Genomic DNA, 115343 nt, shown 5'->3' with positions numbered 1-115343 from the left:
TCCTGGCCTTTTCCACATATGCCGTCGGCTATATCTCGCGTCCCATCGGCGGCGTGATCTTCGGTCACCTGGGCGACAAGCTGGGACGTCGCTGGGTGCTGGTGGTGACCTTGATGCTGATGGGCGTGACAACGGGCCTGATGGGCCTCTTGCCGACTTATGCGACGGCCGGCATCTGGAGCCCGATCCTGCTGGTGGCGCTGCGCTTCGTGCAGGGCATCGCGCTCGGCGGCGAATGGGCGGGCGCCGTGCTGATCTCCGTCGAACACGGCGCGCCGGACAAGCGGGGCCGCAACGCTTCGTGGACGCAGGTGGGTCCCTCGTTCGGCACCTTGCTGGCGACCGGCTGCATTGGCCTGATCACCTACCTGCTGCCGCATGAAGCATTCATGGACTGGGGCTGGCGCATGCCATTCATCGCCAGCCTGCTGCTGGTGGCGTTCGGCATGTGGATACGCAGCGGCATCGAGGAAACTCCGCTGTTCAAGGAACTCGATCAGCAGGATGCGAAGGCGGAAGCGCCGATCGGCGACGTGCTGCGCCTCTATTGGCGCCGTTTGCTGATCGCCGGCGGCGTGCGCATCGGCTCGGACGTGCTGTATGCACTGGTGGTGGTGTTCACCCTGACGTACGTGACGACGGTGCTGCACCTGTCGTCGACGCTGGCACTGACCGCCATCATGATCGGCACGGCTTGCAATGCATTGGCGGTGCCCGTGTTTGGCGCGCTGTCGGACAAGATCGGCCGCCGTCCCGTGTATGCGCTGGGCGCCATCCTGGGTCTCGTGTGGGCGTTTGCCTTCTTCACCCTGCTCGATACGGCCAGCCCGGCCGCCATCGTCATCGCTGTCGTTGTGGGCCTGGTCATCCACGCCATCATGTACGGTCCGCAGGCCGCCTTCGTCATCGAACAATTTCCCACCAAGGTACGCTATGCGGGGTCTTCGCTGGCCTACACCCTGGCCGGCGTCATCGGCGGCGGTTTCGCGCCGCTCGTCATCGCCAGCCTGTATCGCTCGTACAACAGCACCATGGCCGTCTCGCTGTATGTGGCGGCCGCCTTGCTGATCACCGGCGCCGCCGTCTTTGCGGCCAGAGAAACGGGCCGCGGCCCCCTTGAGGAATAAGAAAATCATGACCACCCATACCTTCAACCTGGCCGGCCACGGCCCCGTCACCTTCGACATCGATCACCTCATCATCGCCGGCTGGACGGGCCGCGACATGGCGATGGTGGAGCACCATATCGCCGAACTGGAAGCCATCGGCGTGGCGCGTCCGAAAAGCGTGCCGACGTTTTACCGGGTCTCTGCGGCCCTGCTCTCCAGCGACGCCGCCATCGAAGTGCCGGGCAGCGATTCGTCCGGTGAGGCGGAATTCGTGCTGTTTTCCACGGCATACGGCCTGCTGGTGGGCATCGGCTCCGATCATACGGACCGCAAGGTGGAAAGCTATGGCGTGACGGTGTCCAAGCAGATGTGCGGCAAGCCCGTAGGCGACACCCTGTGGCGCTATGCCGACGTGGCCGGCCACTGGGACCAGTTGCAGATGCGCTCCTGGCGCGAGCGCGCCGGCGTGCCGGCCCTGTACCAGGATGGTCCCGTGACGCGCATGCTGTCGCCGGAAGACCTGATCTTGCGCTACACGGGGCAGGCGACCCTGCCGGTGGGCAGCGCCATGTTCTGCGGCACGCAGCCCATCATCGGCGAGATGGGCCATGGCGACGCCTTCGAACTGGAGCTGTATGATCCAGCTTTGCAGCGCCGCCTGCAGCACCGCTATGCCGTGCAAACCCTGCCCGTGGAAGGATAAATGCAATGACCAAGACCATCCGTGAACTGGCCGCCGACCTGGCCGCCGGCCGCATCACCAGCGTGGAACTGACGCAACGCATGCTGGCACGCGCCGAGGCGCATCAGGCGCAGGGCGGCCATGCCTATGTCAGCCTTGATGGAGAGCAGGCGCTGGCCGAGGCCCGTGCCAGTGATGCGGCACGCGCCGCAGGCCTGGTGCCTTCGCCGCTGGCCGGCGTGCCCATCTCGATCAAGGACCTGTTCGACGTCAAGGGGCAAACCAGCAGCGCCGCCTCGCTGGCGCTGGCTGATGCACCGCCTGCCGAGGCAGACGCGGGCGCCGTGGCGCGCCTGCGCGCGGCTGGCGCCGTCCTGCTGGGCCGCACCAACATGAGCGAATTCGCGTTTTCCGGCCTGGGCTTGAATCCCCATTACGGCACGCCGCGCAATCCGCTGGACGGCGCGCGCGTGGCGGGCGGTTCCACCTCGGGCGGCGCCGTGACGGTGGCTTTGGCGATGGCGGCCGGCGCGCTGGGCACGGACACGGGCGGCTCGATCCGCATTCCGTCCGCCTTTTGCGGCTTGACGGGCTTCAAGCCGACGGCCGCTTCCGTGCCGCTGGCTGGCACAGTGCCCCTGTCGCGCTCCCTCGATTCGGCCGGCCCCATCGCCCACAGCGTCGACTGCTGCGCCATTTTGTATGCAGCGCTGTCGGGCCATGACATCGGCGCGCAGGCGCCGGCATTGAAAGGCTTGCGCTTCGGTTTTACCCTTGACTACGTCGGTACGCACGTGGAGCCGCAGGTGCAGCAGGCTTTCGATGCGGCGCTGGACCAACTGCGGCAAGCGGGTGCCCTGGTCGAGCAGTTCGATTTCCCGGAATTGCTGGAGCTACCGACGATCAATGGCGGTGGCGGCCTGGTGGCGGCGGAAGCCTGGCACTGGCACAGGGCGCTGCTGGAAGAGAAAGGCGCGCAATACGACCAGCGCGTGGCGGCGCGCATCCGCCGCGGCCATCAGCAAGGCGCAGCCGACTACATCGACTTGCTCGATGCGCGTGCGCGCCTGATCGCCATCGCGAAGCAGCGCCTGGCGCCATTCGACGCCTGGCTGATGCCCAGCGTAGCCGTACTCGCGCCGGAAGTCGCGCCGCTGGAAGCGGATGATGCCACCTTCTTTGCCACGAACGGTCTGGTGCTGCGCAACGCCAGCGTGATCAACTTCCTCGACGGCTGCGCGCTGTCCTTGCCTTGCCATGCGGAGGGTGAGCTGCCCGTGGGGCTGGGCATTTGCGGTCTGGCCGGCGCCGACGATCAGGTGCTGCAAATCGGCCGCGCCGTGGAGGCGCTGTTGCGGGGGAGTGGAAAAGAGTAATACCGTAGTGCAGGAAAATGCCAACTCTGTCATGATGGCTGGCATTAACATGGGAAAGTCGCGCTTCAGGCGCCGGCAAACTTCACACTGTGCACCGATACGACCTGATTAGCTGTCATGACTGCGGCGTGTTGTACCGCAAACGTCCGCTGCGTCCACGCGAAAAGGCGCGCTGCATCCGTTGCCGCTCGGTGTTGTATCGCGGCGCCCACGCGCGCGGCGCATCGGCCGAATTGAGCAAGGTGGTGGCGCTCACCCTGGGCGCCGCCTTCGTTTTCCTGATCGCCCAGTTTTTCCCCATCGTCGAACTCGACGTCAACGGCCTGACTTCCAGCGCCACCCTGCTCGGTTCGATCCGCGTGCTGTGGTCCGAGCAGATGCACATCGTGGCGACGATGGTCTTCCTGTTTACCATACTCTTTCCCGCCATCGAACTCGGTTCGCTGCTGTATGTGGCGCTGGGCTTGCGCGGCGGCGTCAAGGTGCCGGGCTTTAACCGCGTGCTGCGCGCCGTGCAGACGGCGCGCGAATGGGGCATGACGGAGGTGCTGATGATCGGCATCCTGATCACCGTCGTCAAGATGACCAGCCTGGCCACGGTGCTGCCGCAACCGGGGCTGTTCGCGTTTGGCGCGCTGACCCTGATGCTGGCCATCGTCGTCTCGTTCGACCCCAAGGCCCTGTGGAACCTGGGCGACGACCTGACCCGCCAGGCGCTGCCCGGCATCCGCTACAAGGCCTTCGCACCGGGCGAGAAGGTGCTGCCTTGCCATGCTTGCGGCCTGGTGGCGCCGCCGCTGGGCAAGGGCAAACACCTGGCGTGCGTGCGCTGCGGCACGGCCCTGCACGTGCGCAAACCGGACAGCATCAACCGCACCTGGGCCTTGCTGATCGCCGCCATGCTCCTCTACATTCCCGCCAACCTGCTGCCCGTGATGGTGACGCAATCGCTGTTCGGCGCGCAGGACGACACCATCATGAGCGGCGTGGTGCTGTTCTGGACCAGCGGCTCGAAAGGCCTGGCCATCATCATTTTCATCGCCAGCGTGGTCGTGCCGATGCTGAAGCTGGGCGTGCTGGCGCTGCTGGCGTTCACGGCGCAGCGGCGTTCGCGCTGGCGGCCGCGCCAGCGCACCATTTTGTACCGCATGGTTGAATTCATCGGCCGCTGGTCCATGCTCGACATCTTTGTTGTCACCCTGACGGTGGCCCTGGTGCGCTTCAAGTCGCTGGCCGTGATCACGGCCGGCCCAGGCGCGCTGGCCTTTGGCGCCGTGGTGGTGCTGACCATGCTGGCGGCGATGCAGTTCGACCCGCGCCTGATCTGGGACCCTGTCGACGACAAGGCGGCCGAGGATGAAAAACGCAGCAGTGCGGAAAATACCGGAAACAATACAGTGATTGGAGAACAGCATGTCTGACAAAGAAGCGGGCGGCCTTGCCGAAACGGGTGGCCGTCCATTGCCGGAACCCGATGTGGAACAGGGCAGCCGCTGGCTGCCGTCGCTGGTATGGCTCATTCCGCTGCTGGCCGCGCTGATAGGCGCCGGCCTGGCCGCCAAGTCCATCCTTGACCAGGGGCCCACGGTGACGGTCAGCTTCAAGAGCGCCGAAGGCCTGGAGCCGGGCAAGACCAAGGTCAAATACAAGGATGTCGATATCGGCCAGGTGCGCGCCATCACCCTGGGCGACGATTTGAGCAATGTCCTCGTGACGATCGACATGAGCAAGGAGGCGCGCCGTTTCGCCACCGCCGATTCGCGCTTCTGGGTGGTGCGTCCGCAGATCGGCGCCAGCGGCGTGACGGGCCTGGGCACCTTGCTGTCGGGCGCCTACATCGGCGTCGACACGGGCAAGTCGGAAGCCAAAAAGGAGAATTTCATCGGCATGGAGAGTCCGCCCGCCGTGGCCGGTGACCAGAAGGGCAAGCTGTACACCCTGCATGCGGAAAGTCTCGGTTCCGTCGACGTGGGTTCGCCCCTGTTCTTCCACCGCCTGCGCGTGGGCAAGGTGGTCAGCTTTGCGCTGGACAAGGATGGCAACGGCATTACCATGTCGGTCTTCGTGAACGCGCCATACGACCAGTTCGTCGGCAAGAATGCGCGCTGGTGGCATGCCAGCGGCGTCGATGTGCGCTTGGATTCCAACGGCTTCAAGTTGAACACGCAGTCGCTGGCCGCCATGCTGGTGGGCGGCATCGCCTTCGAGGCGGAAAATGGCCGCAAGCCCGAAGAGCCGGCGCCGGCCAATACCAATTTCCGCCTGGCGGCCGACGAGGCCAGCGCCATGCGCGAACCCGATGGCGAGGCGATCACCACCGTGTTCTATTTCGACCAGTCGCTGCGCGGCTTGCAGCCTGGCGCCACGGTGGACTTCCGCGGCATCGTGCTGGGCGAGGTGCGTTCGGTGGGCATCGAGTTCGATCCCGTGAAGAAGAACTTCCGCATGCCCGTCACCGTCAACCTGTACCCGGCCCGCCTGGGCATGCGCTTCAAGGCCGCCGTCGACGATGAGGAAGGCTCGGCCGGGCACCAGCTGCTCGAACGCATGGTCAGTAGGGGCTTGCGCGCGCAGCTACGCACGGGCAACCTGCTCACCAGCCAGCTGTACATCGCGCTGGACTTCTTCCCGAAAGCGCCGAAAGTGGCGCTCGATCCGAACAGGTATCCGCTGGAAGTGCCGACCGTGCCCAATACCCTCGATGAACTGCAGACGCAGATCGCCAGCATCGCCCGCAAGCTCGATCAGGTGCCGTATGCGGAGATCGGCAATAACCTGAACGCCACCATCAAGCAGGCCAATACCCTGTTCAAGCAGCTCGATGGCCAGGTGGTGCCGGAAATGCGCGATACCCTGACGGCGGCGAAACAGACCTTCGGTTCGGCCGAACAGGTGCTGCAAAAGGATTCGCCGCTGCAGTCGGACGTGCGCCAGGCCTTGCAGCAGCTGACGCAAACCCTGCAATCGCTCAATGCCTTGTCGGATTACCTGGAACGTCATCCCGAGTCCCTGATCCGCGGTAAAAAAGGAGATGAAAAAAAATGATGAAACCGATTTTTTCCGCGCTGCTGGCGGCCAGCCTGCTGGGCGCCTGCTCCACGCCCCAGCCCGAACATTTCTATACGCTGAGCGGCGGCGCCGACGCGCAGCCGGCCAAGCCCGTCAAATACTATGTCGAGGTGCTGGCCGTCAGCGTGCCGCAGCAGGTGAGCCGCAACCAGTTTGTTGTGACGGCGCCTTCGGGCCGCATCGAATTGCTGGAGCAGCAGCGCTGGGCGGGGCCGCTGGCAGGCGAGATCGGCCAGGCCCTGTCGACGGCCGTGACGAACGACCTGGGCGCCATCGACGTGTTCCGCACGCCATACCCGGACAAGCTGCCCGTGTACCGCATCAGCACCAATGTGCAGCGTTTCGAGTCGGTGATGGGACAGTATGCGCTGATCGACGCTGTGTGGAGCGTGCGCCAGCTGGCCAGCAACAAGGTGGTGACGTGCCGTACGATCGCCAATGAAAAGGTGGGCGCCGGCTACGATGAACTGGTGCTCGGCCACCGCCGCGCCGTGAACCGCATCGCTGCCGATACGGCAAGCGTGGTGCGCGCTTTTGACAACGGCAACGCCGCCTGCCCGGCCGCCTGAGCCGCTTTCCGCTACCCAGTCCCGGCGGCCGCTGGTAAAATGCGGCCATGGGAATGACCTTGTTCACGCGCCGCTTCGCCGCCTGGATCGCCTGTTTCGCGATCCTGCTGGCGGCGCTCGCGCCATCGATTTCCCAGGCCGTCGCCAGCGCCAAGCAGGAATCCGGCTCCGGTTGGGCGGAAATCTGCTCGGTGGCCGGCATCCGTTTTGTCCAGCTTGTGCAGGCCGGTGACGGCGCCGCCGATGAAAAGTCAGGCGACAAGGTCATGCAGATGCAGCATTGCGCCTTCTGTTCCACGCATGCGGGCTCCGTCGGCCTGCCGCCGACCAGCCCCGTGCTGCCGCTGCTTGTGGCCAGCGGCACGGCCATTTTCCCGTCCCTGTACTACCAGTCACCCGCACCGCTGTTCATCTGGTCCACCGCGCAATCGCGCGCGCCGCCCGCTCTCGCCTGAGTTTTTGTATTTTCAATGCTGGCGCTGTCCACCTTGCGGTGTGACGCGCAGCATCCGCACACTTAGACGAGAATCACATGAACAAGAAATTATTGGTGCTGGCCGCGGCCATCACCGTGGCTTACCCGTGCGCGCAGGCGCAGCAACCTGACCAAACTGATCACGCCATCGACACCGTCGTCGTTTCCGGCTCGCGCGCGCAATCGTGGCTGTCCGAAACGCCGCAAGCGATCGGCGTCGTCAATGCCAAAACGCTGGAACGCGACAAGCCCAAGACCATGGGCGATATCCTCAACCGCATCGCCGGCGTGTACTGGAATGACCTGGGCAACGAACAGCACAGCATGAGCATCCGCCAGCCCATCGGCACGAATGCCGTCTACCAGTACCTGGAGGACGGCATTCCCATCCGCCCGCTGGGCGTCTTCAACCATAACTCGCTCAACGAAATGAACATGGCGGGCGCCAGCGGCGTGGAAGTGGTGAAGGGCGCCGCCTCGTCGCTGTACGGCAGCAATGCCGTCGGCGGCGCCGTCAATTTCCTCACGGCCGGCGCCAGCGCCACGCCGACGGCCAAGGTCGGCGTGCGGCGCGACAGCGTGGCTGGCTACACCCGCTACGACACTTCCGCCAGCGATACCTGGGGTCCGCTGGGACTGCGTTTTTCCCATTACAGCTCGCGCCGTTCGCGCGATAACTGGCAGGAGTACAGCTATGGCGACAAGGATTCGTTCTCGCTGCGCGCCGACTATGCGCTCAGCCCCACTTCGCAGTTGCGCGCCACCATCGTCCACACGGATCTCGATGCGGCGATGACGGGCAGCCTGTTCGAAAACGATTACCGCAGCAATCCCGGCAAGAGTTTGAATACGTTTACCTACCGCAAGGACAAGACCACACGCATGAACCTGGCGTGGGAAGGCGCGACGACGGTCAATGGCACGAGCACCGTCACCGTGTTTACGCGCAAGAACGACCATGGGCAGATTCCCGCGTATTCCATAGGCAGCTGCGCGGGCATGCTGTGCAAGGGCGTCATCAACAACAACCACGTCGATTCGTTGGGCCTGGACGTGAAACACCAGCAGGAATTCGCGTGGCTGCGTTCGCGCCTGGTCGCTGGTGTGTACGTGGACAAGAGCGACAATCCCTTTGTCAGTGACAATCTGTCCATCGTGCGCGATGCCGCCACGGGCCGCTACCTGCGCTACTCCGTGGCCAATGCCAGCAATCCGCAGGGCGTGCGCGACTACCAGACGGATATCCTCAACACGGCCGTCTTCGCGCAATGGGAATTTTCTCCGCTGGCGGGCACGCGCGTGGTGCTGGGTGGCCGTTCTGACGCCATCCGCTACGACTACCATAACAAGCTGGCGCCCGGCGGCAGCGTCAATTACGGCGCGCCCGACGAGTCGCGCAGTTTTTCGCATGTGAGTCCGAAGCTGGGCGCCACCTACGCCATCGGCCATGCGGGCAGCGCGTATGCGAACGTCAGCCAGGGCTTCACGCCGCCGGAAGTGAGCCAGTTATATGGCAAGACGGGCATCGCCAACTTGCAGCCGTCCGTCTACAACAACTATGAACTGGGCCTGCGCTGGGCCTTTTTGCAGGGCCGTTTGAAACTCGATACGGCCCTGTACCGGCTCGATGGGCGCGACACCATCGTCAGCTACACGCTCTCGCCGGGCAACAGCGAAAACCGCAATGCGGGGCGCACGCGCAGCGAAGGGCTGGAGCTGGGCCTGAATTACGACAGCGGCCCGTTCGACGCGCGCTTCGCCACGGCCATCGCGCGCCACCGCTACCTGCGCTACCAGCTCTCCGCTACCCTCGATTACAGCGGCCGCGCCATGCCGCAGGCGCCGCGCGACATCACCTCGTTCGAGATCGGCTACAAGCCCGTGGCCGGCGCGCGTATCGCACTTGAAGCCGTGCACCAGGGGCGCTACTGGATGAACAATGCCAACACGGTGGAGTACAAGGGCCACGCCTTGCTGAACCTGCGCGCCAGCTATCAGGTCGCGCGCGGGCTGGAAGCGTGGGCGCAGGTGCGCAACCTGGCCGATAAGCGCTATGCCGATTCGGCCAGCAGCAGCTACGCGGGCACGGGCAGCTATGCGCCGAACAGCCAGAACCAGTACACGCCCGGTGCGCCGCGCAGCGTGATGCTGGGCCTGTCCTATACCTATAACGCACTGTGAGGATGGCCATGGACGATTTCACCTTTCTCATCGCGCGGCGCAAAAGCCTGTACTGGCGCATCCACTTCTGGGCCGCACTGATCGCCTCGCCGTTTGCCCTGATGGCCACCCTGACGGGCATTTTGTACGTGTTCACGCCGCAGATCGAGGCAAGGCTGTACCAGCACCTGGACCATGTGGCGCCGCAAGCGTCCATGCTGCCGCTGGACGCCGCCGTGGCGGCTGCGGAGCGGGCTGCGCCTCGAGGCTGGGCGGTGCAGCACGTGGTGCCGCCGTTTCAACAGGACGATGCGGTGCAGGTGGCGTTCGCGCCGCCCGGCGGCGCGCAGGATGAACATGCGGGCCATGGCGGACATGCCGCGCCGCTCACGCCCGCCAGGCCGAAGTTCGGCCTGCCCGCGCAAGCCATCGTCGTGTATGTGAATCCCTATGACGCGCGCGTGCTGGGCAGCCTGGCCAGCAGCGAGCGCTTCGGCAACTGGGCGAAAAAGCTGCATTCGCGCCTGCTGCAAAACGATGGCTGGCGCTGGATGATCGAGCTGGCGGCCAGCTGGCTGATGGTGATGCTGGTGACGGGCGTGGTGCTGTGGTGGCCGCGCGGCGCGCAATCGGGCTTGCCGAAGCGGGGCGCGCGGGGCCGCAATGGCTGGCGCCAGTGGCATGCTTTCCTGGGCGTGGCGCTCGGCATCGTCAGTGTCGTGATCCTGACGACGGGCCTGACGTGGAGCCAGCAGGCGGGCGGGCGCATCCGCGCGTTGCGCGACGTCAGCGGCCAGGCGCCGCCGCCCGTGCCACGTGATTTGCACTCGCGCGAGGAGGGTGCTCCGCTCGACTGGCAGGATGCGTGGCAGGTAGCGCGCAGCCACGCGCCCGCCATCGCCGTGCAGCTGACGGCGCCGGCCAGCCAGGACGATGTGTGGCGCGCCACCATGGCTGACCGCAGCCAGCCCCCCTTGCGCTTCGACCTGCAATTCGATGCCTATAGCGGCAAGCCCCTGTATTACGCGGGGTGGGAAGCGCAGACGGCGTTCGGCAAGGCCACCGCCATCGGCATTCCGTTCCACCGCGGCGAATTCGGCTGGTGGAACCAGGCCTTGCTGCTGCTGTTCGGCGCCAGCGTGCTGTTCTCGCTGGTGTCGGGCTGGGTGATGTTTTTCAAACGGCGATTGCCTGACTCGCTGGGTTTACCCAGGCTGCTGCCAGGCGCCTGGACGTCGCCTTCCGCGCTGGCCTGGCTGGCGGCAGCCGCCATGTGCGCGCTGATGCCGCTGCTGCTCGCTTCCGGTGGCATGCTGTTGCTGCTGGAGCTGTTCCTGGCGAAATGCGGTGCGCGTATCGGCAGGATGCGACTGCGCTAGAATAAGGGGTGCGGCCAGGCTCGTTGCCATGGGCCGCCCCCTTGTAACGGCTGAACATGGTATTCATCGACTTTCCCGCCTTGTCCGCACTGGCCGCCGCGTCGGCGCTGGTGACCAAAAAATGCAGCTGCTGCGCCGTCCCGCTGGACGCCTGGCAGCGCCTTCCCACTTCGCTGGAGCTGGACCGCTTTGAAGAAGTCGGCACCCTGCGCGAAGACCCGTACGAAGAGCCGACGTTTGCCGAATACCACCCGCGCGGCACGCGCTACGACAGCGCGGACGCGCCCATCGCTCCGCGCTACTATCCCGCCAACCTGAGCCAGGTGGCCCGCTGCCTGAACTGCGGCCGCCACTACCTGCGCTACAACGAAGCGGGCGGCTATTTCACGGAACTGCGCATCCGCGCGCTGCGCCCGGCATTGCTGGCCGACGCCGCGTAGTGACGGCTACAGGCTTTCCTTGACGTGCGCGATGCTGTGTTCATCGTAGATCGAGTACACGGCAGCGAGGAGGTTTTCCAGTTCCGGCGAGCGGTCCATATGCCGCATGCTGAATAAAATGGGCGAGAACGCGTGCTTGTCGTCCAGCTTGCGGTACACGACGTTCCGGTGATGCATGGCCTGCACGCTTTCCGGCACGATGGAAATGCCCTGGCCAGCCGCCACCAGGCCCATGGAAATCTGCAGCTCGCGCACTTCCGTGACGGGGCCGGGCGTGACATTGCCTTCGCTGAACATGGCCAGCACCTGGTCGGCAAAGCTGGGGCGGGGCGCTTTCGGATACACGAGCAGGGTTTCGTGGACCAGGTCAGTCAGGCGCAATCCGCCTTCCCCCTTGGCCAGCCGGTGGCCCGGTGGCAGCGCCACCACCAGGCGCTCTTCGCGCAGCAGGATGCGGCGGATGCTGGGATCTTCGCTTTTCAGGCGTCCGAATCCCACGTCGATGCGGCCTTCCTTCAGGGCCTTCAACTGCTGCACCGTCGTCATTTCATGCAGGCTTACGTCCACCTCGGGATGACGCTCGCAAAAGCGGTGCACGATGTCGGGCAATTCTCCATACAGGGTCGAGGCGACAAAGCCGATCGACAGCGTGCGTTCCAGCTTGCCCACGCGCTGCGTCATCGCCTGCAGGTCGCGCACCTGGTCGAGCAGGGGCCGCGCATGGGCGAGGAAAAACTCGCCCGCTTCCGTCAGCCGCAAGGGCCGTGACCCTTTTTCGATCAGCGCCACGCCCAGGATTTCTTCCAGCTGCTGCATCTGCCGGCTCAGCGGCGGCTGCGCGATGTGCAGGCGCGCGGCGGCCCGGGTGACGTTCCTTTCCTCTGCGACCGCAACGAAGTAGCGCAAGTGGCGTAATTCCATCTTCATACCTTTCAGGTATAGGTTTGATACCAACTCGGTGTTGGACGTGGGGAGATTCGGGGCATATCGTGTCACCACTCCACAGAATTATACGGAATAAATATGATTCAAAATATCGAGACCTACCTGGTCGATGTGCCTACCATTCGACCGCACCGCATGTCGGTCGCCACCATGAATACGCAGACCCTGGTGCTGGTGCGGCTGCGCTGCGCCGACGGCATCACGGGCTGGGGCGAGGCCACCACCATCGGCGGCTTGGGCTACGGCGGCGAAAGCCCGGAAAGCATCAAGACGAATATCGACACCTATATCGCGCCGCTGCTGGTCGGCATGGAAGCGAGCGAAGTGGCCAAGGCCATGGCCAGGGTGCGCAAGGTCATCCAGGGCAACCGCTTCGCCAAGTGCGCGATCGAGACGGCCCTGCTGGACGCGCAGGCGCGCCGCCTGAACGTGCCGCTGTCGGAACTGCTGGGCGGGCGCGTGCGCGATGCGCTGCCCGTGGCCTGGGTGCTGGCCAGCGGCGACACGGCGCGCGATATCGCCGAAGGCGAAAAGATGCTGGAACTGCGCCGCCACCGCATCTTCAAGCTGAAGATCGGCCTGCGCGACGTGATGGATGACGTGGCCCACGTGCTGGAGATCAAGCGTGCGCTGGGCGAACGGGCCAGCGTGCGCGTCGACGTCAACCAGGCCTGGAGCGAAACGGACGCCGTGCGTGGCATCGCCGCGCTGGAAGCGGGCGGCATCGACCTGATCGAACAACCGGTCAAGGCGGGCAACCGCGCCGCGCTGGCGCGCCTGAAGCAGCGCTTCGACGTGGCCATCATGGCCGATGAAGCCTTGCATGGCCCCGCCGATGCGCTGGCGCTGGCGCAGGCCGATGCGGCCGACGTGTTTGCCGTGAAAATCACCCAGTCGGGCGGCTTGCTGCCGGCGCTGGAAGTGGCCACCGTGGCGCGCCTGGCCGGCGTGGGCCTGTACGGCGGCACCATGCTCGAAGGCGGCGTCGGCACGGCCGCCACGGCCCACGTGTGCTCCACGTTCGCGGAACTGGCCTGGGGCACGGAGCTGTTCGGGCCTTTGCTGCTGACGCAGGAAGTCTTGCGCGAGCCGCTCGTGTACCGCGACTTCATGCTGCAGGTGCCGACAGGGCCGGGCCTGGGCGTCGAGATCGATATGGACAAGCTGCGCGTCATGCAGCGTCAATAAGTCAGTCAAAGGAGAAACCATGTTATTCCATGTACGCATGAACGTGAATCTGCCATTGAGCATGCCCGCCGAGCAGGCGGCGCAGCTCAAGCAAACGGAAAAGGCACTGGCGCAGCGTCTGCAGCACGAGGGCAAGTGGCGCCACCTGTGGCGCATCGCCGGTCAGTACGCCAATGTCAGCGTCTTCGACGTGGACAGCGTGGACGAGCTGCACAACTTGCTCACTTCCTTGCCCTTGTTCCCCTACATGCAGATCGACGTGATGCCGCTGTGCCGCCATCCTTCGTCCGTGCGCGACGACGATTCCTGAGGAGACATCTAATGATAGGCAACGACATTGTCGGGAAAACGTGCGCGGTGGATGGTATCGGCCTGCATTACCGCACGGATGGCGAGCGCGGAAAACCCTGCCTGGTTCTGTCGAATTCCCTCGGCACGGATCTGTCCATGTGGGAGGCGCAGGCGGCCGCGCTGGCCGGCGACTTTTTTGTCGTGCGCTACGATACGCGCGGCCATGGCCAGTCGGCCAGCGGCGGCGCGCCGTTCGGCATCGAGCGGCTGGGGCTGGACGTGGTGGCGCTGCTCGACCATCTCGATATCGAACGCGCCGCCTTCTGCGGCATTTCCATGGGCGGCTTGACGGGCCAGTGGCTGGGCATACACCAGCCGCGGCGCTTGACGCACCTCGTGCTGGCGAATACGGCGGCGCGCATCGGCGGCGCCGCGCCGTGGCAGTTGCGGGCGGAGCAGGTGCGCCGCGACGGCATGGCCGCGGTGGCCGAGAGCGCGGCCGCGCGCTGGTTCACGCCGCAGTTCATCGAACGCGAAGCGGACACGGTGGCGCGCCTGGCCGGCATTTTGCGGGGCCAGGAGGCGAGCGGCTATGCGGCCTGTTGCGACGTGCTGGCCCAGACGGACTTGCACGACGCCGTGGGCACGATCGCCGTGCCAACATTGATCATCGCGGGCGAGTACGATCCCGTGACCACCATCGACGACGGGCGCTGGCTGCAGCAGCAGATCGCGGGTTCTCGTCTGGCCAGCCTGCCCGCTTCGCATATCTCGAACATTGAGGCGGCGGACTTGTTTACAGAACAGTTGCGGACTTTTTTAGTGTGAGGCTTGCTGTACCGTATCGGTACGGCGGGAATGTGGTTTTCCCCTGAGCAGCGTCGCCGGCAAGACTGGCATGCGGCATGCGGCAGGGGAGGCTTTCTTGAAAAATAATAATAAGAAAAGCAGACTTGGAGTAGACGGATGGAAAACAGATTGATCATCATCGCCGCGGTCACGGTGGGCTATTTCGCCCTCATGTCGTACATTACCTATAGCGTGCGCAAGCATGCCAACAGCGCCGAGGGCATGACGGCGGGCGGGCGCAATTATCCCGCCTTCCTGATCGGGGCGCTCTTATTGTCGGAATTCATCGGCAGTTCCGTCAGCATCGGCACGGCCCAGAAGGGCTATGAACTGGGCATTTCCGCCGCGTGGAATCTGGTGGCGCTGTCGCTGGGCTTTTTCCTGCTGGCCATCGTGCTGGTGAAAAAATACAAGGAAAGCGGGCAGTCGACGATTTCCGGCATCCTCGCGCAAACGTATGGCGAGCCCGTGCGCTATGCGGCGTCCATCCTTACCATCGTCGCGCTGAGCATCGTTGCCGTGGCCCTGTACGCGAGCGGCGGCGCCGTGCTGGCGGCCGTGCTGCACATCAACAAGACGGTCGCCATTTTGCTGGTCGGCGCCATCACCGTGATCTATGTCAGCCTGGGCGGCATGCGCTCGGTCGTGTACACTAATTTCGCCCACTCCATCGTCAAATACCTGGGCGTGATCCTGGCGCTGGCGTATGCGCTGGAAGCAACGGGCGGCATCGGCGCGTTGCAGGCGCAGCTGCCGGCCAAGATGTTCAACTGGGTCGAGATCGGCTGGGGCCAGATCATCGCCTGGATGATCGGCGGCATCGGTTCCATCTTCGCCACGCAATACGTGATCCAGGCGCTGGTCAGCACGGACAACCCGGCCGTGGCCAAGCGCGCCTGCTATTACGTGTCGTCGCTGATGATCCCGTTCGGCCTGATGGCGGCCCTGATCGGCATGTGCAGCGCCGTGCTGTATCCGGGCATGAAGTCGATCGACGCCTTCCCGACCCTGATCGCCCACATGCCGGCGTTTTCCGCCAGTATCATGATCGTCGGCCTGGCCGGCGCCCTGTTTGGCGGCATTTCCGCCACCACCCTGGCATCGGCCACCCTGGCCATGAAGGATTTTTATGATCCCTGGTACAACAAGGCGAAGAACGACGCGAAATCGCTGATGTTCCTGCGCATCGCCATCGTCGTGGCCGGCCTGCTGCCGCTGGTGTTGGCGCTGTATGCGGAAAAGCTGCTGATGATCGCCTTCCTGGGCAAGGCCCTGCGCGCGACCCTGGCCGTGCTGGTGCTGATGGCCTTCTATGCGCCGAAATTCGGTACGCCGCGCGGCGCCTTTGTCGGCGTGATCGTCTCGGTGATCGCCACGATTGGCTGGTTCCTGGCGGGCAATCCGTATGGCGTGGACAGTTCCTACCTGGCGCTGGCCGGTCCGCTGCTGACCATGGGCATCAGCCATGTGTTCAAGCCGGCGCATGCGTTGGCAAAGCCGGCATCGTCGTCGCAGCGCTAGGTCAGACCAGTCCCGTCATGTAATAGATGGCAATGACGAGGAACACGGCCACCGTCTTGATGACGGTGATGCCGAAAATGTCGCGGTAGGACTGGCGGTGCGTGAGGCCCGTGACGGCCAGCAGGGTGATCACGGCGCCATTGTGCGGCAAGGTATCCATGCCGCCGCTGGCCATGGCAACCACGCGGTGCATGACTTCGAGCGGAATGTGCGCCTGCTGCGCAGCCTGGATAAAACTGTCCGACATGGCTGCCAGCGCGATGCTCATGCCGCCCGAGGCCGAGCCGGTAATGCCGGCCAGGGTCGTCACGGACACGGCCGCGTTGACGAGCGGATCGGGCACGCTGCGCAAGGTGTTGCTGACGGCAAGAAAACCGGGCAGCGCGGCGATGACGCCGCCAAAGCCATATTCGGACGCCGTATTCATGGCCGCCAGCAGGGCGCCGCCCACGGCAGCCTTGGTGCCTTCGGCAAAGGCGGCGCGGATGCGCCCGAAGGCCGTCACGCAGACGAGCAAAATTCCCAGCAACAAGGCGCCTTCCACGGCCCAGATGCCGGTCACGGAGGCTATCGACGTCGACACGGGCGCATGCAAGCCGGGCAGGGCGTCGGCGGTGAGCACGTAACTGGCGCCGTACCATTGGGGAATCAGTTTGGTCAGCGCAAAGTTGGCCACGCCCACCAGCACCAGAGGCGCTACCGACAGCAGCGGATGGGGCAAGTCGCCCACATCGGCCGTGGCCTTGTCGGCCTCGGCCCCATAACCTTCGCCCGTCGCCATGACGGAGCGCCTGCGCCATTCCAGGAAGGCCAGTCCCATGATCACCGTCAGTACGGCGCCTATCGTGCCCAGCCACGGCGCGGCCCAGCCGGTCGTGTTGAAAAAGGTGGTGGGAATGATGTTCTGGATCTGTGGCGTGCCGGGCAAGGTATCCATGGTGAACGAGAACGCGCCCAGGGCAATGGCGCCTGGCATCAGCCGCTTGGGGATATTGCTCTGGCGGTACAGTTCAGCAGCAAACGGGTACACGGCAAACACCACGACGAACAGCGACACGCCGCCGTAAGTCAGCGCCGCGCACACGGCCACGATCACGGCATTCGCGCGCGAGCTGCCGATATAGCGAATGGCGGCCACGACGATGGACTGGGAAAAGCCGGACAGCTCGATCAGCTTGCCGAACACGGCACCGAGCAAAAAGACGGGGAAATACAGCTTGATAAAGCCCACCATCTTTTCCATGAAGATGCCGCTGAAGACAGCCGGCACGGCGGACGGATCGGTCAGCAGCACGGCACCGAGCGCGGCGACGGGCGCAAACAGGATCACGCTATAGCCGCGGTAGGCGGCCAGCATGAGGAAGGCCAGTGCGGCCAGAACTATCAGGAAAGACATCGGTCAGGCCCTTGCGTGAGAAGTGATCAAGATATTAATAATGCAGTTAATATCATACTTCCCGGCAAGCCGCCAACGCGCAGGTCAAGGTGCAAGCAATTCAAGCCGGCGCAGTGAGGGAAAGGCTGGTCGGGGTGAGAGGATTCGAACCTCCGGCCTCTGCGTCCCGAAGAATGAGGATTTAACACGGGCATCGCATAAACACTGTCTCTTACGGTCGAGTACTAGACTTCTGTACTACACTGACCAGTTGCTGCAAATGTAAGACTACATTAGCAGCCCAGGTCAGCTAAGCACGAACAATCACTTCTTAGCGAAGACTTTGCGCAGCGAGCCGCTCATCACTTCGATCTGGGCATCCAGTTCACCGGCCGATACAGCGGCTTTCAGCGTTTCCAGCGTCGGGATCACGTCAGCTCGCGAGGCGAGCTCGATAGCCACTTTACCCTTCGACAGTTCCAGCGGCTTAGTGCCATATTTGACGACCATGCACAGCTTGCCGCTGTCATCAGTAAACCACCAAGGCTTAACGCGCTTTGGCATTTCAACACGTTTTTTCTCGCCGGACTCTTGATCCTTCAATGTGCGGATGCGCGTTGGCGCGTACACGCCGGTAAGCTACCTGTTCGTTCAGTTTAGTGATCAGCATGTCACGACGACGTGCGATTTGCGATACAGGGGCCGGGCGTTTTGCGGTAACGTTTTTCAAGCTGTTCAGCAGAGACATTTTTGCTATCCGTAGTAGTTGTTCACGGAAGGGATGGTGCGCTATAGTTGATATAAAATCAACATAAAGATGATAAAATAACATTAAAAATGTAGTCACTCCATCTTGTCGTTTTAACCGACTTTGCCATGCAGCTGAATGCTAGAGATGCGAAGGGCACTGGATAGACCGAACACTCTGCTATTTTCCGCTTTTCAATCCTCAACATGAGGTATAATTTCCGGAAACCATTCTGAGGATTGATATGCTCAAGTCTGAATTTGAACTCACCCGTTTTGAGCTTCCGGCACCATGTTCTAAGATCGTCATCGATCCGGTGGACGTTGAAACTCGGCTGCAAGAGCTGTCGGCCGACTTAGCTCTTCCCTTGCTCCGGGAAGTGATTCAAGTCGGGCTTGGCGCGCGGAACGATACTACTCATGCTTCCGCTGTGATCGCAGCAGGTGTGCAGCAATGGTTGAAAACGGTCGAAGAACTACGCACTCGTTTAGCGGATAAACAATGGCTAATTCATAACGAGAAGAATTGCCCATTCATCAGCTCGCCGAGCCGATCTATTTCTTTTGTTGTAATGACCGGTAATAGTGAGACTGGTAAGCAGGGCTTTGGTGATCCTACCAATCAAGCAGAGAAGGGTGTTGTGGTTGAGGGGTTTGTGCAAGCCAATAATCAGCTCGAATTATTTAACCAAGACTCGTTTAAGCTGGCGAAAGAAAAACATTTTGAAACTCAGGTGTGGGCATTTCTTTATCATTATGACAAAAAACTCAGCGAAGTGAGATTTGAACTGTCATATCCAACGGGGTTCGATAAGAAGAAAATTACTATGTGGGGCGAGCGTATAATTTTAGGTAATGTTTCGAACAACACAACAGACTTCCCAATTCGCAAGGATGCTCCGAATGCTCCAGCGACCGTGGATGTTGAACCAAAATCCGGTACTTTTAATTAAAATTATGTTAGAAATAAATCCCTCGCAAATTACGTTTGCCCGGGTTAGACGGCGGCTTACAAAGGCGCAATTAGCCAAGGAGTTAGAGGTTACCAGTCGGAGTATCCAAAACTACGAGACTGGAGCCTCCACCCCTGACCCGGAGACGATTGCCAAAATCGCGAAACTGCTGAATTTCCCTCAGCAGTTTTTTTTCATTGAAGAGGCTATGCCGACGATCGCAGAGCACGCTGCCAGTTTTCGTTCGTTGTCCAAAATGACGGAAGCTATGAAAAACTGTGCCCTCAGTGCTGGTGCTATTGCATTTAGAGTGAACTCATGGCTTGAGGGTAAATTTAACTTGCCACAAGCAGATTTGCCAAATCTTAGCGATCTTCCTCCCGAAGAAGCGGCGGCTACTCTACGGCGAATGTGGGGGCTAGGAAATGCTCCTATCCCTAATATGATCCATCTATTAGAGTCCAAGGGGATACGAGTTTTTTCTTTGGCAGAAGAGTCCCGGGATGTTGATGCCTTTTGCACCTGGTATGAATCGAAGCCTTTTATCTTTTTGAATACATTGAAGTCTGCCGAGCGCAGTCGATTTGACGCAGCTCACGAGTTGGGGCACTTGGTGCGAGACGTCTATAGCATGCAACACGGGGAGTCGCATGGGCCAGAAATGGAGCGCCAAGCAGATGCCTTTGCTGCGGCATTCCTAATGCCGAAAGAAAGCGTTATCGCAAACAAGCCGCCCGCATTTACACTAAAGTATCTAATGAAGCTTAAGCATTATTGGGGCGTATCGCTGGCAGCATTAGCTTATCGTTACAACAGTTTATCTCAAGTTACTGAATGGACTTATCGAAATCTATGTATTGAAATTGCTAAAAATGGATTTCGTACAAATGAGCCTGAGCCAATGGAGCGGGAAAGTTCTCAGTTATTAAGTAAAGTATTGGATTTTTTGCAGAGCCAAAAGGTCGGGCGAGCTGATATAGCAAAAGCTTTGTACATCAGTGTTGATGAAATAAATTCTCTGACGTTCAAGCTAACACGGCTTTCTGTTGTGTCCGGTGTTCCACCATTGGAAACAATCGCAGGAAAGAAAGCAAATTTACGACTTGTTTGAATATTAATTATATAAAATCGATATAATTCCTTAAGCTAATTTGATTTTTTTAAAAAATCGTTGAATGAAATTAAAATATGAGCACACAGTTAGATATTGATGATTTGATTCCGGTAGGGCTCGATAGGCGTGATATCCTTGAATGGATCAGTGCTATCGAATCAAAAATTTCGACTTTGCATGAAGATTTTATTGAACAGGTTCCAAAAGCTACGAAGAAACTTCTTTTTAGCATCGCGCATTATAAAGATGAGGTAAGGAAACTGACGTCTAATCCAGTTCTTGATGCCGAGTCGTTAATTTTGGCTTTAGATAAGCTAAGGATGCGCAGCAAAGAAATGCGAGCCAGTATTGATTCTGATGCGCCTATATCCAAGAGCGCTTTGGCCGCTGTTGAAGATGTTAATTATACGATACTTAAGAAGTGCGAAGAAATAGTCGATCTACTTACCCCATTAAAAGAACGCGAGCGAAATTCTCCGGATAAAGAGATCGCGAAGTTATCTTCCGCCCTCCAGATCATACGGCAACAGCTTAACGACTTACAAAGTGATAATAATAGGTCGAGGCAAGAAATTGCAAAGAATCAAAGAAGTTTGGAAAAATCCGAAGAAGATCTTTCTGGTTTTGAAGGGAAAATGAACGACGCGCTGAACGAGTCGAAAGCTCAAGCAGATACGGTGCTGGCCGAGCTTTTGGAAAAACAAAAAGAAATAAATGACTTGGTTGGAACGCTGGCAGGAGAGACAACATCTGGCAGCTATGCTAAATCTGCAAGTGTGGAAAAGAAAACCGCTGACACGATGAGAAATAGCTCCGTCGCTTTAATGCTTACGATTGTTGGAATAATTGGCTATTCGCTGTTTGAAACGGCTCGACCACACTTCGAATGGGAAACGGCTTTAGCGCGCCTTGTATTTTCTATAGCACTTTCGGTTCCGGCTGCTTATTTAGCTCGAGAATCATCGAAGCATCGTGTGCAACAGTATACCTATTTGAGGATTTCTCTAGATTTGCAAGCAATACCCCCGTACCTTGCATCGTTGCCAACTGAGGAGCAAAACCGTTTGCGGGGCGGCATCGCTGATCGAATTTTTGGCGCCAAGGATTCGATTTCATCCGTAGATTCGTATCCTCTAAATCTTCAAGAGCTATTGATGGGAATTGTTAGTAAATTGGAATTCCCAAAAAATTCGAGCGAGTCGAAAGAAAAGTAGATATTAATTATTTTGGCATTCGCAGAAGATTTTCTATCGCGGCAGAGCTATATTTTGAGCACAGCTTCAAAAAATATGTGGGGTCAACGGCATTGACAAAGCTTATATATCCACATAACGATCTTGTTCCTTTGCCTAAGTCGTTGTCTACCATCCGCAAGAAAGTAAAACTATCGGTAATATAGTAGTGCAACAAAACTTCGATCTTTTTCTTGAGCGAAGAATCAATCGTTACTAAGCCATTGGGTAGAATTACCATTCCAAGAAGCTTGATTTTTCGGCCTATTTTGGTGAATTTGCTTTTTCTGACGTTAAAAGAGAATTCGCCTTTGTAGCATATCTCGACTAAATTTGATAATTCTTGAGCCGCAATACGCAAGTCATCTTGAGATTGACCAGAAACAATTACGTCGTCGCAGTACCGGGTAAAGATGAGATTTTTATGAATGCAGAATTTTTGAAAGACATCGTCTAACTCGGATAGACACGCGTTACTTATCGATGGCGACGTGATAAAGCCTGGAGGTAACCGATCATTTGCGGTTAGCAATATTACGATGCGATCAAAATATTCCGTTGAGTTCAAAAACTTCATTCTTTCTGAACTTTTAAATAAAGTAGAGTGAATTAGTTTTGAAGTTATGGAATTGAAGAAATTGCTAAGATCAGTTTGGAAGAAGTATTTGCTTTGGGCATGCTGACGAACGGCATCTGCTACGTTAAAGCTTTTTCGATATGAGTACACCACATCAGAGTTCAAGTACAAATAGCTGATAACGTGACGCTGTAAAAACCGATGATAAGATCTAAGCGTCTGATCGGCGCTATAAACCACTCGTGTACCATCTATTTTTTTGATAACACGATTAGATATGTCGCCGTGCAGAAAGTCATCAAAAGATAACTCCCCACCAAACATTTCGTCAAATAAATTGCGGAGTTGCTCCAAATTTACTCCATTTTTAATACAACAGGGGGTATTGCGAAAATCACTTCAGTTGGAGTAGGGCGGAATATCTGAAATTACAAATTGTGCGGTGCCACACAAAAAGGCACCGCACAACCGTAAATAGACAACACCCTAGAGGCCAGCAATGTGACTGGAGATGCTCCTAGTCGCTGGCATGTGCTAATTATATATCAATTCCAATAGTTTGGTATCTGCTGGATAGAAAAAATTCCGGCGGCCGTCATCCTTCACACCGAACAACCCGAAAGACCTCGAAGCTATACCGCGCCTCCAGTTGAGCTGTGAAGTGGCTAAATGACATTGTTGCGCTCCACCTACGAGGTTAGCTACAACTCAGTTTTATGCATTGGCCTGTGTTAGCGACAAATGACCTTTCGAAGCGAGAGGTCCTACTATGAAAAATTAATGGATAGCAGAATTAATGTAAGGAAAATGCTAAATCCTTACATTCGCTGCTAGTCGATTGAAAATAAAGGATTTTCCTTTTAGCTGATTTTCGGTTGATTTATTAAACCAAAGGTTGCATCCTTGGATGCGTTAAATCTTTTGGTTTTCTTATATGGCACAGGCAAAAACACTCACCGAAAAGGAACTTAAGCGCATCCTTGCGTTCATTGCAACTAAACGGCATACAGCCAGAAATCGAGCAATGCTGTTGATGACCCACTTAACAGGGATGCGTGCAGGCGAAGTTGCTGCGCTGCTCGTCAAAGACGTGTTGTCGGAAAAGGGGCGTATTAGGCCGGAAATTCGATTGCTGCCGGACCGGACGAAAGGGGCTTGTGCTGCATGTTCTTGATGTCGGTAGGGCGGATAAAGCTGTTTGCGACGAATTCGATCATGCGCGGTAGATCGGCCGTAAACGTCAAGTTGCGAATAGCAGTGCCTTGCGCTTGGCCGGGCTTTGGCGCAGCGTGGATAACGTCCTCATGCCAGATGAATTGTTTAGCTCGTGCCAGAAGCGCGGCGTACTCCTTTGCATTAAACCAGCCCGCGAGGTTCGTCGCGTTTCGGAATTTTGGGAAACTTCGGAATCGACATAGGCAGGTCACGGTTCTGTGCATGGTCGAGGATCTTTCGAATCAGGCCCAGATAGCGCTGAATTGACGATCCAGACAGGCTTGCACCGATCTTATCGACGAACGTTTGCAGACGGTCGTAGTTGATATCTGAAATGTTCAACTCACGAAACTCAGGCAGCACCTTGCCATCCAGGAAGTACTGATCGTTCCGATGGTATTCAGCGGACATTTCTTTGCGAGTGACGCGAGCGGCCTGGGCCTGCATAAAGCTCGTGGCGCACGCATCAAAGCGCGTGTTCTTGGTGATGGCGACGCCGTTGTTTTTGTTGATCAGCAGTTTCTCATAAAACGAAATCGCGGACTTGATTGCTTCCCGTTTATCCGTTTGCCCGGTGCTTCGTTTGATGGTGGATTTTCCATCGAAGAACCTGACTTGCCAACAGGAACTGGCCGCCATGAGATAGATCTTCAGTTAGTCGGGGCAGCCCTTGATGGATTCGAGCGTATCAGGAGGTACGGTACGCGATAGATCCGGGGTAGGGGATTGCTTTGCAGACGACATTCTTGTTCTTATTGGTCTAGTGCTAGGTCTTGGCGCGCCGGAATATAAGAATTCCCAAGCCATGAACCTAACTGTTGTACTACAGAGGATAGTGTAGTACTCGACCGCCTGCAATATCTTTTAAGAGCCCGTATCTACGGGCTTTGTTGGTCGGGGTGAGAGGATTCGAACCTCCGGCCTCTGCGTCCCGAACGCAGCGCTCTACCAGGCTGAGCTACACCCCGCTTTTCTTTATTACAGCAGATGGCGGGGCGGGTTTCAAGCGGCTGCATCAAGCTCTATTTCTTTTCCTGCTGCGCCTTCTTGATTTCCGCTTCACTGACTTTTTTTGCTGGTGCATTCGTTGCCGGGGAAGTCGGGGCCTTGCGGGTAGCGTTGGCTTGCGCCATGACGGCGGCGCAGTCCGTGTCGGGGGCTTTGTCGACGTTGACCAGCGGCAGCAGGGCGGCCAGCGGCGTGACGACGGTGGCCAGGGCCACGGCGGCGCCCGCTTTCAGGGCCAGCGGGCCTTTTTGCGGGCCCACGTCCGGGTTCTTGAACGTGCCTTTCGCGTACAGCGGCGTGCGCAGGGTGATGATGCGGGCGCCCTTGGTGCGGGGGCGCACGTCGAGGTCCAGGGTTTCGGTGGCCAGGTTGACGTTGCCCGTGACATTTACGACGGCCGTGTCCGTATCGAGCACGAAGCGGCGCACGTTGGCCTGGCCATTCGTGACGGCGAAATCGCTGGCCAGGCAATTCAGGTGGACTTGCTTGTCGCCAAAGATTTTCACGAAGACGGCGTTGGCCAGGTTCAGGCCGGCCAGTTCCAGCATGAATTGGCTGACGGAGCCTTCGCTGACGGTGGCCGCCAGCTCGCCATTCGCGCTGGCCAGCATGGCCGAGACGGAATTGCCGTGGCCCGTGAGTGCCGCGTCGCCATACACTTCGCCGAAGCTCGCTTGCATCGATTGCAGCTTGGGAAACAGTTCGCGTATCTTGAGGTGGCGCGCCGCCACCTTGGCTTGCGCGGCGATGGTCTTTTGACGGCCATCGAGCGTGATGTTCGAGGTGATGTCGCCGCCGGCCATGCCGAAGTTGAGCGGCGTCAAACTCAGCACCTTGTCTTTCATGTGGATGTTGGCGACGACATTGTTGAGCGGGATATCGTGCGTGCGCACCAGTTTCTTGCCCGTGAATTTCACGTCGGCATCGAGCGCATTCCATTTGGCCGTGTTGAACTGTTCCACGGGCAAGGCTTTGTTATCGGGTTGCACGGGCGCCTTGCCGCGCGCCTGTTTCCGCGCATTGCTGTCGGCGCCGATGGTGGGGCCCAGGTCTTCCAGGCGCAATTGCTGCGACGTCACTTCGCCGCGCAGCAGGGGGCGCGGCTGGCGCGGCAAATACTGCAGGGTGCCGCCCAGGTCGCTCTGGCCCACCGTGCCCTTGAAGTTTTGATAGGTCCAGTTCCAGCTGGCGCCGTCCTTCTTGCCCAGCAGGCGGCCCTTGGTCGCGTAGTCCGGCGTTTCCGGCAGCAGCACGCCCGTCAGCGGGTACAGGTCGGCCATGCTGGCGCCGGCCAGGCTCAGCTGCAAATCGATGCCCGACAGCGAGCGCGGGTCCGTCAAGGTGCCATCGATGCTGGCCTTGTTTTTGCCCAGCACGGCATGCGCCTGCACGGGATACACGGTGTTGTTGTCAGTCAATGACAGTACGGCGCCAGCCTTGCCGCCGCCCGTCACGGGCGCCTTGCGGTAGCTGCCGCCCAAGGTGAAGGCGATGCCGTATTTCTGCACTGGAGCATTGCCTGGCGCATCGCCCGGCGTGGCGTCGGGCGCCGTCGAGCTGACCTTGGCGTGCACGTCCAGCGCGATGCCTTCGTCGAGGTAGCGGATGACGCCGTCACCGAAGGCCATGCGCTGGATTTCCACGTCCCATGCCGAAGGACCGTTGTCTTTCAGGGTCCAGCTGTTGCTGCCATCGGCGCGCCGCTGCAGGGCAATGTTGGGAGCGGCTAGCGCCAGGTCCGTCAGCACCACGCGATGCTGCAACAGGGGCAAGGGATGGATGGCCACGTCGATGCGTTTCGCGCTGGCCAGTTGCGGGCCGGCCGTTGCCCAGTCCGGGTTGCTCATGCGCACATCCCGTGCGCTGATGACGGGGCGCGGCACGTAGCGGCGCCAGCCCGGTTCCGTTTTCAGGCCCTGCTGCCATTTCACTTGCAAATCGCCGCCGATGACGAAGGTACGGCCTGTGCTTTCCGACACCTTCTCGTTGATGTAGGGGCGGGCGCGGTTCCAGTCGAAGGTCAGCACGAAGATGGCCACGATGGCGATCAGGGCCAGCAGGGCGGCCAGGCTCCAGCCGAGGATTTTGAGCGGGGTTGAGCGTGTCATGGGGATGCCAATCGCAGTGATTTTTTCTTCAAGATAGACCGATAGACCATGACAGTCGGTGCGCTGGGTTACGTAAGAGGTGTCGCTTGAAACGATTCAATAATTCGACTATTATTGAAATATGGAAAATGAAAAGACAATCGCAACGCAAACTGCGTCATTGACGAGTGCGGCCGCCATCGCAGCCCTGGCTGCGCTGGCACAAGAATCGCGGCTGGCCGTGTTCCGCCTGCTGGTGCAAGCGGGGCCGGAAGGCATGGCGGCGACGAAAATCGCCGAAGCGCTGGCGATCGCGCCCTCGTCGCTGTCGTTTCATCTGAAAGAACTGGCGCACGCCAATCTGGTGACGGCAAGCAAGGCAGGGCGCTCCATCATCTATGCCGCCAATTATGCGGGCATGAACGGCTTGCTGGCCTTTTTGACCGAGAACTGCTGCGCTGGCGCGCCTTGTTGCGTCAGCGAACCCACTAACTGAAGGACATCACGACATGACGATCACGATCTATCACAACACGGCCTGCGGCACCTCGCGCAATACCCTTGCCCTGATCCGCAACACGGGCGTCGAGCCCGTCATCATCGATTACGTCAAGCACCCGCCTTCGCGTGAAGAGCTGGTCGACCTGATCGCGCGCGCGGGCCTGTCCGTGCGCGCCGTCATGCGCGACAAGGGTGCCCTGTACGACGAACTGGGCCTGGCCAATCCTGAGTTGAGCGATGCGGCCCTGCTGGACGCCATGCAAGCCCATCCCATTTTGATCAACCGCCCCATCGTCGTCACGACACTGGGCGTGCGTCTGTGCCGGCCGTCGGAAAAAGTGCTGGAGATATTGCCGCTGCCGCAGCAAGGGGCATTTGCCAAGGAAGACGGCCAGGCCGTGGTGGGCGCCGACGGCAAGCCGGTGAAATAAAAAAACGGCGCCAGTGGCGCCGTTTTGTATTGCATATAGTAAAACGCGATCAGTGATTGCGGTCCACGGCAAACGAGCACAGTTGCAGCATCGATTGCTTGTAGACGCTGTCCGGCCAGCCGGCGATGGCGTCGGCGGCGCGCTGGCCGGCGATTTCCGCCTGCTTGCGCGTGTAGTCGAGGGCGCCACTATTGGTGATGGCGGCCAGGACGGTATCGAAATGCTGTTCGTCGCCTTGCTCGATGCAGCTGCGCACCAGTTCGCGCTGTTCCGGCGTACCGTTTTCCATCAGCCAGATCAGCGGCATGGTCGGTTTGCCTTCGCGCAAATCGTCGCCCACGTTCTTGCCGATTTCGGCGGCGTCGCCTGCATAGTCGAGCACATCGTCGATCAGCTGGAAGGCCGTGCCCAGCGAGCGGCCGTATTCGGCAGCCGCTTCGATGTCGTCTTCGCTGGCACCGGCGATCAGGGCGCCCAGTTGCGCCGACGCTTCGAACAGCTTGGCCGTTTTCGAGCGGATGACGTTCAGGTAGCTTTCCTGCGTCACGTCCGGATCGTGCATGTTCAGCAACTGCAGCACTTCGCCTTCGGCGATCACGTTGGTCGCGTCGGACAGGATTTGCATGACGCGCATATTATTCAGCGACACCATCAGCTGGAACGAGCGCGAGTGCAGGAAGTCGCCCACCAGCACCGAAGCGGCATTGCCGAACAGGGCATTGGCCGTCTGGCGTCCGCGGCGCATCGACGATTCGTCGACGACGTCGTCGTGCAGCAGGGTGGCGGTATGGATGAATTCGACCACGGCGGCCAGTTCATGGTGCGCCGTGCCACGATAGGCGTGAGCATTGGCCACCAGCAAGATCAGCACGGGACGGATGCGTTTGCCGCCTGCGCTGATGATGTATTCAGCGATCTGGTTGATCAGAATCACATCGGAGTGCAACTTTTGGCGGATCACCGTATTGACTGCGTCCATATCGGCGGCAATCGTTTGCACGATGGTGTTTTGGTTAACGTGTTTGTTAGCGTCAGACAAGGCGAACCTGCATTAGATTGTGGGTGCCGCGATTATACGACAAGGCTTGCGCGTGCGTGACGTTTGCCTATGACTGTAGAGCAATTGATTGACCTTGTTGGCACTGGCGCGCGTTTTGTTGTCCGCCTGGCGCAAGCCTGACATGGTGGTCAGGTTGTCGACATACCACGATCGTCAAGCTTTGTGAATAGTTTTTGACGCAATTTCTCAGTCCGTGTATAATCGCTGGTTCCCCCTGTTGTGCACGGCTTGCTTTTCATGGCAGTGGGACAAATTCTTTCAACATTTGATGAGGTTTCAAATCATGTACGCGGTCATAAAAACCGGTGGCAAACAATACAAAGTTGTCGCTGGCGAAAAACTTAAAGTAGAACAGATACCGGCAGACATTGGTTCCGAAATCACCATCGATCAAGTTCTCGCAGTAGGCGCGGGCGACAGCATCAAGTTTGGTGCTCCATTGGTCGAAGGTGCAACGGTACTGGTTACGGTTGTGGCGCATGGTCGCCATGATAAGGTCAAAATTTTCAAGATGCGTCGTCGTAAGCACTACCAAAAGCATCAAGGCCATCGCCAGAATTTTACCGAAATCCAAATCGTTTCGATCAACGGCTAATCGCCGCTGTTTGACGCAGTTTGTCTACATAATCAGCTATCAAGGAGTCTTAAATGGCACATAAAAAAGGCGGCGGCACAACGCGAAACGGCCGTGATTCAGAATCAAAACGTCTGGGCGTTAAAGTCTACGGCGGCCAAGCTATCAATGCTGGCGGCATCATCATTCGTCAACGCGGCACCCCAGTGCGCGCCGGCGAAGGCGTAGGCATGGGCAAGGACCACACCTTGTTCGCGCTGATCGCGGGCAAAGTGAAGTTCGTTGTCAAAGGTGCTGGCTCGAAGCAATTCGTGACCGTTGTACCTAACGCAGCAGTACCAGCGTAATTCATCGCGGAGCGCCAGTTCGCTCCGCAATGATCGCATGATGTAAGGCGCAAGCCTTCAATCGAAAGGCTCTGCCCAAGGTAGAGCCTTTTTAGTTTTATGGCGGCAAAATTATGAAGTTTATCGACGAAGCAAAAATCGAAGTCATCGCGGGCGATGGCGGCAACGGCTGCGCCTCTTTCTGCCGTGAAAAATTCCGGCCTTTCGGCGGTCCCGATGGCGGCGATGGCGGCAAGGGCGGCACCATTTGGGCAGTCGCCGACCGCAATATCAACACGCTCGTCGATTTCCGCTTCTCCAAAATGCACAAGGCTCGCAATGGCGAGCCTGGCCGTGGCGCAGATTGCTATGGCAAGGGCGCCGATGACATCCACCTGCGCATGCCGGTCGGCACCTTGATCATCGACAACGCGAGCGGCGAAATCCTGGCTGACCTGACCGAACACGGCCAGACCGAAATGCTGGCCAAGGGCGGTGAAGGCGGCTGGGGCAATATCCACTTCAAGTCCTCGACCAACCGCGCACCACGCCAAAAAGGCGAGGGCAAGGAAGGCGAACGCCGCGAACTGCGCCTGGAACTGAAAGTGCTGGCCGACGTAGGCCTGCTGGGCATGCCGAACGCCGGCAAGTCGACCTTCATTTCGGCCGTCTCGAACGCGCGTCCGAAAATTGCCGATTACCCATTTACCACCCTGCACCCGAACCTGGGTGTGGTGCGCGTGTCGCACGAGAAGAGCTTTGTGATCGCCGATATTCCCGGCTTGATCGAAGGCGCTTCCGAAGGCGCGGGTCTGGGCCATCAATTCCTGCGCCACTTGCAGCGCACGGGTCTGCTGTTGCACATCGTCGACCTGGTACCGTTTGAAACCAACGTCGATCCTGTCAAGGAAGCCAAGGCGCTGGTCAAGGAATTGAAGAAGTACGACGAGTCGCTGGTCGACAAGCCGCGCTGGCTGGTGTTGAACAAGCTCGACATGGTGCCGGAAGGAGAGCGCAAGAAGATCGTCAAGGACTTCCTCAAGCGTTTCGCCTGGAAAGGTCCCGTCTTCGAGATCTCCGCGCTGAACCATCAGGGTTGCCCGGAACTGGTGAATGCGATTTACCAGCATCTGGAAGAGAAGAAACACAGCGAAAGCCGTGCCGAAGAAACGCAGATGACCGAAGAAGCACGCGGTATCTCGTCGATCGACCCGGATGATCCGCGTTTCAAGATCCTCGACTAAGGCTTTACCCTGATGTCGGTACAGACGGCCGCTGCCGCGCCAGCGCGCAAGCAAGCGTGGCAGCGCCGTGTATTGCATCTGATCGCGTATGCTTACGGGCTGAGCGCGGTCGCCTGCCTGCTGTTCGCCGATGAAATGGCGGCCGGCATGGGCATCTTCCTCAATGGCGTCAACGGCTACAGCCAGTTCTACGCTACTCATGTCGGTGTCTGGGGCGCTACCGCGCTCCTGGCGCTGTTCGCGGCACGGCAGGGCGAACCGCCTGTCCTCGGCGATATCACTGCAATGTTGGTCCTGGCGCAGCCCGCCGGCCGTCTGTTCGCGGCCATCAGCTTCGGCTTGCCCCAGGGTTTTGTGTTGTTCATGTGCGCAATGGAGCTGACGGCGGGGCTGGCCTTGCTGCTGCTGCGTCCTGCGCGCTGACGTCTATTAAGTGAAGAGCGCCGCCCCATGGATTCCGTGATTCAAAAAGCTACCCGCATCATCATCAAAGTCGGCTCTTCGCTGGTCACCAACGATGGCCGCGGACTCGACCATGCCGCCATCGCGCGCTGGGCCGCGCAGATTTCCGGCTTGCGCGCCCTGGGCAAGGAAGTCGTGCTGGTGAGCTCCGGCGCCATCGCCGAAGGCATGCTGCGCCTCGGTTTCGAGCAGCGCCCCACCGATATCCACGAATTGCAGGCTTGCGCCGCCGTCGGCCAGATGGGCCTGGCGCAAATCTATGAAAGCAGCTTCCGCGCCCACAGCCTCGGCACGGCGCAAGTGCTGCTCACGCACGCCGACCTGGCCGACCGCGAACGCTACCTCAATGCCCGTTCCACTCTGACGACCCTGCTGCGTCTGGGTGTGGTGCCGATCATCAACGAAAACGACACCGTCGTCACCGATGAAATCAAGTTCGGCGACAACGATACCCTGGGTGCCCTGGTCGCCAACCTGATCGAAGCCGATGCGCTCGTCATCTTGACGGACCAGCACGGCCTGTTCTCGGCCGACCCGCGCAAGGATCCGAACGCCTATCTGATCACGCAAGGCATCGCCGGCGACCCTGCCCTGGAAGCAATGGCCGGCGGCGCCGGCAGCAGTCTGGGGCGTGGCGGCATGCTGACGAAAATCCTCGCCGCCAAGCGCGCCGCCAAGTCCGGCGCCCACACCATCATCGCCTGGGGCCGCGACAGCGACGTGCTCAGCCGCCTCGCCCAGGGCGAAGCGATCGGCACGGAATTGCGGGCGCAAACGGGGCAGTTGACGGCGCGTAAGCAGTGGATGGCCGATCATCTGCATACGGCCGGTGCCGTCGTACTGGACGCGGGCGCCGCGCAAAAGCTGCGCCAGGAAGGCAAGTCGCTGTTGCCGATCGGCGTGACGGGCGTGAATGGCGAATTTGGCCGCGGCGCCGTGATCACCTGCGTCGACGCGGATGGCGTGCCCGTGGCGCGCGGCCTGTCCAACTACACGAGCGGCGAAGCGCGCCGCATCATGCGCAAGCCGTCCACCGAGATCGAGTCCATCCTCGGCTACATGGAAGGCCATGAGCTGATCCATCGCGACAATATGGTCTTGCTGTAGGTCGGATTAGCGGAGCGTAATCCGACAATATTGTTGCCGCGTCCTGTCGGGTTACGCCCTGTGGGCTAACCCGACCTACGACGCAACGACATCGGCCCACTCGGGCCGTTTTTTTTACCTATACCACGGCCGGCATCGGCGACTTGTCCTTGTAGTCGCACAGGTCGGCGATCATGCAGTTCCAGCATTGCGGCTTGCGCGCCGTACACGTGTAGCGGCCGTGCAGGATCAGCCAGTGGTGGGCGTCGTGCAGGAATTCTTTCGGTACGAATTTCAGCAGTTTTTGCTCGACGATATCGACATTCTTGCCCGGCGCGATGCCGGTGCGGTTCGAGACGCGGAAGATATGCGTGTCGACGGCCATCGTCGGTTCGCCAAACGCCGTGTTCATGACCACATTCGCCGTCTTGCGGCCCACGCCGGGCAAGGCTTCCAGCGAGGCGCGGTCGCGCGGCACTTCGCCGCCGTGCTGCTCCAGCAGGATCTGGCAGGTGGCAATGACGTTCTTCGCCTTGGTGCGGAACAGGCCGATGGTGCGGATGTAGCTGGCCAGCTCGTCGACGCCCAGCGCCAGTATCTTGGCCGGCGTATTGGCGACCGGATACAGCAAGCGGGTCGCCTTATTGACGGACACGTCCGTCGCCTGCGCCGACAGCAGCACGGCGATCAACAGCTCGAACGGTGTCGTGTATTCGAGTTCCGTCTTCGGGGATGGGTTGGCGGCGCGAAAGCGCGTAAAGATTTCCAGGCGTTTGGCGGCGTTCATGCGTCTTTTTTCGGGGTGGTAGGGGCTGGCTGGGGGGTATCCGAGCTGGCGGCGGCCTTGGCGCGCGCGCGCTCCATGGCGGCGGCGATGATGGCGCGCTTGCGCTCCTTCTCGGCCTGTTCGTCGGGCGTAACGGGTACTTCCTGCGTCACTTCGCGCATCTTGGCGACGGCCTTGGCGGCCAGGCGCGCTTCGTTTTCCTCTGTTTCGCGGCGCAGGCGCTGCGTGCGGAAATCGTGGCGCGCGCGCGCGTCGTCCGCCTCGGCCTGGCTCCAGGCATCCCAGCCCGTGGCGTCGCCGCTGACCGGGTACATGACGATGCAGTCGACGGGGCAGGGCGCCACGCACAGGTCGCAGCCCGTGCACAGATCGGTGACCACGGTATGCATCTGCTTGGCGGCGCCGACGATGGCGTCGACGGGACAGGCCTGGATGCACAGGGTACAGCCGATACACAGCGATTCATCGATATAGGCGACAGATCGCGGACGTTCGAGGCCGTTGACGGGATTGAGCGGAATGATTTTTTTGCCCAGCAAGCCGGCCAGACGCGCGATGCCTTGCACGCCGCCCGGTGGGCACTGGTTGATGTCGGCGCTGCCGGCGGCTATCGCTTCCGCATATGGGCGGCAGCCGTTGTAGCCGCATTTGGTGCATTGCGTTTGCGGCAGCAAGTCTTCGATCTGGTCGGCAAGTGAGGGAGGGGCAGGGTGCGGCACGGTCATCTTCCACGGTAAAACGCCATTATCGGCCATCCGGCGCGCGCACAAGTAAAAACCTGTTTTACAAGAGGGGATAGCACGCGCCATGGCGGGCCTGTTGCAGGCGCGCCGCAATCGGATTTTATTTCCTATGGGAATGTCAAAGTGCAAATAAACAACTTTGCAATTCCTTTTTTTTGTGGGAGCATGATTTTTATCAAGCTCTTTATTAAAAAAAACCGACCGCCAGTCCTGTTGCCACGCCTGTATTGCCAGGTGCGCCAGGCCATAGGAGCCAAACATGCGTTTCCTCCGGACAGTTGGTTTGCCCTTCTGTTTGTTCATGCACTCTGCACTTGCCCTTGCATACGGGCAGGCTGCTGCTCCCATGGCGGCGCCGGGCGCTGCCAGCTCGCGCATCGTTCGCTTCGCGGCGGAAGACTGGCCGCCCTTCATTTCCCGCAGCCTGCCGGCCGATGGCATGTCGGGCGCCATGGTCAGCGCCGTCTTCGAGCGTCTCGGCTATGCGGTCAGATATGAATATTTCCCCTGGAAGCGCGCCATGCAGTTTGGCCTGGCCAGTTCCCGCTATGCCGGGCTGCTGGCCGTCTGGCGCACGCCCGAACGGGAAAAACTCTGCCACTTTTCTGTGCCGGTTGGTAACACGCAGGGTGTGCTGGCCTACCTGAAGGAGGATGGCGTGCCCGGCGCCAGCCTGATGGAGCTGGGCAAGCTGCGCATCGGCACCGTGGCCGGCTACTCGAATGGGGAACAGTTCGATGGCATGGTGGCGCGCGGCGAGTTGAATACGGAAGAGGGCTTGAACGACGCGACGAATCTGAAGAAACTGCTGATCAAGCGTTACCGCGTGATCGTTATCGAGCGCCATGTCCTGCAGCACCTGCTGATGGGACGCAACTTCAGCAAGGCCGAGCGGGAGCGCATCGCCATCATCGATACCGTCTTCAAGGAGCGCCCCGTCCACGTGTGCTTCCAGCGCGATGCGGAAGGGGCGGCGCGGCAAAAACGCTTCAACGAGGCCGCGCGCGACATCGATACGGCCCGGCTGGAACGAGATTACTGGAAGCGGCTCGATCAGAGCCTGGCGACCGCCCCCGCCACTCCCTGACACGGCGCGCCGCTGTTGTTAGTTGCCAAAACGAAATATCTAAACACGAAAGCATTCGTTCTTGTTTGTTTGTCCATCCTTTAGTCTGCAGCCACTGTGTTGACGACTTTGAAAGGATGTTTTCGTATGCTGGAACTGATTCACAAGCAAGACCCCGCTCCCCGTTTGCGGCAACTGGCACACGCCGTCTCGGCGGCCGTGCTGGTCCTGGGAGCGCCTGGCGTGGCGTATTCACAAGCTTCTCTCGACACCGTCATCGTCACGGGCGCGCGCGGCACGGGCCGCACGGTGGCCAACAGCGCCGCCCCGATCGACGTGATCAGCGCGCAGCAATTGCAAGCGACGGGCAAGTTGAACTTGCTCGATGCGCTTGATACGGCCTTGCCATCGTTCAACTTGCCAGCCCGCGTGCAGCCCGACTTGGGCAGCATCGTGCGCGCGGGGCAACTGCGCAACCTCGACCCCTCGCATACCCTGGTGCTGGTCAACGGCAAGCGCCGGCATACGACGGCCATCGTCAATGAAGATGGCTTTCCCGGTTCCGTCGCCACGGACCTGGCCCTGATTCCCACGGGCGCCATTGCCCGCGTGGAAATCCTGCGCGACGGCGCTTCGGCCATCTACGGTTCCGACGCCATTGCCGGCGTCATCAACATCATCCTGAAAGCGGATGACAAAGGCAGCTTCAGCACGCAACTCGGTTCCACCTACGCGGGTGACGGCACGAACGGTTCCGCGCGCATCGATGGCGGCACGCGCCTGGGCGAACACGGCTTTGCCCACTTCGGCGCCGAAGTCCAGCGCCAGGGCATCGCCGTGCGCAATTTCGGGCTGAATCCCGGCTATCTGTCGTACCCGGCCGTGCGCAACAGCGATGGCCAGCTGGTCAAGTTGGGACCGAACAACAGTTTGCCGGCCGGCGCTACGCCGAACCCGGGCGAAGCAAACCGCAACAACAATCCATGGCGTAATACGGGCGTGCCGCAAAGCACGACCGCCTCGCTCAGCGCAAACCTCGGCTATGACCTGTCGAACGAGGTGCAACTGTACGGCTTCGGCACGTATGCGCACCGCAATGCCCGCTCGGCGCAGAATTTCCGCCTGCCCAATACCATTTTCAATAACAACAAAGGTTTGCTGTCCGTGTATCCGGACGGCTTCACGCCGTATGAAACGACGAGCGAAAACGACTTTTCGCTGACGGGCGGCATCAAGGGCGAGACGGCCGGCTGGTCCTGGGACCTGAGCACGACGTATGGCCGCGACGATATCGACGTGGGCGTGGAGCACTCGGCCAATTACTCCCTGACCTATCCGGGCGGCAAGACGGATTTTGACATTGGCAATCAGCGCTACAGCCGCTCGACCACCAATGCCGACGTGCGCCGTCCCGTGCCGCTGGGCTTGAGCGAGCCGGCCGACCTCAGCCTGGGCGTCGAGTATTCGCATGAAACGCAGCAGCGCAGCCCGGGCGAGCCCGCTTCCTGGCAAGGCAGCGGCTCGTCGGCACTGGCCGGCTACCTGCCCGTCGATGCATCCGACACGGCGCGCCACAGCTATGCGGCGTACATTGGCCTGGGCGCGAAACTGACGCCGCAGTTGCTGCTCGACACGGCACTGCGCGCCGAGAAATATTCCGATTTCGGCAGCAAGACGACGGGCCGTTTGTCCGCCCGCTATGACGTCACGCCCGCGGTCGCCGTGCGCGGCACCGTCAGCAATGGTTTTCATGCACCGAGCCTGGTGACGCAATCGTATTCGAACACGTCCGACCATGCGGGCGTGCCGTATACCCTGGCGCAGCCGAACTCGGCCGCTGCGCGGGCACTGGGCGCGCAAGCCTTAAAACCGGAAAAATCGACGAATCTGTCAGCCGGGCTGACCTTCAATCCTACACCCACCCTGCGTCTGGCCGTTGACGCGTATCAAATCAAGGTCAGCGACCGCCTGGGCGTGTCGTCGAACATCGGTATCGACCGCAGCTCGGGCGTGGCGCTCGACGGCAGCGGCCGGCCGCTGACGGGGGCGCAAGCCACCGTCATTGAAAACCTGCTGCGCTCGGCGGGGCTGACGGTAGGCAATGGTCTCGTCGCGCATTACTTTGCCAACGTGGGCGATACGCGCACGCGCGGCGTCGATTTCACCGCCGAAGATGTCTTGCGCGTGGCCGATGGCAAGCTGCGCTGGACGGCGGCCGCCAATTTCAACCACACAAGCCTGGTCGGCAAGGCGGCCTTGCCGGCCGTGCTGCAAGGCTTGCCGAACATCGGCACCCTGAGCAAGTCGGCCGAGTACGACCTGCTGTACCGGGCCCCGCGCGACAAGGAAATCCTTACCCTGGCGTATGAAAAAGCCGGCTGGACGTTCAACCTGCGCGAGACGCGCTACGGCAAGCTCAAGCGTCTGAACGCCATCACGGGCGGCGATTACCAGCTGAAAGCCGCCTTCGTGACGGATGTCAGCGTCGGCTACGACGTCAGCAAGCGCATCAATGTGACGGTGGGCGCCAACAATGTCTTCGACCAGAAACCAAGCCAGGTGCCGCGCGCAGCGCGCAGCGCCGCGAATCTGGCGCAGTACACGGGCGCCTACGATAACTCGGGACCGCTTGGCGTGCTCGGTGCTTATTACTACGCGCGCGCCACGGTGCATTTTTGATCCGCCTTCTCTTCATACTTATCATCAAGAACAGGAAATACCATGTCTGACAACAATCAACACGCGGCCATCGATCTGGAATGGGCCAATCTCCTCTCGCCGCAGCGCCGCACGGTCTTGCGCGGCGGCGGCCTGGTGGCGGCGCTGGCCGCTTCCGGCCTGGCGGGGACGGCGCTGGCGCAGGATGGCGCAGTCAAGCGCGCGAAACCAGCACTTGGCAAGAGCCCGTGGGGCGAGCATACGGACAAGGCGCCCACGCCGCGCCCCGCCAGCGTGCGGCCCGGCGAGGAAACTTTGCCGTCAACACCGCGCGCCTACACGGATATCGAGAGCTATCACGCGCATATCTATTTTGACGAAGACAGTTACCAGAAGGCGGCGCTGATACGTCGCTGGGCGGCCGAGCGCTTCCAGATCGAACTGGGCGACTGGAACCTGGAGCCGCGCGGCCCGCACGTGACGCCGTCGTTCTATTTCGGCTTTACCAATGATTTATTGCCCGTGATCGTGCCGTGGCTGCAGCTCAATAGCCTGGGCCTGACGATACTGATCCACCCGAACACGGAAGACCCGCGCGCTGACCATTTGTATTACGCGCTGTGGGTGAACCGGTCGCAGCCCGTGAATGGCTATGCGATGAAGAAGCCGGGACCGGGCGAGCCGCGGGTCGAGCAGATCTTTGTCAATACGCGTCCGACGGTGAAAATCGAAACGTCGCGCGCATGAGCTGGGCATAAAAAAACGCCACGCTAGTCTGAGCTGGCGTGGTGTTTTGACGGAAATGCCGTGTATTAGCCGTGTTTCTGGATGAATTCGCCGATTTTCGGGCAAATAATCTCGCGCCAGCGGCGGCCCGAGAAAATGCCATAGTGGCCGCATTTCGGCGCCACGAAGTCTTGTTGCATCTCGGCAGGAATGCCGGAACACAAGTCATGCGCCGCCTGCGTCTGGCCGGCACCGGAAATGTCGTCCAGTTCGCCTTCTACCGTGAACAGCGCCACGTTCGTGATGTCTTGCGGACGCACCAGCTGGCCGCCCACTTTCCACGTGCCCATCGGCAGGCTGAATTCCTGGAAAACCGTTTTGATGGTTTCCAGGTAGTACTCGGCCGGCATGTCCAGCACGGCGTTGTACTCGTTGTAGAACTGGCGGTGGCCTTCCGCCGGCTCGTCGTCGCCCGTCACCAGGTGCATATAGAACTCGCGGTGGCTTTGCGCGTGGCGGCCCGGGTTCATGGCGATGAAGCCGGCGTGCTGCAGGAAGCCCGGATACACCTTGCGGCCAAAGCCCGGATAGTTCGGCGGCACCGCGTAGATCACGGTGTTTTCAAACCACGAGAATTTCTTTTCCGTCGCCAGGTTGTTCACTTGCGTAGGCGAGCGGCGCGGATCGATCGGGCCACCCATCATCGTCATGGTCTTCGGCATGTGCGGATCTTTTGCCGTCGCCATCAGCGAGATGGCTGCCAGCACGGGCACGGTTGGTTGACAGACGGAAATCACGTGCAAGTCAGGCGCCAGCAGACGGATGAATTCCTGCACATAATAAATGTAGTCGTCCAGGTGGAACGGGCCTTCCGTCAGCGGTACCATGCGCGCGTCCGTCCAGTCGGTGATGTAGACATCGTGCTCGGCCAGCAAGCCGCGCACGGTATCGCGCAGCAGGGTCGAGTGGTGACCGGACAGGGGGGCAACCAGCAGAACTTTGGGCTGTTGCAAGCCAGTGGCTTCTTTTTTGAAGTGAATCAGGCGGCAAAACGGTTTGGTGACGACAACGTGTTCGCGGATGTCGACGCTCTCGCCTTGAACGAGAACGGATTTGATGTCGAATTGTGGTTTTTCGTAGTCTTTGCCAAGGCGGTACATCAGCTCGTAGCCGGCTGCGATGCGTTGCGAAAACGGGGTGTGGGCCAGTGGAGAAACCGGGTTGGTAAATAACTTGGAGGACATGTCTGCCCATTGCATCACCGGAGTGAGGAAAGAGCGTTGCAGTTCGTGCAGTTGGTAAAGCATATAGAGTCCTTGTTTAATTCCAAGCGCCAATATCGGCTCAAATATCATAATCCAATTTTACGATATTTGTTGAGGACAAAATGTGCATTACCACGCATAGATCCACAGTTTGCGCTTTGGTGTGACAGCGCGCCACACTTGCGTGGATAGACCTGCAACGATGCTTTAAAAGCAAAAAAAGCAGCGTTTCCGCTGCTTTTTGTCTGTTTTTTTACCGCTACGCCCCTGCGGAAAAGAATCTTCCCGCCGGAACGGCCGCGGCATCGCCGTGCGTTTAGCGCACCAGCATGTCGAGCTTGTCCTTGACGTCCTTGAATTGCTCGGCTTCCGGCAAGGCAGCCTTCGTCTTGGTGATCGACGGCCAGTTACGCGCCAGATCGACGTTGATCTTGATGAAGGCTTGCTGGTCGCCCGGCACGTCTTCTTCCGCGAAAATCGCGTTCACCGGGCATTCTGCCACGCAGACGGCGCAGTCAATACATTCGTCCGGATCGATCGCCAGGAAGTTCGGGCCTTCCCGGAAACAATCTACCGGGCAGACATCGACGCAGTCGGTATAGCGACAGGCGATGCAGGATTCGGTGACAACGTGGGTCATAACAGTCCTATCAATTTTTGGGGAGGTGCTGTAGCGCCTGCGGGAAACTCGGCGGCGCATACTAAAGCAAAGCATTGTATTTTAAGGCAATTCGCTATTTCTCACAAATCCCGCTTATATACAATACGTATAAGCAAATTCATTTTTTGGCAGTGCCGTTGCCGCGCAGAGCGGGCAATTCAGCGACTATCCGGGACGTTGCCATGAAGAACGCGGCAAGAAAGCGACAGTCGCCCGCCGGTGCGGGGTGCAGGGCGGGCGACGCAAGGGCTTGCCGTGTGGTGTTTTTGTTTTACTCAAATCAAGATCAGTAAAAATAAGTGCCATGCATGTGCCAAACATGTGCCAAACAAGTGCCGGAACAATCAGGCGCTGGCGCGTATTTGCGTCAGTAACTGTTGCCAACGTGCATTTTCAGCACTGCCATCCTCGGCAAAGGTGATGGTGCGGCGCGCGGCAGGGGCGTCGACGGTGATCTGCCATTTGGGGATATCGGCGCCCACCTGCTCGCCTGTGGCTTGCGGGTGCGTGAAAAAACCGCTGCTGGCCAGTGCCGCTTCCAGCCCGGGGCCGGCCGGGTGGGCCTGCGTATCGATCTCGTACTGTTCGCTCAGGCCGGCAAAGCCGCCGCTGCTGCGGGCTGAAATTTTCATGCTGCTCCTTCTTGAGGATGGTGGTGGGGACGTGATGCGGCATGTCATCGCCTGTGGCTGACTGCTGGCTGGTGGGCGCGTACGGCGTTATCGGGGGGCGTAACTGCGGCACCAGGCCGCCAGCGCTTCGCGTTCCGCTTCCAGCAATTGATCGGACTCGCTGTATTCCGCATGGTTCATGGTACCGCAGCAGGCCCGCCTGTCTTGCACGGCACCCTCGTCATCGACGATGCCTGCGGCAAAGTTCATCTGTCCATCCCCCGTCATGGCGTTCTTGAGCACTTCGCGCACGGTAAAGCTGTTGCGGATGAAATCCAGGTAGGTAGTGTAGCCATCGGCCTGCGCCAGGGTCAGCATGTGGCCAGCCACGTCGGCGTACGTGGCTGCGTGATCGGGGGACGCCACCAGGGCGCGCAAGACCAGGCTGCGCAGGTAGTCGCCGCAACGGTGCAGCACGGCCGCGTCGTCTTCCAGCTGGGGCTGGCGTTCGTGGGCAAAGATGTCGGCCAGGATGTCGTAGATGGCGCCCGTAAACACTTGCGAGATGGCGTGCACTTCCGTGCCTGCTTCCGACAATTTGATGTCATTGTCGGCATTGCGCAAGCCGTTCGGCCGGCCCAGCGCCAGGCCGAACTGCTCCGCCAGGTCGGCCAGGAAGGTTTTATCGTGGAGGTCGGACTTGGTTTGCGCGATCACGGCTTCGACCTGGTCCAGCTGCGACAGGGCCAGGAAGATGGCCGTCAGGTCGCCGAACGATTCGTGCAAGCCGCCCGTCTGCGGTGGATTATTGTTGAGCAGCCAATTCGGCTTGAGGCCGTCGAGGATGGCGTGTCCTGTTTCATGCGAAACGATGTCGAGCGAACGGCAGGTGTAGACGCGTTCGGTAGCGCCGCTGGGAATAAAGTCGCCGAACTTGAGGGCGTTGTCGCTGCGGCTGTAATAGGCATTCATGACGTTGGGCAAGCCGTGCGGGAACACGCGCAGCGGTTCCGTATTGTTGGCGTTGTTCCATTGCCAGGGCAGGGGCGGCGCCGTGTCGTTGCTGGCCATCGCGCGCTGGTACATGGTGAGCGTCATGCGCACGATGGCAAACGTGTGCACCGCGTCGAACTGGTCGGTGTTGGGCGAGACGATGAAGTCGCCAAAGGCGTTCGGGCTGACCCGGGCGATGCCCGGTTCGCCAAACGTGATGCGCGCATCGCGCGGGCCTTGCAGGGTCAGGCCGGGCAGGAAGGTCTTGCGCGTGCCCAGCTCGCTCACGGACGGGTCTTGCTTCCAGATCAGCACGCGCGAACCGACAGGCACGGCGGCCAGGTCGCGGGCCGTTGCCTCGGTCAGGCGCGGCCGACCCGGCTGCAGGGTCAGTTGCGCATTCTTGCGGTGCTGGCGGTAGGGCGCCGAGGGGGTGGGGACATAGCCGACGGGCAAGGACACGCATTTGGTCAGCACGGCTTCGACCGGCACGATGACTTTCTGGTCCATGGTAGCTCTCCAAAACACTCGCAACTGGAATGGAGATAGTCGGCCTGCTTCGCTGGTTTCGGTTTGATGTGGCGCAAGCGCCGCACAGGAAAGCGCGGTTTTTTCCATGTGCCGGCATTCCCCATGGCTGCGGCTGCCACGTGGCGGCTGGTATGATGCTGGCCGTATGGCACCCGTTTTTATAATAAAAGGATCGTTTGATGGCGGATATAAATATAGTTCAGCAACATAAGCTGACAGCAGAAAAGGCGCGCGCAGCGGCGCAGCAAGTGGCCGACAAGCTGGCCCAGGAATATGACCTGGCGTGCGCCTGGGATGGCGACGTGCTGCGTTTCGAGCGCAGCGGCGTCGATGGGTCGCTGACCCTGGAAAAAGAGCAGGCGCAACTGCAAATCAAGCTGGGCTTCATGCTCAGCGCCTTCGCCTCCACGATTGAAGGCAAGATTGCCGAGAAGATGCGCAAGGTGTTTACCGAGCCAGCTTGAGCCGCTTGTCTGGCGCCATGTTTGGTGCTAGGGAACGTGTCGCAGTGATGGGCGAAAAGACGATGAAAACCCGTCGCTTTTCGCCTTTTTCACGTCTGACTGTACGCTGGCGAACATTGCTAGCACATTTCTATTTGGAAAGCCATTGGACTTTGGTGGCTTTTTGCGTTATACTTGAGTCATATTTACAACAGCTACACCGCGTTTCACCTTCTGCTTCGCAGTACTCCCCACTCGCTGAGTGGTGAATAATTCTTCGGGTTTTACACCCGCATCCAGTTAAAAAGTAGCTTGGTCGATTTTTTCGGTCAAATACATTTGGTGCCATGTATTTGCATGGCGCTAGCGTTGTTAAAAGTCCTGAACCACAGCCTCTTTTAGCACGCACACGGCACCCCGGCACCGGCCTTGGCCATCCGCTGGTCACACGCGTGTCACCCCCTGTTTTCTGTCGCTCCCGTGCGCTTTTTGCGCCGTGGCGTAGCCGACGCAACAGGGTTTGTTGATTCCCGCCGCAAGCTGGCAGCTTGCTGGGTTTCATTCCATTCGTCAAATCGAGGGAGAACCACATCGTGGCAAAACAAATCATTATCGACCATGTGTTCAAAGTGTTCGGCGACAAGCCAGAAGAAGCACTTGAACTCGTTCATCAGGGCGCCAGCAAGCAGGACATCCTGGCCAAGACTGACTGCACCATCGGCGTTTTCGACGCCACCTTTACCATTGAAGCGGGCGAGATTTTCGTCATCATGGGCCTGTCCGGTTCGGGCAAGTCGACCCTGGTGCGCATGCTGAACCGTTTGATCGAGCCGACCGCCGGCCGCATCCTGATCGACGGCAATGACATCAATACCTTGCCGGACGCCCAGTTGCGCGCCCTGCGCCGCAAGGACATCAGCATGGTGTTCCAGTCGTTCGCGCTGCTGCCGCAAATTACCGTGCTCGACAACACTGCCTTCGGTATGGAACTGGCCGGCATGCCCAAGGCCGAGCGCCATGCGCTGGCCCAGCAAGCGCTGGAGCAGGTGGGCCTGGACGGCTACGGCGCCAGCTATCCCGACGAATTGTCGGGCGGCATGCAGCAGCGCGTGGGCCTGGCCCGTGCGCTGGCTTGCGATCCATCGATTTTGCTGATGGATGAAGCGTTTTCCGCGCTCGATCCGATTATTCGTACGGAAATGCAATCGGAACTGCTGCGCTTGCAGCAAATCAAGCGCCGCACCATCGTCTTCATTTCGCATGACCTCGACGAAGCCATGCGCATCGGCGACCGCGTCGCCATCATGAAAGACGGCCACGTGGTGCAAGTGGGCACGCCGGAAGAAATCCTGCGCAAACCAGCCAACGATTACGTGCGCAACTTCGTGCGCGGCGTCGATGCGGCGGCCGTGTTCAAGGCCAGCGATATTGCCCGCAAGAGCCAGATCGTCGTGTCGGAATCGCCGAGCCGCGGTTCGCGCGCCGCGCTGTCGATGCTGGAAGAGCAGGATCGCGCGTTTGCCTACGTCGTCAATCCGCAGCGCAAGTTCCTTGGCGTCGTGTCGGCCGATTCGCTGCGCAGCGCGCTCGACGGCCATGTCGGTCCGCTGGGCCTGGCGCATGCCTATCTGCCCGACGTGCAGACCATCAACGCAGATGAGCCAGTCGCCGGCCTGTTCGGCCAGGTGGCGCAACTGCCTTACGCCGTCCCAGTGGTGGCCGATGACGGCAGTTTCCGCGGCGCCATCAGCAAGACAACCTTGCTGAAGTTCCTTGACCGCGACACGCCAGCCATAGCCGAACAACAACAGAAAGGACAAGCATGAACCCAAGCACCGTTTCCACAGTAGAAGCTGTTGTTGAACAGCCAGCCGCGCAAATCAATCCCTGGGCGCTGACGCCGCCGACCGACGCCAGCACTGCCTGGCTGGACGCCGCCGCGCCTGCCGTGCAGCCGGAACATGCGACCGGCTTTCACCTGACGCAGATTTTCGACGGCTCGCTGCCGCTGGAAAGCTGGATCAACCAGGGCCTGGGCTGGGTTGTCGCCCATTTCCGCCCTTTCTTCCAGGCAGTGCGCGCGCCGATCGATAGCACCCTGAACGGCGTGGAAGGCGTGCTGCTGGCGGCCCCGTCGCTGACGGTGATCGCCATCATCGGCTTGCTGGCGTGGCAATTTACCAGCCGCACGCTGGCCGTCGGCACCGTGCTGGCGCTGCTGGTGGTGTCGATGCTGGGCATCTGGCCGGAAGCCATGACGACCTTGTCGCTGGTATTGACGTCGCTGGCGTTCTGTCTGGCCATCGGCTTGCCGCTGGGTATTTTCCTTGCCAGCAGCGACCGCGCGCAAAATATCCTGCGCCCCTTGCTCGACGCCATGCAGACGACGCCCGCCTTCGTCTATCTGGTGCCAGTGGTGATGCTGTTTGGTATCGGTAATGCGCCAGGCGTGATCGTGACGATCATCTTTGCCCTGCCGCCGCTCGTGCGCTTGACCAACCTCGGTATCCGCCAGGTGCGTCCCGACCTGATCGAAGCGGCCCGCGCCTATGGCGCCTCGCCGTGGCAGTTGCTGACCCGCGTGCAGTTTCCGCTGGCCATGCCATCGATCATGGCCGGTATCAACCAGTCGCTGATGCTGTCGCTGTCGATGGTCGTGATCGCCTCGATGATCGCCGTCGGTGGCCTGGGCCAAATGGTATTGCGCGGTATCGGCCGCCTGGACATGGGCCTGGCAACCGTCGGTGGCCTGGGCATCGTGCTGCTGGCCATCACCCTGGACCGCTTGACGCAAGCGATGGGCCAGCCACGCCGTGGCGTGCGCCACTGGTACCAGACGGGTCCTGCCGGTTTCGTGCTGCGCCTGGTGCGCGGCAATGCAGAGAAAAATAATGTTGAACAGCAAGCTACGCTGGCCAACGCACAATAAAGGAAACACATGCATCAAATTGACAATTTTAAAGTGACGCAAAAATCGCAACGCAAGTTCCAGCTGTTTTCCGCCCTGGCGATCGCCGCCATGGCCCTGACCACCAGCCTGGCCATGGCGCAGACGCCGGCCGTGGCCGCCGATGTGCTGCCCGGCAAGGGCGTCAAGGTGCAGCCACTGCAAAGTTCGATCGCGGAAGAAACCTTCCAGACCATGCTGGTTGACAAGGCGCTGGAAAAGCTCGGCTATGAAGTGCAGCCGATCAAGGAAGTGGAATATCCGACGGCGCATATCGCCATCGCCAACGGTGACGCCACCTTCATGGCCGTGCACTGGGACCCGATGCACAAGGATTTCTATAACAATGCGGGCGGCGACGCCAAGCTGTTGCGCACGGGCCAGTATGCCGGTCCTGCCGCGCAAGGTTATCTGATCGATAAGGCGACGGCGGAAAAGTACAACATCACGAATATCGACCAGTTGCGCGACCCGACCCTGGCCAAGCTGTTCGACCATGACGGCGATGGCAAGGCCGACTTGACGGGCTGCAACCCGGGCTGGGGCTGCGAAGCGCTGATCGAGAATCACATGGATGCGTATAAATTGCGCGAGACGGTGACGCACGTGCAGGGCAGCTATGCGGCCCTGATCGCCGACACCCTGGGCCGCTACAAGCGTGGCGAACCGATCCTGTACTACACGTGGACGCCGTACTGGGTCAGTGGCGTGCTGGTGCCGGGCAAGGACGTGATCTGGCTGAAAGTGCCGTTCTCGGCCAATCCGGACAAGGTGAATACCCGCCTCGACGATGGCAGTGATTACGGTTTTGCCGTCAACACGGCACGCATCGTGTCGAACAAGGCCTGGGCCGAGAAAAACCCGGCCGCGGCCAAGCTGTTCGAAGTGATGCAACTGCCCGTGGCGGACATCAATGCGCAGAACGAGCGCATGCGCCGCGGCGAAAACACGCAGGCCGATATCGCCCGCCATACGGCTGGCTGGATCAAGTTCCACCAGCAAAAGTTTGACGGCTGGATCGCGCAGGCGCTGGCGGTAGCCAAGAAGTAAGTGTTAACGCCGTTTCAACATGAAAGAGTGGCTACCGATTTGGTAGCCACTTTTGCGTTAACAGCCTGTTTTTGTGGTTTTTGGTGAGTTTTTAGCCGTTTTCGGCCAGTTTCAGGTGCAAAATGGGGAAAGGCTTGCCGAACGGGTCAAGCGGCGAGCGGTTTTCCACGATAAAGCCCAGGTGGCGGTAAAAGCCATGCGCCTGCGTGTTGTGTTCGTTGACATCGACGGCCGTGGCGCCCAAGGACGCGATGGCATGCTGGACCAGCGCGCGGCCGGTACCGCTGCCGCGCCGGTCCGGATGCACGAACAGCATTTCGATCCTGGCGTGCTCGACGCACAGGAAGGCGTAAGCGACGCCGTCATCGGCGCGCAGCACATGCAGCAGGCGTTCGGCCGTCACTCTGGCCAGCTCGTCGCGGACGAAGGGCACCAAGAAGGCGATATCGCTATCGGTGAGGAAATCGTGGGTGGCGCGTACGGACAGGTGCCAGACGTCGAACAAACGGGGCAGGTCGGCGGCATGGGCCAGCGAAACCTGGGAAATCAGTGATGGTGTCATGCAGAAATTATACTGCCCCGACAGGCGCCGGGGCAGGGGAGGGACGATCAGTCCTTCAAGTCTTCGATCAGGTCGATGTATTGCTGTTGCGCATCTTCCTTCGAGGTGCCGGCCAGGGCCGCCCAGGCGTCGAACTTGGCGCGGTTGACGAAGTCGGTCATGCCAGGACGCTCGCCCGTGGCGTCGCCGCTCGACGCTTGCTTGAACAAGGCGTAGATTTTCAACAAGGTCATATTGTCCGGACGCTCGGACAGGGTCTTGGAATCGAGCTGCGCTTGTTCGAATTGCTCTTGTAAACTCATGATGGCTCCTGTGTGCTGATGGAATCGCTGGAAAAGTGCGGCAGGCCCGGCGGAGTGGCCACCGTGCGTGCTGCAGTGCCTGACATCATAGTGAAAAAAGCGCGCCGTGCATTAGAGGACACACTCAAAACAAAAAACGCCGCCGCTGCGTGAACAGGGGCGGCGCCGGTACAGTCGCTTCAGCGCTGCGGAGTCTGATTTATACGCCCAGCAGTTCGACGTCGAAAATCAGGGTGGCGTTCGGTGGAATCACGCCGCCGGCGCCGCGTGCGCCATAGCCCAGTGCTGCCGGGATGATCAGCTGGCGCTTGCCGCCCACTTTCATGCCTTGCACGCCTTCGTCCCAGCCTTGAATGACGCGGCCTGCGCCCAGCGGGAATTCGAATGGATCGTTGCGGTCCTTGCTCGAGTCAAATTTCGAACCGGCGCTGCCGTCGTCATTCTGCAGCCAGCCCGTGTAATGCACGACAACATTATTGCCGGCTTGCGCTTCAGCGCCTTCGCCAACGACGGTATCGATGTATTGCAGGCCGGAAGCGGTAGTGGTGGTGGTCATGATAATCCTTGTGTAGGCGATGAAAGCTTCAGATTGTAGAGCAATGAGTTGCAAAGCGCCATTCCAGGCCCGACACAGGGAAAAAACGGAAATTATGGCGATGTGTGGCTGCCGGCAGCATTTAAGGGGGGATTTCGCACAATAAATACAGTGTTCCACGTAAAATGCATGTTTTGTATTTAACAGTGATTTCTTCCATGTTCCGCAGTCTACGCCGCCTTGTTTTTTCCTCGCTGTGCCTGGTTTCCGCAATATCGACGGCGCAAGCCGAAGTGGTGGTGGTGCTCAATTCCCGTGATGCCACGGTGCAACTGCTGGACCAGAAAACCTATGCTCCCCTGTCCACCTTTGCCGTCGGCAAGGAACCGCACCATCTGATGGAAACGCCGGACGGCAAGTCGCTGATCGTCGCCAGTTCCGTCGGCAACGAGCTCATTTTCCTCGATCCTGTCTCGGGCCAGATCCAGCGCCGCATCAGCAACATCCTCGACCCGTACCAGATCGGCTTTTCGCCGGACCAGAAGTGGTTCATTTCGAACTCGCTGCGCCTGGACCGCATCGACCTGTACCGCTACGACGGCAAGAACCTGACCCTGGCCAAGCGTATCCCGCTGCCGAAGTTGCCCAGCCACATGGCGTTCACGGCCGACAGCACCATGGCTTTCATCACGCAGCAGGGCAGCAACCAGGTCAGCGCCATCGACCTGGCCACGCAAACCGTCAAATGGACCATGCTTGTCGGCCCCGCGCCGGCCGGCATCACGATGACGCCCGATGGCAAGCATTTGCTGGTCGGCATCATGGGCAGCGATTACGTGGAAGTGATCGACTGGCGCACGCAAAAGACCGTCAAGCGCATCAAGGCGGGCGCCGGCACGCACAATTTCCGCGCGCTGGGTGACAACCGCATGACGTTCGTCTCGAACCGCGTGTCGAACACCATCAACATCATCGACCAGCAAACCCTGGAAAACGTGGGCACCATCAATGTGCCGGGCGGTCCCGATTGCATGGAAATCACACCCGATGGCAAGACCATGTGGGTAACCCTGCGCTGGATCAAGAAAGTGGCCGTGATCGATCTGACCACGCGCAAGGTCATCAAGACCATACCGGTGGGCCGCTCGCCCCATGGCGTGTATTTCGCCACCCACTCGCCGCGCATGTGATGGCGGGTGTGATGATGAAACGCCTCACTTTCGCGGGCTGCGTGCTCGCCATGCTGCTGTGCGCCAGCGCCATGCTGTCGCCCGCGCATGCCGCCGCACCGGCGCCGGCAGCCCAAGCCGCACAGGCTCCAGCCGCATCTTCAGCGCCGGCCGCCTGCAAGGGCACCATCTACATGACCTTCGACACGGGCAGCCAGTCGCAAGCGCAGCTGATCGCCGACGTGCTGAATCAGCGCCATGTGAAGGCAACTTTCTTCCTGGCCAATGAAAAGACCACGCGCGGCGACTATTCGCTCGATGCCTCGTGGGCGCCGTACTGGAAAGCCCGTGTCGCTGAAGGCCACGCATTTGGCACGCATACGTTTGACCACGTGTACTGGAAGAAGGATCTGGCCAACGGCTTGATCCAGGTCAAGCCCCAGTTCGGCAAGGACGGTGGCAAGCTCGCTTCCTTCACCGACAAGCAGTTCTGCGAGGAGTTGCGCCGCGTCGATACGCGCTTCCAGGAGCTGACCGGGCACAAGCTTGATCCGTTCTGGCGCGCGCCGGGCGGCTACACGTCGCCGCGCACCCTGGCGGCTGGCAGCGCCTGCGGCTACCAGCATGCGGGCTGGGCGCCAGCCGGGTATTCCGGCGATGAACTGCCCAGCGATAAATATCCGAACGCCATGCTGCTGAAAAAAGCCCTGGCGAACTTGCGCAGCGGCGACATTTTCATTGCGCACATGGGCATCTGGTCGCGCAAGGAGCCGTGGGCGCCGGCCAACCTCGACGCTCTGATTGGCGGATTGCAAGACAAGGGGTTCTGCTTTGCCACCCTGCGCGAGCATCCTGCCTACGCGCAAAAGAAGGGCCAGCCATGATCGCCGCCGATATCCTCGGCTACGTCACCCCCGTGATCGACACGGTGGTCGACGCTTTTGGCGTGGCGCAAGGCTGGCTGTTCCAGACGGTGGTCAATCCCCTCGTCTATCATCTGGGCTTTGGCGAATTCACGGAAGAAGCGTTCGAGGGGACGGAATGGCTGCTGATCGGCCTGTGTGAACTGGTGCTGCTGTTTCTCGTGCTGCGTCCGCTCGAAGCCCTGATTCCCGCGCAAAAGATCACCGACCCGCGCGCCCGCTGGAACGATTTTTTGTACACCGTGCTGCACCGCATCGGCCTGTTTTCTGTCGTGGTCTTCTTTACGCTCGATCCGCTGATGGATGCCTTGGCGGGCGCCTTGCGTTTCGACAATATTCATCCCTTGAACCTGGAATCGCTGTTGCCCGGCATCAGTCCCTTGCTCAGTTTTATCATTTATTTTGTGATACTGGACTTCGTCGACTATTGCTACCATCGGGCCTCGCACCATTTCGGCTGGTGGTGGGGCTTGCACAGCCTGCATCACAGCCAGCAAAACATGAACTTGTGGAGCGATGACCGCAACCACTTGCTCGACGATTTTTTACGCGACGTGGTGATGGCCCTGGTGGCGCTCGGTATCGGCGTGCCGCCGGGCCAGTACGTGCTGCTGGTGTCGATTTCGCGCATTTTGCAAAGCTTGCAGCACGCGAATGTGAGGATACACTTCGGCCGCATCGGTGAGCGGCTGTTGATCTCGCCCCGTTTCCACCGCACGCACCATGCGATTGGCGTGGGGCACGAGTCGAAGGGCAAGGGCAGCATGGGTGGTTGCAACTTCGGCGTCGTCTTGCCGATTTGGGATATGCTGCTGGGCACCGCGAATTTCTCGGCGGGCTATGCGCGCACGGGCGTGCGCGACCAGCTGGCTCGCATCGACAGCAATGGCGTGGGGCGGCCGGGACGCCACTATGGCCGCGGCTTCTGGCAGCAGCAATGGCTGGGCCTGCGCCGCATGGTGGAATTTGCAAGAGTTAAACGAAAAGGACGCCGTTGATGCGTAATGTGTTGAATTCGTATGGCCGTGCTTTCCTGTCGCAATTGCATGGCAGGATATTGCTGCTGAGCGTGGCGCCCTTCATCCTCTCGCTGGTGCTCTGGGGCGGATTGCTGTATGTAGGCTTGCAGCCGCTGATCGACAGCCTGCATGCGCTGTTCACGCAGTACGATTTCTTCCGCACCAGCGGCCAGGTGCTGTCCACTTTTGGCCTGGGCACGCTGAAAGCCGTCATCGTGCCCCTGATCGCCATGTTCATGCTGCTGCCGCTGATGATCCTGACGGCGCTGATTTTCATGGGCCTGTTCGCCATGCCGGCCATCGGCCGCCATGTGGGCGGGCGACACTTTCCGCAGCTGGACAAGAAGCATGGCGGCAGCCTGCTCGGCAGCGTCGCCACTTCGCTGGCGACATTCCTGCTGTTTATCCTGGTCTGGGTGCTGATGCTGCCCCTGTATGCGTTTCCGCCCGCCGCACTGGCAGGGCAGGCCGTGCTGTGGGGCTGGCTGACGTACCGCGTGATGGCCTACGACGCCATGGCCGACTACGCCAGCGCGGACGAGCGCCACGCCATCATGCGTGAGCAGCGCTGGCCCCTGCTGGCCATCGGCATGGTGTCCGGCGCGGCCGGCGCCGTGCCGGGCCTGCTGTGGATGGGCGGCGCGATGGCGGTGGTGTTCTTCCCCTTCCTGGCGGCGTTCGCCATCTGGCTGTATGTGCTGATCTTTATCTTTACGGGTCTGTGGTTCCAGTATTACTGCCTGGAAGCACTGTCGCGTTTGCGGGGCGTACGCGGCATGACCGACGTGGCGCCGGCCGACGCCTGACCATTCTTATCGAATTCTACGAGGGAGCTTCATGGCTATCGGATTGATCATCATCGGCGACGAAATCCTGTCGGGCAAGCGCACGGACCAGCATTTCCCGAAAGTAGTACAAATGCTCAAGCAACGCGGATTGCAGCTGAGCTGGGCGGAATACGTGGGCGACGAGCCGGCCCGCCTGGTTGCCTTGCTCAAGCGCAGCTTTGCCAGCGGCGACGTCGTCTTCAGCTTTGGCGGCATCGGCGCCACGCCGGACGACCATACGCGCCAGGCGGCGGCCGATGCGCTGGGCTTGCCACTGGTGCTGCATCCGCAGGGCAAGGTCAATATCCAGCAGCGCATCACGGAAATGGGAGCAGAGGCGGGCATGCCGGCCGATTTGAACTCGCCGGAAAACCTGCACCGCCTGAAAATGGCGGAATTTGTCGAAGGTGCCGAGCTGATTCCGAATCCGTACAACAAGATTGCCGGCTTTGCCGTGCGCGAGCATTACTTCGTGCCGGGCTTTCCCGTCATGTCCTGGCCCATGATCGAATGGGTGCTCGACACGCATTACAGCCATTTGTTCAACCAGGTGCCGCACGCGGAACATGCCTTGCTCGTGTATGAAACGGCCGAATCCCTGCTGACGCCGCTGATGGTGCGCCTGGAAGCGGAGTTTCCGCTGATCAAGGTATTCAGCCTGCCCAGCGTGGGCGATGCGCAGACGCGCCGGCATATCGAACTGGGCGTCAAGGGCGAGCCTGCGCAAGCTGAAGCCGCCTTCGCGCAGATGTGCGCCGCACTCGATACCTTGCAAGCTGAATACACCACCATCTGAGCTGCAGCCAGCCCGGCGCCGGCGGCTTTTTCGCTGGCGTCCAGCCCGCTTTGCATCTATGTACGCAAGCGTACGTTCCAAGACGTTGTTTTTTTGCGAAAATCTTCAATGAAGCAAGATTTTTGTGTGCGCTCGTCAGTCGTTCTCATGCCGATGTGGTGGAATGGTGAACAGGGGCCTTGCGTGTCGAACGCGGGGTCGCCTGCCTGTGCAGTAACGTGTTTTTTTGATTCACCGGTATGGACATCATGTTAAGCAAGCTTTGTTGTGACCGGCCCTGGCTGGCCCTCGTCTTATCCCGCGCGGAGCGGTATCGCTACCGCATTTCCCGCGCCGTCCAAACCCAACTTTATCCCAGCATCCCATGAAAGACACAGGCGTCAATCTGGCCGCGCAAGAGCGGCCCCCTTCCGACCCACTCTCCGACACGGGCGCCGAGGCGCCGCCGCCGGCGAGTCCGCCGAAGAAGCGCCGCTCGCGCATCTGGCCCATCTTTGCCCTCATCGCGCTGGCGCTGATCGCCGGCGTGGCGTGGTTCGTCATGCGCGAAGTGCGCACCTCGGCCCTGCAGGCGGAGTTTTTCACGCGCCTGGACCGCCAGCTGGCGTTCAAGGTCGAGCCTGGCCCCGCACCGGCGGGCGCCATCCGCTATCCGCAGCACGGCCCCTATGACGAGCGGCTCGGCTATGCCAGCTTGCCTGACTTCATCACCAAGCTCAACGCGCGCGACTATGCCGTGACGGCGCAGGCGCGCATGTCGCCGAAGATGGTGCAACTGGTCGACCGGGGCATTTTTGCCACGTATCACGAGAAAAACCGCGCCGGACTGACGATTCTCGATTGCCGCGCCGCACCGCTGTTCGCGGCCAGCTATCCCGAGCGCATGTTCGATGGCTTCGCCGAAGCGCCGCCCGCGCTCGTGCAAAGCCTGCTGTTCATCGAAAACCGCGAGTTGCTGGACCCGGGCACGCCCGAGCGCAATCCCGCCGTGGAGTGGGACCGCCTGAGCAAGGCCGTCCTCGACAAGGCGCTGAACCTGTTCGGCGGCCACCGCGGCGGCGGCGGCAGCACCCTGGCCACGCAGATCGAAAAGTACCGCCATTCGGAAGACGGGCGCACCAGTTCCATGCAGGACAAGCTGATGCAAATGATTTCGGCCAGTCTGCGCTCGTACCAGGATGGCGAAAACACCATGGAAGCGCGGCGCAAGATCGTCGTCAATTACCTCAATACCGTGCCGCTGTCGGCCAAGAGCGGCTTTGGCGAAGTCAACGGCATTGGCGACGGCATGTGGGTCTGGTATGGCCGTCCGTTTGCCGAAGTGAAAACTTTGCTCAAGGGTAATATGGACCAGCCGGGCAGTGCGCTGGCCTACAAGCAGGCGCTGAGCCTCTTGATCGCGCAGCGCCGTCCCTCGCATTACCTGGTGGCCGGCGGCGCCGACCTGGAAGAATTGACCAACAGCCATCTGCGCCTGCTGGCGCAAGCGGGCGTGATTTCGCCGCAGCTGCGCAACGCGGCCATTGCCGAGAAGCTGCGTCCGTCGACGGCCTCGGGCGTGCAATCGGAAGCATCGACCTCGTTCGTCACGCGCAAGGCCTCGAATGCCGTGCGCAACCACCTGGCCAGCATGCTCGGTGATCCGCGCTTGTACAACCTCGACCGCCTCGACCTGAAAGTGGTCAGCACGCTCGATGCGCAGGCGCAAAACGCCGTCACCAAGGTCTTGCGCGAATTGCGCGACCCGGAAGTGGCGAAAGCGGCCGGCCTGACGGGCAAGGGCATGCTGGGCAATGGCGACCCGGCCAACGTGGTCTACAGCTTTACCTTGCTGCAAAAGGGCGACCAGGCCAACTTGCTGCGCGTGCAAACCGATAACTACGACCAGCCGCTCGACATCAACGAAGGCGCCAAGCTGGACTTGGGTTCCACGGCCAAGCTGCGCACTCTGGTGACGTATATGGACATCATCGACCAGTTGCACCAGCGCTACAGCGGCATGGGTGCTAGCGAGCTGGGCAAGATCGCCGTCGATCCGAAGGACATGCTGTCGCAGTGGGCGATTGCCTATCTGAAACCGTTGGCGCTCGGCGAGGCGCGCAACCTGCCGGCCATGCTGGCGGCCGCCATGGAGCGCAAATACTCGGGCAACCCGGGCGAAGGCTTCTTCACGGGCGGCGGCTTGCATCACTTCGGCAACTTCTCCAAGCTCGACGACAGCCGCATCATGACGGTGCAGCAGGCGCTGCGCCAGTCGACCAACCTGGTGTTCGTGCGCCTGATGCGCGACGTGGCCCGCTACTACATGTTCTCGCGTCCCGATTCCTCGGCCTCGCTACTGGCGGACGCGGACGATCCGCGCCGCGCCCAGTACCTGAGCCGTTTTGCCGACAAGGAAGGGCGCGAGTTCCTGCACCGCTTCTATCAGAAATACCGTGGCAAGAGCGTTGACGAGCAGGAAAAGATCCTGCTGGCCAGCATCCGCCCGACCCCCGTGCGCCTGGCCAATATCTTCCGCACCGTCAATCCGAAGGGGACCGTGGCGGAATTCGGCGATTTCCTCAACGCCAACCTGACGTCGCAAAACGAAGTGCCGCCCGAGCGCGTGGCCAAGATGTACCAGCAGTACGCGATGGAAAACTGGTCCTTGGCCGACCGCGGCTATCTGGCCAATGTGCATCCGCTGGAACTGTGGATGGTGGCGTATCTGCGCCAGCACGAAGGTTCCACCCTGTCGCAGATGGTGGCGGCCAGCGAAAAGGAACGCCAGGAAGTCTATAAATGGCTGTTCAATACGCACCGCAAGCATGCGCAGGACCGCCGCATCGCCAACTTGCTGGAAGTGGAAGGTTTCCTGGAAATCCACCGCCAGTGGAAGAAGATGGGCTACCCATTTGACTCGCTGGTGCCGTCGTATGCAACCACCTTGGGCGCGTCGGCCGACCGTCCCGCCGCGCTGGCCGAGTTGATGGGCATCATCATCAACGATGGCGTGCGCAAACCGAGCGTGCGCATCGATTCCATGCATTTCGCCGCCAACACGCCGTATGACACCATGGTCAAGCGGGGCACGAAGGTGGAAGCGGAGCAAGTATTGTCGCCGGACGTGGCGAAAGCGGTGGCCAAGGCCATCCGCGAAGTGGTGTCGGACGGCACGGCGAAGCGGGCGAAGACGGCGTTTGTCGGCGCCGACGGCGTGCCGATCCCGATGGGCGGCAAGACGGGCACGGGCGACCAGCGTTTCGACGTGTATGGCGCCGGTGGCCGCCTGATCGAGTCGCGCTATGTGAACCGTTCGGCGACATTTGTGTTCAATATCGGCGAGCGCTTCTATGGCAGCATGACGGCGTATGTGCGGGGGCCGGAATCGAAAAACTACGATTTCACGAGCGCCTTGCCCGTGCAACTGCTGGTGTCGCTGGCGCCGAGTTTGATGCCGCTGATCGAGGCGCCCGCGCCGGCCGAAGGCGTGGCCAAGCAGTGTACTAATTAAAAGTATCTAGCCTGTGTGAACGCCGGCCCGCAAGGCCGGCGTTTTTTTTGAGGAGTGCAATTGGACAAGACGCAGCAGATTTTTCATCAATACCACCGTTTTGACGATGGCGCTCTCGTGTCCATCGAGCAGCAGTATCAGCCCGGCGGCGTGCAGGCCGTGCGCATCGTCTTGTACGCGAGAAATCATGGGCTGGAAGGCAACGTCTGGCGCCAGGTCGCCATCACCGTGGGCGACGTGCGCGAATTGATGATGAAGACGCCGGGCAACTTCATCAACCGCATCTGCTGCGGCGTGAAGCTGCTGCGTTACGGCGACGTGTGGTGCGTGGATATCGACGGCACCTACACGCACGATGACCCGGCGACGCTCGATGAGGTGCGCCGCGATGGCGATTGCTATGTCATCGGCGGCACAGTCGAGGCAATCGAACTCGACTAACCGGCAAACACGGCCGTTTTATCTTCCAGGCGCGCGTGATACGCGGCGATGGCCGGGTAGTCGGGGCGTTGCATCGGCGCCATCAGCCAGCGCTTGACGGACAGGCCCAGCACGATGTCGGCCAAGGTGAACGCTTCGCCGCACACGAAGGCGCCCGTGCGCTGCAGCTGCTGCTCGAGGATACCCATCATCTTGTTCCATCCGGCAATGCCCGCCGCCAGCTGCGCCGCATCCTGGTGTGCCGGGCTCTGGCGCACCAGCGACATGAAGGCGTAGCGCCAACTGTTGTTGAGGTCGCCCATTTGCCAGTCCATCCATTTTTCCACTTCCGCGCGGGCGCGGGGCATGCTTGGCAGCAAGTCGTCGCGTCCCGCCTGGGCGCACAGGTAGCGGCATATCGTGTTCGACTCCCACAGCACCAGGTCGCCGTCGAGCAGCACGGGCACCATGGCGTTCGGGTTCAAGGCCAGGAAGGCCGGGTCGTCAGTACTGCGAAAGCCGCTGCCCCAGTCTTCGCGTTCATAGGGCAGATCGAGTTCCTCACACGTCCACAGGACTTTGCGGACATTGATCGAGGCGGCTTTTCCAAGAATTTTCAGCATGCAGGGCTCCAGAAGGCAGGTGGTCGATCCAGCACTGTAGCGGATTTGGCCACGCCGTGCATGTGAAAGTGCCTTGCATAGTTGAGGTTTTCTTGGCATCGTAGCCACCCATGAAACCTATGCGCCACCACATGTCCAAAATCCTCGCGTTCAGCCGCTTTTCCGTGCGCGATTTTCTCGCCACCGCCGGTCCCACCTTGCTGCTGGTCGGCGCGTTTTGCGCGCTCGCTTACTGGCTGGTCGACCCGGCGCCGCCACGCCAGGTGAACCTGTCGACGGGGCAGGACAATAGCGCCTATGAAGAGTTTGGCAAGAAATATGCTGCCACCCTGGCCAAGCACGGCATCAAGGTGACCTTGCAACCGTCGCTGGGCTCGCAGGAAAACCTGCAGCGCCTGAACGCGGGCAAGACCGATATTGCTTTCGTGCAAAGCGGCTCGACGGAACACGACGATGCCGAGCGCCATGGCTTGATTTCCCTGGGCAGCCTGTTTACGGAACCCGTCTGGCTGTTCATGCGCGAAGACAAGGCCGTGACGGAACTGACGCAACTGAAGGGCCTGAAGATCAACCTGGGGCCGGAGGGCACGGGCGTGCCCGGCCTGTTCCGGCAGTTGCTGTCTGTGAATGGCGTCGAAGCGAAGGAATTGACGGTGAGCGACTTGCAGAATACGCCCGCCACAGTGGAGCTGCTGGAAGGGCGCATCGACGGTCTCGTGTTCAGCTCGGCACCGGAAGCGCCGCTGATCCAGATGCTGCTGCAAACGCCGGGCATCAAGCTGTTTGATTTTTCGCAAGCGGAAGCGTACACACGGCGTTTGCCCTTCCTCACGCATGTCGTCTTGCCGCGCGGCATCGTCGACCTGGGGCAGAACATTCCCGCGCAGGATTATCATTTGATCGCGCCGACGGCCACCCTGGTCGCGCGCGAAGACTTGCATCCGGCCCTGATCGACCTGTTCGTGCAGGCGGCGGCCGGCATCCATGGCGGCACGGGCTGGTTCCAGCAGCAGGGGCAGTTCCCGTCCGCGCGCTACACGGAAATTCCCGTCGCACCGGAAGCGCTGAAATTCTACAAGGATGGCGCGCCCGTGCTGCAGCGCTACATGAGTTTCTGGCTGGCCAATTTCTTTGACCGCATGTGGGTGCTGGTGGTGGCGCTCGGGGCCTTGATCCTGCCCCTGTCGCGCGTGGTGCCACCCTTGTACGTGTGGCGCATCCGTTCGCGCGTGTACCGCTGGTACGGCCAGTTGCGCACGGTCGAGCAGGCGCTGGAAGACGTGCCGCCAGAGCAGCGTGCGCAAGTATATGCGGCGCAATTGAAACGGCTCGACCAGATCGAGGAGATGGTCAACCAAATCTCGATTCCCCTGTCGTTTGCCGATGGCCTGTATGGTTTGCGCAGCCACATCAATTTCGTGCGCAAGCGCATCCTGACCCTGATGGGCGAGCATCCCGAGGCAGGAGAGCCTGCCTGAGCAATTCACTCGCTTAACAACGCCTAATAAAAACCGTAGCGAGCGGAAGGAAGTTGTGGTTGAGAAGCGCAACTGTACGAAGGTACAGTGAGCATCGCAGACCGCAAATTACGACGCGTAGTAGGTTTTGATAGGCGTACTAAACAAGGGTGATCGACAGCTTGCGTCCGACCAGCGCGGCGGCCCGTTCCAGGGTCGAGAGCGTCACGTCGCTGCTGGGGTCGAGCAGGCGGTCGAGCTGCGAACGGCTCGTCTGCAGCAGGGCCGCCATGCGCGTCTTCGACATCGATTGTTCCTGCATCGCCTGCGTCAATTGCCAGGCGATCACTTCCTTGATGGCGCGGTTTTGCGTTTGCTCGAAGATGCCTTCTTCCTTGAGGAAGTCGTCGAGACTGCTGCCGAGGTGGGGTGCGGTGGCGTTCATGTCAGTTCCTTGTAGCGTTTGCGGGCCAGCGCCAGGTCGTCATCGGGCGTGGCACGGGTTTTCTTGATAAAGCCGTGCAGCGCCACCAGACAATCGCCGTGGTGGCAGATCAGCACACGTGCGATGCGGTTGCCGGGCAAGCTGCTGCGTACCTCCGACAAGCCGTGTCCCAGGTGGCGGCACAAGGGCATGCCGACGGGCCAGCGCCATTGCGCATGCATCAAGTCCTGCCCGATCACATGGCGCTCTTCAACTGGCAAGGACTTGAGCCAGTCGCGCACGGGTTCGCCGCCATTGCCGTTCGCATAGAACAGCAGGGTAATCTGCCGCAAGGCGGAAGCATCCATGACGCACCTCTAAGTTGTACTATATAAGGTACATGTTCGCAAGGAGAATTTGCGCCGCAGTTGAAAAAATCGGGCGCGCATGGATGGTTGTAGCCGATGGCGGGCCGCAAGGTGGCCCGCCAGATCAAACACTGTTCAGATAGTCAGACGGCCAACGTCAGGCACCCAGCCACGGCAATCCCGCCTTGCACCAGCCGCCGATCTGCTTGCGGTGGCCGTCGGCATCCTTGTCGCCCTCGAAGCCTTCGAGGATGTCGAAGCAGTGCAGGTAGCCGTGCTCGGTCGCCAGCTTGGCGGCATGGCGCGAACGCACGCCGGAGCGGCACAGGAACAGCAGCACCTCGTCCTTGCCGGCCTGGGCGGCCAGTTGCTGCATAAAATCGGGATTCGGCACGCCACCGGGGTAGGTGGCCCACTGCACCGCACCATGCTGGGTATCGGCGATGTCGACCCGGCCCACCCAGTCGCGCTCGGCATTCGTGCGCACGTCGATGAGCTTGACGGCGGGATCGCCCTGCAGCAGGTCATACGCTTCCTGCGGCGTGACGGCGCCGGCATACGGCGTACCTTCATTGGCCCGGCTGCGGGCGGTGGTCAGGATGTCGGCGGCGGTGGTCATGGCGTCCTCGATGAAAGTGGGCAGGTGTGGACGATTATAGTGCGCCGTCCGCGCCTCGCAAACGGAAAACCATGGTGAATCGCGTATGCACCACAACGAGGCATTTTTCAAGAATCGGCACAAAATGCACGATAATGGTGCGTTATTCGTTTTTTGCACTTGCTTAGTGCATTCTTGATTTGACGCAAACACAGCAGGAAAATCGCGGGCAGGAAAACTTTCACTGGCAAGGCCGGGTTTTGACTTGGGCCGCCACATCCCATCAGAAGCTGGCATGGAATCTGCTATGATCCTTATGAGTTTTGGTGGCACGCAATGTTTGCTTCGCTTCATCAGCCCAGACGCACTAAGGTCGGCTCACCCCACATTCATTTAGGAGATACGCATGGCAATGACAGCCGCAGAAGTCTTGAAGATGGTAGAAGAAAACGAAGTCAAATTCGTTGATTTCCGCTTTGCTGATACCCGTGGTAAAGAGCAGCACGTGACGGTTCCCGTGTCGCACTTCGACATGGACAAATTCGAGTCGGGCCACGCCTTTGACGGTTCTTCGATCGCTGGCTGGAAAGGCATTGAAGCGTCCGACATGATCTTGCTGCCGGATCCAAACACGGCCAATATCGACCCGTTCATGGAAGAAACGACCCTGTTCATGCAGTGCGACGTGATCGAACCGTCGGACGGCAAGGGCTACGACCGCGACCCGCGCTCGATCGCGAAACGCGCCGAAGCCTACCTGAAATCGTCGGGCATGGGCGACACCGCCTACTTCGGCCCTGAGCCAGAATTCTTCATCTTCGACAGCGTGCGCTGGAAGATCGACATGTCGGGCTGCTTCGTCAAGATCGGTTCGGACGAAGGTTCGTGGTCGACCGGCAAGGACATCGAAGGCGGCAACAGCGGCCACCGTCCTACCGTCAAGGGCGGCTACTTCCCCGTGCCACCAGTGGACAGCTTCCAGGACATGCGTTCGGAAATGTGCCTGATTCTCGAGTCCTTGGGCATCCCGGTTGAGGTACATCATCACGAAGTCGCCGGCGCCGGCCAGAATGAAATCGGTACCAAGTTCTCGACCCTGGTCGAGCGCGCCGACTGGACGCAAAACCTGAAATACGTGGTGTGGAACGTGGCGCACAGCTATGGCAAGACCGCCACCTTCATGCCGAAACCTATCGTTGGCGACAACGGTTCGGGCATGCACGTGCATCAATCCGTATGGAAAGATGGCAAAAATCTGTTCGCTGGCGACGGCTATGCCGGCCTGTCCGATTTCGCCCTGTACTACATCGGCGGCATCATCAAGCACGCCAAGGCACTGAACGCGATCACCAACCCGGGCACCAACTCGTACAAGCGTCTGGTACCAGGCTACGAAGCCCCAGTGAAACTGGCGTACTCGGCGAAAAACCGTTCCGCCTCGATCCGTATCCCGCACGTGGCCAATCCAAAAGGCCGCCGCGTCGAAGCGCGCTTCCCGGATCCACTGGCGAACCCGTACCTGTGCTTCGCCGCACTGCTGATGGCTGGCCTGGACGGCGTTGCCAACAAGATCCATCCGGGCGAAGCCGCCTCGAAAGATCTGTACCATCTGCCGCCAGAAGAAGACGCACTGATCCCGACCGTGTGCGCTTCGCTGGAAGAAGCTCTGGATGCACTGGACAAGGACCGCGAGTTCCTGACCCGTGGCGGCGTGTTCAGCGATTCGATGATCGACGCTTACCTGGAACTGAAAATGCAGGACGTACAGCGTATGCGCATGACGACGCATCCTGCCGAGTTCGACATGTACTACTCGCTGTAATGGCGCCACGCCGGCAACATGCCGGTAGTGAATAAAAAACGCGGGTGAGGCGATGGTCTTGCCCGCGTTTTTTTTATGCTGTACGCCAAGGCGGTGAGAGTACGGTGTTGTATAGTCGGCCAAGGATTGATACGGCATGTGCTGACAGGAGTGAAGATTGACCAAGCATTACAGAATGGCGCTGATGGCAGGATTGCTGGGCGCGGCGGCACAGGCGCACGGGCAGCTGTATGTCTGCGCCGATGCACAAGGACACAAGACGTACACGGACAAGCGGGCCGGCGCGCATTGCCAGCTGCTCGATTTGCCGGGCGCCATGACGGAGCCGCCACGCAGGACGGCGCCGCTGGCCGGCGTGCCGGCCCGGCCCGCCACGCAGGCGGCGGCCACGGCGGCGCCTGTCGCTGGTGCGTTTCCCAAGGTCGATGGCGCCGAGCAGCGCGCGCGCGACCTGGACCGGCGCCAGATCCTGCAGGACGAATTGCGCAGCGAAGAGCAGAAGCTGGCGGCGCAGCGCCTGGAATTCAACGGCGGCCAGCCCGAGCGCCAGGGCAATGAGCGTAACTATGCGAAATACCAGGAAAGAGTGGCGCAGTTGAAGGACAACATTGGCCGGACACAGCAGAACGTCGAGGCCCTGAAACGCGAGATCGCGAATATTCGGTAAAGCACATGACACTAGACAACCATTCCAGCCGTCCCGCCCACCTGGCCGGTCTTGATTTGCTCGCTTCGGCCGTGATCCTGCTCGATGGCGACGGCCGCATCAGCTATGCCAACGCGGCGGCGGAAAACTTGCTGGAAAGCTCATTGAAGGCCCTGTCGCGGCAAAAGCTGACGGCGCTGTTCTTGAATCCCGAGGAGCTGGCCGGCATTTGCGCGCAGGCGCTCGAACACAAGTTTTCCGACCTGCGCCAGGACCTGAGCCTGGAGCGCCTGGGGCGCGAGCCGCTGCGCGTGCACAGCATCGTCAGCGCGCTCGACGCGCCGCGCGACGGCGTGCTGATCGAACTGCGCGAAAACGTGCAGCAATTAAAACTCGACCGCGAGGAGCGCATCCTCGACCAGAGCCAGGTCAACAAGGAGCTGATCCGCAACTTGGCGCATGAAATCAAGAACCCGCTGGGCGGCATCCGCGGCGCGGCCCAGCTGCTGGAGCTGGAATTGCCGGCCCTGCACCTGAGCGAGCTGCGCGAATACACGCAAGTCATCATCAAGGAAGCGGACCGCCTGCAAACCCTGGTCGACCGCCTGCTGGCGCCGCACCGCCGCCCGCATATCGTGGGCGACGTGAATATCCATGAAGTGTGCGAGCGCGTGCGCAGCCTGATCCTGGCCGAGTTTCCCAGCGGCCTGACCATTTCGCGCGACTACGACGCGTCGATTCCCGAGTTTCGCGGCGACAAGGAGCAATTGATACAGACCGTGCTCAATATCGCGCACAACGCGGCGCAAGCCCTGGCCGAGCGCATCGAGGCGGGCGACGCCGAGCTCATTTTCAAGACGCGCGTGGCGCGCCAGGTGACCCTGGCCAAGGTCCGTTACGGCCTGGCATTAGACTTGCATATCATTGACAATGGACCGGGCATCGCACCCCAGATCCGCGACCGGATTTTCTACCCGCTGGTGTCGGGCAGGGAAGGCGGCAGTGGACTGGGACTGACCTTGGCGCAAACCTTCGTGCAACAGCACCTGGGCGTGATCGAGTGCGAAAGCCGGCCTGGATACACCGATTTCAGGATCGTTCTACCCTTGCCATAAGCGAGGCGGTATCCCACCCATGAAATCCATTGCGGGACGCACACACTAATGAAGCCAATCTGGATAGTTGACGACGACGAATCAATCCGCTGGGTGCTGGAAAAAGCCCTGGCGCGGGAAAATCTCGCCACCAAGAGTTTTGCCAATGCGCGCGACGCCATCGCCGCGCTGGAATTTGACACGCCGCAAGTGCTCGTGTCCGATATCCGCATGCCGGGCGCGTCCGGCCTGGAATTGCTGCAGACGGTCAAGTCGCGCTTTCCCGGCTTGCCGGTCATCATTATCACGGCCTTTTCCGACCTCGATTCGGCCGTCGCCGCCTTCCAGGGCGGCGCCTTCGAATACCTGGCCAAGCCGTTTGACATCGACAAGGCCGTCGAGCTGATCCGCCGCGCGCTGGAAGAAAGCCTGCGCGAGACCAGCGTCGAGTCGGGCCCGTCCGAAACGCCGGAAATCCTCGGCCAGGCGCCGGCCATGCAGGAAGTGTTTCGCGCCATCGGCCGCCTGTCGCAATCGAATGTCACCGTACTCATCACGGGCGAATCCGGCTCCGGCAAGGAACTCGTAGCGCGCGCGCTGCACAAGCACAGCCCGCGCGCGGCGCAGCCTTTCATTGCCCTCAATACGGCGGCGATACCGAAAGATTTGCTCGAGTCCGAACTGTTCGGCCATGAACGCGGTGCCTTTACGGGCGCGCAGACGACGCGCCGCGGCCGCTTCGAGCAAGCCGAGAACGGCACTTTGTTCCTCGATGAAATCGGCGACATGCCGTTCGACCTGCAGACGCGCTTGCTGCGTGTGCTGTCCGACGGCCATTTTTATCGTGTCGGCGGCCACCAGCCCATGAAGGCGAACGTGCGCGTCATTACGGCCACGCACCAGAACCTCGAGCAGCGCGTACGCGACGGCCTGTTCCGCGAAGACTTGTACCACCGCCTGAACGTGATCCGGCTGCGCCTGCCCAGTTTGCGGGAGCGGCGCGAGGATATCCCCATTCTGGTGCGCCACTTCCTGGTGCAAAGCGCGCGTCAGCTGGGCGTGGAAGCCAAGCGCATGAGCGAACCGACGATGCAGTTCCTCAGCAGCCTCGACTTGCCCGGCAATGTGCGTCAGCTGGAAAACCTGTGCAACTGGATCACCGTCATGGCGCCAGGCCAGACGGTGGAAATCAAGGACTTGCCGCTGGAATTGACGCAGGGGCAGGGCGATGGCGCCGCCACGGTGGCGGCGAGCGACACTGCGCCGGCGGCCGTTGCCCATGTGCAGGGCGGCCAGGTCTTCGAAGCGGCCGCGCCTGCTAATGGCGCGCCGCCGGGCTGGATTGGTTTACTGGAATTGCAGGCGGCCGGCATGCTCGGGGCGGGGCAGCAGGAAGTCATGGCCGTGCTGGGGCGGCAATTCGAGTCGGCCCTGATCAAGACGGCGCTCAAGCATACGCACGGGCGCAAAAATGACGCTGCCGTGCGCCTGGGCATCGGCCGCAACACCATCACCCGCAAGATATCCGAACTGGGCATCGACGGCGCCAAGGACGACTGATGCATTGCCGGACGGGGCCCCGCCCCGTCCGCTTCCCCTCTTGGCGTTTCTCGCACGCCACAACACCCACAACAATGACAGGCGATAAGGTAAGCTGGCGCCTGCCGGACTGTTTCGTCCGGTGTTAACTTGAACTGTGGAATAGCATGCTCATAAACTGCGTGGCCTACCAGGATGGCAAAAAACTGGCCGACTTGCCAATCGACGACATCAGCGATTACGTCGAGCGCCCCGATTGTTTCGTTTGGGTGGCCTTGCTCGACGCCACGCCGGACGAACTGAAACAGATGCAGCACGAGTTTTGCCTGCACGAACTGGCGGTGGAAGATGCGCAGCGGGGCCATCAGCGCCCGAAGATCGAGGAATATGGCGATTCCCTGTTTGCCGTCGTGAAAACCGTGGAAATGGTCGAGAACGAACTGGTGCTGGGCGAAGTCGACATTTTTGTCGGTGCCAATTACGTGCTCTCGTCGCGCAGCAACAGCTCGCAAGGTTTCCTTGGTGTCCGCGCGCGGGCCGAGCGCGAACCGCACTTGCTGCGCCAGGGCTCGGCCTTCGTGCTGTACGCGCTGATGGACGCCGTCGTCGACCGTTATTTTCCCGTGCTCGACGCGCTGGAATCGGAGCTGGAACTGATCGAGGATCGCATCTTCGACCGTGGCACCGAGCGCGACAATATCGAACGCCTGTACCAGTTGAAACGCAAGGTCATGGTCTTGCGCCATGTGGTGGCGCCCCTGATGGAAGCGGTGGGCAAGCTGCACGGCGGACGGGTGCCGCCGCTGTGCCATGATACCCAGGAGTATTTCCGCGACGTGCACGACCATCTGGCCCGTATCAACGGCACGCTCGACACCATCCGCGACACGATCAGCACGGCGATTCAGGTGAATCTGTCGATGGTGGCCATCGACGAGAGCGAGGTGAACAAGCAGTTGGCGGCCTGGGCCGCTATTTTTGCCGTGTTCACGGCGTTTGCCGGCATCTGGGGCATGAATTTCAAGTTCATGCCGGAGCTGGACTGGCATTACGGTTATCCGGCCGCCGTGGCAGTGATGAGCTGTGTCTGCGGTTATATGTATTACTTGTTCAAGCGTTCCGGCTGGCTGTAAAAAATTCCTGTGTATCTGTATTATTAAGCAATAGCCAGGGGTACAATCGCGGCAGGTCCGCTGGGGCGGGCCATGGCTGAGAGTCGCCGCGCCGGCAGGTGTGCCTGCGCTTGCGGTGCCGTGCAGGAGCATTCATGAGTATTCCGTTGTTTGATGTGAATTCGCAAGAACCCCTGTTCGATGCCGAGCAGCGGCGCACCCTGGCGGAAGCGGCCCTGCGCTCGATCACCGCCTCGACGGCGCACGCCCGTGGCGACGACTTCCTGCGCATTCTCGTCAAGGATCTGGCCGAAGCGCTCGACGTGCACTATGTGATCGCCGGGCGCCTGGTACGCCTGGACGATGGCAGCGAAGGCATCCGCACCCTGGCCCTGTGGGGCGGCGATGGCTACCAGCCGAATATCGAATACAGCCTGCAGCACACGCCTTGCCAGGACGTGACCTGCCAGAGCATGTGTTTTCACGGCAGCGACATCCAGCGTCGCTTTCCATTCGATAGCCTCCTGGTCGACATGCGGGCCGAAAGCTATGTCGGCATGCCGCTGATCGATACCGATGGGAAGACCCTGGGCATCCTGTCGGCCATCGACACGCGACCCATCGATGAAAACAAGCGTTTGCTGGCCTTGCTGCTGCTGTCGATCTTCTCGGCACGCGGCGCGGCCGAGCTGCAGCACCAGGAGCGCACCCAACAGCTGGAAGAAATCGTGCGCCAGCGCAGCGAATCGCTGCTGGCGGCGCAGGCGAACCTGATCGAGCAGGAGCAGATGGCGGCCCTCGGTTCGCTGGTGGCTGGTGTCTCGCATGAAGTCAACACGCCCATCGGCGTGGCGCTGACGGCGGCCTCGAGCATGGGCAGTTATGCCGACCAGTTGGTGCAACTGCTCGGCGGCGCCAAGGTCAGCCGCGCCGAACTGATCGACATTGCCGAGTCGCTGAAAGGCGCGGCGGCCTTGATCGAGCGCAATCTGGCGCGCGCCGCCGACCTGATCGGCAATTTCAAGCAGCTGGCCGTGGACCAGGTCAGCGAATACGTGGCCGACCTGGCCCTGCACGACTATGTGGACGGCCTGGTGTCGGCGCACAGTCCCGAACTGCGCAAGGCGGCGCTGGGCGTGGAACTCGACATCGCGCCCGATTGTCAGGTGCGCCTGGCTGCCGGCAAGCTGTCGCAAATCCTCTCGAACCTGCTGATGAACAGCGCCCGCCACGGCTATCCGCAGGGCGGTCCAGGGCGCATCACGATACGCGCGCGCATCGAGGCGGACGGCGATGACGCGGCTGCGCGCTGGCTGCTGCTGGAATTTTCCGACGACGGCATCGGCCTGGCGCCGGCCGTGCGCGAGCACATGTTTGAACCATTTTTCACCACCAAGCGGGGCCAGGGCGGCTCCGGCCTGGGCATGCACATCGTCTACACGATCGTGCAGCAACTGGGCGGTCAGGTGTGCGCCATCGACAGCACACCCGGCTGCCATATACAGATCAGGCTACCGCTGGCAGCCTGATCTGCTGTACGGGCCTCAGGCGGCGGCCATCGACAGCGCCACCGCCTCTGCCACCTTGATGCCATCGACGGCCGCCGACAGGATGCCGCCCGCATAGCCGGCGCCTTCGCCAGCCGGGAACAGGCCGCGCGTGTTCAGGCTTTGCAGGTTGTCGTCGCGGCGCTTGATGCGGATCGGCGACGAGGTACGCGTTTCCACGCCCGTCAGCACGGCGTCGGCCTTGTAGTAGCCCTTGATCTGCTTGTTGAACGCCGGAAACGCTTCACGCAGCGCCGTGATCGCGTATTCGGGCAGCGATGGCGCCAGGTCCGTCAGGTGTACGGCCGGCTTGTACGACGGCACCACGCTGCCAAATTCCGTCGAGGCGCGGCCAGCGACGAAGTCGCCGACCAATTGCCCCGGGGCATCGTAGTTGCCGCCGCCCAAGGCAAACGCGCGCTCTTCCAATTCGCGCTGCAGGGCGATGCCGGCCAGCGGGTCGCCCGGGTAGTCGGCTGGCGTGATGCCGACCACGATGGCGCTGTTGGCGTTGCGCTCGTTGCGCGAATATTGGCTCATGCCATTCGTCACCAGGCGGCCCGGCTCCGAGGCGGCAGCCACCACCGTGCCGCCCGGGCACATGCAGAAGCTGTAGACGGAACGGCCATTGCTGGCGTGGTGCACGAGCTTGTAGTCGGCCGCGCCCAGGATCGGGTGGCCAGCGCTGGGGCCGAAGCGGCAGCTGTCGATCAGCGATTGCGGGTGTTCCACGCGGAAGCCGATCGAGAACGGTTTCGCTTCGATGTACACGCCGCGCTTGTGCAGCATCTCGAAGGTGTCGCGCGCGCTGTGGCCGATGGCCAGCACGACGTGGTTGCTGGCGATGGTTTCGCCATTATCCAGCACCACGCCACGCACCTGGCCGCCATCGCTGCCCGGCACGATGTCGAGATCGACGACTTTGCTGCTGAAGCGGTATTCGCCGCCCAGTTGCTCGATGTTCGCGCGCATTTCTTCCACCATCTTGACCAGGCGGAAGGTGCCGATGTGCGGCTTGCTCACATACATGATTTCCTCGGGCGCGCCCGCCTTGACGAATTCCGTCAGCACCTTGCGGCCGTAATGCTTGGGATCCTTGATCTGGCTGTACAGCTTGCCGTCCGAGAAGGTGCCGGCGCCGCCTTCGCCGAACTGCACGTTCGATTCCGGATTCAGTTCGCGCTTGCGCCAGAAGCCGAAGGTGTCGACCGTGCGTTCGCGCACCTGCTTGCCCCGTTCCAGGATGAGGGGACGCAAGCCCATCTGCGCCAGGATCAGCGCCACGAACAGGCCGCACGGGCCCGTGCCGATGACGATGGGGCGCGGTTCAGTGCTGTGGCCGGCCAGCTGTTCGCCGCCGGCGACGAATTTGTAGTCGGTATCGGGCGCGGGCATCAGGTGCACATCGTGCTGCAGGCGCGCCAGCACGGCCGCTTCATTTTTGACGTCCACATGCAGCGAGTAAATCAACACCACGGCGCTGCGCTTGCGCGCGTCATAGCTGCGTTTGAAGACGGTAAAGCCGAGCAAATCGGCGGCGGCTATGCCCAGGCGCGCCAGGATGGCGGCGGGCAGGGCCGCTTCGTCGTGCTCGAGGGAGAGTTTTACTTCGTTGAGTCGCAACATAATGATGGGTCCAAGGTTGGGGGCTGTCTAGGCCCCATGGTGAATGCGTGTGGTATGGCAAGGCGCTATTTTACCCGGACTCCCTGGACTATCGGCAGCGAGCTGCGATGACAAAGCATGGATTGTCAACGATTTTTTGGTGGAAATGACAATGTGGCGCGCAGAAGGGTGTAATTTATTTGCAACAAAAACTTGCTTGGTACAGATTTCTCAGCATCTTTTTATTGCCGTGTGGCACTCTGTGGGCATGCTTGGACATGTCTTTTTTGTGTGATTTTCAAGCAATTATAAATTGCAAAATAATAAATTGTGCCTTAGGATTAACTGCTGACGTGTGCGCCCCGTACTGATCTGGTGACAGCTGTATTCAAGCGATCAGCCAGGGTTTGAATCTCTAATTTTCTTAACGGATGTGAAGATGAAAAAATTAACTTTGGTCATGTTGTTGCTGGCAGGGTTCGGTACTGCGCATGCAGATGAATTGAGCGATGCGCAGAAATTATGGGATAACAAGGATTTTTACAAATCCTTTCAGATATTTAATAAATTAGCCGAGGCGGGCAACGTGAATGCCCAACTGCAACTCGGTGAAATGTACGGTTTTGGCGAAGGAACGGCAGAAGATACGGAAAAGGCTGCGTACTGGCTGAAGCAGGCCGCCGCCAAAGGGCATCCGGAAGCCGCCGCTTCGCTCGCGCTGGTGCAGGAACGCAAGGCCCATCACGCCGACATCGCCTACTACACAACGAACTTCGACGGCGGTAGCGCCGCGTACTCCCGCTACGGTTGCGAGCGCCCTCAAATTCCCGCGCAATCGACCAGCAATGAAGACATTCGTAAGGTGAATGCCAAAATAAATACCTGGACCGAGTGTTACGGGCGCTTTATCGTCAATTTGCGCAGTGTCGCTCCTGCGGATAAAACCATCAAGCCGGAAATTCTCAAACTGATGAATAATGAAGAATTTACCCGTTCCGCCGCGTTGATTAATAAAGTCTACGGTAATATTTTGTCGGATGCTGCAGCGATAGAGCAAAGCATTTCCAGTGAAAGTACTGCCTGGAAGAAATCGACTGAATTATATGCGGCCGAATATGATAAGAAAATGGTTCAGGATAAAATAACATCGGATAATGAAATTCGAGTATTGGAAACTACCAGAAGAAATATGGAGCATTCCTTGTTCACGACTTCGTATAATAAGAAATAAGAGTCCGTAGGCTCCTGCAATGAAACGCAGAAGTGGAGATCCAAGGAAATGTTGTATTGTTGCAACGTCAATGTCTCCGCTTCTGTTCTTCCTCCGTCCGTTTCACTGGCGCCATAGCGCCCATCTGCGACCTGCCTGTACCTATGTTGCGCTGCCACTTCGGTGCATTTTCGCAAAGCAAAAACGCCTCAAACGCCATGATGGAGTGCGAGCGGAAGTTAGTTTTTCGTATATACATATTCTTTATTTTGCATTGCACCAAAATGGTGCGAGCATGCGCCGTTTTAGGCACCTCTTCCTGTCAAAAATGGTCCGCTGCGAGTTGTTGCTTTTACGCACAAACCACAAGCTATTGTATTGACACTAATGCGGGCAATATGGTTTTATGTATTGCTTAAGCGAATAATTTTCTTTGAAACTATTCGTTTGGGGATCTGCGCTATCAGTGTGGGTTGAGAGTGAAATTAATTGAAAACTAAAACCGGAAATAAAAAACGTATTGAACATGATTTAGTGCTTAACTTTGCCGGGTCTCTCTATCAGAGGTACCCCATAACACTTAATATAATAATTAGGAAACCACATGTTTAGAAAAACTGTTTTAGTACGCGCGTTGTCCATCGCGTTTGGTGCTGCAACCCTGACCGCTGCCGTGGTTCCTGCAGCCATGGCTCAATCGAACGCTGCCGGTAATATCTACGGTAACGTTGAAGCCGCTGCTGGCAGCACAGTTGTTCTGCTGAATACGGACACGGGTGCCAAGCGTATCGTGGTGCCTGATGCATCGGGCCGCTATTTCGCCACCGCCTTGCCACCAGGCCACTACAAAGTGGAACTGGTACGTGATGGCCAAGTCAGCAAAACGGTCGAAGTCGATGTCCTGGTTGGCCAGGGTGTGGATGCCTCGTTTGTCACCGCAACGGCGGCTCCCGGCGTGCAAGCGGTTCAGGTTACTGGCCGCCGCAACCGTATCGACGTCTCCAGCTCCAACAATGGCGCGACCTTTACCGCCAAAGAATTGGCACGTCTGCCTATCGCGCAGAACGTTTCAGCGATTATTCAGCTGGCACCAAACACCACCCGCGCCGACTCGCGTTATGCGGCCGGTGCATCCTTCGGTGGTGGCGGCGCGTCCGAAAACGCGTACTACATCAATGGTTTCCCTGTTACCAACCCGTTGACACAGCTGGGCGCATCGGAACTGCCTTTCGGCGCGATCGCTCAGGCACAGATCCTGACCGGCGGCTTCGGCGCCGAGTTTGGTCGTTCGGTTGGCGGCGTGGTCAATATCACCACCAAGAGCGGTACCAATAATTGGGAATTTGGTGGCAGCGTCAGCATCGAGCCGGATAATCTGCGCGCGAAGTATCGCGACAGCTACTACCCAGTAACGGGTCGTCCGGAAAATGCATCGACCGACGGCACCCTGTTACGTCGCAACTCGGAAAACAGCAAGACGGAAAAGACCTACGGCGCTTATGTCGGTGGTCCGATCATCAAGGACAAGCTGTTCATGTTCGCTGCGGTAGAAACCAAGAAAACCGACTGGGAACGCATCAACGGCACCCGTACCTCGGCTTCGAATGCAGCCACCGGCTTTGCATCGAACCAGGATACGATCGACCGCTACATTGCCAAGTTCGACTGGAACATCACGGACAATCATCGCCTGGAAACCACGTTCCTCGGTGATGAAGGCAAGTCGGATCGTCAACTGTATGCGTATGACTACGGAACCGCTCTGCGCGGCGCGCAAACGGCATCGCAGCACTATACAAATGATGCAAACTTCTCGCCTAACGTCGGTGCTGAATCGCAAATTCTGCGCTACACGGGTAATCTGACCGATGACCTGACTGTGACCGCCGTGTACGGCCAAAGCAAAACCAAGAACAAAAACCGCTACGATGCCGTCGGCAGCACCCCTTCGGACATCTTCTCGATCACAGCGGCGTCGAATAACCGCGCACCTGGTCTGAACTATTCCAGCCCGCAAGTGCTGGGTGGCGTGATTCCTGGTGATGATGCGCAAAGCAAGATCAAGTCGTCGCGTATCGACTTGGAATACAAACTGGGCAAGCACACGCTGCGTGGCGGCTTGGACAACAACAAACTGTCGTCCGTGAATGCGGGTGATGTGCAAGCTGGCGGCGGTCTGTGGACCTACGGCAAGGTTGCCAATCCATTGTTAGCGACCAACTTCGGCGGCGGCTATCGCGTGCCGGTAGCCAGCGGCGGCGGCCTGGGTACCCAGGGTTACTATGTTGGCAGCACGCTGTACAACACGCTGACCAATGCGTACTCGGACCAGTCGGCTCAATACATCGAAGACCGTTATCAGGCAACGAAAGACGTGCTGGTGACTGTCGGTCTGCGCAGCGAATCGTTTAAAAACAAAAACGGTGACGGCGAAACCTTCCTGGAAATCAAGAACCAACTGTCGCCACGTTTGGCTGCAGCCTGGGACGTGAATGGTGATGCGTCGTTGAAAGTGTATGGTAGCGTTGGTCGTTACGCCGTGCAAATCCCGACCCACCTGGCTGTGCGTGGCGCAAGCCGCTCGCTGTTCACCAACCAGTACTACACCTATACCGGTACCGATCAGTACGGTCGTCCAACGGGACTGAAGGCGCTGACGCCTGAATTCTCGACGAACAACGAACTGGGCCAGGCGAAAGATGTCAAGACCCTGAGCGCGATCGATATCAAGCCGACGTATCAGGATGAATTGACGGTCGGTTTCGAGCAAGCCTACTCGCCTAGCTTGAATTTCGGCGCCAAGGTTACCTATCGCAAACTGCGTCAAACGATCGATGACTTCTGCGATGACCGTCAGATCTATGCTTTCGCTGCGGCCAAAGGCATCGATACGTCGAACTACGGCGGCTTTAACTGCGCTTCGTTCAATCCGGGCGTAGACAACAGCTTCTGGGTCGATTTCGCCGGTACGCAATCGAACTACACCCGCGTCGATCTGAAGGCTGCCGATATCGGCTTCGATAAAGCCAAGCGTACGTACACCGCAATCGATCTGTTTGCGGAACATCCGATGCGCAATGGCTGGTATGGCCGCATCAACTACACCTGGTCGCGCAGCACCGGTAACACCGAAGGTCAAACCCGTTCGGATAATGCACAAACCGACGTGGCTGCAACTTCGAGCTGGGATAACAAGGAGTTGATGATGGGCGCGGATGGCTTGCTGCCAAACAACCGTACCCATCAGATCAAAGCCTTCGGCTTCTATGAGCTGACGAATCAGATCAGTGTTGGCGGCAATGCCTTGATCGCTTCGGGTCGTCCACGCAGCTGCTTCGGTAACCGTCCTGATCTGCCAACAGATGTACAGAACTACGGTTCGGTCTACTTCTACTGTGATGGCAAGGAAGCACCACGCGGCACCTTCGGCAAACTGCCATGGGATGTGCGTTTCGATGCCAACGTGACCTATCGTCCAGAGCAAGTCAATGGTCTGGCTTTGAAGGTGGATGTGTTTAACGTGTTTAACAAACAAACCGCACAAACCATCGACGAAACCTATAACGTTGCTCGTGGTAACTACAACGTCAGCCCAACGTACGGCCGTGTCATTAGCTACACCGCTCCACGCGCTGTGAAACTGACCGCAGAGTACAACTACAAGTTCTAATCGACTTGAATATGCCTTGCCCATGCGAATGGGCAAGGCGATCATCAAGAAACCGCCGGTGCAAGCCGGCGGTTTTTTTATTGCCCGACGTAAATGCGGCGTGCTACATCCCGCCCCACAATGCCGCCAAGGTGGCCAGCGCCGTCAGGCCCGCCGTTTCCGTGCGCAGGATGCGCGGGCCCATGCTCAAGCCGATGGCGCCGGCGGCCAGGGCCGCCTTTTCTTCCGCTTCCGAAAATCCGCCTTCCGGTCCCACCATCACGGTGATGGCCTGCGGCGGCTGGTGACGCGCCCAGTCGGCCAGCGACTGCTCCGCGCGCGGCGTCAGGATGATGCGTTTGTGTAAGTCTTGCTGGCGGCTCCAGCTATTAAAATCTTGCAATGGCGCCAGCTGCGCCAGGCGGTTGCGCCCGCATTGCTCCGATGCTGACACGATAATGCCTTGCCAATGCGCGAGTTTTTTCTCGGCCCGTTCGCTGGACAAGCGCACGACGCAGCGCTGTGCCGATAACGGCACGATGCCCGCCGCACCCAGTTCGATGGCTTTTTCGATGATCCAGTCCATTTTGGACGCTTCCGGCAGCGCCTGCGCCAGGGTCACGGCGTAGGGCAGCTCCGCTTCGCGCGCCACGTGCGTCTGGATGTCCGCCGTCACGCTGCGCTTGGCAATCGCCACCAGGCTCGCCTGCACTTCGCCGCCTTCGCCATTGAACAGGGTGATGACGTCGCCCGGCGCCAGGCGCACGACCTGGATATGGTGGGCGACAGCCTCCGGCAGGGCGATGGTGGTGCCGGCAACGAGCGGCTGGGGGCAGAAAAAACGCGGCATGCAAATCCTCAACGGGGGTATATGTGGGGTGGAAAGACGTCAAAGTATAGCCATTTGGCTGGCCAGTACGCCGCAATTCTAATTTGCAGCCCCCTAGTCTGGTAAAATAGTTGACTACATAAAGCAGCCGGCCTGGGTTCTTTCTTGTCCGTGCTGTTGCAAACGAATCCCAAACTCGCGACTGACCCACACCATCATGACAACTACGCTCCCGACTACCAAAATGGCCAATGCGATCCGCGCACTGGCAATGGACGCTGTACAAAAGGCCAACTCCGGCCATCCAGGCATGCCGATGGGCATGGCCGAGATCGCAGTTGCCCTGTGGAGTGGTCACTACCGCCACAATCCCGCGAATCCAAAATGGCAGAACCGCGACCGTTTCCTGTTGTCGAACGGCCATGGCTCGATGCTGCACTACGCGCTGCTGCACCTGACCGGTTACGAGCTGTCGATGGAAGACATCAAGGCCTTCCGCCAGATGCATTCGAAAACCCCGGGCCACCCGGAAGTCGATATCACGCCAGGCATTGAAACGACTACCGGCCCGCTGGGCCAAGGCATCGCCAACGCCGTCGGCATGGCCCTGTCGGAGCAATTGCTGGCTGCCGAATTCAACAAGCCAGGCCACGACATCGTCAACCACTACACCTACGCCTTCGTCGGCGATGGTTGCCTGATGGAAGGTATTTCGCACGAAGTGTGCGCGCTGGCCGGCACCCTGGGCCTGAACAAACTGATCGCCCTGTACGATGACAATGGCATTTCCATCGACGGCAAAGTCGAAGGCTGGTTTACGGACGATACCCCGGCTCGCTTCGAAGCGTACGGCTGGAACGTCATCCGCGCCGTCGACGGCCACGATGTTGCCGCCGTGGCTGCCGCCATCGCCGCCGCCAAGACCGCATCGAAGCCAACCCTGATCTGCTGCAAGACCATCATCGGCAAGGGTTCGCCGAACCTGCAAGGCGGCGACAAGGTTCACGGCGCCGCGCTGGGCGACAAGGAAATCGCTGCCGTGCGCGAATACATCGGCTGGGATGCCGCACCGTTCGAGATGCCGGCCGACGTGTACGCTGCCTGGGATGCCAAGAAGCAAGGCGCCCTGCTGGAAGCGGACTGGAACGAGCGCTTTGCCGCCTACGGTCGTGAATTCCCGCAGCAAGCCGCGGAACTGAGCCGCCGCATGCAGGGCGAGCTGCCTGCTGCATTTGAAACGGCGCTGTCGGCCGCGATCGCTTCCTGCGTCGAGAAGAAAGAAAACATCGCCACCCGCAAGGCCAGCCAGAACGCCATCCAGGCACTGGCTTCGTCGCTGCCGGAATTTTTGGGCGGCTCGGCCGACCTGACCGGTTCGAACCTGACCAACTGGAAAGAGTGCGTGGCCGTGCGTTCGGGCCAGCCTGGCAACCATATCAACTACGGCGTGCGCGAATTCGGCATGAGCGCCATCATGAACGGCATCACCTTGCACGGCGGCTACATCCCGTTCGGCGCCACGTTCCTGACGTTCTCCGACTACAGCCGCAATGCGCTGCGCATGGCTGCCCTGATGAAACTGCGTTCGATCTTCGTGTTCACCCACGACTCGATCGGCCTGGGCGAAGACGGCCCGACGCACCAATCGGTCGAGCACGTCTCGTCGATGCGTTTGATCCCGAATCTGGACAACTGGCGTCCATGCGACACCGTCGAGTCGGCCGCTGCCTGGGGCGCCGCCGTGCGCCGCAAGGATGGCCCGTCGACCCTGATCTTCTCGCGCCAGAACCTGCCGTACCAAGAGCGTAGCGCCGAACAGATCGAGAACATCTACCGCGGCGGCTATGTGCTGAACGACGTGGCGGATGCCAAGGCGATCCTGATCGCCACCGGTTCCGAAGTGGAACTGGCCGTCGCCGCCGCCAGCGCGCTGGCTGCCGAAGGCATCGCCGTGCGCGTGGTGTCGATGCCGTCGACCGACGTGTATGACCGTCAGGACGCCGCCTACAAGGCCAGCGTATTGACCCGCGGCGTGCCGCGCGTGGCCATCGAAGCGGGCGTGACCAGCTTCTGGTACAAATACGTGGGCCTGGAAGGCGCCGTGGTCGGTATCGACACGTTTGGCGAATCGGCTCCGGCCGGCGTGCTGTTCAAGCACTTCGGCTTCACGGTCGAGAACGTCGTCGCCAAGGTCAAAGCCGTTATCGCTGGCTAATATTGATTTTTAACGGCCCTGGCGATGTGCTCGCCAGGGGCGTGCATGTACCTTCTTTTTTAATCAGGAGCAGAGTATGACGATCAAAGTTGCAATCAATGGCTACGGCCGCATCGGCCGTAATGTGTTGCGCGCTTTCTACGAAGGCGGCAAGAAACAGGACATCCAGATCGTTGCCATCAACGACCTGGGCGATGCCAAATCGAACGCCCACCTGACCCGCTATGACACCGCGCACGGCAAGTTCCCGGGCACGGTCACCGTCGAAGGCGACAACATGATCGTCAATGGCGATCCGATCCGCGTGTTTGCACAGCGCAATCCTGCTGAAATCCCATGGGGAGAGCTGGGCGTGGACGTCGTGCTGGAGTGCACGGGCTTCTTCACCACCAAAGAGAAAGCTTCGGCTCACTTGAAGGGCGGCGCGAAAAAAGTCATCATCTCGGCACCAGGCGGCAAGGACGTCGATGCGACCGTTGTGTTCGGCGTCAACCACTCGGTACTGAAATCGACCGACACCGTCATCTCGAACGCTTCGTGCACCACCAACTGCCTGGCACCGCTGGTCAAGCCACTGAACGACGCCATCGGCATCGAAACGGGCCTGATGACCACCGTGCACGCTTACACCAACGACCAGGTGCTGTCCGATGTGATGCATGAAGACCTGCGCCGCGCCCGTTCGGCCACCATGAGCATGATCCCGACCAAGACGGGCGCCGCTGCCGCCGTTGGCCTGGTCCTGCCTGAGCTGAATGGCAAGCTGGACGGCTTCGCCATCCGCGTGCCGACCATCAACGTCTCGCTGGTCGATCTGACCTTCATCGCCAAGCGCGACACCACGGTGGAAGAAGTCAACGCGCTGATGAAAACTGCATCGGAAGGCGCCCTGGAAGGCATCCTGACGTACCAGACCGAACCACTGGTGTCGATCGACTTCAACCACAACCCGGCTTCGTCGAACTTCGATTCGACCCTGACCAAAGTGTCGGGCCGTCTGGTGAAAGTATCGTCGTGGTACGACAACGAGTGGGGTTTCTCGAACCGCATGCTCGACACCACCGTCGCACTGATGTCGGCCAAGTAATTTTTTGACCGCATAAGAAAAACGCCCAGGTAGTTGCCTGGGCGTTTTTTCATTTATGGCTGTGCGAATAGAAACGGCGCCGGTAAAAACGCCACAGCAGGCGCAAGTCGCGCAGCACGGGCACGCCCGACAGCAGGGTCAGTACACCGGCGAGCAGGATGGTGGCGGCGGGAAAGCCGATGTGCTTGAAGGCCAGAGCGCCGCTGACGCCGCCGATGAAGAAGCAGGCGATCAGCAGGCTGTGTGTTCTCAGCTTGCCGCGGTTCACCTTGACCATGCGGTCCGGCAGGTGGCGCCGGTTGTAATACGCCATCTTGCCCAGTTCGATGCCGATGTCGGTCGACAGGCCCGTCACGTGCGTGGTGCGGATGACGGCGCCCGAAATCTTGGTGATGATGGCGTTCTGCAAGCCCATGACAAAGCACAGCAGCAAGATGGTGACGGGGCCCAGCACGTCGGGCATGGTGGCCAGGTAATTGCCTGTCAAGCCGAACAGCAGCAATAAGGCCGCTTCCAGCAGCAGGCTGGCGGCAAATTGGCTGTGCAGCCGGCGCCGCTTGCCCCAGTTCACCATGATGGCCGTGACTGCCGCGCCGCTGACAAAGGCCAGCCAGGCGCCCAGCGCGGCCAGGGCCACGGTGATATTGCCCAGCGCCAGGTCGTCCGCCATGCCGGAAACGATGCCCGTCATGTGCGAGGTATAGCCGCCGATGGCAAGAAAGCCGCCCGCATTCACGGCGCCGGCCACCAGCGCCAGCACGCAGCCCAGCTGCAGGTTCGCTTGCGTATCGCGCGCCGATCCGCTCAGCCGGGACAGGTAATGGAGTGGCATGCCCGGGCCGGCCTCAGGCAACGGCGCCGAAGATGGCTTGCCACAGGCGCATCACATTATCCGCATGCACGCGCACGCGCTCCGGTTCCACGCGGGCCAGGTCTTGCCCCTGCAGGCGCAGCTGGTGCTGCAGTTTGCGCAGCGCGCGGTAGGCGTCGGCGACCTGGGTGGCCAGCTGGGCGTCGATCAGCCCCAGTTCGCCGCACAGGCGCAGCAGGGCGATATTGCCCGAGTTGGCCGTCAGCTGCGGATACTGCGCCGCATGCTGGAGCACCAGGTATTGCACCATGAATTCGATGTCGATCATGCCGCCCGGATCCTGTTTCAGATCAAAGCTGCCGGGGCGGGGCGGATGCGCGTCCAGCATCTTTTTGCGCATGGTCACCACTTCGCCCTTGAGCGGGCCGTTTTCCGGCCGTTCCTTGCGCAGGATGGTGTCGCGGATGCGTTCGAAATGCTTGCCGATGGTTGCGTCGCCGGCGCAAAAGCGCGCGCGCGTGAGCGCCTGGTGTTCCCACACCCAGGCCGCGCTGCCCTGGTAGCGCTCGAACGCCTGCACGCTGGAGACCAGCATGCCCGAGGCGCCGTCGGGGCGCAGGGCGATGTCGATGTCGAACAAAATGCCGGCCGAGGTGTGCGAGGTCATCCAGGTAATGAAGCGTTGCGCCAGCTTGGCGTACAGGCCGGGCGCTTCCTGGTCGTCATCGTCGAAGAGGAAAATGACGTCGAGGTCCGAGACATAACCGAGTTCCTTGCCGCCCAGCTTGCCGTATGCGATGACGGCGAATTTCGGCACGTCGCGGTGGCGCGTGGGCAAGGTTTGCCAGACGGCTTGCACGGTGGCGGCAACGATGATGTCGGCCAGCTGCGACAGGTAGTCGGCCAGCTTTTCCACGCTCAGGTCGCCCGCAAGGTCTTGCGCCAGGCACTGGAACAGTTGCGCATGGTGCATTTCACGCAGGATATCCATTTGCCGCTCCGTGTCGCCGGGCGCGTCGTCGAGCTGGCGCTGCAGGTCCAGCGCCAGCGCGGCCGGGTCGGGCACCGTATTGCGGATGCGCTCGTCCAGCAGTTCATCGAGCAGGATCGGGTGCTGCGTGAGGAAGGTGGCGGCCCAGCCGCTGGCGCACACCATGCGCACGACGCGCTCGAGCGTGTGCGGGTATTCCGTCAGCAGCGACAGATAGGCCGACCGGCGCGCGATCGCTTCCAGGAAATCGAGCAGCCGGCCCAGGGTGGCCAGCTGGCTGGCGTTACCGTTGGAAACGGAGCAATCGGTGATCAGGGGCAGGGCGGAATTGACGAGGGCCACCAAGCGCGTGCGGCTCGCCTCGGGCAACGATTGCAAACGCGGCGCCTGCCACGTGGCCAGCAGGCGGCGCGCGCAGGCTGCCGGTTCATGGAAACCCAGGGCGGCAAAGCGCGCTTCGATGGCTTCTTGCTGGTCCGAGGCGGCGCAGTCGTTCGACGTCTGCGGGTCGATGCCCGTGTCGGCCGGCGGCGTGCCGCTGCTCTTGTCGCTGAACATTTCGTCGAATTGCCCGGCGACAAATACGCGGTGCGCTTCCAGCTGGGCCAGCAAGGTGGCCGTGTCAGGCAAGCCCATCATCTGCGCCACGGTCAGGCGGTCGGCGTCATTCGCGGGCAGGGTGTGGGTTTGCGCATCGTCAAGATACTGCAGCCGGTGTTCGAGGTTGCGCAGGAAAGTGTAGGAGCCGAGCAGTTGTTCCACGATGGCCGGTTCCAGCAAACCCTTGTCGGCCACCGTGCGCAGGGTGGCGCGCGTGGAACGTTCGCGCAGTTCGGCGTCGCGCCCGCCGCGTATCAACTGAAACACTTGCGCGAGGAATTCGATTTCGCGGATGCCGCCACGGCCCAGCTTGACGTTGTTGCTGCGGTCCGGATGCAGCCGTTCCTGGCGGTTGACCTCGGCGCGGATCTGGCCGTGCATGGTGCGGATGGCATCGATGACGCCGAAATCGAGGTAGCGGCGGAAGACGAACGGGCGCACGATGGCGTCGAGCGAGGCAATGTCTTCCGGCTTGCCCGTCACGGCGCGCGCCTTGACCCAGGCGTAGCGTTCCCATTCGCGGCCCTGCACGATCAGGTATTGTTCCACCATGCTCAGGCTGGCGGCCAGCGGCCCCGAGTTGCCGTTCGGACGCAGTGCCATATCCACGCGGAAAGTAAAACCATCCTGTGTGATCTCGGCCAGGGCGGCGATCAGTTTCTTGCCCATGCGAATGAAAAACTCGTGGTTGGACAGGCTGCGCTGGCCCGGTACGGTGACGTGCGTGTCGCCGTCTTCCGGGTAGACAAAGATCAGGTCGATGTCCGACGACACATTGAGCTCGCCGCCGCCCTGCTTGCCCATCGCCAACACCATCAAGGCCTGTTCCTCGCCCGATTCCTCGCCGACCGGCATGCCGTGCAGGGCCACCATCTCGGCCATGATGGCGTCCACATGCGTGCGGATGGCGAAATCGGCAAAGCCCGTCATGGCCGTGACGACTTCGTGCAAGTCGGCCTGGCCGCCAAGATCGCGCGCGATCAGGCCGCACACGAGCAGGTTGCGCAGGCGGCGCATGGCCCGCTCGGGCGGCAGCGGCGGCGTGGCGGCGTTCGCCTGGGCGGCCAACTCGGCGGAAAAGTCGAGCTTGTCCAGCTGCGCGCTCACCAGTTGCGCTACCTGCGCGGCGCGCTCGGGGGCGGCGTCCAGCCAGCGCTGGTAGAAACGGGAGGCGGAAATCAAAGGCTGTGTGCTCATGGTATCGGTAACTGTCTCGTGGATGCGGCTTGCATGTTCTTGTTTAACTTGGCTGCGAATGGCGGGGGATGCGGTAAAATTGTGCCGCTGGCCGAATACCGCCGGCAGTACGTGCTCTTCCGGACGATGGTAAGGGAGGCTTTGCTCAGACGCAAGCGCGGGGATGTGGGCGCGTACCACGAATGCAGACGATTTTTGCCATTATTTGACGCCGGGCCAGTTTATTAGCTTATTGATGCAAAAACCGCCAGAAGCAAGCGTGACAGAACATGTGCCATTGGCCCTGCGCTGGCAGCGGCTGCGTGCCGCCTATCGCATGGCCAACCTGGCTACCCACCATGTGTTGGGTTTTACCATCAAACTGGTGCTGCTGGCGTATTTCGCCTTCGCCGTGCTATTTTTATTCCTGCGCTACGCCATTCTGCCGAATATCGATTATTACAAAGGCGATATCGAGCGGGCGGCCAGCCGCGCGCTGGGCAACCCTGTCAGCATTGCGCGTATTTATGCCTCGTGGCATGGCGTGCGGCCGAATCTTTTCCTCGGCGATGTGACCCTGCGCGACCAGGCGGGGCGCCAGGCGCTGAGTCTGCCGAGCATATCGGCCACCGTGTCGTGGTGGAGCGTGCTCGGTTCCGTGCGTTTTACAACCCTGGAAATCACGCGGCCCGACCTGGACGTACGGCGCAGCAAGGATGGCAAGCTGTACGTGGCCGGGGTGTTGATCGACAGCACGCAGGGCAGCGATGGCAAGGGCGCCGACTGGCTGCTGTCGCAGCATGACATCATCATTCGCGACGGCAAGGTGCGCTGGACGGATGAAGCGCGCGGCACACCCGAGCTGGCTTTATCACAGGTCAACGTGTTGCTGCGCAACCGCTGGCGCAGCCACCGGCTGGGCTTGCAAGCCACGCCGCCCGCCAGCCTGGCCGCGCCCATCGATGTGCGCGCTCACTTCACGCACCCGCCTTTCAGTACGCGCATCTCCGACGTGTCGATGTGGAAAGGCGAGCTGTACGCCGACCTGAAAAATGCCGACCTGGCCGCCTGGCGCCGCTACCTCGATTACCCGTTCGAACTGAGCCAGGGCAAGGGCGCCCTGCGCGCCTGGTTGAGCCTGGATCACGCGCGCCTGGCCGGCTTCACGGCCGATGTCGGCTTGACGGATGTGACGGCGCAGCTGGGCGAGCATATCGCGCCGCTCGACCTGTTGTCCGTCAGCGGACGCATTTCGGCAAAAGAAGAACTGTCGGCGCAGGTGCCGGACGGCAAGCCGACGTTTGGCGCGAATGGGCACCAGGTCGAGTTGACGAATTTCGCGGTGGAAACCCGAGATGGCCTCAGCCTGCCGCCCACGACCCTGTCCGAACGCTTTGTTGCCGCCACCAAACGCAAGCCGGCGCGTACGGAAATCACGGCCAAGTCGCTCGATCTGCACACCCTGGCCGCGCTGGCCGACAAGCTGCCGCTGGGCGAACAGCAGCGCCAGCGCCTCGACGCCCTGGCGCCGCGCGGGCGTTTGCAGGATTTCTCGGCGCAATGGGAAGGCGAGATGGCGACGCCGGCCAGCTACCGTTTGCGCGGCAAGCTCATCGATCTTGGGCTGAATGCGCAGCCGGCGCGCCTGGCTGTGGCGAAGACGGCGACCAGCCCCGCGCAGGCGGCTGCACCGGCTATCCCCGGTTTCGATCATTTGACTGGCAGTCTCGACGCCAGTGACAAGGGCGGCAAGATCGATATCGATGCACAGGGATTGGTATTGCAACTGGCCTCCTATTTGAGTGAGCCCGCCTTGCCGTTCGAACAATTCGAAATGGAGGCACGCTGGGCTTTCCAAGCAGACAATATGCTGCAAGTCGACCTGGACAGGCTTGATTTAAATCAACAAGGCATGCGAGTTGCCTTGCATGGCTCGCAGCGTTTGCCGCTCGATGGCAAGAATCTGGGCCAGGTCGACTTGACGGGCAGCATCGACAATTTCCAGATCAACACCATCGGCCGCTATCTGCCCCTGCAAACGCCCGAGCACCTGCGCCACTGGCTGACGGGCGCGCTGGAAGGCGGCGTGGCGAGTGATGTCAGCCTGCGCCTGCGCGGCGAACTCGAGCATTTCCCCTTCAAGGGCGATACGCCGGCCCAGCGCAATCGCGGCGACTTCCGCGTGGCCGGCAAGATCGAGAATGGCACCCTGAACTATGCGCCCGGCGAATTCGCGGAAAGCGGCCCGCTGGCCGGCAAGGCACCCCTGTGGCCGCAGGCGGACAAGATCAAGGGCAGTTTCGTGTTTGAACGGGCGCGCATGGAAATTCGCGGTGACACGGCCACCACGGGCGGCGTGGCCCTGACGAATGTCAAAGCCGTGATCCCCGACCTGACCGTCTTCGACACCCTGCTCGATATTGAAGGCAACGCAGCTGGCCCGATGCAGGAATTTCTCAAGTACGTGACGGCCAGCCCCGTGCTGGGCTGGATCGAGCATTTCACGGATGAAACGACGGCGACGGGCAACGCCAGGCTGGCCCTCAAATTGCACTTGCCGACAGAGCGCATGCTCGAGTCGACCGTGCAAGGCAGCTTGCAGCTGGCGGGCAACGACGTGGTGCTGTTCCACGACATGCCTCCCGTGCTGGGCACGCAGGGCAAGATCGAATTCACTGAAAAGGGCGTCAACCTGAATGGCTTGAACGGCAGCCTGTTGGGCGGGCCGCTGGCCATTTCGGGCGGCACGCAGGCGGACGATACCATCCAGGTCAAGATTGCCGGCAACATGACCATCGATGGCTTGCGCAAGACGTATCCGGCGCCCGTGCTGCAGCGCCTGGCAAAACACTTGAGTGGCGGCGCCCGTTACAGCGGCCTGATCACGGCGCGCGATCATCAGGTGGTGGTCAATGTCGAGTCGCCGCTGACGGGCCTGGGCCTGGATTTCCCCGCCCCCCTGAAAAAACCGGCCGGCGACAGCCTGCCCGTGAAATTCACCCTGACGGGCAATGCGGCCAATGGCGCGGGTCTGCGCACGGACGATATCCGCATCGCGCTGGGATCCGGCATCGCTGCGCGCTACCAGCGCCAGAAGCAGGGCAAGGACGCCTGGCGCCTGGTGCGCGGCGGCATCGGCGTGAACGTGCCAGCGCCAGAGCCGGACAGCGGCATGATGTTCAACGTCAATATGAAAACCCTGGACGTGGACAGCTGGATCGCCGCCGGCAGCGAGATCGCCGGCAGCGCCACGGCGCCCGCCGACAGCGGCGCCGCCGACGATGCGCCCGATATCGCCCAATATGTGGTGCCGGACATGATGGCGGCCCGTGCCAGCGAATTGATGCTGGGTGAGCGCAAGCTGGAAAACGTGGTGGTGGGCGCCACGCACCAGAAGGATGTGTGGCAAGCCAATATCGATGCGAAACAAGTGTCGGGCTATGTGACCTGGCTGGAAACGCCGTCGGGCCTGGGCAAGATGACGGCGCGCCTGTCGTCGCTGATCATTCCGGAGTCGGCCGCCAACGACGTGAAGAATTTGCTGGAGGGAAAGAGCGGCGCCCAGTCGATTCCTTCGCTCGATATCGTTGCCGAGCAATTTGAATTGTTCAACAAGAAGATCGGCCGGCTGGAGTTGCAAGCCTATAACACCATGGCGGCGGGCGGGCGCGAGTGGCGCGTGGGCAAGCTGCAATTATCGAATCCCGATGGCGCCCTGAGCGGCAATGGCAAATGGGTCATCAAGGATGGGCAAAGCACGACCAGCCTGCGTTTCGGCCTCGATATCGTCGACGCGGGCAAACTGCTCGACCGTTTCGGCTTTGCCGACACGGTGCGCCGCGGCAAAGGCCGCCTGAGCGGCGACATCGCCTGGAACGGCTTGCCGTATTCGCTCGATATCCCCACCCTGTCGGGGCAGATCGAGATGAACGTGGAATCGGGCCAGTTCCTCAAGCAGGATCCGGGCGCGGCCAAGCTGTTGGGCGTGCTCAGCCTGCAAGCCTTGCCCCGCTTGCTGAAACTCGATTTCCACGACGTGTTTTCCGAAGGCCTGGCCTTCGACGGCATCACGGCCAATGCCAGCATCAAACGCGGTGTCGTGACCACCGACAACCTCAAGATGCATGGCGTGGCGGCCACCGTGCTGATGGATGGCACGGCCGATATCGCCAATGAAACGACGAATCTGCACGTGGTGGTGATCCCGGAATTTAACCTGGGCACGGGGCCGCTCGTGTATGCGCTGGCCGTCAACCCCGTCATCGGCCTGGGTAGTTTCCTCGCGCAATTGTTCCTGCGCGCACCCGTGATGAAGGCGCTCACCTATCACATGCAGATCGCCGGCCCGTGGAAATCGCCCGTCGTGACCAAGCTCGATGGTGGTAAATTGGATCCTGTCGCCGTGCCTGCCGCCGCAGCCGTGGAGGCCGTGGCGAAATAGGCGAGGCGTTCGAATGGAGAAAAGGTGGCAATGATGCATACAGTCGCAGCAGTACAAATGATTTCCTCGCCTTCCGTGGACGACAACCTGGCCACGGCGCGGCGCCTGGTGGCGCAGGCCGCCGCCGCTGGCGCGCAACTGGTGGTATTGCCCGAATACTGGGCCATCATGGGCAAGCAGGAAACGGACAAGCTGGCCCATGCGGAACAGCCCGGCAGCGGCCCGATCCAGGACGGCATGGCGCAGATGGCGCGCCAGCACGGCATCTGGCTGATCGGCGGCACCTTGCCCCTGATTTCCGGCGAGGAGGGCAAGGTCCTCAATACCACGCTGGTGTACGACCCGCAAGGCGCGCCGGCCGGCCGCTACGACAAGATCCACCTGTTCGGTTTTACGCGCGGCACCGAGTCGTACAACGAATCGCGCACCATCGTGCCCGGCGCGCAGGTGCGCTCGATCGAGACGCCGTTCGGCCGGGTAGGCCTGTCCATCTGCTATGACCTGCGCTTTCCCGAGCTGTACCGCGCCATGGGCGATTGCGCGCTGATCGTCGTGCCGGCCGCGTTTACCCATACGACGGGCAGCGCCCACTGGGAAGTGCTGCTACGCGCGCGCGCCATCGAAAACCAGTGCTATGTGCTGGCTTCGGCGCAGGGCGGCCTGCATCCGAACGGCCGCCGCACATGGGGGCACAGCATGCTGATCGACCCGTGGGGCGAAGTGAAAGCCGTGTTGCCCGAAGGCGAGGGCGTGGTCAGCGGCGAGATCGACCTGCTGTTTTTGGCCGGCGTGCGCGAGTCGCTGCCAGCCCTGGCGCACCGCACTATGTGAGGGTACCTGACATAAGCTACTGCGCGTCGCGCTTTGCGGCCTGCGATGCTCACCGTGCTCAAGCACGGCTGCGCTTCTCGGCCACAAATCACTGCCGCTCGCTACGCTTCTGTCAGGTACTGAGAATGAGTTGAATATAATTAGCGAGTGCAAAGTTATGAAGCCATTTGAACCCAATCTGTCGAGCCTGGCCGTGGCGCGCGATATCCTGCTCACGCCGTTTGGCCTGGACGAAGACAAGCTGCTCAAAGCCCTGGGCACGATGTTTACGCACAAGGTCGACTATGCCGACCTGTATTTCCAGTCGACCAGGAGCGAAGGCTGGAGCCTGGAAGAGGGCATCGTCAAGACGGGCAGTTTTTCCATCGACCAGGGCGTGGGTGTGCGCGCCGTGTCCGGCGACAAGACGGCGTTTGCGTATTCCGACGACATTTCCGAGCGGGCCCTGCTGGAAGCGGCGGCGGCCACGCGCACCATTGCGCGCGCCGGCGCCGGCAAAATCAAGATCGCGGGCCAGATGCTTGCGCAGGGTGGACGTTCCTTGTACCTGCCCAACGATCCGCTTGCCTCGCTGGATGCCACGGCCAAGGTGCAATTGCTCGAGCGCGTGGAAAAGATGGCGCGGGCGAAAGATCCCCGGGTGGTGCAAGTGATGGCGGGCCTGGCCGGCGAATACGACGTGGTGCTGGTGCTGCGCAGCGACGGCGTGCTGGCGGCCGACATCCGTCCTCTCGTGCGCGTCTCGCTGACCGTGATCGCGGAACAGAATGGCCGCCGCGAAACGGGCTCGGCCGGTGGCGGCGGGCGTTACAGCTATGACTATTTTAGTGATGCCGTGCTGGAACAATACGCGACGGACGCCGTTAATTCAGCGCTGGTGAACCTGGACGCGCGCCCGGCGCCCGCCGGCCCCATGACCATCGTGCTGGGTCCTGGCTGGCCCGGCATCCTGCTGCACGAAGCGATCGGCCATGGCCTGGAAGGCGATTTCAACCGCAAGGGCTCGTCCGCGTTTTCCGGGTGCATCGGCGAGCGCGTGGCCGCCAAGGGCGTTACCGTGGTCGACGACGGCACCCTGGCCGGCCGCCGAGGTTCGCTGAATATCGATGACGAGGGCAACCCGACGCAGTGCACGACCCTGATCGAGGATGGCATCCTGAAGGGTTACATCCAGGACACCATGAATGCGCGCCTGATGAAAATGCCCGTGACGGGCAATGCGCGCCGCGAATCGTTCGCCCACCTGCCCATGCCGCGCATGACGAACACGTATATGCTCGGTGGCGACAAGGATCCGGGAGAGATCCTCGCCTCCGTCAAAAACGGTTTGTATGCCGTCAACTTCGGCGGCGGCCAGGTCGACATCACGAATGGCAAGTTCGTCTTTTCGGCCAGCGAAGCGTACATGATTGAAAACGGCAAGCTCAGCTACCCGGTGAAGGGCGCGACCCTGATCGGCAACGGCCCTGACGTACTCAACCGCGTCTCCATGATCGGCAACGATATGCGCCTCGATTCGGGCGTGGGCGTGTGCGGCAAGGAGGGACAAAGCGTGCCCGTGGGCGTGGGTCAGCCGACCTTGCGTCTCGATGGCATTACGGTTGGCGGGACGGCCTGATTTTTTTGGGCACTGCGCGGCCAACGCGATTGTCGGATTACGCCCTCCGGGCTAATCCGACCTACTTTTTTCTGACATGGCGTTTGCGTAGTTGTCGGATTACGCGTGGCTAGGCCCCGCTAATCCGACCTACATTTTTGGCATGCTGCTCGTGTAGGTCGGGTTAGCGCAAAGCGCGTAACCCGACATCACCATCAAGCGAACTACCGGCCGCGCCAAGACAGCTGCTGGATCTCAGAATTTATACTTCACCCCCGCGCTGACAAACCGTCCTGCCGCGCCCGCATAGTCGAGCGGGTTGTAGCCCGTGGCGCCATAGGTGAGCGGATCGAGCGGGGCGATCTTGTCGAACAGGTTTTGCACCGTCGCAAACACTTCCAGCTTGGGCGTGGCCAGCCAGCGGGCCGTCAGGTCCACCGTGGTGAACGAGGCGATGCGGCAACCGTGTGGGGCATCGGTGCCGTCGGCGAAATGCGTGGCGCAGCCGTCCGGGTCATTCTTGAACCGCACGTTGTCGAGTGGTGCGCGGTAATTGACGTTGGCCGTGACGCGCCAGTTCTGGCGTTCCCAGGTGGCGCCCAGGTTGATGCGGTCGTCCGGCGTGCCCATGCAGTTGGACACGTCGCAATTACCATGCGTGCCGGCAAAATCGCGCTGCGTGCCGTCCTGCTCCGTGCGCAGCCATTTGTACAGATGCGTCCATTTCACGTCGAACACCAGGCTGCCATAGTCGCTGCCCAGGCTGAAGCGCTGGCGCGCGTCGATATCGATGCCGCGCACCGTCGTTTGCGCCGAATTCACATAGTTGGCCAGCACGGCCGTGATGGCGCCCGGATCGCCGGGAATGCCGGTGGCCGTCGTGGGGTCGCGCGCCACGTTGCCGGCGGCAATGGCCGCATCCGTTTGCTCCTGGTTGATTTCATTCTTGCGGCGGATTTGCCACAGGTCGACGGAAATGCTGGTACGCGGCAGAGGGTCCCAGATGGCGCCCACGGAATAGCTGCGCGAACGCTCGGGCGACAGGTTGGGATTGGGCGAGGTGATGACGGCGATTGCCGCTGGATCGCACGCCACTTCCACACCCAGCGCGCAGCGCAGCGGATCGCTGGCGGTGGAGAATGCTGCAAGGCCGCCGACGCCGTTTTCTGCCGCGCTGGGCGCGCGGAAACCCTTGGCGAAGGTACCGCGCAGGGCCAGTTCGCGCACGGGTGTCCATTTCACGCCTACTTTCGGCGTGTAGGAATTGCCCACGTCGGTGAAATGGTCGGCGCGCAGGGCGCCCGACAGTTCCACGGTCTTCAGCACGGGCGCCAGCACCTCGGCATAGATGGCCGAGGCATTGCGGCTGCCTTTGTAGGCGGAATAGCCGAGGCCGATGATATTGCCCCGTTCCGTGCCCGTGGTGGGTTTGAGTTCCGTCGATTCGTGGCGGAATTCCGCCCCCACGGCCACGCCCAGGCTGCCGCCGTCGAGCTTGCCCAATTCGCGGCTGGCCTTGAAATCGATCTGCGCGATATGCGTCTTGGCGTCATTCGAGATGCGCGGCGACAGGGCCGCGTATAGCTCGGCGGAATTGAGGCCCGCGTTTTCCGCGATGCGCCACAGGCTGCCGGCTGGCAGGGCCGCATACGCGGGGTTCAGGCTGGCCGCCGCCACATTGGCGGCAGTCGGGTTGAGCAAGGCGAAGGCCACGTCGCGCTGCAGGTAGCCGTCCAGGTCGTTTGACACCTTGTTTTGCGAGTACAGCAGGGCGCTGTCGATATCCCAGCCCGCCACGCTGCCCTTGATGCCGGCGACAAAACGCGTGAAGGTGGAATTGACTTCCGACAGGCGCGGCCCCACGTCGGCCGCCAGGTAGCGCAGCCGCGCCGCCGTGCCGAAATACGGATTGTCCGGATGGGCTGCACCCAGCGACACGCCCGCATTGCTGACAGGGCCGCCCGGGTAGCCGACCGAGCCGCTGACCGTCGATGGCGTGGTGGCCGAGTTCGACTTGCTGTGATACAGGTTCAATTCGGCATACGTTTGCAGCGCTGGCGTCAATTGCCAGGCGGCGCGGCCGAAGAAATTGATGTTCTTTTGCTTGGGCTGGATCTGGCCGTATTGTTGGGCGGCATCGGTCAGGCAACCGCCGCCCGGATCACCTTGCGGATGCGTGGTGAAGTTGCCGCAGGCGGCGCCGGGGAAGGTGCGCGTAAAATCCGCGCCGGCCAGGTTGCCGCGGTTGTAGTAGTCGAGCGTGTCGGGATTGCGCACATTGCCGTTGACGGCGCTGCCGGCCGCATTGTTGGTGGTGATGGCGCCCGCGCCGCTGAGCGATTCCTGCGCGCTGAAGCCCAGGTCGCGCAAGTCGCTGCGCCCGATGGCGCCGCGCCCGGCCCGGTTGCGGTTCCAGATGGCGGCCTTTTCGCTGTATTCGAGGTTCAACAGCACGTTGTAGCGGTCGCTGTCGATGTCGCCGAAGCCGTGCGTGATGGCGGCGCGCGCATCGCGCCCGTCCCATTCCTTCGTCTTGCCGTAGTTGCCCTTGATGGCCGTGCCCTGATAGTCGCGCCGCAGGATCACGTTGACGACGCCGGCGATGGCGTCGGAGCCATAGATGGCCGAGGCGCCATCCTTGAGAATTTCCACCCGTTCCACCGCTTCCAGGGGAATGATGTTCAGGTCGGCAAATACTTTCTGGCCATCATCTGCCAGGCCATACGGCGCGACGCGGCGGCCATTCAGCAGCACCAGGGTCGAGGCCGTGCCGAGACCGCGCAGCGACACGCCGGAAGCGCCGGCGGCAAAGCCGTTGCCGAAGGTGGTGGGGACGGAACCCTGGTTGTCGACGGCCAGGGTCTGCAGCAGTTCGGCCACGCTGGACTTGCCCGACTTTTCAATGTCTGCCGCGTTCAGGGTTTGTACGGCAGAAGCCGTTTCCGCTTGCGCGCGGCGGATGTTCGAGCCGGTGATTTCCACGCGGGCAATCGGCGCGGCGTCCTGTGCCAGGACGGGTAGACTCAGCAGCGCACTGGCCAGTGCCAGGCTCAGTCTGGGTGGTGAAAAGGCAGCGGACTGTAGGGATGATGTAGGGATCATGCGGTTCTCCGGAAAGGTCAGGCAGTCAAAGGTCATCGATACGTCCTTGAGTTTTATCCGTGAGGTGATGCCGGGACTAGATCTAGATCAAGTAGCGCCCCGCTTGTCGTCGATAGAATGGCTGGCGTGGCGTGGTTGCCACGACGAGCACAGCAGTAGGGGCGAACAGGCGGGTATCGGCAGCGCGCAACTTTTTATGCTTTTTTGCGTGTTGTGCAGTGTAAAACGGCGGCGGCATGCGGCTTTGCCGACAAATATGCTTGCCAACCGTTGCAATTTAGGTTTATAGTCGTTCATCACTTACGGATGACTCGCATGTTCGCTCGCCACTTTTTTACCGCTTATTTTTACTTTAGCAATTCCAACCCAAAGGCGGTGGAGTAGCGGTCGGTTCACGTAGCAGCAACACGAGATCCCAGCAAATTCTAAAAAACCGCCACTGATGGCGGTTTTTTTTTACCCAGATGTTTTACCCTTCCTTAAATTTTGGAGAAAATGATGCCCCGCACCGATGATTTGCGTATTCGCGAAATGAAGGAATTGACTCCGCCGTCCCACCTGATCCGCGAATTCGCCTGCTCGGAGCAAGCCGAACAGACCGCCGCCAGCGCCCGCATTGCCCTGCACCGTATCCTGCATGGCCAGGACGACCGCCTGATGGTGGTGATCGGCCCTTGCTCCATCCACGACACCAAGGCGGCGATGGAATATGCGCGCCTGCTCGTCAAGGAGCGCGCGCGTTTCGCCGGCGAACTGGAAATCGTCATGCGCGTCTACTTCGAGAAGCCGCGCACCACGGTGGGCTGGAAGGGCCTGATCAACGACCCGTACATGGACAACAGCTTCCGCATCAACGACGGCTTGCGCATGGCACGCGAGCTGTTGCGCGATATCAATGAGCTGGGCTTGCCGGCCGGCACCGAGTTCCTCGACGTCATCAGCCCGCAATACATCGCCGACCTGATCAGCTGGGGCGCCATCGGCGCACGCACGACGGAGTCGCAGGTGCACCGCGAGCTGGCGTCGGGATTGTCCTGTCCCGTCGGCTTCAAGAATGGCACGGACGGCAATGTGAAAATCGCAGTGGAAGCCATCAAGGCCGCCTCGCAGCCGCACCATTTTCTCTCCGTCACGAAGGGCGGCCACTCGGCCATCGTCTCGACCAATGGCAACGAGGATTGCCACATCATCTTGCGCGGCGGAAAAACCCCGAACTATGACGCGGCCAGCGTGGACGAGGCGTGCAAGGCCATCGGGGCGCAAGGTCTGGCGGCGCGCCTGATGATCGACGCTTCGCATGCGAACAGCTCGAAAAAACCGGAAAACCAGATCCCCGTGTGTGCCGACATCGCCAGCCAGGTGGCAGGCGGCGATGGCCGCATCGTCGGCGTGATGGTGGAATCGCATCTGGTGGCGGGGCGCCAGGATTTAATCCCGGGCAAGGAATTGATCTATGGCCAGTCCGTCACGGACGGCTGCATCGACTGGAGCGCCAGCGTGGCCGTGCTGGAAAACCTGGCGGCGGCCGTGAAGCAGCGCCGCTTGCAGGGCGACGCGGAATAAAGTGCCGCGCAGCATGAAAAAAAGCCCGGAAAGCTAAGCTTTCCGGGCTTTTCAGTTTTCAGCTCACGATGAGCTTAGAACTTGTAGGAACCGCTCAGATAGAACTGGCGGCCCAGGGCGCTCGAGTACGATGGGTTGTAGCCAATTTGATGCGAACCCGTGTTGCGCAGGGTGAATGGCGGATTGCGGTCGAACAGGTTCAGGATGCCGCCTGTGATTTCCACGTTCTTCAAAGGACGGTAAGCCGTCTGGAAGTCGAAGGTGGTGTAGCTCGGCACTTCCAGCTGGATGCCATAGCATTCGCCAGGGCTGCCGGCGACGATCACGGCGCAATCGTCGACCGTCTGTTCCTTGTCCGTGTAGCCATTGCGGTAGCTGGCGCTCAGCGTATGCGTGAACTTGGCCGTCTCATACGAGGTGGTGGCGCGGATGATGTTGCGGAAGCTGACCTTGTCGTTCGAGCCGTAGCGATTCAGGCTGGTTTCCCACTGATCATCGGTGCCCGGTGTCGTGTAGCGCGAACGCAGCAGGTAGGTACCCATCAGGCGGCTCGTCAGACGGCCGTCCAGCAACTTCATCTTGTGGGTGAAGTCGTAGTCGATACCGCGGTTTTCCACCTTGCCGATGTTAATCGGCAGCAGCTTGATGGCCAGCACGTCGAGGCCCGTCGAGGTGATGTGCTTGGTGGTGAACAGGTTGGCATACTTGGCTGGATTGTTGAAGATCAAGCCTTCGGAAACCGCCGTGACCTGGTCGCGGATTTCCACGTTCCACAGGTCGAACGACATCGACAAGCTATCGATTGGCTCGAACACGGTACCGATGCTCCATTGCTTCGACGTTTCCGGCTTCAGCTCAGGATTGCCGCCCTGGAAGGCTTCGAATTGCTGACGTCCAACGCCACTGCAGTAGCTGGCCAGCGGGTGACCGCCCATGCCGTTTGCCGCCGTCAATGGGCATTGGTAGTTACCGCCCGTGACGCCCCAGTCTTCCAGCGGTCCGGCGATTTCTTGCATGCTGGCGGCGCGGAAGCCGGTGCCGGCAGCGGCGCGGAACATCAGGCTCTTGGTCGCGGAATACTTGCCGCTGACTTTCCAGGTGGTGGCGTTTTCTTTCTTGCCTACCGTTTTGCCCGTCAGTTTGTCGTCGATGGCGCCGATCTGGTCATAACGCAGCGAGCCGGTCACTTCCAGTTTTTTCGAAATCGGCAGCATCAGTTCAGCATACGCGCCCGCATTGTCGCGAGCGTATTCGCTGTCGACTTGCGCATTGTCAAACAGGATTTGCGCCTGCTTGGCGACGTCCGCCTGTTGCATCTTGAACGAAGTGTTGCGGTAGTCTGCGCCCACGCCCAGCATGGCGGTTCCGCCCGGCAGCGAGAATACAGGGCGCGAAGCGCGGCCGTCGACGCCCTTCATTTCCACGGTTTGCGTGTTGTAGGTGCCGCTGAAGCCAGTGCCCAGCAGGGCCTGACGCATGGCGTTCGGCATGGCGCCCACAGGGTAGGCGAACGGGTCGATAGTGCCGGCGTCGAGCAGGGCGTTGAACTTGTCGGACAGCGGGAAGCCGCTGACGTAGTCCTGCGTTTGCTTGTTTTTCGAGTACGTCACGGCTGTGTTGATATCCCAGCCGAATGCACTGCCTTCCACGCCACCGACGAGGTGGGTCGCCTTGTTGCCGTAGTCGTACACGCGGTTACCCATTTCGGACAGGCGGTACTTGGCGACGCCGCTCACGGCATTGGCCAGCTGCGACGGGCTCAACTGCGAGGCAATGTATTTGCTGAACAGGGGCGAATCCGGGGAAATGGAGAAATCGGCCGGGTACGGCGCGATGCTGGCCTTGATGCTCGCTTCGGTGTAGGCGAAGTCGTAGAAACCCTGCCAGCCGGTCTTGCCCAACTTGACGGTACCCGAACTGAACAGCGAGTCGCGCTTCGATTCGGGATTGATTTCAATGGTGGACGGCGAGTCGAAATAGCAGTTGCCATCACCGTAGAAGTCCATATTGCTTGGCGCGCACTTGCCGCCATGGGCCAGTGCATACGGATTGGCCAGGTTGACGCTGTCGACGAACGGTTTGTTGGTTTCCGGGTTGATCACCACGTTGCCGTTTGCATCGGTACGGTTGTAGGTGGCAGCGGCATTGGCCGCCGACGAACGCGAGGAACCGTTGATGAATTGCAGCGCCTTGCCGGTTTTCGGATCGTTGAAATTGATGATGCCGCTTTTTGCGAAGCTGCGCTGCGATGCTTTCAGCGATTTTTGTTCGTCATGGCTGGCCGACACGAAGATGCTGTAGCCGTCTTCGTCGATATCGCCGAAGCCCTTGCTGATCGAAATCGAATTACTGGCGCCGCCTTTTTCTTCAGGGCGCGAGTACTTGGCATTGATTTCCAGCGGCGAAGCGCCTTTTTTCAGGATGAAGTTGACCACGCCGGCGATGGCGTCGGCGCCATACAGGGCCGAGGCGCCGTCCGTCAGCACTTCCACGCGCTCGATGGCCGACAGGGGGATCGAGTTCAGGTCGATGGTGGTGCCGGAATTGGATGGCGCCAAGCGGCGGCCGTTCAGCAGCACCAGCGTGTAGGCTGCGCCGATATCGTGGATCGAGGCCGTGGTGACGCCGCCGCCACCGCCGCCCACCGAATCGGCGGCCACGGAGAAGCCCTGCATCGCAGGAATCTGCTGAATGAAATCGGTCACCGTGGTGACGCCGGTTTTCTTGATGTCTTTCTGGTTGAACGACTGCACCGGCAGCGACGCTTCGGAAGCGATGCGCTTGATGCTCGAACCCGTGACTTCCACGCGTTGCATGGTGCCATCTGTTGTTTCTTGCGCATACGCGGTGTGCATGCTCAGGGCCATGCCGCCTGCAAACATCAGGCGCAGCGACCGCGATATTACATTTTCTATCATCATCTGAAATTCCTTGTTATTGTGATAAAGGCGGCAATTATTTTGAAATAACTTGTTGCTCGCCAACAATTTATTTGCCTTTTTACAAATCCACCAATGAAAATTCTGTAAATTTTCAGGGCCCTCATCAAAACATTCACCATTCAGATTGTCAATTTCGTGCGGACTTTTTGGACAAAATGCAACATTTTCCTGTTTTTTTTATAATCCTTCAGCAATAAAGTATCGTGAACCCTTGTCAGTCCTGCTCAGATGCGTAAAATAAAACGGCGCACATCATCGCTGATGGCGCCGCGTTTCTGTCGCTGGCACGCTGTTGCCAGCGCTGCCTGTTTTATCTGTCGACCTGAACTTTTCCCCTTAAAACGTATAGCTGCCGCGCAGGTAATACGCACGCCCGACCGGGTCCGTGTAGCGCGGGTCATAGCCTTTCTGGAACAAGGTGCCCTGGTTCGAGAACGGCGGCTCCCTGTCCAGCAGGTTCTTCACGCCGGCCGTCAGCAGCAAGCCCTTCCACGCATAGCTGCCCGACAGTCCCAGCAGGCTGTACGACGACACATCGTGCCGGTATGGCGGCTCGACCAGGTTCTGGTCCGTGTAGCGCGACTTGAACGATTGCGACAGGGTGGCGCCCCAGTTGCCCTTGCGCCAGTTCAGCGTGGCCGTGTGCTTCCAGCGGAATACCGGATTGTTGTCGGCATAGCGGCCCACGTTGGCGATGAAGGCGCCGTTGCGTTCGTTCTGGTAGTCGTACTTGTGGGTCCACGTGCCATCGACCGTGACGCTGACATCGCCATACGCGCCGCGTGCCAGGCGCGCATTCAGGCTGACGTCGATGCCGTCGGTTTTCACTTCGCCGAGGTTATCGTTCAGGTCGAGAATGGCGTACGGCGAACCATCGGGATTGCGCAGGAACAAGGCCTTGTATTTCTCGTAGTTGCCGAAGATCGATTGCTCGGGCAAGGAGGCAATCTTGTCCTTCAAATGGATGTTCCAGTAGTCGATGGCGACGGTCACTTCTTTGATCGGCTCGAGCACCAGGCCGAAGGCGAAAGTCGTGGATTTTTCCGGTTTCAGGTTTTCATTGCCGCCTTGTAGCTTGAACTGCTGCAAGTCGCAATCGCGCAAGGGATTGGCACCGGGTTGCGGCACGCCACCGGGGCACAAAATCGGGTCGTCATAGCTGTCGTTGGTATCGTTCTTCGACGGCGGCGCATTCTTTTCAAACAGGGTGGGGGCGCGGAAACCCGTGCTGGCCGAGCCGCGCAGCACCAGCGCGCTGCTGGCCTGGTAGCGCAGGGCCAGTTTCGGATTGGTGGTGCTGCCCACGTCGCTGTAGTGGTCGAAACGGGCGGCTAGCTGCACTTCCAGGTCCTTGATCAGCGGTAAGTTGATTTCGCCAAAGACGGCCTGGATGGTGCGCGAGCCGCGCTTCGACAGCGAGCCCGACAAGCCGGAACTGGTGGCTTGGCCGGCGATGGCGCGGTTGACGTTGAAGTCGGCCTTTTCGCGCCGCACTTCGCCGCCCAAAGCGATGGCCAGCGGGCCGCCGGCCAGCTGCATCAGGTCGCGGCTGCCTTTGAGGTCGAAGCCCGTGGTGGTGACCCTGGCGTTCTGCACTTCGCCGCGCAGGGCCGTGCTGTCGAGGTAAGCCTTGCCGGGGGCATCCTGCATCCCAAACGGGTTCAGGATGCCGTTCAGCACGCCAGCGGCAAAGCTCGCATCCTGCACATAGCCGTTGGTAAATTTTTCCGACGACTTGCTGATCGCGTGGCTCAGCCCCGTCTTGTAATCCCAGCCCGCCAGTTCCCCTTCCAGCGCCAGCACCAGGCGGTCGGCTTTGCCGGTGGAATCGATTTGCCGCTGGCCTGCCTCGACGGGACGCCAGTTGACGCTCAGGCGCTGGCCCGACAAGCCCGGCTGGGCCGGCACACCGCCCGCATTGCCCGGATAGTATCGGCTCGTGCTGGGCAGGATCAAGCCTGTTTGCGGCGGCGGCGCCGTGCGTGCCTTCACCTTGTTTTCCGAATGCAGGTATTCCACCGTGGCCAGGTGGCCGCCGCCGAGCTTGAAGGCGCCCTTGCCGAAGAATGCCAGCTGTTCCTGCGCCGGCAGGTCGTCGATCTGGCGCGTGTAATCCTGGCGGCAAGTGCCGTTCGCCGGCACGGCCGGCACCGACAGCGGCGGCAGGCAGCCGCTGGCCGCGTACGGATTGCCGGCCAGGCCCTTGCCGCCATTGGCCGCCGCATCGAAGTAATTGCCGGGGAAGGTTGTGCCGCTGGTAATGGACAGGCCGCGCGAGGGGATGATGCCGGTGGCCGAGAAGGCGCGGTCCTGCGAGGTCAGCACTTCTTGCTTGTGATAGTCGAGCACGCCAAAAATATTGTAGCCATCCGTGTCGAGCTCGCCAAAGCCCGTCGACAGGTTGATGCGGTGCTCGTCGCCGCCCTTGTGCTGGGATGCGATGATTTCGGCGGTGATGTTCGTGACGTTGACGGAACGCTTCGTGATGAAATTGATGACGCCGCCGATGGCGTCCGTGCCGTAGATGGCCGAGGCGCCGTCGCGCAGCACTTCGACTCTTTCCAGGGCGGCGATGGGAATGATGTTCAGGTCGACGCTGGCGCCGTCATACGGATGGTTGGCGATGCGCCGGCCATTGAGCAGCACCAGGGTCTTGTCGCCGCCCAGTCCGCGCAAGTCGGCGCTGGCCTGGCCGCCCGTGGGCAAGCCGCTGGTATTGCCGCCGACGGCATTGCCGCTGCCCATGCTCGACGCGTTCGCGGGGATCCTGCCCAGCACTTCCTGGGCCGTCGTCAAGCCCTGTCTGGCGAAATCCTCGGCCTTGAAGATGGACAAGGGCGTCGCCGTTTCCGCGACGAGGCGCTTGATGGAGGAACCGGTGACTTCGACTCTTTGCATGGCGGGCGTGCTGGCTGTGTCGGTGTCCTGCGCCATGGCCGCATGGCCATAAACACCGAGCAAGGCTGCGCACAGCAGGCGCAAGGCAGGGAAGGGACTGCGGGTTGGCATCATCTGACACTCCTGTGGCGTGGGTTTGGCCAAGTGGCCTGCAAGGGAGTTTTACAGGCGCGCGGGAGCTAAGGTTTGCGTTTGCGCAATAGGCATGTGGATGCGTGTCCGCGCGCCACAGTCGGAACAAAAAAAGGCGGTGATTGCTCACCGCCTCGCGTCAGGCTGCCTGCGTCAGCTTAGAAGAACTTGTAGCTGGCGCCCAGTTTGAAATAGCGGCCGATGGCGCCGCTGGCATCCATCGGGTTGTAGCTCATGCCACCATAGGTCAGCGGATCGAGCGGCGCGATCTTGTCGGTCACGTTGTTGATTGAGGCAAACAATTGCAACTGCTTGCTGACATTCCAACGGCTCGACAGGTCGAGCGTGGTGAACGAGGCGAGCTTGCAACCGTTCGGCGCCGGGGTGCCGTTGGCCAGTTTGGAGGCGCAAGGATCGCCTTCAAACTTGATATTCTTCATGTCCGAACGATAGTTCAGCACGCCGCTGACATTCCAGTTGCCCAGATCCCACGAGCCGGTGAGGTTGATCTTGTCCTTCGGCGTGCCGGCGCAGTTGGAAGTGTCGCAATTGCCATGCGTGCCGGCGAACTGGTAGCGCACGGTGGACGACTCGGCCCGCACCCACGAGGCGATGTGGGTCCAGGTCAGGCCGAACGTGGCGCGGCCGTACTCCCCCAGGCGCACGCGCTGCTTGACGTCCAGGTCGATACCCTTGATCTCGGTAAAGCTGGAGTTGCGGTACGGCGCCTTGGTGATCAGCAAAGTACCCGTGTTCGGCGTGACGACGCCATTGATGGTCAGGTTGTTGTCGGACCGGATGGCGGTCGGCAGGGCGGCCGCTTCGTTGTACGGCAGGGGATTGATCTCGTTTTCGCGCTTGATCTTCCAGCCGTCCAGCGACAGGCTGGTATCGTTGAACGGATCCCACACCAGGCCCAGGGTGTAGCCCTTGGATTTTTCCGGCTTGAGGCTGGGATCGCCGACCTTGACGGCCGCCACTTGCAGTTCACAGTCGCTGGCATTGGCGCCCGGCAGGCGGTTGCCGCCAGGGCAGCGCACGGGATCCGTCACGGTCGAGGTGCCCGTCGATTGCGAATCGGCATTGCTTTCAGCGGGACCCGGCGCGCGGAAGCCTTCCGAATACGTGCCGCGCACGGCGAAGGTTTTCAGCGGCGTCCACTTGGCGCCCAGTTTCGGCGTGGTCGACGAGAAACGATCGTATTTGTCGTAACGCAAGGCGCCCGACAGTTCCACCGTCTTGAAGACGGGTGCCAGCACTTCGAGGAACACGGCCGAGACCTTGCTGTCACCCTTGGCCGCCACGTAACTGGCGTTGATGGAACCGTCTTCCGTGCCGGTCAGGGAGGGATTGTCGAGCTTGTCGCGACGGTGTTCCGCGCCCACGGCCAGGCCCAGGGCGCCGCCCGGCAACTGCATCAGTTCGCGCGTGGCCTTGACGTCGATGATGTCGAGCTTGGTCGTGGAATCGGAGGTGGCGTTGGTGACCATGGCCGCGTACAGCGAGGCGGGATTCTTGTTTGCTTGCGCACCGATGTAGTAGGGGAAATGCTTGCTGTTCGGACTGGAATCGCCCAGGGCATCCCTGACAACGGCCATGTTCAGCATGTTGCTGTAATCGAGGTGCAGCTTCGATTCCGAATGCGTGTAGCCGGCATCGTAGTCCCAGCCCATGGCATTGCCCTTGACGCCGAGCACGATGCGGTTGAATTCGTTGTTGGCCTTGCGCGTGCTGGGGCCGACGTCGAAAGCCTGGTAGCGCACGCGCACCGGTACGCCATACGGATTTTGCGGGTGGGCGGCCGCCAGCACGATGCTGGTGCCGGCGCCGCTGGCGTAGTTGATGACGCCCGCCTTGTTGCCGGCGTTCGGCGGGAAGGCGACGGTGGGCGTGACCGATGGCGGGATCAAGGTGAACGCCGTATCGCGTTTCGAGTAGCCCGCTTCCGCATACACCTGGGTGTCGGCATTGACTTGCCAGGTGCCGCGCGTGTACAGGTTGACCGATTCGATCTTCGGCTGCATCGAGCGGAACTGGTCGTGGTGCCACACGCAGCCGCCTTTCGGATCTTGCGGTGAAGACACGGACAAGGTGGCGCAGCCGGGCAGGGAGACATAGTTGTTGGTGACGGGGTCGCGGATCAGGCCGGTCGGCGAGGGATTCGCATCGTTGTTGCTGTTGATGTAGCCGCCGGCGAACTGGGTGTTGATCGCATAGCCATACGGGCGCAGGTCGCCCTTGCCTATCCATTTGCGCCCGGCGCGGTCGCTGTTCATCAGCATGTCCGATTTGCTGTATTCGGCATTGACGACGACATTGAATTTATCCGTGTCCAGGTTGCCCTTGCCGAAGGTCAGCGAGGCGCGGTGCTGCTTGGCGTCGCTGTCGCCGGAGATGCCCGTGTCGGCCTTCAGGGTCAGGCCTTCGAAGTCCTTGCGCAGGATGATGTTGACGACGCCAGCGATGGCGTCCGCGCCATACGTCGACGAGGCGCCGTCCTTGAGGATTTCGATGCGCTCGACGATCTGCATCGGCACGGTGGACAGGTCGGTAAAGCTCTTCTGGCCGTCATCGGCGCGCGCGAACGGCGCCATGCGGCGGCCATTGAGCAAGACCAGGGTCGATGTGGCGCCCAGGCCGCGCAGCGAGATGGCCGTGGAACCGGCGGCAAAGCCGTTGCCGAAGCCCGTCGGCAGGGAGCCGGCGCCATCGGCCGTCAGGGTTTGCAGGTATTCGGCCACGGTGGCCTTGCCCGATTTCATCAAGTCGTCGCGGGTGATGAGCTGTACCGGCGATGCGGTCTCGGCCGTGGCTCGTTTGATGCTTGAGCCTGTAATTTCCACACGTTGCACATTGGCGTCTTGTGCCATTGCCGGCGCAGCCATGATGCCAAGGCTGAGCGCTGCCACGCTACCCGAAAAGATCAGGCGTACGGAGCGGGATATCACTGTTTCCATCATCATTCTCAGAACTCCGAAAGTGTGCTCGGCCGGCCTGTGTGCGGCACAGCTTTGCCAGGGTGATAAAGATTGCTGCGTCGGCAATCGCTGTGGGTCAAACGGCATATCGTGCATTGCCGTGATTGATAAGACCATTTGCCGGGAAACCCTGTCAACGCGCACACATGCTTTTTCGGCATGGAAACAACAGTGTTTTTTATAATATTGACTTGTTTCAATATTTGCAATTATTTCAATGTTGCAGTGCGCCGCATATTTTCCGTACTGCCATAAAAACAGCTGTCATTCGGGGCCGTAAGGGTTACTACCAAGGTATTTTTTCATGGTGGCGACTGGCTTTTGTTGCGCTGCGGAAGATTTTCCCCGTGATCGGGCGGCCGTGGCTGCGCGCCACGCCAGCACTGCGGCTTTTCGCCCGGCGGACAAAATATGCGTTATCGTTACGCCTTTTTCCAACTCGCCTGCATGCGGACGGGGCTGGCGATGAGCAAGGCATAGATCTTGCGTGGATGGACTGGTTTTGGCGGTGGAATCCTGTATCCCAGGGGGAAGCCAGTACAAGCGCACCAATACGGTGCGACAGATAATCGAGATGAAGGGTATTACATGAAGTCACCATGGATGCGGCGCGTGGCGCTGCTCGCCTGCCTGGCCACCCTGCCGCTGGCGGCCGTTGCCGCCGATGCCGCCCCTGCCGCGGGCGCGCCGGTGAAAACCTTGCGCTATATCCTGCCGGCCGCCGAGACGGGCTTCGATCCGGCCACCGCGCGCGACCTGTATTCGAACCACATCACGCAGGCCGTCTTCGACACCCTGTACACCTATGATTACCTGGCGCGTCCCGTGAAGGTGGTGCCCGGCGCGGCCGCCGCCATGCCGGAAGTGTCCGCCGACGGCAAGACCTACACCATCCGCCTGAAAAAAGGCATCCTGTTCACGCCGGACGCCGCGTTCGGCGGCAAGCGCCGCGAACTGACGATGGCCGATTACGTGTATTCGTGGAAGCGCCTGTTCGACCCGCGCCTGGCTTCGCCGCACAGCTGGCTGTTCGAAGGCAAGGTGGTGGGCCTCGATGATCTGGCCAAGGAAGCGGCCAAGTCGAACAAGCTCGACTTCAACAAGAAGGTGGCCGGCCTGGAAATCCTCGACCCGTACACCTTGCGCATCACGCTGACCAAGACCGATTTCAATTTCCCCATGATCCTCGCCTACGTGCCGACAGCCGCCGTGGCGCGCGAAGTGGTGGACAAATACGGCGACGTGAAGGGCGAAGTGGGTTCGAATCCCGTCGGCACCGGCTATTACACCCTCGGTGAGTGGACGCGCGGCAACCGCATCGTCCTGAACCGCAACCCGCAGCACTTGCCGGAAACGTGGAATTTCATGGCCGGCGACGACCCGGACGACCAGCGCATCGTGCGCCAGATGCAGGGTAAACGCATTCCAGCCATCGACCGCATCGAAATTTCCGTGATGATCGAAGACCAGTCGCGCTGGCTGTCGTTCCAGAGCGGCGGCACGGACGTGTTCTGGCTCGACGGCCCGCTGGCGCCGAAAGCGCTGCTCAACGGCAAGCTGCGTCCCGAGCTGGCGGAGAAGGGCGTGCAACTGTCGCGCCTGCTCGATCCCGAGATCAGCTATTACTACTGGAATATGGAAGATCCGACCCTCGGTGGCTTCAGCAAGGAAAAGATTGCCCTGCGCCGCGCCATCGCCATGGCGCACAATATCGACGAGGAAATCCGCATCATCTGGAATGGCCAGGCCAAGCGCCTCGACTATCCGATACCGCCCGGTGTGGTCGGCTACGATCCGCACTACAAATCCCTGCTGCAATACGATCCCGTGCTGGCCAACAAATTGCTGGATAAATTCGGTTACAAGAAGGGCGCCGATGGCTGGCGTACCTTGCCGGACGGCAAGCCGCTGCTGATCCGCTACGCTTCGCGCAACGAAGCCAATGGCGTGCTGCAGGCGGAAATGTGGCGCAAGACCTACAACTCGCTGGGCATCCGCATGGAAAACGACCGCATGATCTTTTCCGACATTTTAAAGACGGAAAAGCAGTGCAAGATGCAGACGCGCACGGCGCCGTGGCTGGCCGACTATCCGGACGGCGACAACTTCATGCAGCTGTTCTACGGCCCGAACACGCACCAGAACAACAATGGCTGCTACCAGGATCCCGAATACGACAAGTGGTACGCGGCCAGCCAGGCCATGCCGGCCAGCCCCGAGCGCGACGAGCTGTTCCACAAGATGGCGCGCCGCCTGGAAGTCAATGCGGGCGCCCTGATCGGCTATGCGCGCTACCGCAACATGCTGGCGCAAAAGTCGGTGCAAGGCTACAAGAAGCACCCGATCCTGTTCCAGGAATGGGCGTATATGGATATCGACAATACGGGCGCGCCGGTGGCGCCTGCTGCCGACCCGGCTAAAAAATAAGCGCAGCTTATAGAAACAAGGAATCATTATGTTTGCTTATATCCTGCGCCGCCTGTGGCAGATGCTGCCCACCATGCTGGGCGTGGTCCTGCTGGTGTTTATCCTGTTCAACTGGGTCGGCGGTGACCCCGCCTACATTTTGGCCGGCAAGATGTCGAGTGCCGAAAGCATCGCCAACATCCGCCGCCAGCTTGGTGTCGACCAGCCGTATTACGTGCAGCTGTGGATCTTCATCAAGCAGATCGTTACGTTCGACTTCGGCCAAAGCTGGGCCACGGGCGAATCCGTGTCGCACATCATCACCTCGCGCCTGGGGCCGTCGATGATGGTCTTGATTCCGCTGACCGTGCTGGAAACGTTTTTTGGCGTGGCGCTGGCGCTGGCCATCGCTTTCGTGCGCGGTTCGCTGACGGACCGCGCCGTCATGATCGCCTGCACGGTGGGCATGTCGATTTCCATCCTCGTCTACATCATCGTCTTCCAGTACGGCTTCGCCTATAAACTGGGTCTGTTCCCCGTGCAGGGCTGGGGCGACAGCTTCTGGGAAAACCTGCTGCGCTATTCCACCTTGCCTATCCTGATCGGCCTGGCCGTCTCCATCGCACCGACCCTGCGCCTGTTCCGCACCTTCGTGCTGGACGAGGCCAACCAGGATTACGTGCGCACGGCGCGCGCCAAGGGCCTCAAGGAAGGCCGCATCATGTGGGTGCACGTGCTGCGCAATGCCGGCATTCCCATCATTACCTATGTGATGTCGAACTTGCCGGCCCTGCTGATCGGCGCTTTCCTGCTCGAGCGCTTCTTCGGCATCCCCGGCATCGGGCGTGAAGTGATTCTGGCCGTCGAGCGCAGCGACTTTCCGGTGATCAAGGCGATCACCGTGTACGTTGCCGCCGCCACCATGCTCTTCAACCTGCTCACCGACCTGCTGTACCAGGCGGTCGATCCTCGCGTACAACTGAAGTAGAAAGAGACGATGTCGAAACCTCATACATCGCCCGGCCTGTGGGCCCTGGCGTGGCGCCGTTTGCGCGGCGACAAGATTGCAATGGTATCGCTGGCCGTGGTCGGCGCCTTTTTCCTGCTGGTGCTGGCGTCCGCCAGCGGCCTGGTGGCCTCGAACTGGGAAGACGAAGTGGCCGTCAGCTATGCGCCGCCGACCTTCGTGGGCGCCGACAAGGACGTCGCCGCCGATGGCGCGATGCCCGTGACGGATGAGCGCAGCGCGCCGACGCCCGTCAACGTGCTTGACCCGCTGGCCGACGATATCGCCGAACTGCGCGCCCAGATGGGCAGTAATCCATCGGCCGGCGTCGAGATGTACGGCGTCACCGACCCGCTGGCCGACGACTTGACGGCCTTGCGCGCCGGCATGGGCAAGGCCAAGAAACTCGTCACGCACAAGGCGGCAACCCTGCCGTTCGGCGCCGACAAGTGGGGTCACGACATTCTGCAGAAAACCATCAAGGGCGGCGAAACGTCGATCGTCGTGGGCCTGGTGGCCGCCTTGCTGGCCGTGGTGCTGGGCACGATTTTTGGCGCCGTGTCCGGCTACTTTGGCGGCATGGTCGATGACTTTTTCAACTGGTTCTACAGCATCTTTACCTCGATTCCGTCGATCCTGATGATTCTCACCGTGGCGGCCGTGCTGCAGCAAAAGGGCGTGCTGACCATCGTACTGATCCTGGGGCTGACTGGCTGGACGGGCCCGTACCGTTTGATACGCGCCGAATACATCAAGCACAAGGCGCGCGAATACGTGATGGCGGCCGACGCGATTGGTGCTTCGCACTGGCGCAAGATGTTTTCCCACATCTTCCCCAACGTGAGCCACGTTGCCTTGGTGCAAATGTCGATTCTGGTGGTGGGCTTCATCAAGGCCGAAGTGATTCTGAGCTTCCTCGGCTTTGGCGTGCCGGTGGGTACCGTCTCGTGGGGCAGCATGCTCAACGAGGCACAAAATGAACTGATCCTGGGCAAATGGTGGCAGCTGACCGCCGCCGCCACGGCGATGGCCGTGCTGGTGACGGCGTTCTCGCTGTTTACCGATGCCTTGCGCGATGCGCTCGACCCCAAAGTGAAATAGGAGTTGCTCATGGACCAGAATAACCTGTTGGAAGTGCGCGACCTGCGCGTCACCTTCCGCCTGGACAAGAAGACCACGTTCGAAGCCGTCAAGGGCATCTCGTTCAACGTGCCGCGCAACAGCACCGTCGCGCTGGTGGGCGAATCGGGCAGCGGCAAGTCCGTCAGCTCGCTGGCCGTGATGGGCTTGTTGCCGCCGGATAACACCATCATAGCCCCCGCCTCGAGCATCCATTTCGGCGGGCGCGACCTGCTCAAATTGTCGATCGCCGAGCGGCGCACCATGTGCGGCAAGGATATCTCGATGATCTTCCAGGAGCCGATGTCGTCGCTGAACCCCGTGTTTACGGTCGGCTTCCAGATCGCCGAAGTGTTGCGCCAGCACATGGGCATGAACCGCAAGCAGGCGCGCGCGCGTACGCTGGCGCTGCTGGAAGAAGTGGGCATCCCCGATCCGGCCACCAAGATCGACGCCTACCCGAGCCAGATGTCGGGCGGTCAGCAGCAGCGCGTGATGATCGCCATGGCGATCGCCTGCGAACCGAAACTCCTCATCGCGGACGAACCGACGACGGCGCTCGACGTGACGATCCAGAAGCAGATCATGGACCTGATCGCGGCGCTGCAAAAGAAGCATCAGATGTCCGTGCTCTTCATTACCCACGACCTGGGCCTGGTAGGGGAGATCGCCGACCAGGTGATCGTCATGCGCCACGGCGAAGTGCGCGAAACGGGCGAGGTGCGGCAAGTGTTCGAAGCGCCGCAAGACAGTTATACCAAAGCCCTGCTGCATTGCCGCCCCTCGCTGGACGAGCGCCCGTGGCGCCTGCCCGTGATTGCCGATTACATGGACGGCAAGGCCGGCCCCGGTATTGAAATGCAGCAGCGCACGCGCGGCTACACGCCGGGCGACGAGCCCGTGCTGGTGGTGAATAACCTCAGTAAAAGTTTTTATACGCGCGTAGGCTTGTTCGGCAAGCGCGAATTCCAGGCCGTCAAGGACGTGTCGTTCACTTTGCCGCGCGGCAAGACGTTGGGCGTGGTGGGCGAGTCCGGTTCCGGCAAGACGACGGTGGGCCTGACCCTGCTGCGCCTGCACCAGGCAACGGGCGGCACGGCCATGTTCCACGGCAAGGATTTGATTGCCATGCCGAACAAGGAATATTTGCCGTATAAACGCCGCATCCAGATCATCTTCCAGAATCCATACGCGTCCTTGAACCCGCGCTTTACGGTGGGGCAGATTTTGCTGGAACCGATGCGCATCCACAAGATCGGCGCGACCGACCAGGAACGCATCGCCAAGGCCTACTGGCTGTTAGACAAGGTGGGGCTGCCGGAACAGGCCTTCCACCGCTATCCGCACGAGTTTTCTGGCGGACAACGCCAGCGCATCGCGATTGCCCGCTGCCTGACCATGCAGCCGGAAATCCTCGTGTGCGATGAATCCGTGTCGGCGCTGGACGTGTCGGTGCAGGCGCAGGTACTCAATTTGCTGCAGGACTTGCAGGATGAATTCGGCCTGTCCTACATCTTCATTTCGCACGATTTGTCGGTGGTGAAATACATCGCCGACCAGGTGATGGTGATGCACAAGGGGCAAGTGGTGGAGCTGGCCGATTCGGACGAGCTGTACCGCAATCCCGTGCATCCGTACACGCGCACGCTGCTCAGCGCCATACCCAAGGGCGTGCAAATATAAACACGCTTTTACGGTAAGATAGCGGCCATGCCCAACCTCATTTACCTGCTCGAACATTACGGTGTCCTGATTGTCTTTGGCATCGTGCTGGTGGAGCAGCTCGGCCTGCCGATTCCCGCCTTTCCCATCCTCGTGGTGGCGGGGGCGCTGGCCGTCGATGGCGACATGAATGGGGGACTGGTGCTGGCCGCCGCGCTAAGCGCCTGCCTGATCAGCGACTTCACGTGGTTCCGCGCGGGCCGCCATTTCGGCAAGCGCATCCTGCGGCTGCTGTGCCGCATCTCGCTGTCGCCCGATTACTGCGTCAGCCAGACGGAAGACAAATTCAAGCGCTGGGGCCCGAAAGCCCTGATCGTTTCCAAATTCGTGCCGGGTTTCAATACCGTGGCCGCGCCCATGTCGGGCGCGCTGGGCACGCCGCCGGGCCTGTTCTTCCTGTACGCGGGCCTGGGCGCCTTGCTGTGGAGCGGCACGGGCATCGTCGTCGGCGTGATTTTCCATGCCAGCGTGCAGCAAGTGCTCGACTTGCTCAGCACCATGGGCAGCACGGCCTTGCTGATGCTGGCCACCTTGCTGGGCTTGTTCCTGCTGTACAAATTCCTCGAACGCCGGCGTTTCCGCCAGGCCTTGCAGATCGAGCGCATCGGCATCGATGAATTGCTCGAACTCATAGAGCAGGGCGAGGAGCCGCTGATGGTCGACGCGCGCAGCGCCACGGCGCAGGCGCTGGAGCCGGCCGTGCCGGGCGCCTTGTTCTTCAACGGCAAGGAACCCGTGCCGGCCATGATCGCCATGGACAAGGACCGCCACATCATCGTGTATTGCAGCTGTCCCAACGACGTGACGGCCGCGCAAGTGGCCAAGCTGCTGCACCAGCACGGCTTTCACCGGGCCAAGCCCCTGCATGGCGGCCTGGACGCCTGGAATGCCGCCTACCGCTCGGACGAGCCGGCGCCCGCCAGCCTGCTGGGCGAAGGTTTGCCTTCCTGATCCGCCTCATTGCTGGCCGATAGCTGTTGCTTGGTAGCACGCAAGTCGGTAGTAATAATACGAAAACACCGTTGCAGCGCCGCCCGGACGGCAGCGCCGCACCTGCGCCGTTCCATACAAAGCGGCTTTGCGCAAACTCCGGCATACTGTGTTTTCAAGGCGATTTCTGCTGCTATGCAACATGCTTTTCGCGCTCCCGATGAGTGCAAGCACTTACTATAAATCATTGTTTTCAAGCAATTTTTGCGCTGCCTGTTGCATTTGGAGTGGAACTACCAATAAAGGCTCGTTTTGATGTACTTAAACTACAAACTTTGCTTGCCTCAGGGCGCATTCATCCTTTAAGCTTGGCGTCCCATGCGTCCCACTTCATCATTTAAAATCATGAGCGCTTCGTCTTCTCCCGTACTGCCGACTTCCGCCTTCGCCGATGGACCGCGCCTGCTGGCCGACGTGGGCGGCACCAATGCCCGTTTCGCCCTGGAAGTGGCCGCTGGCCACATCACCCTGGTGGAAGTGTTGCCCTGTGCCGATTACCCGAGCCTGTCCGCCGCCCTGCAAGCCTATCTGGCCCTGCCGCACATCGCGGCCGCCGGCGGGCAAGCCGTGCGCCATGCCGTGATCGCCATCGCCAACCCGGTCGACGGCGATTTCCTCAGCATGACGAACCACCACTGGTCGTTCTCGATCCGCGCCATGCGCGAAGAGTGCGGTTTCACGACCCTGGACGTGGTCAACGATTTCACGGCCCTGGCGCGCGCCTTGCCGCAGTTGTCGAACGAGCAAAAACACCAGGTGGGCGCGGGCACGGCCCGTCCGAACACGGCCATCGGCCTGATCGGCGCCGGCACGGGCCTGGGCGTATCGGGCCTGATTCCTTCGCATGGCGGCTGGATCGCCCTGCAAAGCGAGGGCGGCCACGTCAGCTTTGCGCCGTTCAATGAAACGGAAGTGAGCATTCTGCAATTTGCCTGGCGCGAATACGAGCATGTCTCGGCCGAACGCCTGATTTCCGGCGATGGCCTGGAACTGATCTACCGTGCCCTGGCCGACCGCGCGGGCGTGCCGGCCGAAGACTTGCCGGCGGCGGAAATCACGCGCCGCGCGCTGGCTGGCGAATCCCAGCTGTGCGACGACGTCATCGAAGCGTTCTGCTGCATGCTTGGCACCGTAGCGGGCAACGTTGTCGTCACCCTGGGCGCGCTGGGCGGCATTTATATCGGCGGCGGCATCGTGCCACGCCTGGGCGCGCGTTTCGACCGCTCCGGCTTCCGCGCCCGCTTCGAGCGCAAGGGCCGCTTCGCCAATTATGTCTCGCAAGTGCCGACCTTCGTCATCACGGCGCAGTACCCAGCTTTCCTGGGTGCATCGGCCATTCTGTCGGAGAAACTCGCCTCCCTGTGATGCGGGCAGCGGGCGATATGTCGCGCCAGAACCGGGTAAAACGCGTGTTTTGCCCGGTTTTGCGCTTTTCCGCTTTTTATCAGGTACAATTGGCATCGTTGGATGAAACGACGACTGTCGCTCTCCTGTCTGGCTGGTTTGTCGCCACGGGAAAAGCAGCTGCTCCGGAGTTCGTTTCATTGCTGGTTATTTAAGGCCAGCACCATGGATGGCAGGACTTTCACTGCATCCGCTTTAGTCCCGCTTTGCGCGCATCGGCCAAGGCGTCGGAAAAACAGCCTCAACTAGTAACCCAGCACGGCGTCATCATCGATGTCTGCCCTCTGTTACGTTGAAATGAACGTTTTTGATTTCTTTCTCTGCATACGAATTGCAACACACATCCGCACAGAATTGCTATGAATACAATTGAGGCTAAAAAAGTCCTCGAAACCGCGTTGCTGTGCGCTCGTGAGTCGCTGACGATCCACAGCTTGAAGAAGCTGTTCGTCGATGCGGACGAGAATGGTCGCGTGCGCGGCGTCGGCGTTGGCGCCGACACGATCAAGCAATTGCTGGAAGAGTTGCGCGATGAGTGGGAAGGGCGCGGTATCGAGATCGTCAGTCTGGCGTCGGGCTGGCGCTTTCAAAGCCGCCCGGAAATGAAGATGTATCTCGATCGCATGACGCCCGAGCGGCCGCCCAAGTATTCGCGGGCGACCCTGGAAACCCTCGCCATCATCGCCTACCGCCAGCCGGTGACGCGCGGCGATATCGAGGAAATTCGCGGCGTTGCCGTCAATTCGCAGACGATCAAGATGCTGGAAGACCGTGGCTGGGTCGATGCCATCGGTTACCGCGACGTGGTGGGACGGCCGGCCTTGCTGGCCACCACCAAGCAGTTTTTGGATGACCTGGGTTTGCAATCGCTGTCCCAGTTGCCGCCTTTGCAGCAAATCAGCGAGATGCAGGGCAATGGGCTCGAAGCCCTGGAAGCGGCCCTGCAAGAAAATTTTGACAAGGCAAGCAATGAGCTTGTCCCCCAGCTTGGTGCAGGTAGCAATACGGCTGTGACAGATATAGATGTGACAGCAAGCCTTGATGCCGGCCCCGATGCTTCGCCCACGGACGAAGCCTACACTCACGACCCTGCGCCAGAACTAACGGTTGACGCTGCGCCAGGTCAGCACAGCCAAGAAACGAAGAATGAATAATCCGAACACACCCGAGACAGTAACCGCCAGCGACGAAGCCATCGTTGCCAAGCCCAAGCGCCGCACCAAGGCTCAGATCGAAGCCGACGCGGTTGCTGCAACCGCTGCTGCCGCAGTTGCCGGCGATAGCGCCGTTGCCAAGCCGAAGCGCCGCACGAAAGCCGACGTGGCCGCCGATGCGCCCGTTGCCGCCGCCGCTGCTGAAGTTGAAGCCGCCCCAGCCGTCAAGAAAACCCGCGCCAAGCCAGCCCTGAAAGCCGTGGCCGACGCCGCCGAAGCGGCTGCCGAGGCAGTCGCCGCACCTGCGCCGCGTCCGCCGCGCGCCCGCGCCGCCGCCAAGGCCGCTGCCGCCGTCGCTGAAACGGCGCCCGAAGCCGTCGCCGACAAGCCGGCCGAAGCACGTCCGACCCGCGGTCCGCGCCAGATGCGTGGCGTGCAGGCGGAACGCGCACTGCGCCAGCCGCCGCGCGCCGAAGCACCGCAGGCCGCCGAAGCCGTTGCAGCCGCGCCTGCCGCAGAGCAAGCCGCCGCGCCTGTCGCCGACGTGTTCGATGCCGAAGGCAACCTCGTGTCCGGCCCGCGCCTGCCGCGCGGTCCGCGCAACGACGTGCCGGGCGCTGGCAAGAATGCCGGCAAGAGCCGTAAAAAGGGCAAAGGCCGCCAGGCTGCGCCAGGCAAACTCAGCGACGCTGATGCTGTCTTCTCGTTCGTCACCTCCGACGCGTTCGACAGCGAAGAAGGCGGCACGGGCCGCGTACAGAAAGTGGCCGTGCGCCGCGACCTGACGTCCGACGACGACGCGCCGAAGCTGCACAAGGTGCTGGCCGAAGCCGGTCTCGGTTCGCGCCGCGACATGGAAGACCTGATCATTTCGGGCCGCGTTTCCGTGAATGGCGAGCCGGCCCACATCGGCCAGCGCATTTTGCCGAGCGACCACGTGCGCATCAACGGCAAACTGATTCAGCGCCGCGTCAGCAAGAAGCCGCCGCGCGTATTGGTCTACCACAAGCCGGCCGGCGAAATCGTCAGCCACAACGACCCGGACGGCCGTCCATCCGTGTTCGACCGCCTGCCGACCATGAAGGCGGGTAAATGGCTGGCCGTTGGCCGCCTCGACTTCAACACGGAAGGCTTGCTGCTGTTTACCACCTCCGGTGATCTGGCCAACCGCCTGATGCACCCGCGCTACGGCATCGACCGCGAGTACGCCGTGCGTACCCTGGGCGAGCTGGAAGAGGGCATGCGCCAGAAACTGCTGGCCGGCGTCGAGCTGGAAGACGGCCTGGCGCAGTTCTCGAAGATCGCCGATGGCGGCGGCGAAGGCATCAACAAGTGGTACCGCGTGGTGATCGGCGAAGGCCGTAACCGCGAAGTGCGCCGCATGTTCGAAGCGATCGGCCTGACCGTCTCGCGTCTGATCCGTACCCGCTACGGCGCCATGACCCTGCCGAGTGGCCTGAAACGCGGCCGCTGGGAAGAGATGGATGAAAACACCGTGCGCGATCTGCTGACCGCCTACGGCATCGAAAAGAAAATGCCGGCATCGGGCGACCCCCGTGCCGCTGGCGCCGCCAAGGGCCGCGAAGCGCGCAAGGTCGAACGCAAGGACCGCGATGACGAGCCGAATGGCAACCGCATCGATGTGAGCAACCGCAACGCCGATCCGTTCCCGGTCGCGCCGCGCCGTGGTCAGCCGCAAGGTCAGTTTGCCCGTCCGCAAGGCCAGGGCCGTCCAGGCGGCGCCGGCCGTCCAGGCGAAGCGCGTGGTCCTGGCCGTGGCCAGCCGCAAGGTCCGTTCCAGGGTGGTCAGCCCCGTTCGTCGGCATCGTTCGAAGGCGCGCCGCAAGGCCAGGCTCGTCCGCCGCGTGCGGCAGGCCAGGGGCAGGGCCGTCCGGCCGGTGGTGGTGAAGGCCGCGCGCCGCAGCGCGGTCCGCGCCAGCCCGATCCGCTGCAAACGGCATTCGGCTTCGCCAACACGGGTCCGCGCCGCAATACGGGCGGTGGTGCCGGTGGGCAAGCGCGTTCCGGTGGCCAGCCGCGTGGCGGCATGGATCGCGGCGGCATGGATGGCATGCCGCGCCGCCGCAGCAAAGGTTAATCGGGAAGAGTTTCTTCTTGCGCACCCGCCGATCTGCCGCGGGTGCGCGCTCTTGTAACTGTTGTAAGCCGGGCCGCTCCTCGTGTGCGGCATTGCGGCGAAGTTAATAAGAGGTTATAATCTGCAGCCTAATAAAAGTTCTCCGCAGGGTTGTTTGGTGGGGAGTGCTTTCATCTGGTTGGGGAAATACAAGAAGATGGGCAGATGCCCATTTTTTTTTTGTTGAACCGTTTGTCATGGCTCCGCAAGGGGCCATATATGACTTGAATGCGTGTTTTTGCATGTTGTCGGCGCCCAAGTGGTGCTGTCATGCCGAAAACGGGCCTTATTTCTGGAGAATTTCTTGCAGCAGTTGGGATTAATTGAAAAGACAGTTACTGGTCTGGGCTATGAGCTCGTTGATGTCGAACGTGCCGAGCGCGGACTGCTGCGCGTCTTTATTGATTTCAGCGCCGCCGATGCCGCTGAAAAAGGTCCGATCACGGTCGAAGACTGTGCCACGGTGAGTCACCAGTTATCGCATGTGTTGACGGTAGAGAACGTTCCTTACGAGCGTCTCGAGATTTCTTCCCCGGGTCTCGATCGTCCGGTGCGCAAGCTGGAAGACTTTGTCCGTTTCGCAGGTCAGGAAATCATCGTCAAGCTGATGGTGGCGATGCCGGGTACGAACAACCGGAAATCGTTCCAGGGGATCTTGCAAGAACCCGTGGGCGATAAATTGTCGTTGGAATTTGAAGGTAAGGATGGTCCGGCGATGTTGGAGTTTACGCTCGCGGATGTGGATAAGGCACGCTTGGTGCCGCAGGTGGTTTTTAAGGGACGCAAAGCATGAGCCGCGAAGTTTTATTATTGGTTGACGCGCTGGCGCGCGAAAAAAACGTCGATAAAGATGTCGTCTTCGGCGCCCTCGAATTCGCGTTGGCGCAAGCCACGAAGAAACGGTATGAGGGTGAGGTAGACATCCGCGTTTCGATCGACCGCGAAA

93 protein-coding genes and 1 tRNA gene (2 of these 94 only partly in view) are annotated in these 115343 nt (G+C 60.8%); 65 read left to right on the top strand and 29 right to left on the bottom strand.

Features of this window, described 5'->3' with window-relative positions:
* The 10 genes from KO539_RS20075 to KO539_RS20030 all read left to right on the top strand — a co-directional run.
* On the top strand, positions 1-1127 hold the 3' portion of the coding sequence (locus tag KO539_RS20075; RefSeq protein WP_219311138.1) for an MFS transporter. It extends 202 nt beyond the left edge of the window; 1127 of the gene's 1329 nt are visible here — the last part of the coding sequence; its start codon lies off the left edge, out of view; its stop codon occupies positions 1125-1127.
* Between the two features lie 7 nt (positions 1128-1134).
* Positions 1135-1812: a DUF2848 domain-containing protein gene (locus KO539_RS20070; protein WP_219311135.1), complete on the top strand. Its 678-nt coding sequence runs from the start codon at positions 1135-1137 to the stop codon at positions 1810-1812.
* 5 nt (positions 1813-1817) lie between these two features.
* Complete coding sequence (locus tag KO539_RS20065; RefSeq protein WP_219311134.1) at positions 1818-3167, top strand: amidase; 1350 nt, start codon at positions 1818-1820, stop codon at positions 3165-3167.
* A gap of 128 nt (positions 3168-3295) precedes the next feature.
* Positions 3296-4588, top strand: coding sequence for a paraquat-inducible protein A (locus tag KO539_RS20060; protein ID WP_374106462.1), 1293 nt, complete (start codon positions 3296-3298; stop codon positions 4586-4588).
* Positions 4581-6212, top strand: coding sequence for an intermembrane transport protein PqiB (locus KO539_RS20055; protein ID WP_219311129.1), 1632 nt, complete (start codon positions 4581-4583; stop codon positions 6210-6212). Before KO539_RS20060 ends, KO539_RS20055 begins: the two co-directional genes overlap by 8 nt.
* Entirely contained in the window at positions 6209-6805 is a 597-nt protein-coding gene (locus KO539_RS20050) for a membrane integrity-associated transporter subunit PqiC (protein ID WP_257626363.1), read from the top strand. Before KO539_RS20055 ends, KO539_RS20050 begins: the two co-directional genes overlap by 4 nt.
* Before the next feature lie 53 nt (positions 6806-6858).
* Positions 6859-7260 carry a DUF2946 domain-containing protein gene (locus tag KO539_RS20045; RefSeq protein WP_219311128.1) on the top strand — a complete coding sequence of 134 codons (402 nt, stop codon included), beginning with the start codon at positions 6859-6861 and terminating at the stop codon, positions 7258-7260.
* A 77-nt stretch (positions 7261-7337) separates the two neighbouring features.
* Entirely contained in the window at positions 7338-9461 is a 2124-nt protein-coding gene (locus tag KO539_RS20040; protein WP_257626362.1) for a TonB-dependent receptor domain-containing protein, read from the top strand.
* 8 nt (positions 9462-9469) lie between these two features.
* Positions 9470-10819 carry a PepSY domain-containing protein gene (locus KO539_RS20035; protein WP_219311126.1) on the top strand — a complete coding sequence of 450 codons (1350 nt, stop codon included), beginning with the start codon at positions 9470-9472 and terminating at the stop codon, positions 10817-10819.
* A 56-nt stretch (positions 10820-10875) separates the two neighbouring features.
* Positions 10876-11259: a hypothetical protein gene (locus tag KO539_RS20030; protein WP_219311124.1), complete on the top strand. Its 384-nt coding sequence runs from the start codon at positions 10876-10878 to the stop codon at positions 11257-11259.
* 6 nt (positions 11260-11265) lie between these two features.
* On the opposite strand, the gene KO539_RS20025 is transcribed toward KO539_RS20030, so the two are convergent.
* Positions 11266-12180 carry a LysR family transcriptional regulator gene (locus KO539_RS20025; RefSeq protein ID WP_219311122.1) on the bottom strand — a complete coding sequence of 305 codons (915 nt, stop codon included), beginning with the start codon at positions 12178-12180 and terminating at the stop codon, positions 11266-11268.
* A 102-nt stretch (positions 12181-12282) separates the two neighbouring features.
* Here KO539_RS20025 and KO539_RS20020 point away from each other — a divergent pair, with 102 nt between their 5' ends.
* From KO539_RS20020 to KO539_RS20005, 4 genes are all read left to right on the top strand, one after another.
* Positions 12283-13392 (top strand): muconate/chloromuconate family cycloisomerase, encoded by a 1110-nt coding sequence (locus tag KO539_RS20020; RefSeq protein ID WP_219311120.1) that lies wholly within the window; start codon positions 12283-12285, stop codon positions 13390-13392.
* Between the two features lie 19 nt (positions 13393-13411).
* Positions 13412-13702 (top strand): muconolactone Delta-isomerase, encoded by a 291-nt coding sequence (gene catC / locus KO539_RS20015; RefSeq protein ID WP_035825063.1) that lies wholly within the window; start codon positions 13412-13414, stop codon positions 13700-13702.
* 11 nt (positions 13703-13713) lie between these two features.
* A complete protein-coding gene (gene pcaD, locus KO539_RS20010) occupies positions 13714-14511 on the top strand; it encodes a 3-oxoadipate enol-lactonase (protein ID WP_219311118.1) in 798 nt (265 codons plus the stop codon).
* Positions 14512-14649: 138 nt separating this feature from the next.
* A complete protein-coding gene (locus KO539_RS20005; RefSeq protein WP_219311116.1) occupies positions 14650-16053 on the top strand; it encodes a sodium:solute symporter family protein in 1404 nt (467 codons plus the stop codon).
* 1 nt (position 16054) lies between these two features.
* Here the strand turns inward: KO539_RS20005 and KO539_RS20000 are convergent, their stop codons facing one another.
* Together KO539_RS20000 and KO539_RS19995 are read right to left on the bottom strand one after the other, a co-directional pair.
* Entirely contained in the window at positions 16055-17449 is a 1395-nt protein-coding gene (locus tag KO539_RS20000; protein WP_219311114.1) for a GntP family permease, read from the bottom strand.
* 303 nt (positions 17450-17752) lie between these two features.
* Positions 17753-18058, bottom strand: a complete 306-nt coding sequence (locus KO539_RS19995; protein ID WP_225243497.1) for a DUF6641 family protein — start codon at positions 18056-18058, stop codon at positions 17753-17755.
* A gap of 362 nt (positions 18059-18420) precedes the next feature.
* Between KO539_RS19995 and KO539_RS19990 the strand changes: the two genes are divergently transcribed.
* From KO539_RS19990 to KO539_RS19980, 3 genes are all read left to right on the top strand, one after another.
* A complete protein-coding gene (locus KO539_RS19990) occupies positions 18421-19128 on the top strand; it encodes a hypothetical protein (protein ID WP_219311112.1) in 708 nt (235 codons plus the stop codon).
* Complete coding sequence (locus KO539_RS19985; RefSeq protein WP_225243496.1) at positions 19097-20239, top strand: XRE family transcriptional regulator; 1143 nt, start codon at positions 19097-19099, stop codon at positions 20237-20239. The genes KO539_RS19990 and KO539_RS19985 overlap by 32 nt, the downstream gene beginning before the upstream one ends.
* A 77-nt stretch (positions 20240-20316) precedes the next feature.
* Complete coding sequence (locus KO539_RS19980; RefSeq protein ID WP_219311110.1) at positions 20317-21456, top strand: hypothetical protein; 1140 nt, start codon at positions 20317-20319, stop codon at positions 21454-21456.
* Positions 21457-21463: 7 nt separating this feature from the next.
* Here KO539_RS19980 and KO539_RS19975 read toward each other — a convergent pair whose 3' ends face one another.
* Positions 21464-22405, bottom strand: a complete 942-nt coding sequence (locus tag KO539_RS19975; protein ID WP_219311108.1) for a reverse transcriptase domain-containing protein — start codon at positions 22403-22405, stop codon at positions 21464-21466.
* Positions 22406-22985: 580 nt separating this feature from the next.
* Here KO539_RS19975 and KO539_RS19970 point away from each other — a divergent pair.
* Entirely contained in the window at positions 22986-23225 is a 240-nt protein-coding gene (locus tag KO539_RS19970; RefSeq protein WP_219311106.1) for a tyrosine-type recombinase/integrase, read from the top strand.
* 182 nt (positions 23226-23407) lie between these two features.
* Here KO539_RS19970 and KO539_RS19965 read toward each other — a convergent pair whose 3' ends face one another.
* From KO539_RS19965 to KO539_RS19955, 3 genes are all read right to left on the bottom strand, one after another.
* Positions 23408-23905: a hypothetical protein gene (locus tag KO539_RS19965; RefSeq protein WP_219311104.1), complete on the bottom strand. Its 498-nt coding sequence runs from the start codon at positions 23903-23905 to the stop codon at positions 23408-23410.
* Positions 23906-24157: 252 nt separating this feature from the next.
* Positions 24158-24234, bottom strand: a tRNA-Pro gene (locus tag KO539_RS19960).
* 54 nt (positions 24235-24288) lie between these two features.
* A complete protein-coding gene (locus KO539_RS19955; protein WP_219311102.1) occupies positions 24289-26382 on the bottom strand; it encodes an AsmA family protein in 2094 nt (697 codons plus the stop codon).
* A gap of 121 nt (positions 26383-26503) precedes the next feature.
* Between KO539_RS19955 and KO539_RS19950 the strand changes: the two genes are divergently transcribed.
* Together KO539_RS19950 and arsC are read left to right on the top strand one after the other, a co-directional pair.
* Positions 26504-26857 carry a helix-turn-helix transcriptional regulator gene (locus tag KO539_RS19950; protein WP_219311101.1) on the top strand — a complete coding sequence of 118 codons (354 nt, stop codon included), beginning with the start codon at positions 26504-26506 and terminating at the stop codon, positions 26855-26857.
* A gap of 13 nt (positions 26858-26870) precedes the next feature.
* A complete protein-coding gene (gene arsC / locus KO539_RS19945; RefSeq protein ID WP_219311099.1) occupies positions 26871-27293 on the top strand; it encodes an arsenate reductase (glutaredoxin) in 423 nt (140 codons plus the stop codon).
* 49 nt (positions 27294-27342) lie between these two features.
* On the opposite strand, the gene ispB is transcribed toward arsC, so the two are convergent.
* The gene (gene ispB, locus KO539_RS19940) at positions 27343-28332 is read right to left on the bottom strand and encodes an octaprenyl diphosphate synthase (RefSeq protein WP_035825085.1); all 990 of its coding nucleotides are present in this window, start codon (positions 28330-28332) and stop codon (positions 27343-27345) included.
* Positions 28333-28636: 304 nt separating this feature from the next.
* Here ispB and rplU point away from each other — a divergent pair, with 304 nt between their 5' ends.
* The 5 genes from rplU (at position 28637) to proB (ending at position 32066) form a co-directional block, all read left to right on the top strand.
* Positions 28637-28948 (top strand): 50S ribosomal protein L21, encoded by a 312-nt coding sequence (gene rplU / locus KO539_RS19935; RefSeq protein ID WP_034754730.1) that lies wholly within the window; start codon positions 28637-28639, stop codon positions 28946-28948.
* Positions 28949-29001: 53 nt separating this feature from the next.
* Positions 29002-29274 carry a 50S ribosomal protein L27 gene (gene rpmA / locus KO539_RS19930; protein WP_010395157.1) on the top strand — a complete coding sequence of 91 codons (273 nt, stop codon included), beginning with the start codon at positions 29002-29004 and terminating at the stop codon, positions 29272-29274.
* A gap of 113 nt (positions 29275-29387) precedes the next feature.
* On the top strand, positions 29388-30497 hold the full coding sequence (gene obgE / locus KO539_RS19925) for a GTPase ObgE (RefSeq protein ID WP_219311097.1): 1110 nt from the start codon (positions 29388-29390) through the stop codon (positions 30495-30497).
* A 12-nt stretch (positions 30498-30509) separates the two neighbouring features.
* Positions 30510-30920 carry a hypothetical protein gene (locus KO539_RS19920; RefSeq protein ID WP_035825091.1) on the top strand — a complete coding sequence of 137 codons (411 nt, stop codon included), beginning with the start codon at positions 30510-30512 and terminating at the stop codon, positions 30918-30920.
* Positions 30921-30947: 27 nt separating this feature from the next.
* A complete protein-coding gene (gene proB / locus KO539_RS19915) occupies positions 30948-32066 on the top strand; it encodes a glutamate 5-kinase (RefSeq protein WP_035825093.1) in 1119 nt (372 codons plus the stop codon).
* 118 nt (positions 32067-32184) lie between these two features.
* Here proB and nth read toward each other — a convergent pair whose 3' ends face one another.
* Both nth and rsxB read right to left on the bottom strand, forming a co-directional pair.
* Positions 32185-32832 carry an endonuclease III gene (gene nth, locus KO539_RS19910; protein WP_035825095.1) on the bottom strand — a complete coding sequence of 216 codons (648 nt, stop codon included), beginning with the start codon at positions 32830-32832 and terminating at the stop codon, positions 32185-32187.
* The gene (gene rsxB, locus KO539_RS19905; protein WP_219311228.1) at positions 32829-33557 is read right to left on the bottom strand and encodes an electron transport complex subunit RsxB; all 729 of its coding nucleotides are present in this window, start codon (positions 33555-33557) and stop codon (positions 32829-32831) included. Before rsxB ends, nth begins: the two co-directional genes overlap by 4 nt.
* A 364-nt stretch (positions 33558-33921) precedes the next feature.
* On the opposite strand from rsxB, the gene KO539_RS19900 reads away from it, so the two are divergent.
* The 3 genes from KO539_RS19900 to KO539_RS19890 all read left to right on the top strand — a co-directional run bounded on the left by KO539_RS19900 (position 33922) and on the right by KO539_RS19890 (position 38046).
* Positions 33922-34662, top strand: coding sequence for an ABC transporter substrate-binding protein (locus KO539_RS19900; RefSeq protein WP_035825098.1), 741 nt, complete (start codon positions 33922-33924; stop codon positions 34660-34662).
* A gap of 126 nt (positions 34663-34788) precedes the next feature.
* Positions 34789-37320, top strand: a complete 2532-nt coding sequence (locus KO539_RS19895) for a TonB-dependent siderophore receptor (RefSeq protein ID WP_219311095.1) — start codon at positions 34789-34791, stop codon at positions 37318-37320.
* 42 nt (positions 37321-37362) lie between these two features.
* Positions 37363-38046: a DOPA 4,5-dioxygenase family protein gene (locus KO539_RS19890; protein WP_219311093.1), complete on the top strand. Its 684-nt coding sequence runs from the start codon at positions 37363-37365 to the stop codon at positions 38044-38046.
* 65 nt (positions 38047-38111) lie between these two features.
* Here KO539_RS19890 and KO539_RS19885 read toward each other — a convergent pair whose 3' ends face one another.
* From KO539_RS19885 to KO539_RS19870, 4 genes are all read right to left on the bottom strand, one after another.
* Positions 38112-39332, bottom strand: a complete 1221-nt coding sequence (locus KO539_RS19885) for a polyhydroxyalkanoate depolymerase (RefSeq protein WP_035825103.1) — start codon at positions 39330-39332, stop codon at positions 38112-38114.
* A 274-nt stretch (positions 39333-39606) separates the two neighbouring features.
* On the bottom strand, positions 39607-39930 hold the full coding sequence (gene fdxA / locus KO539_RS19880) for a ferredoxin FdxA (RefSeq protein WP_034782458.1): 324 nt from the start codon (positions 39928-39930) through the stop codon (positions 39607-39609).
* A gap of 365 nt (positions 39931-40295) precedes the next feature.
* Complete coding sequence (locus tag KO539_RS19875) at positions 40296-40583, bottom strand: protealysin inhibitor emfourin (RefSeq protein WP_035825106.1); 288 nt, start codon at positions 40581-40583, stop codon at positions 40296-40298.
* A gap of 87 nt (positions 40584-40670) precedes the next feature.
* Positions 40671-42065 carry a hypothetical protein gene (locus KO539_RS19870; RefSeq protein ID WP_035825108.1) on the bottom strand — a complete coding sequence of 465 codons (1395 nt, stop codon included), beginning with the start codon at positions 42063-42065 and terminating at the stop codon, positions 40671-40673.
* Between the two features lie 200 nt (positions 42066-42265).
* Here KO539_RS19870 and KO539_RS19865 point away from each other — a divergent pair, with 200 nt between their 5' ends.
* The 4 genes from KO539_RS19865 to proX all read left to right on the top strand — a co-directional run bounded on the left by KO539_RS19865 (position 42266) and on the right by proX (position 46526).
* A complete protein-coding gene (locus tag KO539_RS19865) occupies positions 42266-42550 on the top strand; it encodes a polyhydroxyalkanoic acid system family protein (RefSeq protein WP_035825110.1) in 285 nt (94 codons plus the stop codon).
* A 572-nt stretch (positions 42551-43122) separates the two neighbouring features.
* Complete coding sequence (gene proV, locus KO539_RS19860) at positions 43123-44355, top strand: glycine betaine/L-proline ABC transporter ATP-binding protein ProV (protein ID WP_035828675.1); 1233 nt, start codon at positions 43123-43125, stop codon at positions 44353-44355.
* Entirely contained in the window at positions 44352-45458 is a 1107-nt protein-coding gene (gene proW / locus KO539_RS19855) for a glycine betaine/L-proline ABC transporter permease ProW (RefSeq protein ID WP_035825112.1), read from the top strand. The genes proV and proW overlap by 4 nt, the downstream gene beginning before the upstream one ends.
* Positions 45459-45467: 9 nt before the next feature.
* Positions 45468-46526, top strand: a complete 1059-nt coding sequence (proX, locus tag KO539_RS19850) for a glycine betaine/L-proline ABC transporter substrate-binding protein ProX (RefSeq protein WP_219311091.1) — start codon at positions 45468-45470, stop codon at positions 46524-46526.
* A 91-nt stretch (positions 46527-46617) separates the two neighbouring features.
* Here proX and KO539_RS19845 read toward each other — a convergent pair whose 3' ends face one another.
* From KO539_RS19845 to KO539_RS19835, 3 genes are all read right to left on the bottom strand, one after another.
* Positions 46618-47088: a GNAT family N-acetyltransferase gene (locus KO539_RS19845; protein ID WP_219311089.1), complete on the bottom strand. Its 471-nt coding sequence runs from the start codon at positions 47086-47088 to the stop codon at positions 46618-46620.
* Positions 47089-47135: 47 nt separating this feature from the next.
* Positions 47136-47390 (bottom strand): acyl-CoA-binding protein, encoded by a 255-nt coding sequence (locus tag KO539_RS19840; protein WP_034760268.1) that lies wholly within the window; start codon positions 47388-47390, stop codon positions 47136-47138.
* A gap of 199 nt (positions 47391-47589) precedes the next feature.
* Positions 47590-47946 (bottom strand): FKBP-type peptidyl-prolyl cis-trans isomerase, encoded by a 357-nt coding sequence (locus tag KO539_RS19835; RefSeq protein ID WP_034760263.1) that lies wholly within the window; start codon positions 47944-47946, stop codon positions 47590-47592.
* Positions 47947-48143: 197 nt separating this feature from the next.
* Between KO539_RS19835 and KO539_RS19830 the strand changes: the two genes are divergently transcribed.
* From KO539_RS19830 to KO539_RS19800, 7 genes are all read left to right on the top strand, one after another.
* On the top strand, positions 48144-49115 hold the full coding sequence (locus KO539_RS19830) for a cytochrome D1 domain-containing protein (RefSeq protein ID WP_219311087.1): 972 nt from the start codon (positions 48144-48146) through the stop codon (positions 49113-49115).
* 11 nt (positions 49116-49126) lie between these two features.
* Positions 49127-49978, top strand: coding sequence for a polysaccharide deacetylase family protein (locus KO539_RS19825; protein ID WP_219311085.1), 852 nt, complete (start codon positions 49127-49129; stop codon positions 49976-49978).
* Positions 49975-51015, top strand: coding sequence for a sterol desaturase family protein (locus tag KO539_RS19820; RefSeq protein WP_257626361.1), 1041 nt, complete (start codon positions 49975-49977; stop codon positions 51013-51015). Before KO539_RS19825 ends, KO539_RS19820 begins: the two co-directional genes overlap by 4 nt.
* Positions 51015-51842: an EI24 domain-containing protein gene (locus tag KO539_RS19815; RefSeq protein WP_219311082.1), complete on the top strand. Its 828-nt coding sequence runs from the start codon at positions 51015-51017 to the stop codon at positions 51840-51842. Before KO539_RS19820 ends, KO539_RS19815 begins: the two co-directional genes overlap by 1 nt.
* Positions 51843-51873: 31 nt before the next feature.
* A complete protein-coding gene (locus KO539_RS19810; RefSeq protein WP_219311081.1) occupies positions 51874-52659 on the top strand; it encodes a molybdopterin-binding protein in 786 nt (261 codons plus the stop codon).
* Between the two features lie 364 nt (positions 52660-53023).
* On the top strand, positions 53024-56152 hold the full coding sequence (locus tag KO539_RS19805; protein WP_219311079.1) for a transglycosylase domain-containing protein: 3129 nt from the start codon (positions 53024-53026) through the stop codon (positions 56150-56152).
* A gap of 60 nt (positions 56153-56212) precedes the next feature.
* Positions 56213-56593, top strand: coding sequence for a hypothetical protein (locus KO539_RS19800; protein WP_219311077.1), 381 nt, complete (start codon positions 56213-56215; stop codon positions 56591-56593).
* Here the strand turns inward: KO539_RS19800 and KO539_RS19795 are convergent.
* Positions 56590-57195, bottom strand: a complete 606-nt coding sequence (locus tag KO539_RS19795) for a glutathione S-transferase family protein (RefSeq protein ID WP_219311075.1) — start codon at positions 57193-57195, stop codon at positions 56590-56592. The genes KO539_RS19800 and KO539_RS19795 overlap by 4 nt on opposite strands.
* Before the next feature lie 131 nt (positions 57196-57326).
* Here KO539_RS19795 and KO539_RS19790 point away from each other — a divergent pair, with 131 nt between their 5' ends.
* On the top strand, positions 57327-58673 hold the full coding sequence (locus tag KO539_RS19790) for a TAXI family TRAP transporter solute-binding subunit (RefSeq protein WP_219311073.1): 1347 nt from the start codon (positions 57327-57329) through the stop codon (positions 58671-58673).
* 139 nt (positions 58674-58812) lie between these two features.
* Here the strand turns inward: KO539_RS19790 and KO539_RS19785 are convergent, their stop codons facing one another.
* The 3 genes from KO539_RS19785 to KO539_RS19775 form a co-directional block, all read right to left on the bottom strand.
* The gene (locus KO539_RS19785; protein ID WP_035825129.1) at positions 58813-59097 is read right to left on the bottom strand and encodes an XRE family transcriptional regulator; all 285 of its coding nucleotides are present in this window, start codon (positions 59095-59097) and stop codon (positions 58813-58815) included.
* A complete protein-coding gene (locus KO539_RS19780) occupies positions 59094-59444 on the bottom strand; it encodes a type II toxin-antitoxin system RelE/ParE family toxin (protein WP_219311071.1) in 351 nt (116 codons plus the stop codon). Before KO539_RS19780 ends, KO539_RS19785 begins: the two co-directional genes overlap by 4 nt.
* Positions 59445-59601: 157 nt before the next feature.
* Entirely contained in the window at positions 59602-60063 is a 462-nt protein-coding gene (locus KO539_RS19775; protein ID WP_219311069.1) for a rhodanese-like domain-containing protein, read from the bottom strand.
* Between the two features lie 385 nt (positions 60064-60448).
* On the opposite strand from KO539_RS19775, the gene glnA reads away from it, so the two are divergent.
* From glnA to KO539_RS19745, 6 genes are all read left to right on the top strand, one after another.
* Positions 60449-61864: a type I glutamate--ammonia ligase gene (gene glnA / locus KO539_RS19770; RefSeq protein ID WP_029496182.1), complete on the top strand. Its 1416-nt coding sequence runs from the start codon at positions 60449-60451 to the stop codon at positions 61862-61864.
* A gap of 184 nt (positions 61865-62048) precedes the next feature.
* Positions 62049-62531, top strand: coding sequence for a DUF4124 domain-containing protein (locus KO539_RS19765; protein ID WP_219311225.1), 483 nt, complete (start codon positions 62049-62051; stop codon positions 62529-62531).
* Between the two features lie 5 nt (positions 62532-62536).
* Positions 62537-63625, top strand: coding sequence for a nitrogen regulation protein NR(II) (glnL, locus tag KO539_RS19760; RefSeq protein WP_035825143.1), 1089 nt, complete (start codon positions 62537-62539; stop codon positions 63623-63625).
* 48 nt (positions 63626-63673) lie between these two features.
* Positions 63674-65164 (top strand): nitrogen regulation protein NR(I), encoded by a 1491-nt coding sequence (ntrC, locus tag KO539_RS19755; protein WP_219311067.1) that lies wholly within the window; start codon positions 63674-63676, stop codon positions 65162-65164.
* A gap of 146 nt (positions 65165-65310) precedes the next feature.
* On the top strand, positions 65311-66276 hold the full coding sequence (gene corA, locus KO539_RS19750; protein ID WP_034760218.1) for a magnesium/cobalt transporter CorA: 966 nt from the start codon (positions 65311-65313) through the stop codon (positions 66274-66276).
* Positions 66277-66410: 134 nt separating this feature from the next.
* Positions 66411-67784: an ATP-binding protein gene (locus KO539_RS19745; RefSeq protein ID WP_219311065.1), complete on the top strand. Its 1374-nt coding sequence runs from the start codon at positions 66411-66413 to the stop codon at positions 67782-67784.
* Between the two features lie 15 nt (positions 67785-67799).
* Here KO539_RS19745 and KO539_RS19740 read toward each other — a convergent pair whose 3' ends face one another.
* Positions 67800-69428: an NAD(P)/FAD-dependent oxidoreductase gene (locus KO539_RS19740; protein WP_219311063.1), complete on the bottom strand. Its 1629-nt coding sequence runs from the start codon at positions 69426-69428 to the stop codon at positions 67800-67802.
* Positions 69429-69846: 418 nt separating this feature from the next.
* On the opposite strand from KO539_RS19740, the gene KO539_RS19735 reads away from it, so the two are divergent.
* Positions 69847-70638 (top strand): tetratricopeptide repeat protein, encoded by a 792-nt coding sequence (locus KO539_RS19735; protein ID WP_219311061.1) that lies wholly within the window; start codon positions 69847-69849, stop codon positions 70636-70638.
* 583 nt (positions 70639-71221) lie between these two features.
* Positions 71222-74287 carry a carboxypeptidase regulatory-like domain-containing protein gene (locus KO539_RS19730; RefSeq protein ID WP_219311059.1) on the top strand — a complete coding sequence of 1022 codons (3066 nt, stop codon included), beginning with the start codon at positions 71222-71224 and terminating at the stop codon, positions 74285-74287.
* A gap of 103 nt (positions 74288-74390) precedes the next feature.
* On the opposite strand, the gene KO539_RS19725 is transcribed toward KO539_RS19730, so the two are convergent.
* The gene (locus KO539_RS19725) at positions 74391-75116 is read right to left on the bottom strand and encodes a 16S rRNA (uracil(1498)-N(3))-methyltransferase (RefSeq protein WP_219311057.1); all 726 of its coding nucleotides are present in this window, start codon (positions 75114-75116) and stop codon (positions 74391-74393) included.
* A 196-nt stretch (positions 75117-75312) separates the two neighbouring features.
* Between KO539_RS19725 and tkt the strand changes: the two genes are divergently transcribed.
* Both tkt and gap read left to right on the top strand, forming a co-directional pair.
* Entirely contained in the window at positions 75313-77310 is a 1998-nt protein-coding gene (gene tkt, locus KO539_RS19720) for a transketolase (RefSeq protein WP_219311055.1), read from the top strand.
* A 76-nt stretch (positions 77311-77386) separates the two neighbouring features.
* Entirely contained in the window at positions 77387-78397 is a 1011-nt protein-coding gene (gene gap / locus KO539_RS19715; RefSeq protein ID WP_071079192.1) for a type I glyceraldehyde-3-phosphate dehydrogenase, read from the top strand.
* A 49-nt stretch (positions 78398-78446) separates the two neighbouring features.
* Here gap and KO539_RS19710 read toward each other — a convergent pair whose 3' ends face one another.
* Both KO539_RS19710 and glnE read right to left on the bottom strand, forming a co-directional pair.
* A complete protein-coding gene (locus KO539_RS19710) occupies positions 78447-79229 on the bottom strand; it encodes a YoaK family protein (RefSeq protein ID WP_176388871.1) in 783 nt (260 codons plus the stop codon).
* A gap of 13 nt (positions 79230-79242) precedes the next feature.
* A complete protein-coding gene (gene glnE, locus KO539_RS19705; RefSeq protein WP_374106461.1) occupies positions 79243-81996 on the bottom strand; it encodes a bifunctional [glutamate--ammonia ligase]-adenylyl-L-tyrosine phosphorylase/[glutamate--ammonia-ligase] adenylyltransferase in 2754 nt (917 codons plus the stop codon).
* A 259-nt stretch (positions 81997-82255) separates the two neighbouring features.
* Here glnE and KO539_RS19700 point away from each other — a divergent pair, with 259 nt between their 5' ends.
* From KO539_RS19700 to tldD, 3 genes are all read left to right on the top strand, one after another.
* Complete coding sequence (locus KO539_RS19700) at positions 82256-86416, top strand: YhdP family protein (protein WP_374106460.1); 4161 nt, start codon at positions 82256-82258, stop codon at positions 86414-86416.
* Between the two features lie 30 nt (positions 86417-86446).
* Positions 86447-87247, top strand: a complete 801-nt coding sequence (locus KO539_RS19695; protein ID WP_099400774.1) for a carbon-nitrogen hydrolase family protein — start codon at positions 86447-86449, stop codon at positions 87245-87247.
* Positions 87248-87404: 157 nt separating this feature from the next.
* Positions 87405-88865, top strand: a complete 1461-nt coding sequence (gene tldD / locus KO539_RS19690) for a metalloprotease TldD (RefSeq protein WP_219311051.1) — start codon at positions 87405-87407, stop codon at positions 88863-88865.
* A gap of 234 nt (positions 88866-89099) precedes the next feature.
* Here tldD and KO539_RS19685 read toward each other — a convergent pair whose 3' ends face one another.
* On the bottom strand, positions 89100-91982 hold the full coding sequence (locus tag KO539_RS19685; protein ID WP_257626360.1) for a TonB-dependent receptor: 2883 nt from the start codon (positions 91980-91982) through the stop codon (positions 89100-89102).
* Between the two features lie 462 nt (positions 91983-92444).
* On the opposite strand from KO539_RS19685, the gene aroG reads away from it, so the two are divergent.
* A complete protein-coding gene (aroG, locus tag KO539_RS19680) occupies positions 92445-93509 on the top strand; it encodes a 3-deoxy-7-phosphoheptulonate synthase AroG (protein WP_035828690.1) in 1065 nt (354 codons plus the stop codon).
* Between the two features lie 74 nt (positions 93510-93583).
* Here aroG and KO539_RS19675 read toward each other — a convergent pair whose 3' ends face one another.
* The 3 genes from KO539_RS19675 to KO539_RS19665 form a co-directional block, all read right to left on the bottom strand.
* Positions 93584-96430: a TonB-dependent receptor gene (locus KO539_RS19675; RefSeq protein WP_219311049.1), complete on the bottom strand. Its 2847-nt coding sequence runs from the start codon at positions 96428-96430 to the stop codon at positions 93584-93586.
* A 357-nt stretch (positions 96431-96787) separates the two neighbouring features.
* Positions 96788-99463, bottom strand: coding sequence for a TonB-dependent receptor (locus KO539_RS19670; RefSeq protein WP_257626359.1), 2676 nt, complete (start codon positions 99461-99463; stop codon positions 96788-96790).
* Positions 99464-99639: 176 nt separating this feature from the next.
* Positions 99640-102351, bottom strand: coding sequence for a TonB-dependent receptor (locus KO539_RS19665; protein WP_225243473.1), 2712 nt, complete (start codon positions 102349-102351; stop codon positions 99640-99642).
* Positions 102352-103047: 696 nt separating this feature from the next.
* Here KO539_RS19665 and KO539_RS19660 point away from each other — a divergent pair.
* The 11 genes from KO539_RS19660 to nusA all read left to right on the top strand — a co-directional run.
* Positions 103048-104886, top strand: a complete 1839-nt coding sequence (locus KO539_RS19660; protein ID WP_255206213.1) for an ABC transporter substrate-binding protein — start codon at positions 103048-103050, stop codon at positions 104884-104886.
* Positions 104887-104914: 28 nt separating this feature from the next.
* A complete protein-coding gene (locus tag KO539_RS19655; RefSeq protein ID WP_034782513.1) occupies positions 104915-105853 on the top strand; it encodes an ABC transporter permease in 939 nt (312 codons plus the stop codon).
* A 9-nt stretch (positions 105854-105862) separates the two neighbouring features.
* A complete protein-coding gene (locus tag KO539_RS19650; protein WP_219311047.1) occupies positions 105863-106972 on the top strand; it encodes an ABC transporter permease in 1110 nt (369 codons plus the stop codon).
* 9 nt (positions 106973-106981) lie between these two features.
* On the top strand, positions 106982-108673 hold the full coding sequence (locus KO539_RS19645) for an ABC transporter ATP-binding protein (RefSeq protein WP_219311045.1): 1692 nt from the start codon (positions 106982-106984) through the stop codon (positions 108671-108673).
* A 27-nt stretch (positions 108674-108700) separates the two neighbouring features.
* Complete coding sequence (locus KO539_RS19640) at positions 108701-109663, top strand: VTT domain-containing protein (RefSeq protein ID WP_035825185.1); 963 nt, start codon at positions 108701-108703, stop codon at positions 109661-109663.
* Positions 109664-110047: 384 nt separating this feature from the next.
* On the top strand, positions 110048-111067 hold the full coding sequence (locus KO539_RS19635) for a glucokinase (protein ID WP_219311043.1): 1020 nt from the start codon (positions 110048-110050) through the stop codon (positions 111065-111067).
* A gap of 17 nt (positions 111068-111084) precedes the next feature.
* Positions 111085-111261, top strand: coding sequence for a hypothetical protein (locus KO539_RS19630; protein WP_219311041.1), 177 nt, complete (start codon positions 111085-111087; stop codon positions 111259-111261).
* Between the two features lie 204 nt (positions 111262-111465).
* Positions 111466-112260 carry an SMC-Scp complex subunit ScpB gene (scpB, locus tag KO539_RS19625; RefSeq protein ID WP_035825189.1) on the top strand — a complete coding sequence of 265 codons (795 nt, stop codon included), beginning with the start codon at positions 111466-111468 and terminating at the stop codon, positions 112258-112260.
* Positions 112253-114358 carry a 23S rRNA pseudouridine(2605) synthase RluB gene (gene rluB / locus KO539_RS19620; protein ID WP_219311040.1) on the top strand — a complete coding sequence of 702 codons (2106 nt, stop codon included), beginning with the start codon at positions 112253-112255 and terminating at the stop codon, positions 114356-114358. Before scpB ends, rluB begins: the two co-directional genes overlap by 8 nt.
* Positions 114359-114701: 343 nt before the next feature.
* Positions 114702-115190 carry a ribosome maturation factor RimP gene (gene rimP / locus KO539_RS19615; RefSeq protein WP_035828693.1) on the top strand — a complete coding sequence of 163 codons (489 nt, stop codon included), beginning with the start codon at positions 114702-114704 and terminating at the stop codon, positions 115188-115190.
* On the top strand, positions 115187-115343 hold the beginning of the coding sequence (nusA, locus tag KO539_RS19610; protein WP_035825194.1) for a transcription termination factor NusA. It continues 1409 nt past the right edge of the window; only the first 157 of its 1566 coding nucleotides appear in the window; its start codon is at positions 115187-115189; the stop codon falls past the right edge of the window. Before rimP ends, nusA begins: the two co-directional genes overlap by 4 nt.

This window comes from Janthinobacterium sp. NKUCC06_STL (assembly GCF_019345455.1).
GTDB lineage: Bacteria > Pseudomonadota > Gammaproteobacteria > Burkholderiales > Burkholderiaceae_D > Janthinobacterium > Janthinobacterium rivuli.
Note: the sequence above shows the minus strand (reverse complement) of the source record. Positions and strands in the feature narration are given on the sequence as shown.

Bases quoted from the DNA above. Each gene is read 5' to 3' on its own strand.
- KO539_RS20070 (WP_219311135.1), top strand. From the start codon at position 1,135: ATGACCACCCATACCTTCAACCTGGCCGGCCACGGCCCCGTCACCTTC.
- KO539_RS20065 (WP_219311134.1), top strand. From the start codon at position 1,818: ATGACCAAGACCATCCGTGAACTGGCCGCCGACCTGGCCGCCGGCCGC.
- KO539_RS20055 (WP_219311129.1), top strand. From the start codon at position 4,581: ATGTCTGACAAAGAAGCGGGCGGCCTTGCCGAAACGGGTGGCCGTCCA.
- KO539_RS20050 (WP_257626363.1), top strand. From the start codon at position 6,209: ATGATGAAACCGATTTTTTCCGCGCTGCTGGCGGCCAGCCTGCTGGGC.
- KO539_RS20045 (WP_219311128.1), top strand. From the start codon at position 6,859: ATGACCTTGTTCACGCGCCGCTTCGCCGCCTGGATCGCCTGTTTCGCG.
- KO539_RS20040 (WP_257626362.1), top strand. From the start codon at position 7,338: ATGAACAAGAAATTATTGGTGCTGGCCGCGGCCATCACCGTGGCTTAC.
- KO539_RS20035 (WP_219311126.1), top strand. From the start codon at position 9,470: ATGGACGATTTCACCTTTCTCATCGCGCGGCGCAAAAGCCTGTACTGG.
- KO539_RS20030 (WP_219311124.1), top strand. From the start codon at position 10,876: ATGGTATTCATCGACTTTCCCGCCTTGTCCGCACTGGCCGCCGCGTCG.
- KO539_RS20025 (WP_219311122.1), bottom strand. From the start codon at position 12,180: ATGGAATTACGCCACTTGCGCTACTTCGTTGCGGTCGCAGAGGAAAGG.
- KO539_RS20020 (WP_219311120.1), top strand. From the start codon at position 12,283: ATGATTCAAAATATCGAGACCTACCTGGTCGATGTGCCTACCATTCGA.
- catC (WP_035825063.1), top strand. From the start codon at position 13,412: ATGTTATTCCATGTACGCATGAACGTGAATCTGCCATTGAGCATGCCC.
- pcaD (WP_219311118.1), top strand. From the start codon at position 13,714: ATGATAGGCAACGACATTGTCGGGAAAACGTGCGCGGTGGATGGTATC.
- KO539_RS20005 (WP_219311116.1), top strand. From the start codon at position 14,650: ATGGAAAACAGATTGATCATCATCGCCGCGGTCACGGTGGGCTATTTC.
- KO539_RS20000 (WP_219311114.1), bottom strand. From the start codon at position 17,449: ATGTCTTTCCTGATAGTTCTGGCCGCACTGGCCTTCCTCATGCTGGCC.
- KO539_RS19990 (WP_219311112.1), top strand. From the start codon at position 18,421: ATGCTCAAGTCTGAATTTGAACTCACCCGTTTTGAGCTTCCGGCACCA.
- KO539_RS19985 (WP_225243496.1), top strand. From the start codon at position 19,097: ATGTTGAACCAAAATCCGGTACTTTTAATTAAAATTATGTTAGAAATA.
- KO539_RS19980 (WP_219311110.1), top strand. From the start codon at position 20,317: ATGAGCACACAGTTAGATATTGATGATTTGATTCCGGTAGGGCTCGAT.
- KO539_RS19970 (WP_219311106.1), top strand. From the start codon at position 22,986: ATGGCACAGGCAAAAACACTCACCGAAAAGGAACTTAAGCGCATCCTT.
- KO539_RS19965 (WP_219311104.1), bottom strand. From the start codon at position 23,905: ATGGCGGCCAGTTCCTGTTGGCAAGTCAGGTTCTTCGATGGAAAATCC.
- KO539_RS19955 (WP_219311102.1), bottom strand. From the start codon at position 26,382: ATGACACGCTCAACCCCGCTCAAAATCCTCGGCTGGAGCCTGGCCGCC.
- KO539_RS19950 (WP_219311101.1), top strand. From the start codon at position 26,504: ATGGAAAATGAAAAGACAATCGCAACGCAAACTGCGTCATTGACGAGT.
- arsC (WP_219311099.1), top strand. From the start codon at position 26,871: ATGACGATCACGATCTATCACAACACGGCCTGCGGCACCTCGCGCAAT.
- rplU (WP_034754730.1), top strand. From the start codon at position 28,637: ATGTACGCGGTCATAAAAACCGGTGGCAAACAATACAAAGTTGTCGCT.
- rpmA (WP_010395157.1), top strand. From the start codon at position 29,002: ATGGCACATAAAAAAGGCGGCGGCACAACGCGAAACGGCCGTGATTCA.
- obgE (WP_219311097.1), top strand. From the start codon at position 29,388: ATGAAGTTTATCGACGAAGCAAAAATCGAAGTCATCGCGGGCGATGGC.
- KO539_RS19920 (WP_035825091.1), top strand. From the start codon at position 30,510: ATGTCGGTACAGACGGCCGCTGCCGCGCCAGCGCGCAAGCAAGCGTGG.
- proB (WP_035825093.1), top strand. From the start codon at position 30,948: ATGGATTCCGTGATTCAAAAAGCTACCCGCATCATCATCAAAGTCGGC.
- nth (WP_035825095.1), bottom strand. From the start codon at position 32,832: ATGAACGCCGCCAAACGCCTGGAAATCTTTACGCGCTTTCGCGCCGCC.
- rsxB (WP_219311228.1), bottom strand. From the start codon at position 33,557: ATGACCGTGCCGCACCCTGCCCCTCCCTCACTTGCCGACCAGATCGAA.
- KO539_RS19900 (WP_035825098.1), top strand. From the start codon at position 33,922: ATGGCGGCGCCGGGCGCTGCCAGCTCGCGCATCGTTCGCTTCGCGGCG.
- KO539_RS19895 (WP_219311095.1), top strand. From the start codon at position 34,789: ATGCTGGAACTGATTCACAAGCAAGACCCCGCTCCCCGTTTGCGGCAA.
- KO539_RS19890 (WP_219311093.1), top strand. From the start codon at position 37,363: ATGTCTGACAACAATCAACACGCGGCCATCGATCTGGAATGGGCCAAT.
- KO539_RS19885 (WP_035825103.1), bottom strand. From the start codon at position 39,332: ATGCTTTACCAACTGCACGAACTGCAACGCTCTTTCCTCACTCCGGTG.
- fdxA (WP_034782458.1), bottom strand. From the start codon at position 39,930: ATGACCCACGTTGTCACCGAATCCTGCATCGCCTGTCGCTATACCGAC.
- KO539_RS19875 (WP_035825106.1), bottom strand. From the start codon at position 40,583: ATGAAAATTTCAGCCCGCAGCAGCGGCGGCTTTGCCGGCCTGAGCGAA.
- KO539_RS19870 (WP_035825108.1), bottom strand. From the start codon at position 42,065: ATGGACCAGAAAGTCATCGTGCCGGTCGAAGCCGTGCTGACCAAATGC.
- KO539_RS19865 (WP_035825110.1), top strand. From the start codon at position 42,266: ATGGCGGATATAAATATAGTTCAGCAACATAAGCTGACAGCAGAAAAG.
- proW (WP_035825112.1), top strand. From the start codon at position 44,352: ATGAACCCAAGCACCGTTTCCACAGTAGAAGCTGTTGTTGAACAGCCA.
- proX (WP_219311091.1), top strand. From the start codon at position 45,468: ATGCATCAAATTGACAATTTTAAAGTGACGCAAAAATCGCAACGCAAG.
- KO539_RS19845 (WP_219311089.1), bottom strand. From the start codon at position 47,088: ATGACACCATCACTGATTTCCCAGGTTTCGCTGGCCCATGCCGCCGAC.
- KO539_RS19840 (WP_034760268.1), bottom strand. From the start codon at position 47,390: ATGAGTTTACAAGAGCAATTCGAACAAGCGCAGCTCGATTCCAAGACC.
- KO539_RS19835 (WP_034760263.1), bottom strand. From the start codon at position 47,946: ATGACCACCACCACTACCGCTTCCGGCCTGCAATACATCGATACCGTC.
- KO539_RS19830 (WP_219311087.1), top strand. From the start codon at position 48,144: ATGTTCCGCAGTCTACGCCGCCTTGTTTTTTCCTCGCTGTGCCTGGTT.
- KO539_RS19825 (WP_219311085.1), top strand. From the start codon at position 49,127: ATGATGAAACGCCTCACTTTCGCGGGCTGCGTGCTCGCCATGCTGCTG.
- KO539_RS19820 (WP_257626361.1), top strand. From the start codon at position 49,975: ATGATCGCCGCCGATATCCTCGGCTACGTCACCCCCGTGATCGACACG.
- KO539_RS19815 (WP_219311082.1), top strand. From the start codon at position 51,015: ATGCGTAATGTGTTGAATTCGTATGGCCGTGCTTTCCTGTCGCAATTG.
- KO539_RS19810 (WP_219311081.1), top strand. From the start codon at position 51,874: ATGGCTATCGGATTGATCATCATCGGCGACGAAATCCTGTCGGGCAAG.
- KO539_RS19805 (WP_219311079.1), top strand. From the start codon at position 53,024: ATGAAAGACACAGGCGTCAATCTGGCCGCGCAAGAGCGGCCCCCTTCC.
- KO539_RS19795 (WP_219311075.1), bottom strand. From the start codon at position 57,195: ATGCTGAAAATTCTTGGAAAAGCCGCCTCGATCAATGTCCGCAAAGTC.
- KO539_RS19790 (WP_219311073.1), top strand. From the start codon at position 57,327: ATGTCCAAAATCCTCGCGTTCAGCCGCTTTTCCGTGCGCGATTTTCTC.
- KO539_RS19785 (WP_035825129.1), bottom strand. From the start codon at position 59,097: ATGAACGCCACCGCACCCCACCTCGGCAGCAGTCTCGACGACTTCCTC.
- KO539_RS19780 (WP_219311071.1), bottom strand. From the start codon at position 59,444: ATGGATGCTTCCGCCTTGCGGCAGATTACCCTGCTGTTCTATGCGAAC.
- KO539_RS19775 (WP_219311069.1), bottom strand. From the start codon at position 60,063: ATGACCACCGCCGCCGACATCCTGACCACCGCCCGCAGCCGGGCCAAT.
- glnA (WP_029496182.1), top strand. From the start codon at position 60,449: ATGGCAATGACAGCCGCAGAAGTCTTGAAGATGGTAGAAGAAAACGAA.
- KO539_RS19765 (WP_219311225.1), top strand. From the start codon at position 62,049: ATGGCAGGATTGCTGGGCGCGGCGGCACAGGCGCACGGGCAGCTGTAT.
- glnL (WP_035825143.1), top strand. From the start codon at position 62,537: ATGACACTAGACAACCATTCCAGCCGTCCCGCCCACCTGGCCGGTCTT.
- ntrC (WP_219311067.1), top strand. From the start codon at position 63,674: ATGAAGCCAATCTGGATAGTTGACGACGACGAATCAATCCGCTGGGTG.
- corA (WP_034760218.1), top strand. From the start codon at position 65,311: ATGCTCATAAACTGCGTGGCCTACCAGGATGGCAAAAAACTGGCCGAC.
- KO539_RS19745 (WP_219311065.1), top strand. From the start codon at position 66,411: ATGAGTATTCCGTTGTTTGATGTGAATTCGCAAGAACCCCTGTTCGAT.
- KO539_RS19740 (WP_219311063.1), bottom strand. From the start codon at position 69,428: ATGTTGCGACTCAACGAAGTAAAACTCTCCCTCGAGCACGACGAAGCG.
- KO539_RS19735 (WP_219311061.1), top strand. From the start codon at position 69,847: ATGAAAAAATTAACTTTGGTCATGTTGTTGCTGGCAGGGTTCGGTACT.
- KO539_RS19730 (WP_219311059.1), top strand. From the start codon at position 71,222: ATGTTTAGAAAAACTGTTTTAGTACGCGCGTTGTCCATCGCGTTTGGT.
- KO539_RS19725 (WP_219311057.1), bottom strand. From the start codon at position 75,116: ATGCCGCGTTTTTTCTGCCCCCAGCCGCTCGTTGCCGGCACCACCATC.
- tkt (WP_219311055.1), top strand. From the start codon at position 75,313: ATGACAACTACGCTCCCGACTACCAAAATGGCCAATGCGATCCGCGCA.
- gap (WP_071079192.1), top strand. From the start codon at position 77,387: ATGACGATCAAAGTTGCAATCAATGGCTACGGCCGCATCGGCCGTAAT.
- KO539_RS19710 (WP_176388871.1), bottom strand. From the start codon at position 79,229: ATGCCACTCCATTACCTGTCCCGGCTGAGCGGATCGGCGCGCGATACG.
- glnE (WP_374106461.1), bottom strand. From the start codon at position 81,996: ATGAGCACACAGCCTTTGATTTCCGCCTCCCGTTTCTACCAGCGCTGG.
- KO539_RS19695 (WP_099400774.1), top strand. From the start codon at position 86,447: ATGATGCATACAGTCGCAGCAGTACAAATGATTTCCTCGCCTTCCGTG.
- tldD (WP_219311051.1), top strand. From the start codon at position 87,405: ATGAAGCCATTTGAACCCAATCTGTCGAGCCTGGCCGTGGCGCGCGAT.
- KO539_RS19685 (WP_257626360.1), bottom strand. From the start codon at position 91,982: ATGACCTTTGACTGCCTGACCTTTCCGGAGAACCGCATGATCCCTACA.
- aroG (WP_035828690.1), top strand. From the start codon at position 92,445: ATGCCCCGCACCGATGATTTGCGTATTCGCGAAATGAAGGAATTGACT.
- KO539_RS19675 (WP_219311049.1), bottom strand. From the start codon at position 96,430: ATGATGATAGAAAATGTAATATCGCGGTCGCTGCGCCTGATGTTTGCA.
- KO539_RS19670 (WP_257626359.1), bottom strand. From the start codon at position 99,463: ATGATGCCAACCCGCAGTCCCTTCCCTGCCTTGCGCCTGCTGTGCGCA.
- KO539_RS19665 (WP_225243473.1), bottom strand. From the start codon at position 102,351: ATGGCACAAGACGCCAATGTGCAACGTGTGGAAATTACAGGCTCAAGC.
- KO539_RS19660 (WP_255206213.1), top strand. From the start codon at position 103,048: ATGAAGTCACCATGGATGCGGCGCGTGGCGCTGCTCGCCTGCCTGGCC.
- KO539_RS19655 (WP_034782513.1), top strand. From the start codon at position 104,915: ATGTTTGCTTATATCCTGCGCCGCCTGTGGCAGATGCTGCCCACCATG.
- KO539_RS19650 (WP_219311047.1), top strand. From the start codon at position 105,863: ATGTCGAAACCTCATACATCGCCCGGCCTGTGGGCCCTGGCGTGGCGC.
- KO539_RS19645 (WP_219311045.1), top strand. From the start codon at position 106,982: ATGGACCAGAATAACCTGTTGGAAGTGCGCGACCTGCGCGTCACCTTC.
- KO539_RS19640 (WP_035825185.1), top strand. From the start codon at position 108,701: ATGCCCAACCTCATTTACCTGCTCGAACATTACGGTGTCCTGATTGTC.
- KO539_RS19635 (WP_219311043.1), top strand. From the start codon at position 110,048: ATGAGCGCTTCGTCTTCTCCCGTACTGCCGACTTCCGCCTTCGCCGAT.
- KO539_RS19630 (WP_219311041.1), top strand. From the start codon at position 111,085: ATGTCGCGCCAGAACCGGGTAAAACGCGTGTTTTGCCCGGTTTTGCGC.
- scpB (WP_035825189.1), top strand. From the start codon at position 111,466: ATGAATACAATTGAGGCTAAAAAAGTCCTCGAAACCGCGTTGCTGTGC.
- rluB (WP_219311040.1), top strand. From the start codon at position 112,253: ATGAATAATCCGAACACACCCGAGACAGTAACCGCCAGCGACGAAGCC.